Source organism: Acidovorax sp. A1169, assembly GCF_030704685.1.
GTDB lineage: Bacteria > Pseudomonadota > Gammaproteobacteria > Burkholderiales > Burkholderiaceae_C > Acidovorax.
Window position 1 is genome coordinate 1 of sequence record NZ_JAUZDX010000019.1, and the last position, 113,078, is coordinate 113,078.

At 65.1% G+C, this 113,078-nt stretch carries 101 protein-coding genes and 3 pseudogenes; 43 read left to right on the forward strand and 61 right to left on the reverse strand.

Features of this window, described 5'->3' with window-relative positions; translation table 11 throughout:
• From QYL93_RS24565 to QYL93_RS24585, 5 genes are all read left to right on the forward strand, one after another.
• A partial coding sequence (locus QYL93_RS24565; protein WP_305744066.1) for an electron transfer flavoprotein subunit alpha/FixB family protein occupies positions 1–616 on the forward strand: 616 nt, incomplete at its 5' end.
• A gap of 99 nt (positions 617–715) precedes the next feature.
• Positions 716–2,506 (forward strand): acyl-CoA dehydrogenase, encoded by a 1,791-nt coding sequence (locus QYL93_RS24570; RefSeq protein ID WP_305746120.1) that lies wholly within the window; start codon positions 716–718, stop codon positions 2,504–2,506.
• A gap of 104 nt (positions 2,507–2,610) precedes the next feature.
• Positions 2,611–3,564 (forward strand): nitronate monooxygenase family protein, encoded by a 954-nt coding sequence (locus QYL93_RS24575; RefSeq protein WP_305746121.1) that lies wholly within the window; start codon positions 2,611–2,613, stop codon positions 3,562–3,564.
• Between the two features lie 147 nt (positions 3,565–3,711).
• Positions 3,712–4,842, forward strand: coding sequence for an ABC transporter substrate-binding protein (locus QYL93_RS24580; protein WP_305746122.1), 1,131 nt, complete (start codon positions 3,712–3,714; stop codon positions 4,840–4,842).
• Between the two features lie 415 nt (positions 4,843–5,257).
• Complete coding sequence (locus tag QYL93_RS24585) at positions 5,258–6,376, forward strand: acyltransferase (RefSeq protein ID WP_305746123.1); 1,119 nt, start codon at positions 5,258–5,260, stop codon at positions 6,374–6,376.
• A gap of 58 nt (positions 6,377–6,434) precedes the next feature.
• Here QYL93_RS24585 and QYL93_RS24590 read toward each other — a convergent pair whose 3' ends face one another.
• From QYL93_RS24590 to mdlC, 4 genes are all read right to left on the reverse strand, one after another.
• Positions 6,435–6,839, reverse strand: coding sequence for a hypothetical protein (locus QYL93_RS24590; protein WP_305746124.1), 405 nt, complete (start codon positions 6,837–6,839; stop codon positions 6,435–6,437).
• Between the two features lie 84 nt (positions 6,840–6,923).
• The gene (gene rnk, locus QYL93_RS24595; RefSeq protein WP_305746125.1) at positions 6,924–7,337 is read right to left on the reverse strand and encodes a nucleoside diphosphate kinase regulator; all 414 of its coding nucleotides are present in this window, start codon (positions 7,335–7,337) and stop codon (positions 6,924–6,926) included.
• A gap of 131 nt (positions 7,338–7,468) precedes the next feature.
• A complete protein-coding gene (locus QYL93_RS24600; RefSeq protein WP_305746126.1) occupies positions 7,469–8,479 on the reverse strand; it encodes a tripartite tricarboxylate transporter substrate binding protein in 1,011 nt (336 codons plus the stop codon).
• 80 nt (positions 8,480–8,559) lie between these two features.
• Entirely contained in the window at positions 8,560–10,197 is a 1,638-nt protein-coding gene (mdlC, locus tag QYL93_RS24605) for a benzoylformate decarboxylase (protein ID WP_305746127.1), read from the reverse strand.
• An 89-nt stretch (positions 10,198–10,286) separates the two neighbouring features.
• Here mdlC and QYL93_RS24610 point away from each other — a divergent pair, with 89 nt between their 5' ends.
• The 3 genes from QYL93_RS24610 (at position 10,287) to QYL93_RS24620 (ending at position 13,408) form a co-directional block, all read left to right on the forward strand.
• On the forward strand, positions 10,287–11,186 hold the full coding sequence (locus QYL93_RS24610) for a LysR family transcriptional regulator (RefSeq protein ID WP_305746128.1): 900 nt from the start codon (positions 10,287–10,289) through the stop codon (positions 11,184–11,186).
• 44 nt (positions 11,187–11,230) lie between these two features.
• Positions 11,231–12,118 carry a methylglyoxal synthase gene (locus QYL93_RS24615; protein WP_305746129.1) on the forward strand — a complete coding sequence of 296 codons (888 nt, stop codon included), beginning with the start codon at positions 11,231–11,233 and terminating at the stop codon, positions 12,116–12,118.
• Positions 12,119–12,295: 177 nt separating this feature from the next.
• The gene (locus QYL93_RS24620; protein ID WP_305746226.1) at positions 12,296–13,408 is read left to right on the forward strand and encodes a PA0069 family radical SAM protein; all 1,113 of its coding nucleotides are present in this window, start codon (positions 12,296–12,298) and stop codon (positions 13,406–13,408) included.
• A gap of 145 nt (positions 13,409–13,553) precedes the next feature.
• Here the strand turns inward: QYL93_RS24620 and QYL93_RS24625 are convergent, their stop codons facing one another.
• Complete coding sequence (locus QYL93_RS24625) at positions 13,554–14,483, reverse strand: LysR family transcriptional regulator (protein WP_305746130.1); 930 nt, start codon at positions 14,481–14,483, stop codon at positions 13,554–13,556.
• Between the two features lie 97 nt (positions 14,484–14,580).
• Here QYL93_RS24625 and QYL93_RS24630 point away from each other — a divergent pair, with 97 nt between their 5' ends.
• On the forward strand, positions 14,581–15,567 hold the full coding sequence (locus QYL93_RS24630; protein WP_305746131.1) for a 2Fe-2S iron-sulfur cluster-binding protein: 987 nt from the start codon (positions 14,581–14,583) through the stop codon (positions 15,565–15,567).
• Positions 15,568–15,570: 3 nt separating this feature from the next.
• Here QYL93_RS24630 and maiA read toward each other — a convergent pair whose 3' ends face one another.
• The 11 genes from maiA to QYL93_RS24690 all read right to left on the reverse strand — a co-directional run bounded on the left by maiA (position 15,571) and on the right by QYL93_RS24690 (position 27,462).
• Positions 15,571–16,209, reverse strand: coding sequence for a maleylacetoacetate isomerase (gene maiA, locus QYL93_RS24635; RefSeq protein ID WP_305746132.1), 639 nt, complete (start codon positions 16,207–16,209; stop codon positions 15,571–15,573).
• A gap of 2 nt (positions 16,210–16,211) precedes the next feature.
• Positions 16,212–17,135: a tripartite tricarboxylate transporter substrate binding protein gene (locus QYL93_RS24640; protein WP_305746133.1), complete on the reverse strand. Its 924-nt coding sequence runs from the start codon at positions 17,133–17,135 to the stop codon at positions 16,212–16,214.
• Positions 17,136–17,314: 179 nt separating this feature from the next.
• Entirely contained in the window at positions 17,315–18,439 is a 1,125-nt protein-coding gene (locus QYL93_RS24645; protein WP_305746134.1) for a cupin domain-containing protein, read from the reverse strand.
• A 31-nt stretch (positions 18,440–18,470) separates the two neighbouring features.
• The gene (locus QYL93_RS24650; RefSeq protein WP_305746135.1) at positions 18,471–19,178 is read right to left on the reverse strand and encodes a fumarylacetoacetate hydrolase family protein; all 708 of its coding nucleotides are present in this window, start codon (positions 19,176–19,178) and stop codon (positions 18,471–18,473) included.
• A 98-nt stretch (positions 19,179–19,276) separates the two neighbouring features.
• Complete coding sequence (locus QYL93_RS24655) at positions 19,277–20,542, reverse strand: NAD(P)/FAD-dependent oxidoreductase (protein WP_305746136.1); 1,266 nt, start codon at positions 20,540–20,542, stop codon at positions 19,277–19,279.
• 29 nt (positions 20,543–20,571) lie between these two features.
• Complete coding sequence (locus QYL93_RS24660) at positions 20,572–20,886, reverse strand: non-heme iron oxygenase ferredoxin subunit (RefSeq protein WP_305746137.1); 315 nt, start codon at positions 20,884–20,886, stop codon at positions 20,572–20,574.
• 9 nt (positions 20,887–20,895) lie between these two features.
• Positions 20,896–21,369 (reverse strand): aromatic-ring-hydroxylating dioxygenase subunit beta, encoded by a 474-nt coding sequence (locus QYL93_RS24665; protein WP_305746138.1) that lies wholly within the window; start codon positions 21,367–21,369, stop codon positions 20,896–20,898.
• Positions 21,370–21,371: 2 nt separating this feature from the next.
• Entirely contained in the window at positions 21,372–22,634 is a 1,263-nt protein-coding gene (locus tag QYL93_RS24670; RefSeq protein ID WP_305746139.1) for an aromatic ring-hydroxylating dioxygenase subunit alpha, read from the reverse strand.
• Between the two features lie 961 nt (positions 22,635–23,595).
• The gene (locus tag QYL93_RS24680) at positions 23,596–25,401 is read right to left on the reverse strand and encodes a phosphoethanolamine transferase (RefSeq protein WP_305746140.1); all 1,806 of its coding nucleotides are present in this window, start codon (positions 25,399–25,401) and stop codon (positions 23,596–23,598) included.
• 74 nt (positions 25,402–25,475) lie between these two features.
• Positions 25,476–26,333, reverse strand: a complete 858-nt coding sequence (fghA, locus tag QYL93_RS24685) for an S-formylglutathione hydrolase (protein ID WP_305746141.1) — start codon at positions 26,331–26,333, stop codon at positions 25,476–25,478.
• Between the two features lie 13 nt (positions 26,334–26,346).
• Positions 26,347–27,462, reverse strand: a complete 1,116-nt coding sequence (locus tag QYL93_RS24690; protein WP_305746227.1) for an S-(hydroxymethyl)glutathione dehydrogenase/class III alcohol dehydrogenase — start codon at positions 27,460–27,462, stop codon at positions 26,347–26,349.
• 218 nt (positions 27,463–27,680) lie between these two features.
• Between QYL93_RS24690 and QYL93_RS24695 the strand changes: the two genes are divergently transcribed.
• From QYL93_RS24695 to QYL93_RS24720, 6 genes and pseudogenes are all read left to right on the forward strand, one after another.
• Positions 27,681–28,796 (forward strand): GlxA family transcriptional regulator, encoded by a 1,116-nt coding sequence (locus tag QYL93_RS24695; RefSeq protein ID WP_305746142.1) that lies wholly within the window; start codon positions 27,681–27,683, stop codon positions 28,794–28,796.
• Positions 28,797–28,985: 189 nt separating this feature from the next.
• A pseudogene (locus QYL93_RS24700) lies at positions 28,986–29,234 on the forward strand (IS3 family transposase); the annotation flags it as partial.
• A 22-nt stretch (positions 29,235–29,256) separates the two neighbouring features.
• Positions 29,257–30,777 carry a methyl-accepting chemotaxis protein gene (locus QYL93_RS24705; RefSeq protein ID WP_305746143.1) on the forward strand — a complete coding sequence of 507 codons (1,521 nt, stop codon included), beginning with the start codon at positions 29,257–29,259 and terminating at the stop codon, positions 30,775–30,777.
• Positions 30,778–30,801: 24 nt separating this feature from the next.
• A complete protein-coding gene (locus QYL93_RS24710; RefSeq protein WP_305746144.1) occupies positions 30,802–31,077 on the forward strand; it encodes a hypothetical protein in 276 nt (91 codons plus the stop codon).
• A gap of 12 nt (positions 31,078–31,089) precedes the next feature.
• On the forward strand, positions 31,090–31,293 hold the full coding sequence (locus QYL93_RS24715; RefSeq protein ID WP_305746145.1) for a hypothetical protein: 204 nt from the start codon (positions 31,090–31,092) through the stop codon (positions 31,291–31,293).
• Positions 31,266–31,424: pseudogene (locus QYL93_RS24720) on the forward strand (transposase domain-containing protein); the annotation flags it as partial. The gene QYL93_RS24715 and the pseudogene QYL93_RS24720, both read left to right, overlap by 28 nt.
• A gap of 665 nt (positions 31,425–32,089) precedes the next feature.
• Here the strand turns inward: QYL93_RS24720 and QYL93_RS24725 are convergent.
• The 7 genes from QYL93_RS24725 to QYL93_RS24755 form a co-directional block, all read right to left on the reverse strand.
• A complete protein-coding gene (locus QYL93_RS24725) occupies positions 32,090–33,400 on the reverse strand; it encodes a citrate synthase (protein WP_057199740.1) in 1,311 nt (436 codons plus the stop codon).
• 62 nt (positions 33,401–33,462) lie between these two features.
• Complete coding sequence (locus QYL93_RS24730; protein WP_305746146.1) at positions 33,463–33,786, reverse strand: succinate dehydrogenase assembly factor 2; 324 nt, start codon at positions 33,784–33,786, stop codon at positions 33,463–33,465.
• A gap of 25 nt (positions 33,787–33,811) precedes the next feature.
• The gene (locus QYL93_RS24735) at positions 33,812–34,513 is read right to left on the reverse strand and encodes a succinate dehydrogenase iron-sulfur subunit (protein ID WP_305746147.1); all 702 of its coding nucleotides are present in this window, start codon (positions 34,511–34,513) and stop codon (positions 33,812–33,814) included.
• 28 nt (positions 34,514–34,541) lie between these two features.
• Positions 34,542–36,347, reverse strand: coding sequence for a succinate dehydrogenase flavoprotein subunit (sdhA, locus tag QYL93_RS24740; RefSeq protein ID WP_305746148.1), 1,806 nt, complete (start codon positions 36,345–36,347; stop codon positions 34,542–34,544).
• A gap of 33 nt (positions 36,348–36,380) precedes the next feature.
• Entirely contained in the window at positions 36,381–36,746 is a 366-nt protein-coding gene (sdhD, locus tag QYL93_RS24745; RefSeq protein ID WP_305746149.1) for a succinate dehydrogenase, hydrophobic membrane anchor protein, read from the reverse strand.
• A gap of 81 nt (positions 36,747–36,827) precedes the next feature.
• Positions 36,828–37,262: a succinate dehydrogenase, cytochrome b556 subunit gene (gene sdhC, locus QYL93_RS24750; protein ID WP_305746150.1), complete on the reverse strand. Its 435-nt coding sequence runs from the start codon at positions 37,260–37,262 to the stop codon at positions 36,828–36,830.
• Positions 37,263–37,395: 133 nt separating this feature from the next.
• The gene (locus tag QYL93_RS24755; RefSeq protein WP_305746151.1) at positions 37,396–38,184 is read right to left on the reverse strand and encodes a GntR family transcriptional regulator; all 789 of its coding nucleotides are present in this window, start codon (positions 38,182–38,184) and stop codon (positions 37,396–37,398) included.
• 236 nt (positions 38,185–38,420) lie between these two features.
• On the opposite strand from QYL93_RS24755, the gene QYL93_RS24760 reads away from it, so the two are divergent.
• The 6 genes from QYL93_RS24760 to QYL93_RS24785 all read left to right on the forward strand — a co-directional run bounded on the left by QYL93_RS24760 (position 38,421) and on the right by QYL93_RS24785 (position 47,373).
• Entirely contained in the window at positions 38,421–39,407 is a 987-nt protein-coding gene (locus QYL93_RS24760) for a malate dehydrogenase (protein WP_007848463.1), read from the forward strand.
• A gap of 24 nt (positions 39,408–39,431) precedes the next feature.
• Positions 39,432–40,220 carry a trans-aconitate 2-methyltransferase gene (tam, locus tag QYL93_RS24765; RefSeq protein ID WP_305746152.1) on the forward strand — a complete coding sequence of 263 codons (789 nt, stop codon included), beginning with the start codon at positions 39,432–39,434 and terminating at the stop codon, positions 40,218–40,220.
• Complete coding sequence (locus QYL93_RS24770; protein ID WP_305746153.1) at positions 40,217–41,239, forward strand: CoA ester lyase; 1,023 nt, start codon at positions 40,217–40,219, stop codon at positions 41,237–41,239. The genes tam and QYL93_RS24770 overlap by 4 nt, the downstream gene beginning before the upstream one ends.
• Before the next feature lie 22 nt (positions 41,240–41,261).
• Positions 41,262–41,930, forward strand: a complete 669-nt coding sequence (locus QYL93_RS24775; RefSeq protein WP_305746154.1) for a hypothetical protein — start codon at positions 41,262–41,264, stop codon at positions 41,928–41,930.
• A 93-nt stretch (positions 41,931–42,023) separates the two neighbouring features.
• On the forward strand, positions 42,024–44,609 hold the full coding sequence (gene acnB, locus QYL93_RS24780) for a bifunctional aconitate hydratase 2/2-methylisocitrate dehydratase (RefSeq protein ID WP_305746155.1): 2,586 nt from the start codon (positions 42,024–42,026) through the stop codon (positions 44,607–44,609).
• Between the two features lie 202 nt (positions 44,610–44,811).
• Positions 44,812–47,373 (forward strand): ankyrin repeat domain-containing protein, encoded by a 2,562-nt coding sequence (locus tag QYL93_RS24785; RefSeq protein WP_305746156.1) that lies wholly within the window; start codon positions 44,812–44,814, stop codon positions 47,371–47,373.
• A 10-nt stretch (positions 47,374–47,383) separates the two neighbouring features.
• Here QYL93_RS24785 and QYL93_RS24790 read toward each other — a convergent pair whose 3' ends face one another.
• Together QYL93_RS24790 and QYL93_RS24795 are read right to left on the reverse strand one after the other, a co-directional pair.
• Positions 47,384–48,571 (reverse strand): hypothetical protein, encoded by a 1,188-nt coding sequence (locus tag QYL93_RS24790; protein ID WP_305746157.1) that lies wholly within the window; start codon positions 48,569–48,571, stop codon positions 47,384–47,386.
• A 69-nt stretch (positions 48,572–48,640) separates the two neighbouring features.
• Positions 48,641–49,534 (reverse strand): LysR substrate-binding domain-containing protein, encoded by an 894-nt coding sequence (locus QYL93_RS24795; RefSeq protein ID WP_305746158.1) that lies wholly within the window; start codon positions 49,532–49,534, stop codon positions 48,641–48,643.
• Positions 49,535–49,736: 202 nt separating this feature from the next.
• Here QYL93_RS24795 and QYL93_RS24800 point away from each other — a divergent pair, with 202 nt between their 5' ends.
• Positions 49,737–50,570, forward strand: coding sequence for a sulfite exporter TauE/SafE family protein (locus QYL93_RS24800; protein WP_370877033.1), 834 nt, complete (start codon positions 49,737–49,739; stop codon positions 50,568–50,570).
• On the opposite strand, the gene QYL93_RS24805 is transcribed toward QYL93_RS24800, so the two are convergent.
• Positions 50,567–52,666, reverse strand: coding sequence for a UvrD-helicase domain-containing protein (locus QYL93_RS24805; protein ID WP_305746159.1), 2,100 nt, complete (start codon positions 52,664–52,666; stop codon positions 50,567–50,569). The two genes, QYL93_RS24800 and QYL93_RS24805, sit on opposite strands and share 4 nt — an antisense overlap.
• Before the next feature lie 152 nt (positions 52,667–52,818).
• Between QYL93_RS24805 and QYL93_RS24810 the strand changes: the two genes are divergently transcribed.
• The 5 genes from QYL93_RS24810 (at position 52,819) to QYL93_RS24830 (ending at position 57,244) form a co-directional block, all read left to right on the forward strand.
• The gene (locus QYL93_RS24810; protein WP_305746160.1) at positions 52,819–53,682 is read left to right on the forward strand and encodes a MipA/OmpV family protein; all 864 of its coding nucleotides are present in this window, start codon (positions 52,819–52,821) and stop codon (positions 53,680–53,682) included.
• A 4-nt stretch (positions 53,683–53,686) separates the two neighbouring features.
• Positions 53,687–54,271 (forward strand): hypothetical protein, encoded by a 585-nt coding sequence (locus QYL93_RS24815; protein ID WP_305746161.1) that lies wholly within the window; start codon positions 53,687–53,689, stop codon positions 54,269–54,271.
• Positions 54,268–54,954 carry a response regulator transcription factor gene (locus QYL93_RS24820; RefSeq protein ID WP_305746162.1) on the forward strand — a complete coding sequence of 229 codons (687 nt, stop codon included), beginning with the start codon at positions 54,268–54,270 and terminating at the stop codon, positions 54,952–54,954. The genes QYL93_RS24815 and QYL93_RS24820 overlap by 4 nt, the downstream gene beginning before the upstream one ends.
• Positions 54,955–54,991: 37 nt before the next feature.
• On the forward strand, positions 54,992–56,329 hold the full coding sequence (locus QYL93_RS24825; RefSeq protein WP_305746163.1) for a HAMP domain-containing sensor histidine kinase: 1,338 nt from the start codon (positions 54,992–54,994) through the stop codon (positions 56,327–56,329).
• A 120-nt stretch (positions 56,330–56,449) separates the two neighbouring features.
• The gene (locus QYL93_RS24830; RefSeq protein ID WP_305746164.1) at positions 56,450–57,244 is read left to right on the forward strand and encodes a VacJ family lipoprotein; all 795 of its coding nucleotides are present in this window, start codon (positions 56,450–56,452) and stop codon (positions 57,242–57,244) included.
• Positions 57,245–57,346: 102 nt separating this feature from the next.
• On the opposite strand, the gene QYL93_RS24835 is transcribed toward QYL93_RS24830, so the two are convergent.
• The 3 genes from QYL93_RS24835 to QYL93_RS24845 all read right to left on the reverse strand — a co-directional run bounded on the left by QYL93_RS24835 (position 57,347) and on the right by QYL93_RS24845 (position 59,158).
• Positions 57,347–57,838 carry a nuclear transport factor 2 family protein gene (locus QYL93_RS24835; RefSeq protein WP_305746165.1) on the reverse strand — a complete coding sequence of 164 codons (492 nt, stop codon included), beginning with the start codon at positions 57,836–57,838 and terminating at the stop codon, positions 57,347–57,349.
• Between the two features lie 92 nt (positions 57,839–57,930).
• A complete protein-coding gene (locus tag QYL93_RS24840; protein ID WP_305746166.1) occupies positions 57,931–58,332 on the reverse strand; it encodes a nuclear transport factor 2 family protein in 402 nt (133 codons plus the stop codon).
• Between the two features lie 4 nt (positions 58,333–58,336).
• Positions 58,337–59,158, reverse strand: a complete 822-nt coding sequence (locus tag QYL93_RS24845) for an MBL fold metallo-hydrolase (protein WP_305746167.1) — start codon at positions 59,156–59,158, stop codon at positions 58,337–58,339.
• 177 nt (positions 59,159–59,335) lie between these two features.
• Here QYL93_RS24845 and QYL93_RS24850 point away from each other — a divergent pair, with 177 nt between their 5' ends.
• Positions 59,336–60,289 (forward strand): LysR family transcriptional regulator, encoded by a 954-nt coding sequence (locus QYL93_RS24850; protein WP_305746168.1) that lies wholly within the window; start codon positions 59,336–59,338, stop codon positions 60,287–60,289.
• A gap of 20 nt (positions 60,290–60,309) precedes the next feature.
• On the opposite strand, the gene QYL93_RS24855 is transcribed toward QYL93_RS24850, so the two are convergent.
• The 3 genes from QYL93_RS24855 to QYL93_RS24865 form a co-directional block, all read right to left on the reverse strand.
• Positions 60,310–61,731, reverse strand: a complete 1,422-nt coding sequence (locus QYL93_RS24855) for a S9 family peptidase (RefSeq protein WP_305746169.1) — start codon at positions 61,729–61,731, stop codon at positions 60,310–60,312.
• An 11-nt stretch (positions 61,732–61,742) separates the two neighbouring features.
• Positions 61,743–63,617 (reverse strand): hypothetical protein, encoded by a 1,875-nt coding sequence (locus tag QYL93_RS24860; protein ID WP_305746170.1) that lies wholly within the window; start codon positions 63,615–63,617, stop codon positions 61,743–61,745.
• A 154-nt stretch (positions 63,618–63,771) separates the two neighbouring features.
• Positions 63,772–64,455: a TetR/AcrR family transcriptional regulator gene (locus QYL93_RS24865; RefSeq protein ID WP_305746171.1), complete on the reverse strand. Its 684-nt coding sequence runs from the start codon at positions 64,453–64,455 to the stop codon at positions 63,772–63,774.
• Positions 64,456–64,630: 175 nt separating this feature from the next.
• Here QYL93_RS24865 and QYL93_RS24870 point away from each other — a divergent pair, with 175 nt between their 5' ends.
• The gene (locus QYL93_RS24870; RefSeq protein WP_305746172.1) at positions 64,631–65,677 is read left to right on the forward strand and encodes a purine nucleoside permease; all 1,047 of its coding nucleotides are present in this window, start codon (positions 64,631–64,633) and stop codon (positions 65,675–65,677) included.
• Positions 65,678–65,748: 71 nt separating this feature from the next.
• On the opposite strand, the gene QYL93_RS24875 is transcribed toward QYL93_RS24870, so the two are convergent.
• Positions 65,749–69,291 (reverse strand): PAS domain S-box protein, encoded by a 3,543-nt coding sequence (locus tag QYL93_RS24875; protein ID WP_305746173.1) that lies wholly within the window; start codon positions 69,289–69,291, stop codon positions 65,749–65,751.
• Complete coding sequence (locus QYL93_RS24880; RefSeq protein WP_305746174.1) at positions 69,288–70,493, reverse strand: EAL domain-containing protein; 1,206 nt, start codon at positions 70,491–70,493, stop codon at positions 69,288–69,290. Before QYL93_RS24880 ends, QYL93_RS24875 begins: the two co-directional genes overlap by 4 nt.
• A 452-nt stretch (positions 70,494–70,945) precedes the next feature.
• Between QYL93_RS24880 and QYL93_RS24885 the strand changes: the two genes are divergently transcribed.
• Complete coding sequence (locus tag QYL93_RS24885) at positions 70,946–71,773, forward strand: transporter (RefSeq protein ID WP_305746175.1); 828 nt, start codon at positions 70,946–70,948, stop codon at positions 71,771–71,773.
• 186 nt (positions 71,774–71,959) lie between these two features.
• Positions 71,960–73,540, forward strand: a complete 1,581-nt coding sequence (locus QYL93_RS24890; protein WP_305746176.1) for a methyl-accepting chemotaxis protein — start codon at positions 71,960–71,962, stop codon at positions 73,538–73,540.
• Positions 73,541–73,543: 3 nt separating this feature from the next.
• Here QYL93_RS24890 and QYL93_RS24895 read toward each other — a convergent pair.
• A pseudogene (locus QYL93_RS24895) lies at positions 73,544–73,670 on the reverse strand (IS5/IS1182 family transposase); the annotation flags it as partial.
• A 315-nt stretch (positions 73,671–73,985) separates the two neighbouring features.
• Here QYL93_RS24895 and QYL93_RS24900 point away from each other — a divergent pair.
• From QYL93_RS24900 to QYL93_RS24915, 4 genes are all read left to right on the forward strand, one after another.
• The gene (locus tag QYL93_RS24900) at positions 73,986–75,311 is read left to right on the forward strand and encodes a hypothetical protein (RefSeq protein WP_305746177.1); all 1,326 of its coding nucleotides are present in this window, start codon (positions 73,986–73,988) and stop codon (positions 75,309–75,311) included.
• 37 nt (positions 75,312–75,348) lie between these two features.
• Positions 75,349–77,094 carry a phospholipase D-like domain-containing protein gene (locus QYL93_RS24905; RefSeq protein WP_305746178.1) on the forward strand — a complete coding sequence of 582 codons (1,746 nt, stop codon included), beginning with the start codon at positions 75,349–75,351 and terminating at the stop codon, positions 77,092–77,094.
• Between the two features lie 32 nt (positions 77,095–77,126).
• Positions 77,127–78,128, forward strand: a complete 1,002-nt coding sequence (locus QYL93_RS24910; RefSeq protein WP_305746179.1) for a ribonuclease I — start codon at positions 77,127–77,129, stop codon at positions 78,126–78,128.
• Between the two features lie 784 nt (positions 78,129–78,912).
• Positions 78,913–79,677, forward strand: coding sequence for a toll/interleukin-1 receptor domain-containing protein (locus QYL93_RS24915; protein ID WP_305746180.1), 765 nt, complete (start codon positions 78,913–78,915; stop codon positions 79,675–79,677).
• Positions 79,678–80,100: 423 nt separating this feature from the next.
• Here QYL93_RS24915 and QYL93_RS24920 read toward each other — a convergent pair whose 3' ends face one another.
• Positions 80,101–80,856, reverse strand: coding sequence for an SDR family NAD(P)-dependent oxidoreductase (locus tag QYL93_RS24920; RefSeq protein WP_305746181.1), 756 nt, complete (start codon positions 80,854–80,856; stop codon positions 80,101–80,103).
• Between the two features lie 152 nt (positions 80,857–81,008).
• On the opposite strand from QYL93_RS24920, the gene QYL93_RS24925 reads away from it, so the two are divergent.
• On the forward strand, positions 81,009–81,596 hold the full coding sequence (locus tag QYL93_RS24925) for a TetR/AcrR family transcriptional regulator (RefSeq protein WP_305746182.1): 588 nt from the start codon (positions 81,009–81,011) through the stop codon (positions 81,594–81,596).
• Positions 81,597–81,614: 18 nt separating this feature from the next.
• Here the strand turns inward: QYL93_RS24925 and QYL93_RS24930 are convergent, their stop codons facing one another.
• From QYL93_RS24930 to cyoA, 7 genes are all read right to left on the reverse strand, one after another.
• Positions 81,615–82,226 carry a response regulator transcription factor gene (locus QYL93_RS24930; RefSeq protein WP_305746183.1) on the reverse strand — a complete coding sequence of 204 codons (612 nt, stop codon included), beginning with the start codon at positions 82,224–82,226 and terminating at the stop codon, positions 81,615–81,617.
• Positions 82,227–82,310: 84 nt separating this feature from the next.
• Positions 82,311–83,666 carry an ATP-binding protein gene (locus tag QYL93_RS24935; protein ID WP_305746184.1) on the reverse strand — a complete coding sequence of 452 codons (1,356 nt, stop codon included), beginning with the start codon at positions 83,664–83,666 and terminating at the stop codon, positions 82,311–82,313.
• Positions 83,667–83,711: 45 nt separating this feature from the next.
• Complete coding sequence (locus QYL93_RS24940; RefSeq protein ID WP_305746185.1) at positions 83,712–84,512, reverse strand: SURF1 family protein; 801 nt, start codon at positions 84,510–84,512, stop codon at positions 83,712–83,714.
• A gap of 127 nt (positions 84,513–84,639) precedes the next feature.
• Positions 84,640–85,083: a cytochrome o ubiquinol oxidase subunit IV gene (gene cyoD, locus QYL93_RS24945; protein WP_305746186.1), complete on the reverse strand. Its 444-nt coding sequence runs from the start codon at positions 85,081–85,083 to the stop codon at positions 84,640–84,642.
• A complete protein-coding gene (cyoC, locus tag QYL93_RS24950; protein WP_305746187.1) occupies positions 85,084–85,743 on the reverse strand; it encodes a cytochrome o ubiquinol oxidase subunit III in 660 nt (219 codons plus the stop codon). It abuts the gene before it with no gap.
• Positions 85,736–87,745 (reverse strand): cytochrome o ubiquinol oxidase subunit I, encoded by a 2,010-nt coding sequence (cyoB, locus tag QYL93_RS24955; protein WP_305746188.1) that lies wholly within the window; start codon positions 87,743–87,745, stop codon positions 85,736–85,738. The genes cyoC and cyoB overlap by 8 nt, the downstream gene beginning before the upstream one ends.
• A 24-nt stretch (positions 87,746–87,769) precedes the next feature.
• Positions 87,770–88,834 (reverse strand): ubiquinol oxidase subunit II, encoded by a 1,065-nt coding sequence (gene cyoA, locus QYL93_RS24960; protein WP_305746189.1) that lies wholly within the window; start codon positions 88,832–88,834, stop codon positions 87,770–87,772.
• 267 nt (positions 88,835–89,101) lie between these two features.
• Between cyoA and QYL93_RS24965 the strand changes: the two genes are divergently transcribed.
• A complete protein-coding gene (locus QYL93_RS24965; protein WP_305746190.1) occupies positions 89,102–90,442 on the forward strand; it encodes an MFS transporter in 1,341 nt (446 codons plus the stop codon).
• Positions 90,443–90,648: 206 nt separating this feature from the next.
• Here QYL93_RS24965 and QYL93_RS24970 read toward each other — a convergent pair whose 3' ends face one another.
• The 12 genes from QYL93_RS24970 to QYL93_RS25025 form a co-directional block, all read right to left on the reverse strand.
• Positions 90,649–91,035 carry an energy transducer TonB gene (locus QYL93_RS24970; protein WP_305746191.1) on the reverse strand — a complete coding sequence of 129 codons (387 nt, stop codon included), beginning with the start codon at positions 91,033–91,035 and terminating at the stop codon, positions 90,649–90,651.
• Between the two features lie 14 nt (positions 91,036–91,049).
• Positions 91,050–92,039 (reverse strand): cell envelope integrity protein TolA, encoded by a 990-nt coding sequence (tolA, locus tag QYL93_RS24975; protein ID WP_305746192.1) that lies wholly within the window; start codon positions 92,037–92,039, stop codon positions 91,050–91,052.
• Positions 92,040–92,104: 65 nt separating this feature from the next.
• A complete protein-coding gene (locus tag QYL93_RS24980) occupies positions 92,105–92,527 on the reverse strand; it encodes a biopolymer transporter ExbD (protein ID WP_057206631.1) in 423 nt (140 codons plus the stop codon).
• Positions 92,528–92,531: 4 nt separating this feature from the next.
• A complete protein-coding gene (tolQ, locus tag QYL93_RS24985) occupies positions 92,532–93,236 on the reverse strand; it encodes a protein TolQ (RefSeq protein WP_057206632.1) in 705 nt (234 codons plus the stop codon).
• A complete protein-coding gene (gene ybgC, locus QYL93_RS24990) occupies positions 93,233–93,661 on the reverse strand; it encodes a tol-pal system-associated acyl-CoA thioesterase (protein ID WP_305746193.1) in 429 nt (142 codons plus the stop codon). Before ybgC ends, tolQ begins: the two co-directional genes overlap by 4 nt.
• Before the next feature lie 816 nt (positions 93,662–94,477).
• Positions 94,478–95,662: a pyridoxal phosphate-dependent aminotransferase gene (locus tag QYL93_RS24995; protein WP_305746194.1), complete on the reverse strand. Its 1,185-nt coding sequence runs from the start codon at positions 95,660–95,662 to the stop codon at positions 94,478–94,480.
• A gap of 106 nt (positions 95,663–95,768) precedes the next feature.
• Positions 95,769–96,401: a transcription antitermination factor NusB gene (gene nusB, locus QYL93_RS25000; RefSeq protein WP_305746195.1), complete on the reverse strand. Its 633-nt coding sequence runs from the start codon at positions 96,399–96,401 to the stop codon at positions 95,769–95,771.
• The gene (gene ribH / locus QYL93_RS25005; protein WP_305746196.1) at positions 96,398–96,862 is read right to left on the reverse strand and encodes a 6,7-dimethyl-8-ribityllumazine synthase; all 465 of its coding nucleotides are present in this window, start codon (positions 96,860–96,862) and stop codon (positions 96,398–96,400) included. Before ribH ends, nusB begins: the two co-directional genes overlap by 4 nt.
• Before the next feature lie 18 nt (positions 96,863–96,880).
• Positions 96,881–98,002 carry a bifunctional 3,4-dihydroxy-2-butanone-4-phosphate synthase/GTP cyclohydrolase II gene (ribBA, locus tag QYL93_RS25010; RefSeq protein WP_305746197.1) on the reverse strand — a complete coding sequence of 374 codons (1,122 nt, stop codon included), beginning with the start codon at positions 98,000–98,002 and terminating at the stop codon, positions 96,881–96,883.
• Between the two features lie 221 nt (positions 98,003–98,223).
• Positions 98,224–98,517, reverse strand: a complete 294-nt coding sequence (locus tag QYL93_RS25015; protein ID WP_305746198.1) for a 2Fe-2S iron-sulfur cluster-binding protein — start codon at positions 98,515–98,517, stop codon at positions 98,224–98,226.
• 15 nt (positions 98,518–98,532) lie between these two features.
• Complete coding sequence (locus QYL93_RS25020) at positions 98,533–99,168, reverse strand: DUF938 domain-containing protein (RefSeq protein WP_305746199.1); 636 nt, start codon at positions 99,166–99,168, stop codon at positions 98,533–98,535.
• A 596-nt stretch (positions 99,169–99,764) separates the two neighbouring features.
• Positions 99,765–100,046, reverse strand: a complete 282-nt coding sequence (locus tag QYL93_RS25025) for a DUF427 domain-containing protein (protein ID WP_305746200.1) — start codon at positions 100,044–100,046, stop codon at positions 99,765–99,767.
• A gap of 204 nt (positions 100,047–100,250) precedes the next feature.
• On the opposite strand from QYL93_RS25025, the gene QYL93_RS25030 reads away from it, so the two are divergent.
• Positions 100,251–101,159, forward strand: coding sequence for an SDR family NAD(P)-dependent oxidoreductase (locus tag QYL93_RS25030; protein WP_305746201.1), 909 nt, complete (start codon positions 100,251–100,253; stop codon positions 101,157–101,159).
• A gap of 68 nt (positions 101,160–101,227) precedes the next feature.
• Complete coding sequence (gshA, locus tag QYL93_RS25035; RefSeq protein WP_305746202.1) at positions 101,228–102,757, forward strand: glutamate--cysteine ligase; 1,530 nt, start codon at positions 101,228–101,230, stop codon at positions 102,755–102,757.
• A gap of 66 nt (positions 102,758–102,823) precedes the next feature.
• Here gshA and QYL93_RS25040 read toward each other — a convergent pair whose 3' ends face one another.
• Together QYL93_RS25040 and QYL93_RS25045 are read right to left on the reverse strand one after the other, a co-directional pair.
• Positions 102,824–102,991, reverse strand: coding sequence for an oxidoreductase-like domain-containing protein (locus QYL93_RS25040; protein WP_057206723.1), 168 nt, complete (start codon positions 102,989–102,991; stop codon positions 102,824–102,826).
• Between the two features lie 62 nt (positions 102,992–103,053).
• Positions 103,054–103,293 (reverse strand): hypothetical protein, encoded by a 240-nt coding sequence (locus QYL93_RS25045; protein WP_305746203.1) that lies wholly within the window; start codon positions 103,291–103,293, stop codon positions 103,054–103,056.
• A 114-nt stretch (positions 103,294–103,407) separates the two neighbouring features.
• On the opposite strand from QYL93_RS25045, the gene ylqF reads away from it, so the two are divergent.
• Positions 103,408–104,409: a ribosome biogenesis GTPase YlqF gene (gene ylqF, locus QYL93_RS25050; protein WP_305746204.1), complete on the forward strand. Its 1,002-nt coding sequence runs from the start codon at positions 103,408–103,410 to the stop codon at positions 104,407–104,409.
• A 100-nt stretch (positions 104,410–104,509) separates the two neighbouring features.
• A complete protein-coding gene (locus QYL93_RS25055; RefSeq protein ID WP_305746205.1) occupies positions 104,510–106,801 on the forward strand; it encodes a bifunctional diguanylate cyclase/phosphodiesterase in 2,292 nt (763 codons plus the stop codon).
• A gap of 241 nt (positions 106,802–107,042) precedes the next feature.
• On the opposite strand, the gene QYL93_RS25060 is transcribed toward QYL93_RS25055, so the two are convergent.
• The gene (locus QYL93_RS25060; RefSeq protein WP_164470725.1) at positions 107,043–107,186 is read right to left on the reverse strand and encodes a hypothetical protein; all 144 of its coding nucleotides are present in this window, start codon (positions 107,184–107,186) and stop codon (positions 107,043–107,045) included.
• 118 nt (positions 107,187–107,304) lie between these two features.
• Positions 107,305–107,757 carry a RidA family protein gene (locus QYL93_RS25065; protein WP_305746206.1) on the reverse strand — a complete coding sequence of 151 codons (453 nt, stop codon included), beginning with the start codon at positions 107,755–107,757 and terminating at the stop codon, positions 107,305–107,307.
• A gap of 88 nt (positions 107,758–107,845) precedes the next feature.
• Between QYL93_RS25065 and soxR the strand changes: the two genes are divergently transcribed.
• Entirely contained in the window at positions 107,846–108,313 is a 468-nt protein-coding gene (gene soxR, locus QYL93_RS25070; RefSeq protein WP_305746207.1) for a redox-sensitive transcriptional activator SoxR, read from the forward strand.
• Between the two features lie 24 nt (positions 108,314–108,337).
• On the opposite strand, the gene QYL93_RS25075 is transcribed toward soxR, so the two are convergent.
• Entirely contained in the window at positions 108,338–111,442 is a 3,105-nt protein-coding gene (locus tag QYL93_RS25075) for a WD40 repeat domain-containing protein (protein ID WP_305746208.1), read from the reverse strand.
• 111 nt (positions 111,443–111,553) lie between these two features.
• On the opposite strand from QYL93_RS25075, the gene QYL93_RS25080 reads away from it, so the two are divergent.
• Positions 111,554–112,492 carry a succinylglutamate desuccinylase/aspartoacylase family protein gene (locus tag QYL93_RS25080; protein WP_305746209.1) on the forward strand — a complete coding sequence of 313 codons (939 nt, stop codon included), beginning with the start codon at positions 111,554–111,556 and terminating at the stop codon, positions 112,490–112,492.
• Positions 112,493–112,524: 32 nt separating this feature from the next.
• On the opposite strand, the gene QYL93_RS25085 is transcribed toward QYL93_RS25080, so the two are convergent.
• On the reverse strand, positions 112,525–112,866 hold the full coding sequence (locus QYL93_RS25085; RefSeq protein WP_305746210.1) for an HPF/RaiA family ribosome-associated protein: 342 nt from the start codon (positions 112,864–112,866) through the stop codon (positions 112,525–112,527).
• Positions 112,867–113,078 lie beyond the last annotated feature (212 nt).

The window sequence follows — 113,078 nt, forward strand, 5'->3', positions numbered from 1 at the left end:
GGATGTCGCGCAGATCAGCGACATCACCAAGGTGATCTCCCCGGACACCTTCGAGCGCCCCATCTACGCCGGCAACGCCATTGCCACCGTGCAGAGCAGCGACGCTACCAAGGTCATCACCGTGCGTACCACGGGGTTTGACCCGGCAGCGGCATCCGGTGGCAGCGCAGCGACGGAAACCGCAGCAGCGACCACCGACACCGGCAAGAGCGTGTTTGTGGGCAGCGAGATCGCCAAGAGCGACCGCCCCGAGCTGACCGCTGCCAAGATCATCGTCTCCGGTGGCCGGGCCCTCGGCAGCAAGGAAAAGTTCGACGAAGTGATGACCCCGCTGGCCGACAAGCTCGGTGCCGCCCTGGGCGCCAGCCGCGCGGCGGTGGATGCGGGTTATGCACCGAACGACTGGCAAGTGGGCCAGACGGGCAAGATCGTGGCGCCGCAGCTGTACATCGCGGCCGGGATCTCCGGGGCCATCCAGCATTTGGCGGGCATGAAGGACTCCAAGGTGATCGTGGCGATCAACAAGGATGCGGAGGCGCCGATCTTCAGTGTGGCGGACTATGGGCTGGAGGCGGATCTGTTTACCGCTGTGCCGGAGCTGGTCAAGGCCTTGTAAACATGTGTTCTGAGGCTGCGTTCCCTGCGGCCCAGGCACTGAAAGGCATCGCTCGCGGTGCCTTTTTTTTGAGAATTTTTCGCTATCTCGGAGACATCCATGAGTTACACCGCCCCCGTCAAGGACATGCTGTTCGACATCGAGCACCTGGCCAACATTGAACAGATCGCACAGATTCCCGGCTTCGAAGACGCGGGCCTCGATACGGCTCAGGCCGTGCTCGAAGAGTGCGCCAAGTTCAACGAGGGCGTGCTGGCTCCGCTGAACTTCGAGGGTGACAAGAACCCTTCGAGCTGGAAAGACGGCGTGGTCACCACCACCCCGGGCTTCAAGGACGCCTTTCGCCAGTACGGCGAAGGCGGCTGGCAGGGCCTGCAGCACCCGGCCGACTTCGGCGGCCAGGGACTGCCCAAGACCATCGGCGCCGCCTGCATCGAGATGTGCAACAGCGCCAACATGAGCTTTGCGCTGTGCCCGCTGCTGACCGATGGCGCCATCGAGGCGCTGCTCACGGCCGGCAGCGACGAGCTCAAGGCCACCTACCTCGAGAAGCTGGTGACCGGCGATTGGACCGGCACCATGAACCTCACCGAGCCCCAGGCCGGCTCCGACCTCGCCCTGGTGCGCACGCGCGCCGAGCCCCAGCCGGACGGCAGCTACAAGGTCTTCGGCACCAAGATCTACATCACCTATGGCGAGCACGACATGGCCGCCAACATCGTGCACCTGGTGCTGGCCCGCGTGCAGGGTGCGCCCGAGGGCGTCAAGGGCATCAGCCTGTTCGTCGTGCCCAAATTCATGGTCAATGCCGACGGCAGCCTAGGCGCGCGCAACGATGCGCATTGCGTGAGCATCGAGCACAAGTTGGGCATCAAGGCCAGCCCCACGGCCGTGCTGCAGTTCGGCGACCACGGCGGTGCCGTGGGCTACCTCGTGGGCCAGGAGAACCGTGGCCTCGAATACATGTTCATCATGATGAACGCAGCGCGCTATGCCGTGGGCGTGCAGGGCATCGCGATTGCCGAGCGCGCCTACCAAAAGGCCGTGGGGTATGCGAAGGACCGCGTGCAAAGCCGCCCCGTGGACGGCTCCATTGCCGCCAGCGCGCCCATCATCCACCACCCTGACGTGCGCCGCATGCTCATGACCATGCGCGCCTACACCGAGGGCTGCCGTGCCATGGCCACGGTGGCTGCTGCCGCCTACGACGCTGCGCACCACCACCCCGATGCCGATGCGCGCAAGCAGAATGCCGCGTTCTACGAATTCATGGTGCCGCTGGTCAAGGGCTACAGCACCGAGATGAGCCTGGAAGTCACCAGCCTGGGTGTGCAGGTGCACGGCGGCATGGGCTTCATCGAGGAAACCGGCGCCGCGCAGTACTACCGCGACGCCAAGATCCTCACCATCTACGAAGGTACCACGGCTATTCAGGCCAACGACCTCGTGGGCCGCAAGACCGCGCGCGATGGCGGCCAGACCGCCAAGGGCATCGCCGCGCAGATCGAGAAGACCGAGGCCGAGCTGCTGGCCAACGGCACCCCCGCCGCCAAGGCCGTGGCGCGCCGCCTGGCAGCCGCACGCCAGGCCTTCCTCGACGTGGTGGATTTCGTCGCCGGTGGCACCAAGACCTCGCCCAACGCCGTGTTCGCCGGCAGCGTGCCCTACCTCATGCTGGCGGGCAACCTGGTGGCCGGCTGGCAACTGGCGCGCAGCCTGCTGGCGGCCCACGACCTGTTGCACAAGGGACAGGATGCCGCCTTCATGCAGGCAAAAATCACCACGGCGCAGTTCTATGCCGAGCACATCCTGGTCAAGGCGCCGGGCCTGCGCGACAGCATCGTCGAAGGTGCCGGCAGCGTGACGGAGCTGGCGCTCGACTCCTTCTGAGCGCACGGGGGAGACAAGCCGGGCCGGCGCGCTGTGCGCGTGGGTCCTGCGCCCCGCAAGAATTTGATCCATTCATCCATCCTTCAACCCGGAACGAACCCGCCATGTCCAACTTGCCACCCGCATTGCAGAACCTCTCGCTGCCCGTCATCGGCTCGCCGCTGTTCATCATCAGCAACCCCAAGCTCGTGATCGAGCAGTGCAAGGCCGGCGTGGTGGGGTCCATGCCGTCGCTCAACGCGCGCCCCGCCGAGCTGCTTGATGAATGGCTGGCCGAGATCACCGAGACGCTGGCGGCCTACAACCAGGCCAACCCCGACAAGCCGGCCGCGCCCTTTGCCATCAACCAGATCGTGCACAAGAGCAATGACCGGCTGGAGCACGACATGCAGGTCTGCGCCAAGTACAAGGTGCCGATCATCATCACCAGCCTGGGCGCGCGCGAGGACGTGAACCAGGCCGTGCATGCCTGGGGCGGCATCGTGCTGCACGACATCATCAACAACAAGTTCGCGCACAAGGCCATCGAGAAGGGTGCCGACGGCCTGATCGCCGTGGCCGCCGGTGCCGGCGGCCATGCGGGCGTGAAGAGCCCGTTCGCCCTGATCCAGGAGATCCGCCAGTGGTTCGATGGCCCCATCGCGCTCAGCGGCGCCATTGCCAGCGGCGATGCGGTACTGGCCGCTCAGGCCATGGGCGCTGATTTTGGCTACATCGGCTCGGCCTTCATCGCCACGCACGAGGCGCGCGCCAGCGACGAGTACAAGCAGGCCATCGTGGCCGGCAGCTCCGACGACATCGTCTACAGCAACCTCTTCACCGGCGTGCATGGCAACTACCTGGCACCCTCGATCCGCGCCGCCGGCATGGACCCCGACAACCTGCCCGAGTCGGACCCGAGCAAGATGAACTTCGGCGGCGACGCCAAGAAGGCCTGGAAGGACATCTGGGGCTGTGGCCAGGGCATCGGCGCCATCGACGCCGTGACCAGCACCGCCGAACTCGTGGCGCGCCTGCGCAGCGAGTACCAGGCCGCCCGCGCTCGCCTGGCGCTCTGAACCGTGGCTGGCTTCCCCGCAGGCTGCGGTGGAAGGGCTAACCCCTAGAGCATGGCCCATGGGCCTGCAGATAATGATGATAAATAACCAAAATGGGCTGCGGTGCAGAGGGCCTGGTTGATCATCGTTGGCAAGCTGGGGGGTGACATGCTTCGGATACTTGTGTTGCTGGCTGCGCTGGGCGCGGCCAGTGCGGGCCATGCCCGCAATGAGGGCGTAACGCCGGACGAGATACGGCTGGGTGCCTCGGTCGTGCTCTCGGGCCCGCTGGGGCCCCAGACCGCGCAGTACGGCGAGGGGTCGCGGCTGCTGTTCGATGCCGTCAATGCCCAGGGCGGCGTGCATGGCCGCATGATCCGCTACACCACGCTTGACGATGCCTTCGACGCGCAAAAGGCGGTGGAGAACACGCGCAAGCTGCTCGAGACCGACAAGGTCTTCATGGTCTACAACAGCACCGGCACCGCGCAGACGGCCGCCATCCTGCCGCTGATCCAGGAGCACCGCACCCTGCTGTTCGGCCCCGTCACGGGCGCCTCGGTGTTCCGCGAGAACTTCAACCCCCATGTGTTCCACGTGCGCGCAGGCTATGCCAGCGAGGCGCAGAAGATCGTCTCGCAGCTGCGCCAGCAGGGCATGGACCGGGTGGCCGTGTTCTACCAGGACGACGGCCTGGGCAAGACGCTGCTGGCCGAACTCAAGAAGGCCTCTGCGCAGGAAAAGCTCCCCTTCGTGGCCGAGATCAAGGTCGACCCGAAGCAGCCCGATTTTGCCGCCGCCGGCCAGGCCACCGAAAAGGCCCAGCCGCAGGCCGTGATCGTGGCCACGGCGGGCACCACCTTCACCAACTACATCAAGGGCGTGCAGTCCACTGCGGCACGGCCGACGTACTACGGCTTTTCGGTGGCCAGCATGGACGTGATCCAGCGCGAGCTCAAGGAGAAGGCGCGCGGCATCATCCTCGCCCAGATCATGCCCTCGCTGCGCAGCACCACCGTGCCGGTGGTGGCCGAGTACCTGGCGTTGCTGCGTGCCAAATCCCCTGGCGCGCAGCCCTCGGCCTCGCAGTTCGAGGGCTTCGTGCATGCACGCCTGCTGGTCGAGGGCCTGCGCCGCGCCGGGCGCAACCTGAGCACCGAATCCTTCACCCGCGCCATGGAAGAGGCCGGCGAGATCTCGTTCGGTCGCTTCAACGTGAAGTACTCGCCCAAGAACCACAACGGCTCGACCTATGTGGAGCTGGCTATCGTGGATGCCGAGGGCAGCCTGAGGTACTGAAGTTAAACACCCCCTGAGTCGCTTCGCGCCTTCACCCCTCTCTCGACTCGTTGCGCGAGTCGGGAGGGGGACGCCCCCAGTGCGGCGGGGCGGCCCTTGCACGGGGGCACTTGCCTTGGCCGCGCCAGTTTCATGCGTCGTGGGTGGCGCACAGCGCAATGGATAACTGATACGGATTTGCCTGCAACCAGCTAGCGTCGTTGGGTCGCCTTGCCGTGCTACAGCACTGTCTGCGGCTCCCGCCTAGTTCTAGGATTGAATGCAAATCCGTAGGAAGCGAACGGCTTGAGGCTTCGGAATTCGCGGCAACGGACATGCCGCTGGAATGCGCGACAGCGCAACTTCTGTAACAAGCGACAATAGGCGGTTGCCCGCACTGGCGGGAGTGTCATTCAGCCGACCGTTCCATTCACCCATGTCTTCCGCCACTTCCCGCACCCCTCTGATCGACATGGTCAAGGGGCTGGCCTGCGCCGCCATCGTCTGCCACCACCTGGCCTTCTACGGTCCGATGTCCGACATCGCCGCGCCGCTGGCGCCTTGGCTGATAGCCTGGCTTTACGACTATGGGCGCATGGCGGTGCAGGTGTTCCTGGTGCTGGGTGGCTACCTGGCGGCCGCCAGCCTGGCGCCCCAGGGTGTGGCCCGCTTCGACAGCGCGCTCACGGCGGTCACCAAACGCTTCGTGCGCCTGATCGTGCCCTACGCCGTGGCCCTGCTCCTGGCGGTGCTTGTGGCCGCCCTGGTGCGCTCCTGGATGGACCACCACTCCGTGCCCGACGAGCCCACGCTGGCGCAACTGCTGGCCAACGCGCTGCTGTTGCAGGACATCGTGGGCGAAGACGCGCTCTCGGCCGGCGTCTGGTACGTGGCCATCGACTTCCAGTTGTTCGCTCTCAGCGTGCTGGTCTGGGCCGCCGTACGGGCGCTGCCTGGCGCATGGGCGCGCCGCCATGGGCCCGTGCTGGCCCAGGGCCTGCTGGTGGCGCTCACGGCGGCATCGCTGCTGGTGTTCAATCTCGACAGCGGCCAGGACATGTGGGCCTGGTACTTCTTTGGCGCCTATGGCCTGGGCATGATGGCCTACTGGGCCGCGAAGGCGCCGCGCGCCACCGATTGGCTTGCGCTGATCGTGCTGCTCGGCGGTGCCGCGCTGGCGCTGGAATACCGGGGGCGCATCGCCGTCGCGCTGGTGACCGCCGTGCTGCTGGTGGCTGCCCTGCGCTCGGTGCGCCTGCGCCAGTGGCAGGGCCTGGCGCTGCTGGTGCGGCTGGGCCAGATGTCGTACTCGGTGTTCCTCGTGCACTTTGCCGTGTGCCTGCTGGTGAACGCCGTGGTGGGGCACCTGTTCCCTGAATCTCCCGTGCTCAACGCCCTGGGCATGGCGCTGGCCTTTGCCCTGTCGCTGCTGGCAGGACGCGAACTCTACCAGCGGGTGGAGCGCCACGTGCCCACCTGGTCCGTGGCGCTGCGCTGGCAGGCCGGGTTGGTGGGGGCGGGCATGCTGGTGGCCCTCGGCAGCAACTGGGCGTGATTCGCCGTGGGGCGCCTGGGTACCACCCCGAAGCAGGCTTTGGGTTGCCTGCGGGCCGTCAGACAGGCGGCCGGTCCTCACGCCGCTTGCGCTGCTTGTCCAGGAACCAGGCCATGAAGGGCAGCAGCAGCATCGAGCCGGGAATCACCCAGATGAACAGGTAGGGGCTGACCGACGAGGCCGAGCGCATCACGTCGCGCAACTGCTCCCGCTCCTCGGCGGTCCAGTTGCCCTGGCGGCGCTGCTTCATCAGCCAGGCCACCGATCCCTTCATGGTGGCCATCTCGCGCTTCAAGCGGCTCTTCTCGCGGATGTTGCCGGCCAAAAAGGAGCAGAACCATTCGGGGGCCCGCTCCATGCGCTGCTGGAAGGCGGTGGTGGAGTCCGGGTCGAACTCAGGCGCAGCCGCCAGCGCCGTCGCCGGGGCGTTCGGTTCGTCGGGCGGGTGCGGGGGCGCGGTCATGGGCCCCGATTGTCGCAGCAGGGCATGACAACGCAACATCTGTTGCAATTTGCAGCGGATGAGCAACTGTGCCTGGCAGAGGCATCAGCGGTGCAGCTCGCCCGCAGCCTCGGGCTGGTGCAGGATCGCCTTCACCCGCACCGTCATCGGCTTGCCGCCCGGGCCCGGCCACACCAGCGCATCGCCCACCGCCAGGCCCAACAGCGCGCTGCCCACGGGCGCGAAAATCGACAGGCGGTCCGCGCTGCCGTCCATGTCGCGCGGGTAGACCAGCGTCAGGCAGAACTCCTTGCCCGTCTCCTCGATGGCGAATTGCACCGTGGAGTTCATCGTCACCACATGCGGCGGGATGTCCTCGGGCGCCACCACGTCGGCGCGGTCGATCTCGGCCTGCAGATCGGCCTTGCCGGGGAAGACGCTGGCCGGAATGGCGGCCAGCAGGGCTTCGATGCGGTCGACGTCCAGGGACGACAGGATGATCTGGGGCTTGCGCGCCATGGGGTACCTCGCAGGGTGTGGTTGCAAAGGGCGGGACTATAGGCCGGCAGGCCCGGTTTGCCGGCAATCTCGCACTGCGCCGTGCGGGCATTGGCGGGGGCGGTGCGTGGCCGCACCACCACCGCCGAAGATCAGTCGCCGGTGATATTGCGCGCCTTGATCAACGCACCGAAGCGCTTGCTGTCGCTCATGGCCCGGTCGTGGAACTCCTTGGGCGCCATGGGCGCGGGCTCGCCGCCCAGCGCGGCGATGCGCTCCTGAACGGGGGCCGTGGCCAGGATCTTGTTGATCTCGCGGTTGAGTTTCGTCACCACCTCGGCGGGCGTGCCCGCAGGCGCATAGAAGCCGAACAAGGTGTCGGCGTCAAAGCCCTTGAGCCCCACCTCGTCCAGCGTGGGCACATCGGGAAACAGCGGCGAGCGCTTGGCGCTGCCCACGGCCAACAGCCTGAGCTTGTTGGCCTTCACATGCTGCAGGCCGATGCCCGGGTCGAACATGAAATCCACCTGCCCGCCCAGCAGGTCCTGCATGGCAGGCGCCGCGCCGCGGTACGGCACATGCACGGCGAACACGTTGGCCTGGCTCTTGAGCATCTCGGCCGCCAGGTGGGGCGAGCTGCCATTGCCCGGCGTGCCGAAGCTCACCTTGCCAGGGTTGGCCTTGAGGTAGGCCAGGAACTCCTGCACGGTGTTCACCGGCAGCGTGGGCCGCACCTCCAGGAACACCAGCACGCGCGCCGCGGCGGCCACGGGCACCAGGTCCTTCACCGGGTCGAACGGCATCTTGGGGTAGATGTGCGGGTTCACCGAAACCATGCCGCCCGAGCTCATGAGCAGCGTGTAGCCGTCGGCCGGCGACTTGGCCACCGCTTCGCCGCCGATGTTGCCGCCCGCGCCGCCCCGGTTTTCCACCACCACCGGCTGGCCCAGCGCCGCCTGCAGCGGCACCGTCACGGCGCGCGCGATCTGGTCGGCCGCGCCGCCCGCCGGGAAGTTCACCACCACCTTGATGGGCTTGGCGGGATAGGCCTGGGCCCGTGCGCCCGCGGGCAGCAGGGCGGCGCCTGCAAGCGCCGCCAGGGCGAGGGCGCCAGCCAGGCGGCGGCGAAGGAAGGGATGCTGGGATGCGTTCTGGTGCGTCATGGTCATGTCTCCTTAAACGGGGGTGCCCGGTCATCCGGGTCTGTTGGGTTGGCTTGCTGCGATAACGAGAGGGGGCTTGCTCAGGCCACATCCACCTCCACCAGCATGGCCCGGGGATGCGCCAGCGTTTCGCGCAGCACCTGGTGCAGTTGCGCCGGGTCACTCACCTGCACCGCATCGCAGCCCTGGCCGCGCGCCAGCGCCAGGAAGTCGAGGTCCGGCAGGTCCGTGCCTTCGAGCTTGTCCTCGGGCCCGAAGCCGAAGGTCGGCGCAAACTCCTGCAGCGCCGCATAGCGCCGGTTCTTCAGGATGATGAAGGTGATGGGCAGGCGCAGTTGCGCCGCGCTCCACAGCGCCTGGATGGAGTACATCGCCGAGCCATCGCCCAGCAGGCCGATGACCTTGCTGCCCGGCTTTGCCAGGGCCACGCCCACGGCGGCCGGCATGGCATAGCCCAGCCCACCGCTGCACATGGTGTAGAAGGTTTCGCTGTGCAGGATGGGCAGGTAGGCATGCATGGCGGCGCGCGAGCTGGGCGCCTCTTCCACCACGATGGAATGTGCGTCGCGCACCTCGGCCAGGGTCTGCATCACGTACTGCACGCTCATCAGCGCCGAGGGTTCGGCACGCGGGCGCGCTGCACGCAGCGGTGGTGCGGTGCGCGAGGACAGTGTGGGCGGAGCAGGGCGTGCCAGCAGGTCTTGCACGCCCAGGCGCACCCCGCCCACGGCCGAGGTGCCCTCGGGCGTCCAGGCCGCCGTGCCGGGGTCCTCGATCAGCTGCACCAGTTGCGCACCGGGCGGCACATGCGGGCCGTGGCCCTCCACGTGGTAGGTGAAGGCGGCTGCGCCCAGCGCAAACACCAGGTCGTGCCCGCCCAGCAGCGCCACGATCTTCTCGCGCATGGCCGGCAGCACGCCCATGAACAGTCGATGGTCCTGCGGAAAGCCGCAGCGCCCCGACATGGGGGCGATCCACACCGCAGCGTTGTGCCGCTCGGCCAGCGCCAGCACATCGTCCCAGGCGCCATCGCGGTCCACTGCCGCACCGACCACGAACACCGGGCGCTGCGCCGCATCGAGCGCGTCGCCGATGGCGCCCAGCACGCGCGGCTCGGGCCGGGTCTCGGTGCTCACGGTGCGCGCCGCCAGCGGCTCGCAGGGCTTGTCCCAATCGTCCGCAGGGATGGACACCAGCACCGGCCCGCGCGGCTGCTGCATGGCGATGTAGTAGGCGCGGGCAATGGCCAGCGGCACGTCTTCGGCGCGCGCAGGCTCGATGCTCCACTTCACGTAGGGCTTGGGCAGCTCCGTGGCCTGGCCCGAGAACAGGAAGGGGTCGAACGGCAGTATGGAGCGCGCCTGCTGCCCGGCCGTGATCACCATCGGCGTGCGGTTCTTGTGCGCCGTGAAGATATTGCCCATGGCATGGCCCACGCCGGCCGCCGAGTGCAAGTTCACGAAGGCCGCGTTGTGCGTGGCCTGGGCATAGCCGTCGGCCATGCCCACCACCACCGCCTCCTGCAGGCCCAGGATGTAGCGGAAGTCCTTGGGGAAGTCGAGGAACAGCGGCAGCTCGGTCGAGCCCGGGTTGCCGAAGATGGTGTTGATCTGAAAGCCGCGCAGCAGGTCGAGCACCACCTCGCGCACGGTAGGGCGCAGGTCGGTGGTGGTGGCAGCGGCGGTGCCGACAGGGCGGGAGTCAAGGGCCTGGAGCATGGGCGGGGCAATGCGGGTGGAAAGGTCTGATCTTCGGCCTCCGCCGCACATCCATCAATACAATGAAGTGACTAAGCAGTATTAGCCCAATGCATATCAAAGACATTGACCTCAACCTGCTGCGCCTGTTCGACGCGGTCTACCGCACACGCAGCGTCAGCCGCGCCGCCGAGCTCATGGACCTGACGCAGCCCGCAGCCAGCCAGGCGCTCACGCGGCTGCGCCTGCTGATCAAGGACCCGCTCTTCGTGCGCGCCGGCGGTGGCGTGCAGCCCACAGCCAAGGCCGACCGCCTGGCCGACGCCGTGCGCAGCGCCCTGGGCACGCTCGAAGAAGCGCTCAACGAATCCGCGCTGTTCGACCCCCTGCAGTCGCGCAAGGTGTTCCGCATCCACATGAGCGACATCGGCGAGGGCCGTTTTTTGCCCGACCTCATGCTCGCGCTGCGCCAGCAGGCGCCCGGCGTGCGGCTCGAAACCCTGCCTGTGCCGGGCGAGCAGATCGCCCCCCTGCTCGACAGCGGCCGCATCGACTTCGCCTTCGGCTTTTTGCCCGCGGTGAAGGACACGCAGCGCGTGCAGTTGCTCAATGACCGCTACATCGTGCTGCTGCGCGAGGGCCACCCCTTCGCCAAACGCCGGCGCAACGCCACGGCATTGCTCGACGACCTGCGCCAGCTCGAATTCGTCGCCGTGCGCTCGCACTCGGACACGCTGCGCATCCTGGCCCTGCTGCAGCTCGAAGACCGTCTTCGCCTGACCACCGAGCACTTCATGGTGCTGCCCTCCATCGTGCGTGGTACGGATCTCGCCGTGGTCATGCCGCGCAACATCGCACGCGGCTTTGCCGCAGCCGGCGGCTACACCGTCATCGAGCCCGCGCTGCCGCTGCGCGACTTCACCGTGTCGCTGCACTGGAGCAAGCGCTTCGAGGCCGACCCGGGCAACCAGTGGCTGCGCGGGGTGATCGAGGGGCTGTTCAAGGAGTAGCCCCGCCAAGGCGGGCGTTAGACTGGCATGCGAATTCGGAGTACATGGTGACGACAACCCTTCCCCCACGAACCTTCGGCCTGGCCGCCCACCGCCTGCACCGCTCCACGGCAGACGGCGGCTTGGCCCAATGGGCCGCCGCGTCGCACACAGCCCTGCAGGAGCTGCAACTGGGCATCGCCGCCGTCGGCGGCTGCGCCGACGCCATCGAGCAACACGCCCTGGCCAACCACTTTCCCCACCTCATGCGCCTGCCCTATGGGCGCGAGGGCGGGGTGATGCGCGTGGTATCGCGCATTGCGGGGGGCGTGCACCCCGAGCAGGAACTGGCCGGCGCCATCTACCTGCTGGACCCGCTCGATCCCTCGTCCCTGTACCCCGAAGCGCAGGCCCTCAAGCGCCAGTGCATCTCGCACGGCAAGCCGCTGCTGCTCACGGTGGCCGCTGCCATCGAATGGGTGGCGGTGGAGGCCGCGCTGCAGGCCGGGGTCTCGCTGCGCGAGCGCCCGCCGGCCATGGTGCCTTCCATCGACAAGCAATCCGTCGCACTGATCGCCCACGATGCCTTGAAGTCGGCGATGGTGGACTTTGCCTTTCGCCACTTCGACCTGCTCTCGCAGACGCAGGAGCGCTTTGCCACCGGCACCACCGGCGGCCGACTCAACGAGATGGCCTGGTCCCGCGGCTGGCCGCGCGATCTGCCGTGGGTGCAGCCCCTGCGCAGCGGCCCGCTGGGCGGCGATGCGCAGATCGCCGAGCTGGTGCTGGACCAGCGCTGCGACAAGGTGCTGTTCTTCGAGGATGTGCATGTGGCGCGCCAGCACGAGGCGGACATCCAGTTGCTGGAGCGTGCCGTCTGCACCAAGAGCTTCGAGGCCGCCTGCTACCACACGCCCGCCATGGCCGATGCCTGGGCAAGGGCCTGGGCATAGAACGAGAGGGCTCTGCGCCAGCGGCGCGGGATGTGTAAGCGGCAAGACACGCCATCGGCAATCGGGTACGATGACTGTGTAAAAACACAGTATTCAACGACGCTTCCTTGAAGCCCACCCGGTTCCCCCTCCATGCCCACCCCGCCCCGACCACCCGACGACAACGCCCCCCAGGTGATGCAGGAGGTGCGCATCCCCCTGCAGGCGGTGCGCGGCCGGGGCGCCGGCACGGCCCTGGCCCACCGCTTCGTGCGCGACACGCGCGAGGTGGTGGACGACGGTTGGGAGGCCTATGTGGAAGAGGGCGATGAACAACCCGCCCCGCTCGCCACCCGCGTGCACCTCGAGACGGCCAAGAGCGCCATCTGCGCCAACGACTCGCCGGACATCTTCTTCGAGCTCTCGGTCAACCCCTACCGGGGCTGCGAGCATGGCTGTGTGTACTGCTACGCCCGCCCCACGCACAGCTACCTCAATATGTCGCCGGGGCTTGATTTCGAAACCCAGATCATCGCCAAGCACAACATCGCCGCACTGCTGCGCGATGAGCTGGGCCGGGCCAGCCACGTGCCGCGCCTCATCAACATCGGCTCGGCCACCGACTGCTACCAGCCGGTGGAGCGCGAGCTCAAGCTCACGCGCAGCCTGATCGAGGTGCTGCGCGACATGCGCCACCCGTTCTCGCTGATCACCAAGTCCGCCGGGGTGGAGCGCGACCTCGACCTGCTCGCCCCGCTGGCCGCGCAGCGCCTGACCGCCGTGTACGTCACCATCACCACGCTCGACGCCGCCCTGGCGCGCCGCATGGAGCCGCGCGCCGCAGCACCCCACCGGCGCCTGCGCACCATCCGCACGCTAGCCGAGGCAGGCATCCCCGTGGGCGTGAGCGTGGCCCCGCAGATCCCCTTCATCACCGAAGACATGGAGCAGGTGCTGCAGGCCGCGCGCGAGGCCGGTGCAAGGAGCGCCTTCTACACCGTGCTGCGCCTGCCGTGGGAGCTGGACCCGCTGTTTCGCCAGTGGCTGGAGCTGCACTACCCCCAGCGCGCGGCGCGCGTCATGGCCCGCGTGCAGGACCTGCACCACCTCGACCCCGCGCAGCGCGCCGCGGGCAAGGCCTACAACAGCGACTTCGCCACACGCATGAAGGGCTCGGGCCTCTGGGCCGACCTGCTGCGCCAGCGCTTTGCCGCCACCTGCCGCAAGCTGGGGCTCAACCGCGAGCGCATCGAACTCGACCTCACGCAGTACCGCCCGGCGTTCGCGCGCAACCAGGGCTGCCTGTTCTGATACCGATTTGCCTTCAAACGTATGACGTCGTTGGGTCACCCTGCCGCGCCGGGTGCATGGCGAGCATTTGTAACGACGCATGGCAGGGATTGTCGGTACATTTATTCAACGAATTTCCCACTCAGGACACTAGCAGCCCGCTCAATCACTCTATGGTCAAGGCTCGGCCAGCTTCTGCACCGAACAACTCAAACACCATGCCGCGTAGCCATTGATTCACCGGCTCGCGGTGCACCTTGGCATGCCAGAACACACTGATCGGAGCATCGGGCAACTTGACCGGGTGCGTGCGCAATGTCAGCCCGAAGGGCTCGATCAGCCTGAGCGCCAGGAGCTCAGGCACCGTCGCCACCAGCGCCGTGCTCTGCAGGATGTGGCCCACACTCACAAAGTGCGGCACGCTCAGCCGCACGAGGCGGTCGATACCTGCCTTTTGGATCAACTCGTCGACTTTTCCGTGCCCCGTGCCCGCTGACACGATCACCAGGTGCTCCGCCGCCTTGTAGTCGGCGAGCAGCAGCTTTGGCCGGTCCAGCTTGTGCCCCTTGCGAAACAGGCATACATATCGCTGACTGAACAGCCGCCTCTGGAAAAACCCGGCCTTCAGATGCGGCAGCAGGCCGATAGCCAGGTCCACTTTGCCGGACTCCATGTCATCGCGCAAATTGATCGCGCTGTTGCGCACGGTGTTGAGCGTCACCCCGGGCGCCTCCCGGCCCAAGCGCTCCAGCAGCGCTGGCAGGAAGACGATTTCTCCGATATCCGTCATACCGATGGTGATGGTGCGCTTCAACGTGGCTGGCGTGAACTGTGTGCGCTGGTTCAGTCCACTGTGGATCATGCCAAGCGCGTACCCGACCGGCTCGCTGAGTTGCTCTGCAAAGGGCGTGGGCACCATGCCACCTGACGTGCGCAGGAACAACTCGTCGTCGAAGATTCGTCGCAACTTGGCCAACGCATTGCTGACTGCAGGCTGCGTAAGCCCCATGTTGTCGGCCACCTTGGACACGCGCCGCTCGACCATGATTTGCTGAAACAAGACCAGCAGGTTCAGATCGATGTCAGATAGCTCCATCGCCACTCCATCAGTGCAGGTGATATGAATCAGCAATGGTATTGCAGCCGCTGATTCTTGGGCACAATTGCCTGAATGATCTCGAAGCCAGCCCGCCATGGACATCCTTGTTCAGCCGCTTAACCGCGTGATCCGGGCCGTACCGGGCGTGAATCTGCTTGATGCTCTGCGCGCCGCGCAGGTTCCCATGTCCTACTCCTGCCTCTCGGGCCGCTGCGGCATCTGCCGCTGCCGGGTACTCGATGGTGAGGTGCTCGATGGCGGGCGCGAGCACCAGCGCCCGCTGGACGGGATGGACGGCTCCGTACTGGCCTGCCAGACCTATGTGACTGAAGCCTGCACCATCGAGGTACCAGCGCCTGACGAGGCCGTGGTGCACCGGGCGCGCGTGGCCAAGGGCTCAGTCGTGGCAATCGAGCCGTTGGCTGTGGACATCCGGCGCCTGCTGGTTAAGGTCGCAAAGCCTATCGCGTTTTCACCGGGCCAGTACGCGCAGATCGCTTTCACGCCGGCACATGTGCGGCCGTACTCCATGGCCAGCGTGCCGGGTGACGAACTGCTGGAGTTCCACGTACAGCTGATGCCAAAGGGCCGGGTCAGTGGCTACATCGCTGGTCAACTCAAGGTAGGGGATGCGGTCAAGGTCAGCGGTCCGCTGGGCGCGGCCTATCTGCGCCAGCAACACACGGGGCCCATGCTGTGCGTGGCGGGGGGCACGGGGTTGGCGCCGGTGCTTTCGGTCGTGCGCGGTGCCGTGGCCGCAGGCATGCGCAACCCCATCCACCTGTACTTCGGGCTGCGCTCGCCGCGCGAGCTGTATGGCCTGGCATGGCTGGACCAGCTTCGCAGCGTGCACCCAGCGTTGCAGGTGCATGTGGTGGTGGCCTCGGGGGCAGACCCCGCGACCCAGCGGCGCGGACTGGTGACCCAGGCCATCGAACAGGACCACCCCGGCCTGCGTGGCTGGAATGCCTATCTGTGCGGCTCACCGCCGATGGTGGAGACCACCACGTTGGTGGCGCTGGGCAAGGGCATGGAGGTGGCCCAGATCCACGCCGATGCCTTTTACATGCAGGGCGACTGAAGCTCAGCTGGCGTCCGGCTGCACGCCAGGTGCAGCCTTGCGGAACGCCTCAAGCTGACCGCAAGCGGCGTCCACTGCCTGGACCAGAGGCCAACGCGCCATGTCAACCTTGAAGCGGCGGGCACTCTCCACCTGCGCAACCAAATAGACATCGGCCAGTGTCGGGCTGCTGCCAAAGCAGAAGTCACTACGCCGCCGATCGCTTGCAAGGAGTGCCTCGATGGCGTCGAATCCCGCGCCGATCCAGGTGCCGCACCAGTCGTTGATTGCAGCCTCGTCCGCGCCGAAACGGTGGCGCAATGCTTCCAGGATGCGCCGATTGTTGACCGGGTGGATGTCGCAGCCCACGATGGCAGCGAGTGCGCGCACCTGTGCTCGCTCGCCGACATCGCCCGGCAGCAGCGGCGGATTCGGATGGCGCTCTTCGAGCCATTCGATGATCGCCGGCGACTGGGTCATCAAGCGGTCGTCCGTATCAAGCACTGGAACTAGCTGCTGTGGGTTGATCGCCTTGAAGGCTTGGGCGAGATGCTCCTCGCGCCGCAGGTCGACCGCGACCTGCTCGTACGCAAGGCCCTTCAGGTTCAGCGCGATGCGCAGGCGGTGCGAGGTTCCACTGCGGAAGAATGAATAGAGCTTCATGGTCAGTCCAGAGCAATTTTTGCGCGCTTCACGACATCACCGAACGTGCGCGAATCGCGTTCGATGGCCTTGGTGAGCTCGCTTGGCGGGCCAACGTAGGGCTCGAAGCCGAATGTCGCCAGACGTTCCTTGACCTCGGTTGTCGCGAGCACCTTGCCCACATCGGCATTGATCTTCTCGATGGCCGCCTTCGGCGTACCTGCGGGTGCGAACAAGCCAACCCAGGTCTTCACTTCGAACCCAGCCGGTCCGCCCGCTTCGCCGACGGTCGGGATATCGGTGAAGCCCGCGAGACGCTTGGGGGCAGCAAGTGCCAGGAACTTCACCTTCTTGGCCTGGTACATCGGCCCTGCGGTCGCTGCCGTGCCAAACGCCCACTTGATGTCACCGGTAGCCACGGAGGTATATACATTCCCCATGTCCTTGTAGGGAACGTGCATCATCTTCGTATCGGTCGCAGCTTCGAGCATCGCCGCGCCGACATGGGCCACGCTGCCGATGCCCCATGATCCGTAGGTGATGTCACCGGGCGCCGCTTTGGCCGCCTTGATCAGGTCGCCCACATCCTTCCAGGGCGAATTGGCAGCCACGACAACGAAGAAGTTGGTGAAGTACACCGGCGCGACAGGCTCGAAGTCTTTCGCCGGGTCATAAGGCAGTTGCTTGAACACATGCGGCTGCAAGGCCATGTGCGTGTTGTCCACCTGCAGCAAGGTGTAGCCGTCAGGCGCCGCACGCTTGGCGTCGCTGATGGCGATGAAGCCGTTGGCGCCCGGCTTGTTGTCGATGACGAGTTGTTGGCCCCAATTGCGCGAAAGCCTTTCGCTGAGGATGCGCATCACCGCATCGGGACCGCTGCCTGGCGAATACGGTGCCACTGACCGAACCGGCTTTGCGGGGAATGTCTGCGCCACTGCGCTGGGCATGCTCGCAGCGCCTAGGAGGGCCAGGGCGCAAAGTGCAACGGCAGGACGGGAAATCAGTGTACGGACTACTGTGAACATGGTTATGTCTCTATTGAATTGGGGCAGGACGCGGCCTGTTCAGCGGTGGCTGAATGGGTGTGGTTGGGCATGAATACGCATGGGCGCTGCGGGCCACCGGTTCAGCCGGTGACTTCAGCACGGTGGGCGTGCAGCGCCTCGAAGATCGGCGCGTCGCAGAAACGGAAAAGGTCCAGCGCGCCAGAGGCAGAGGCCTGGGCCGAGAACGGCTGCCACGACGGCACAACGAACAAATCGCCGCGCGCCACTTGCCAGGTGCGCTCCCCCACGGTCACAGTGCCACTGCCGTCGAACACCTGGAACACGGACGAGCCAACTTCGCGATGCACCAGCGTCGAACCGCCCGCGCGCACGCGGTGCATCTCGGTGCGCATGGTCGGCAGCACGTCGCCGCCGGTTGACGGGTTCGTAAAGCGCACAGCGGCATGCCCCGGGCTCAGCGTGCCGGCTTGGCCTTCAGCCTCCAGCGCCAGCTGATCGGCCAGCGCGCGGTCGGTGTCCACCCAGCGGTAGGCCAGGAGCGGTGTGACGGGCTGTGCTCCCATCTTTGAGACCGGACGCAGACCTGGGTGGCCCCACAGCCTTTCGGAGTACGAGCGCTCAGCCGTGGTGCGCTCGGCGGGGGAGATCCGCTCGCGCCCAACTTCGAAGAACTGGCTCTCGGTGTAGTACGAAAACGGAATGTCGAGGCCGTCGATCCAGGCCATGGGCTCGGTAGCAGCATTGTGGTGGGCGTGCCAGTTCCACCCGGCCTGCGGCAGGAAGTCGCCACGCGACATGCGCACAGCATCGCCATTGACCACCGTCCAGACACCCTCGCCTTCCACCACGAAGCGAAAGGCGTGCTGCGTATGCCGATGCTCGGGTGCGTCTTCGCCCGGCATCAGGTACTGAATGGCCGCCCAAAGCGTCGGCGTGGCAAACGGACGACCGCCCAGCGCCGGGTTGGCCAGCGCAATGGCACGGCGTTCGCCGCCGCGGCCCACGGGCACAATCTCGCCGGCCTGTGCGGCCAATGCTTTCAACCGGTCCCAGCGCCACAAGTGCGGCACAGCCTTGGACTGGGGTTGCCGCGGCATCAGGTCTCCGATCTCGGTCCACAGCGGCACCAGCAGTTCCTGCTCGAAGCCTCGGTAGAGTTCCTCCAGCGCAGGCGTTGGGTCGGGTTGTCCGCGTCCTGCGACGGCATGCAGCCGTACCGGGGAAGGCGTCAGGTCGGTGGTCATGGTGGGTTTGTCTCCTTTATTCAGTGTTGTTTCACTCGGCCGGGCCGATGTTGAGCACGATGCCGCCCACGCCTTCGATCTGGCCTTCGATGTGGTCACCAGCCTGCACGGGGCCCACGCCTTCGGGAGTGCCTGTGAAGATCAGGTCGCCGGGCAGCAGGTGGTAGAACTTGGACAAGTCGGCGATCAGCTCGGGGATGTTCCAGATCAGTTTGGACAGATCGGACTTCTGGCGCACCTTGCCGTTGACCGACATCGACAAGTCGCCCTGGCTCAGGACGACCTGCTGCATCGGCACGATCTCCGAGACGACGGAGGAATGCTCCACGTCCTTGCCCAGGTCCCACGGCCTGCCTTTCTCGCGCGCCACGAGCTGCAGGTCGCGGCGCGTCATGTCCAGGCCGCAGGCATAGCCGTAGATGAGGCGGGGTGCATCGGCTTCGCTCATGCGGAAGCCGGGTGCACCTATGGCGAGTACCAGTTCCATTTCGTGGTGGTAGTCCTTGGTGCCAGGTGGGTAGGCCACGGTAGCGCCGGACTCGACCAAGGTGGACGGTGCCTTGGTGAAGTAGAACGGCACTTCGACCGACTTGTCGACGGGGCGCCCCATCTCCACTGCATGCGCGTGGTAGTTGCGGCCGACGAAAAACAAACGCTGGATGGGCAGGCGCTCGCTTCGACCACGCACAGGGAGCGAATAGACAGGCGGCGGGGTCCAGAGGTAGGTGGTGGCGGTCATCGGGTTTCCTTTTTTCAAATGGTGGGGTTGTCGGGGTTAAGCGTTGGCGGTACGCGCAGATGTCGCAGAAGGGCCAACCGTGCGCCGGCAGCGCTGGGTCACAGTTTGGACATCGGTGTGCCCAAGTCAGCCAGGCGCTCTGCATCGACCGGCTTGCGCTGTTCGATCAGCCGACGCGCGAACCGCAGATCGCGCGCCGCGTTGGGGCCGATGGCGGCCTGCACCACGTCGCCGGCCAGGTAGAACAACACGAAGCTGCCACTGGCCTTGTCACCGCGTTGCACCACGCGGTGCGCAGGCGTCGGTACGCCGTAGATCTGCAGGTTCATGCCGTACTGGTCGGACCAGAACCATGGAAGCGGCTGATAGTCCACGGCGTGGCCCAGGGCTGAACGCGCGGCGGCGATGCCCTGTTCCTGCGCGTTCTGCCACGACTCGAGCCGCAGCCGACGACCCGCCCAGGGATTGGGTGTCACTGCCACGTCGCCAGCGGCAAGGATGTCGGGGTCGGACGTGCGGCACTGGGCATCGACCAGCACGCCGCCCTCGCAGGCCAGGCCGGCCTCGCGCGCCAGTTCATCATTGGGTACCAAGCCGATACCCAAAACGATGGTGTCGCATGAGAGAGCGCTCCCGTCAGCGAGCAACACCTCGGAGCGGCCGTCAGCGGCTCTGGAGAAGCCCTGGACACCAGCGCCTAGCATCACGCGGGTTCCTTGCGCACGATGCAGCTCCAGCAAGTATTCAGAAATCTCGGCCGGTACAGTGCGTTCGCACAAGCGGCTCTGAGTCTCCACAACGACCACATCCGCACCCTGCTGGCGTGCGGTAGCGGCAACCTCCAGGCCGATCCAGCCGCCGCCTACAACCACGACGCTGCGACCAGAGGTGAGCGCCGGCGCCAGTGCCTGCGCATCCTCGATGGTGCGCAGCGTGTTCAGCTGAACTTGATCGGATCCCGGCAAAGCCAGCCGCCGGGCTCGGCCTCCGGTGCAGAGGATGAGCTTGTCATAGGGCAACGCCTCGCCATTGAACAGCATCACCAGCTTGGCTGCGCGGTCAATGCGGAGCACCTGCACGTTGGGCCGCCATTGCGCGCCCAGGGCGTCGAAGGCTTCGGGCTTCATGAGCCGGGTCGTCTCGGGCAGTGCCGCGCCCGACAGCACGGCCTTGGACAGCGGTGGCCTTTCGTGCGGAGGATGCGCCTCTTCACCCACCAGCACCAGCCGGCCTGTGAAGCCTTCGCTGCGCAGGGTCTGCGCGGCCCAGCCGCCAGCCTGGCCTGTGCCGATGACTACGATGGTTTGGCTCGGGCGGTCGTCCGCGCATGCAGCGGCCTCGACCTCTGGTCGCTCAGCAATCATGGAAGTCTCCTTGAGAGGGGTAGCGACGCTCAGTCGAAGGCGAGCCAGACGCGGCCGCCCTCGATCTTCACGGGGTAGCTGCGCAGTGCCTGAGTCACCGGTGCGCAGGTGGGCTGGCCGGAGCGCACATCGAACTTGCCCTGGTGCAGGGGGCACTCGATCTCGTGCCCTTCCAGAAAGCCGTCGCACAACCGAGCATGGCCGTGGGTGCAGATGTTGTCTGTGGCGAAGACCTCTCCGCTCACGCCATACAGCGCGATGTCGCGTCCCGCGACGGCCAGGCCGATCACGTCATCCTGCGGCACGTCGTCCTCTGCTGCCGCATCGATCCAGTTGGTGGTCATGGCAGCTCCTCAGATGGGATAGATCAGCGAGTTGGGGATCATCTCGCTGTCGTAGATGACAAGGCGCGAAGCGAACTTCAGGCCCTCGGGCGTGCGCACTACCTCATCGAGCGTGCGGCCCACGTTGAACACGGTCGACTCCTTCGACAGGCGTGTGCGCAGCACCGCATAGTTCGCCTCGCTATGGATGCGGCCATCGGCATCGACCTTGTGGACGAGCGGCGCAGCCACCACATGGCGCTGGTAGTAGGGGTCGTGGAACAAGGTCTCGCGAATGCCGTAGACGCGGTCCTTCAACATGCCCTTGCTGTCGAAAGCCAACGTGGCCAACGGAAACCCGCGCTCGTGGTTCTCGCGTGGCTGTAATTTGTAGGTGCAGTCTTCAATGAAGAACTCGGGCCAGGCTTCCCAGTCCGCTGCGTCGAGTGCACTGGCGTAACGCGCGTAGAGCTGCGTCAAATCGAAGTAGTTCTGGAATTCCACGATCAAGCCTCCATCACCTTCCGCCAGTATTCGTACATGCCACGGATCAGCGTCTCCGTGACCATGTGGTCCGTGTCGCCGACTTCGCGGCCACCGAGTTCGGCAAGCGTGCGGTGCGCCGGCTTGGTCTCGAAGCCTTCCTGCGACCACTCGATGACTTCCCCATCATCGGCGGATACGAACCCCGCCGGGCCGAACAGGTTGGCCTGGCGCAGGCGGCGCTGCGTCATCTCTTCGCTGTCGTCCTCGAAGCCGAAGTGCGTCCAGACGAAGTCGAACGCGCCCTTGCCATCCGGCTGGATGTGGCGCGTGGACACGCTGTTGACCTGCTGCTGGAAGATGACGCTGGGGAACACGGTCATCATCACTGCCGTCGGTGCTCCCCACCAGTCCTCGTGCACGATGTCGAGGAAGCGCGGGTCGTTCAATTCCATGCTCGCTTTGAAGCTGGAAACCTGGGTCACGTCGGCCGCCTTGCCAGACGCGCCGCGCGTTGAGACCATGGCTGCATGACGGTGCTGCGCATCCATCAGAAGCTGAGACTTGTTGTCAGCGCGCCAAAGCCCGAAGGTGACAAACCACGTGTGCAGCAGGCCCGGGTGGTAGGGGTCTTTGATGTTCTCCTGCATCAGCTTCCAGTTGCCCGGAATGCGCTGGCGGTTGTAGCCCAGGATCTTGAGTTTGCGGCCGTCGAACAGCCGGTCAAAATAGCCCAGGATCTCCGGACCAAGGAAGTCCTCCAGCGGCTCTACACCATGGTCGAACGATGCAAACACGACGCCGCCGCGTGTAGCGACCTTGAGCTTGGTCAGCCCATGATCTGCAGGATTGAAGTCCGCCGGCATTCCGCCGTTGACCTTGCCATCCTGTTTGACCCCGCGCCGAAACGGTACGCCCTGCAAGTCACCCGAGAGCGTGTAGTTCCATTGGTGGTAAGGACAGGTCAGGCTTTCTCGATTGCCGTGACGTTCGCGGCAGAAAGCCATGCCACGGTGCGCACACACGTTTTCAACGACGTGGATCGAAGCATCCTTGTCCCGCACCAGCAACACCGAGCGTTCGCCGATGACAGTGCGTTTGAAATCACCCGTGTTGGGGATCTCGGCTTCCAGGCCGACGTAACACCAGTGGCTGTTGTAGAACAGCCGGTCCAGTTCCTTGCGGTACAGATCTTCGTCAGTGTAGGCCTGGAAAGGGATGCGGCTGGTGCCGTCCGTCTCCCAGCGAATCTGCTTTGGAAAGACGGTGACGGGGCATTCATGCATGGGCGTCTCCTTTATTGTGAAAGTCGGTTGGCGCCGATGCGGATGCATTCAGCGCTTGAGGACCGATCATTCGCCTTAAGGCAATATCAGTCAATGGAACGCTAGTGATGTTTCACATCACTCACATGAATATGACTTCATGGCGTTGAAGCGTGCTGCGCCAGATCGCGATCTGAGGTGGACGAGGCCGCGCAGCAGGGTTGGTGTGTGGGCCACGATCGAGTAAGACCTGGGGTGGTAACAGCAACGCCATCGGCGAGCTACACAGCGGGGGGCCTGGCTCCGTCGATCCAGATCATGGGAAGGCCCTTTCCCAAGCGAATTGGAGCCGCCGGGCTCTACATAAATCACGACAAACCTGGCACACCAACCATCAGTCAACTGGGCTGCACAACCAGGAATGCCTTGAAAGGCTGGTATCGGGAACATGAGCAGCAGCTCCCAAGGCCTTCTGGGGACTTTTGCCCGCGATTTCGTGCATCAACGCCTGGGTTTTCGCCCGCGCATCGACGATGGTTTTCTAGGCCAGGCCGTATCGGCGGCAGCGCTGCATCGACGTCAAGGGATTGGACGACCTGGCCATTGACCACGAGGCCATGGGCCTGGTGAACGATGGCGAAGCGGTCTCCAAGGCGCTGTGGGTAGAAGCCCTGCACAGCGGGGGGCTCCCTGGTGCCTACTGGGCCGTGCTCACCCACCGTCATGCCACGCAGGGGCTGCGCCAGAAGGCCTCTGGTGACGTGCACATGCTCTCGCACCTGGTGGGCGCAGCCCACAGGGCCGACATCCGCCGGCTGGTGGCGCTGGAGTGCGAGAACCAGGAACTGTGCGCCCGGAAGGCCGCCAACGAGCACGCACAGGAACTGGCCGAGATGCAGAGTCGACCTCACGCCGTACCGCCCGGCGTTCGCGCGCAACCAGGGCTGTGTTTTGAGTCCTGGGGCGCTGCGCCGGGGCGTGCTCAGGACTTGCGCGTGGGCATGGCCGCAGCGGGCAGCGGCACGGTGGCCGCACCGGGCCCGTCGGCCCGCGCCTGCGCGGCGCCCGCGTCGCGGCAGGGCGTGAACATGTCCTGCTCGGGCTGGTAGGCGCCGGTCTGCACGTCCATCAGGCCCAGCACCGAGTGGAAGTAGTGGTCGTGCGTGACGCGCCGATCGCGCAGGTCGCGCTGCAGGCAACCCGTGCTGGCGCCGATGCGCGCCTGCATGGCGGGCGACAGCCAGGTGATCCAGGGCACGTGCTTTTGCACATCGGGCGCAATCGAATAGGGCAGGCCATGCAGGTAAATGTTGTTCTCGCCCAGCGACTCACCATGGTCGGCCACGTACACCATGGCCGTCTGGGCCGTGGCGTCCTGCCTGCCCAGCCACTGCAGCACGCCATCGAGAAAGCGGTCCGTCTCCACCACGCTGTTATCATAGGCGTTCACCACCTGCTGGCGGTCGCACTCCTGCAGCGCGGTGGATGCGCATTCGGGCAGAAACTTCTTGGCATCGGGCGCCGAGCGCTTGAAGTACGCCGGCCCATGGCTGCCCAGCTGGTGCATCACCACCACCGTGCCGCGCTGGCGCTGCTCGGCCGGCAGGGCGGCGAGGCGCGCGTCCAGGTCCTTCAGCATGATGCGGTCCAGGCACTCGCCCTTGTGGGCGCACAGCTCGGGGTCTTTCAGGTTGGCGGTCTTGGTGTCGCCCAGGCGGTCGCACACGCCCTTGCAGCCCGACTGGTTGTCGAGCCACAGCACGGCCAGGCCGGCATGGTGCAGCACGTCGATTAGGCTCTCGAAGTTGGCGGATCGCCCCTCGTACCCGCTCTTGCCCAGGTGCGAGAACATGCACGGCACCGATGCCGCCGTGCTGGTGCCGCACGACCACGCATTGCCTGCACTCACCAGCTCCTTGCTGCGCGCCGACAGCAGCGGCGTGGTGTCGCGTGCATAGCCGTTGATGCCGAAGTTGCCGCTGCGCCCGGTCTCGCCCAGCACCAGCACCAGCAGCGGCGGCTTGGCCTGGCCCGCATAGCTGGCGCCCAGGTGGGCATCGCGGCCCACGGGCACCAGCGTGTGGTTGTCCATGCGCAGCGGTTTTGTTGCCACGTTGCCCAGCGCGTACACGCTGTTGAGCGGGTTGATCAGATAGCGCAGCTTGGTGTGGTTGCGCATGGTGGACGAAAAGTCCTGAAACACCATCAGCAGGCTGCCCACGATGACCACGATGGAGCCCGCCAGCAGCAAGCCGTTGTGCGCCACCTGCTTGATCGGCGACAGCCGCCGCACCGGCGTGCGCACCAGCCACAGCAGCGGCGGTGCAGCCAGCGCAGCCACGGTGAGCAGCATGCGCAGGCCCAGCAGGTCGCCGGCCTCGTGCACATCGGTCTGCAGCACGTTGGTGAGCATGCTCGCGTCGATGGCAATGCCAAAGGCCAGCATGAAATAGGCGCCAAAGGCCGCCATCACCAGCAGCAGGGCGGCGGCGGGTTTGAGCGTCCAGCGCCAGGCCAGCAGGGCCAGCAGCCCGGCATTGCCCGCCGTGACGATGGCCCCAAAGGCCAGCGCAAAGCCCCAGCTGCGCAGGCTGCCGTGGCCCGGCAGCGTGGCCACCTCGCGCCACAGCGGCACGTTGCACACAGTGGCCAGCCACAGGCTGATCAGCAGCACCACCCAGGCCGGGTGCAGTTCCTTCCGCGGCGGGGCCGTGGGATGGGGGCTGGTGGCATGCGGGGTGGAAGAAGAGGGCGGAAGGGGCCGCAGCAGCGGCAGGGTCTGGTGCATGGCGGGAGTCTCCCGCCCCAGCCTTAAGTGGCCATTAATGCCAACTTAGCGTTTGCTTAGCGCCGGCCTGGCTTCTAGATACCCAGCTTCCCCGCATGGTGCGCCAGGTGGTCCGCCATGAAGCTCTGGATGAAGTAGTACCCGTGGTCATACCCCTCGTGCCGGCGCAGCGTCAGCGGCTGGCCTAAGGCCTGGCACGCCGCTTCGAACAGGTGCGGGTGCAACTGCGTGGGCAAGAACTTGTCGGCCAACCCCTGGTCGATCAAGATGCCGCCGGGGTAGGGCGCCACCGGCTGGTTCTGCATCAGCACTGTGGCATCGTGCTCGCCCCAGGCCGAGCGGTCCGCACCCAGGTAGCCGGTGAAGGCCTTCTCGCCCCAGGGGCACTGCGTGGGCGCGCAGATCGGCGCAAAGGCCGACACGCTCTTGAACCGCCCTGGGTGGCGCAGCGCCAGCGTCAGCGCGCCATGCCCGCCCATCGAGTGGCCAAAGATGCCCAGGCGCTCACCATCCACAGGCAACTGCGCCAGCACCTGCGGCAGCAGCTCCTTCACCAGATAGCTTTCCATGCGCCAGTGCCGCGCCCAGGGCTCGGCCGTGGCGTCCAGGTAAAAGCCCGCACCCACGCCAAAGTCCCAGCTGTCCGCCTCGCCCGGCGCATTGGCGCCGCGCGGGCTGGTGTCGGGCGCAATCAGCGCCAGCCCCAGCTCGGCCGCCAGGCGCTGGGCCCCGGCCTTGACCATGAAAGTCTCTTCGGTGCAGGTCAGCCCTGCCATGTACAGCAGGGCCGGCACGGGCCCCTGCTGCGCCTGCGGCGGCAGAAAGACCGAGAACTTCATTGGCAGCCCGATCTCGGTGGAGGCGTGCTGGTAGAAGCGCTGCACGCCGCCAAAGCAGGCGTGCTCGCTGAGCAGTTCGAAGGGTGTGGACATATTCAGCAACGCCTTATGCGGCGTACTTCACGACCGAGCGGATCGACTTGCCTTCGTGCATCAGGTCAAACGCTTCGTTGATGTCCTTCAGCCCCATGGTGTGCGTCACAAATGGCTCCAGCTGGATCTTGCCGGCCATGGCGTCTTCCACCATGCCGGGCAGCTCGCTGCGGCCCTTCACGCCGCCAAAGGCCGTGCCCATCCACTTGCGGCCCGTGACCAGCTGGAAGGGGCGGGTCGAAATCTCCTGCCCCGCTCCGGCCACGCCGATGATGACCGACTGGCCCCAGCCGCGGTGCGCGCATTCCAGCGCGGCACGCATCACGTTCACATTGCCGATGCACTCGAAGCTGTGGTCCACGCCCCAGGTCGTCATCTCCACGATCACCTGCTGGATCGGCTTGTCATGGTCCTTGGGGTTCACGCAGTCGGTGGCGCCAAAGGTGCGGGCCAGGTCGAACTTGCTGGGGTTGGTGTCCACGGCGATGATGCGCCCTGCCTTAGCCAGCTTGGCACCCTGGATCACCGCCAGGCCAATGCCGCCCAGGCCGAACACGGCCACCGTATCACCCTCCTGCACCTTGGCCGTGTTCTTCACCGCGCCCAGGCCGGTGGTCACGCCGCAGCCCAGCAGGCACACCTGCTCGGGGTTGGCCTTGGGGTTGATCTTGGCCAGCGACACCTCGGCCACCACCGTGTACTCGCTGAAGGTCGAGCAGCCCATGTAGTGGTAAATCGGCTGGCCGTTGTAGCTGAAGCGCGTCGTACCATCGGGCATCACGCCCTTGCCCTGCGTGGCGCGCACCGCCACGCACAGGTTGGTCTTGCCGCTCTTGCAGAACAGGCACTCGCCGCACTCTGCGGTGTACAGCGGAATCACATGGTCGCCCGGCTTCACGCTGGTCACGCCTTCGCCCACCTCCACCACAATGCCCGCGCCCTCATGGCCCAGCACCACGGGAAACAGGCCCTCGGGGTCTTCACCGCTCAGAGTGAACGCATCCGTGTGGCACACGCCCGTGTCGGTGATGCGGATCAGCACCTCGCCTTTTTTCGGCGGCGCCACGTCGATCTCGACGATCTGCAGGGGTTCTCCGGCCTTGAAGGCCACGGCGGCTTTGGATTTGATGGTCATGGTGTGGGGGTGATGGGTTGGTAAAAGGGAGGCGAGCGGGGCTCTGTGGCCCGCATCGCGTGCGTTGACTTCATGACTGTAGGCCATGTGCAGGGCTTCCCCAAACGCATGGCCGCAGACCTTGGGGGTATGGCCGAATTCAACGGTACACAGCTTTGGCGGACATCGACCCCCGTATAGTCCATCGCTCTTTCCCTGCATTTGCGCGCCCCATGGACCACCCACAACACCACCACCCCGCCGGCCAGCCCCACCGCGTCGACCTCGTCGTCTACCCCGGCTTCAAGGCGCTGGAGGCCGTGGGCCCCATGTCCGTGTTCGACTACGCCAACGTGCACCTGCGCCAGCACGGCCGGCCCGACGGCTACGCCGTGCGCGTGGTCGCAGCCCAGGCGGGGGCCGTGCAGTCCGACACCCTGATGGCCCTAACCGCCACCCACACCCTGGCCGAGCTGGAGCAGCAGCAGGGGCATGGTGGCGGCACAGGCTGCACCGTGGTGCTGGTCGGCTCGCGCAACATCGAGCAGGTGCTGGCCGCCTCGCCCGACCTGGTCGCCTGGGCCGCCCGCGTGGCCCCGCGCGTGGACCGCATGATCGCTCTGTGCTCCGGCAGCTTTTTCCTGGCCGCCGCCGGCCTGCTCGACGGCCGCCGCGCCGCCACCCACTGGAGCGTGGCCGCCCTGCTGCGCCAGCGCTACCCCGCCATCGACGTGGACCCCGATGCCATCTACGTGCGCGATGGCCCGCTGTGGACATCGGCCGGCGTCACCGCCGGCATCGACCTCGCCCTGGCCCTGGTGGAAGAAGATTTTGGCCACGCCCTGGCGCTGGAAGTGGCGCGCGACCTGGTCATGTACCTCAAGCGCCCCGGCGGCCAATCCCAGTTCAGCGTGCAACTGGCCAGCCAGGGCACCGCCCACCGCGACATCCAAGCCGTGCAGACCTGGGTGCTGGAGAACTTGGCCGAACCCATGCCCCTGGCTGCACTGGCCGCCCGCGCAGCCATGAGTGAGCGGCACTTTCGCCGGGTGTTCGTGCAGGAGACGGGGCAGACGCCTTCGGCGTTTGTCGATGCGGCACGGCTGGAAGGGGCGCGGCGGTTGCTGGAGTCATCGCAGCAGGCTGCAGCGCTGCCGCTCAAGACCGTCGCCGCGCGCGTGGGCATGGGGTCGGAGCAGGCACTGCGGCAGCTGTTTGTGCGGTACCTGGGGATTACGCCGCAGGCTTATCGGGAGAGGTTTGGGGGCCGGGGAGGCGGTAAACCCTCGAGGACGAGTCAGCAAGCAACAGTCTGTATCGCCAGTACTTCAACAGACGGGCAGCTTTAGGTCATTGGTCACGATGCGTACCGTTGCACCAATCGGAGCATCCTTCATACCGAGGGTAGTTGGTTCTGACTGGCACGCGCCGCCCATGTGTTGATTTCCATGCAAACCTAACCCGCCGGGGATGCGGACGAAAACTTGGATTACCAGAAGGTGTTCATGTATTCCTACAAAGGCAGTATCCGAGCCGTTGACAACGCGGCCTGCGAAGGTTTCTTCCGTCGGCTGAAAACAGAACTGTTCTATCCTCGCGACTGGAAGAGCACTACCGTTGAGTAAATTATTGAGGTGGTTGATTCCTACATCCGCTGGTGCAATGCGAAGCGGATCAAGCACTCTCTCGGCTCAGTCAGCCCCATCGAGTACCGGCGAGCCTTGGACTTGCGACATAAAACCAGTCAAATTTCTATGCGTATCCACGTCTTGGATATCGTGACATGATTGTTTGCTTTGGAGCTCCCGAATGAACAACCACCGATCTGGTGATCTTGCCCCGCCATTGGCGATTTTGGGCGACAGGGTGCTTTTGGTCGCGATTGGAATCAGCGCGGTTGCCGCCCTCGCGCTGGGTATGCAATTTGTTGACTCGAGATTGGCGCTGTCCGCCAGCCTGGTTTTGCTGATCGTTGCGGGTGTGGTGTACATGGCTGCGCGCGGAACATCCGTCAGCCGCTATGTGTTGACGTTCGTGCTGGTGTCCTTTGTGGCGCTGCATATCCAGTTAGCCCGCGGGATGATCGAGCTGCACTTCGGCGTCTTCGTCGTATTGGCTTTTCTGATGGTGTACCTTGACTGGAAGGTCATTGTGTTTGGCGCAGGACTGTTTGCCGCGCACCACCTGGGTTTCGACCGCTTGCAAGCAGCGGGGTTTGGCTTGTACTGCACCACGGAGCCCGATTTCATGCGCACCATGCTTCACGCGGTGTATGTGGTGGTTCAGTCTGCAGTTGAAATCGTTTTGGCTGTGCAGATGGGCCGATCTGCCAAAGAGGGCGAGGAGCTTGCTTTGCTAGTCTCCAGTGTGAATCGAAGTGATGGAATAGCTCTGGACGTTTCGGCCGTTACGGCGGTGAGTTCCGGCGGCAGCGCGCTTAAAGTTACTTTGGGTCGCATGGAGGTCGCAGTTGGATCGGTAAGGTCCGGTGCGTCTGAAATCGAAATTGCGTCGGCAGAAATAGCCAGTGGCAATCAGGATTTGAGCAATCGCACCGAGCAGACAGCGAGCAATCTGCAGCGGACTGCCAGCAGCATGGCGGCCCTTACGGGTGCCGTGCAACAGTCCGCTGAAAGTGCCCGGCAGGCCAGCAAGCTCGCGCAGAGCGCGAGTTCCGTGGCGGTGCGGGGTGGTGAGGTGGTCGGTCGCGTGGTGGACACCATGAAGGAGATCAACAACTCGTCGCGAAAGATTTCCGACATCATCAGTGTCATTGACGGTATCGCGTTCCAGACCAATATCCTCGCTTTGAATGCTGCCGTGGAAGCGGCCCGGGCCGGTGAACAGGGCAGAGGCTTTGCCGTGGTGGCGAGCGAAGTGCGGTCCCTTGCCGGGCGCAGTGCCTTGGCAGCCAAAGAAATCAAGAGCCTGATAAACGCCAGCGTCGAACGTGTGGAGCAGGGTACTGTGCTGGTGGACGAAGCCGGAACGACCATGGCCGAAGTAGTGGGCTCGATTCACAAGGTCAGCGACCTGGTGGCCGAGATCAGTGAAGCGAGCAACGAGCAAGCTGCAGGCGTTGCGCAGGTGAGTGAAGCAGTCACACAGATGGATCAGGCAACCCAGCAAAATGCTGCGTTGGTGGAAGAAATGGCGGCAGCTGCTTCCAGCTTGAAGAGCCAGGCGGAGGAACTTGTTCAAACCGTAGCAGTGTTCACACTCGTTGAGACGCACCAGCTCAATCGCGTGGCCCCGCGTTCGCATGTGCCACAGGCCAAATTGACTGGCGCAATCGCGCTCCCACCGGGGAAACAGGGGACAGCGCGTTAGTGCCTATTAAAAGCCGTGCTCACCATGTCGACTACGACCGCCTGGCGGCGCATCTGCGATGCTCGGGAAGAGTCTGGGGGTGCAGCAAGGCACTACCGCTATCTCCTTGAGAAGACAGTTAGCTCGGCAAGTGAAGGCAAAGCGAGGGTCGATGACGGATCGTTGCGCGAACTCATTGGCCGGATTGACTGTTACATGGTGCTGGCAGACGCGAGCGATGTGTTCCACAACGAAGTTGATGTCGGTGGCGTCGAAATCGATGACTCTGTCATCCCGGACGTGTTCTATTCCGCCACATGACAAGAGCGGGAGGTGGAGTACGCGCAGGAGCTGGCAAAAATCATGCTGGGAGAAGGCATCAACGACCACGATGCTGTTGAGGGGGCAGCGGTTGAGTTGTTGGACGATGAAAAGCTTCAGCAAGTTTTCAAGCAAGACCTAGGCTTCGAATTGAGAACGCTTCTGCAGGCTCTATCTGTCTTGTCTCAGCCGGTGCGTTATGGCCTGGAAGACTAGGCCAGCGTGCAGCCGCGATCACGAGCTTGATCCAATCGGCGAAGCTCAACTGCCACGATCCCTGCGCCTGTCTTAAGGACGTGCTCACGCGACTGCTTACTCACAAGGCGTGCAATATCTACCAACTGCTGCGCTATCTGGCGGCCGCCCGCCACCACTGCACAACCGTCGCACGATCTGCTGCGCGCGCAATGTGTGTTCGCTGTTCCCTTGCGTCTTTTCGCCACCTGGGGATTCCGTCGCAGGCGGACCGGGAGAGGTTTGGGGGCAGTTAGCTGCTTTGGGCAACGTCGCGGCACTTGCGCATCTGGCATTGCTCCCACAAAGCGCTGGAGCCAATCCGCGAAATGGTGGATCTGGATTCTCTGACCGTGGCCACCTATCCCGATGTTACGCTGCATCTTGTTGGAGGTCTGTCTCAGCTGTGCTGCTTGCGAATAACGCATATGCCTTCGGTTGAGGATCTGGCCCCTCTCTCTGACTTGGCGCAACTGCGCACTCTGCTGCATCACACCTCACCCTAGTGGGACGCCGCGGGCAAGAGAACTGTATGTTCATTTCTACGCAAACCTAGTCCGCCAGTGGGTCACTTCTGCGTGGAAATCAGCAGCAGTTGGTATAGCCGTAGTTAGGGCATCGTATAAATTGCGCAGCCGGCTTCGTATCTGCCACTGCTGAATGGCCTAGGCTGCTGTCGGTGAGAAGCGGCGCAACTCGCCACAAAAAAGCCCGCCGAAGCGGGCTTTCCTATCTGCGCCAAGAAGGCCGAAGCCTTCCAGGCGCAAGCGCCAAACGCTCAGCGCTTGTCCAGCGCCGGCACATCACGGCGCACAGAGCCCGTGAACAGCTGGCGTGGGCGGCCGATCTTGTACTCGGGGTCGCCGATCATTTCGTTCAACTGGGCGATCCAGCCGACGGTGCGGGCCAGGCTGAAGATGCCGGTGAACAGGTTCACCGGGATGCCGATGGCGCGCTGCACGATGCCGGAGTAGAAGTCCACGTTCGGGTAGAGCTTGCGCTGCACGAAGTAGTCGTCTTCCAGGGCGATCTTTTCCAGTTCCTTGGCCAGCTTGAACAGCGGGTCGTTTTCCAGGCCCAGTTCGGCCAGCACTTCGTTGCAGGTTTCCTGCATGAGCTTGGCGCGGGGGTCGTAGTTCTTGTACACGCGGTGGCCAAAGCCCATGAGCTTGACGCCGGAGTTCTTGTCCTTGACCTGCTTGATGAACTCGCCGATCTTTTCCACGCCGCCCTGGGCCTGGATGTCGTACAGCATGTTCAGGGCTGCTTCGTTGGCGCCGCCGTGGGCAGGGCCCCAGAGGCACGCCACGCCGGCGGCGATGGCTGCAAACGGGTTGGTGCCCGACGAGCCGCACAGGCGCACGGTGGAGGTCGATGCGTTCTGCTCGTGGTCTGCGTGCAGGATGAAGATGCGGTCCAGCGCGCGTTCCAGCACGGGGTTGACCTTGTACTCTTCGCAGGGCGTGCCGAACATCATGCGCAGGAAGTTGCCTGCGTAGCTCAGGTTGTTCTGCGGGTACATGTAGGGTTGGCCCACACCGTACTTGTACGCCATGGCCACCAGGGTGGGCATCTTGGCGATCAGGCGGATGGCAGCGATCTCGCGGTGCTGCGGGTTGTTGATGTCCGTGCTGTCATGGTAGAAGGCCGACAGGGCGCCCACCAGGCCGGTCAGCACCGCCATCGGGTGCGCGTCACGGCGGAAGCCACGCAGGAAGAACTGCATCTGCTCGTTGACCATGGTGTGGTTGGTCACGCGGCTGGTGAAGTCGGTCTTCTGCGCTTCGTTGGGCAGGTCACCATACAGCAGCAGGTGGCAGGTTTCCAGGAAGTCGCAGTTCTGGGCCAACTGCTCAATGGGGTAGCCGCGGTACAGCAGTTCGCCCTTGTCGCCATCGATGTACGTGATGGCCGACTGGGTTGCTGCCGTCGACAGGAAGCCCGGGTCATAGGTGAACATGCCCGTTTGCGCGTACAGCTTGCGGATGTCGATGACATCCGGGCCAATGCTGCCCTGGTAGACCGGCAGGTCCACGCTGGGGCTGCCGTTACTGAACGACAGGGTGGCTTTGTTGTCAGCTAGCTTCATTGTTACTTTCCTTGGGTAGGTGGTTTGCCGGAATTCCGGTGGTAGGGGGCCCTGTCTCCAGGTCAGGCCCGGGGCCGCGCTGCGCCACCACTGAGCCGCAGCATGCCGAGTACTTCACGCACTTCTTCTGTATCGAGGGGACCTTCTAGCTCGCGGCGGGCGAGCACCAGGTCCAAAAGGTCGTTGTCCGCCAGGTCCATCAGCGTGGTCATGCCCTGGGCCTGGCGCCAGTTGATGCTCGCCCCGTACAGCGCAAAGAAGTTCTCTATGTAGAGATCGTTCTCCAGCAGACCGCGGCGCGAGCGCCAGTGCAGCTTGGCGCGCTCGCGTTCGTCCAGCAGGTCAGTGGGCTCCGGCAGGACGGGGGTCGAGGTGTCTTCGGACATGGTGTCGAGGGTGCTCTGTGCAGGGTCAGACAGTGCGGCGCACCATCAGTTCCTTGATCTTGCCGATGGCCATCGTGGGGTTCAGGCCCTTGGGGCACACGTCCACGCAGTTCATGATGGTGTGGCAGCGGAACAGGCGGTACGGGTCTTCCAGGTTATCGAGGCGCGCACCCGTGGCTTCGTCGCGGCTGTCAGCGATGAAGCGGTAGGCCTGCAGCAGGCCGGCGGGGCCCACGAACTTGTCGGGGTTCCACCAGAAGCTGGGGCAGCTCGTGGAACAGCTCGCGCACAGAATGCACTCGTACAGGCCATTGAGCTCTTCGCGCTCTTCAGGGCTCTGCAGGCGTTCCTTCTCGGGGGCCAGGTCTTCCGTGATCAGGTAGGGCTTGATCGAGTTGTACTGCTTGAAGAACTGAGTCATGTCCACGATCAGGTCGCGGATGACCGGCAGGCCAGGCAGGGGCTTCAGAACGATGGCGCCCTTGAGGGTGTTCATGTTCGTCAGGCAGGCCAGGCCGTTCTTGCCGTTGATGTTCATCGCGTCCGAGCCGCACACGCCTTCGCGGCACGAACGGCGGAACGACAGCGAGGGGTCCTGCTCCTTGAGCTTGACCAAGGCGTCCAGCAGCATGCGTTCGTGGCCGTCGAGTTCGATCTCGATGGACTGCATGTAGGGCTTGGCGTCCTTGTCCGGGTCGTAGCGGTAGATTTGAAAGGTGCGCTTCATGTTGTTCTTTCGTGAGGCTGCTGGATCTTCAGAACGTACGGACCTTGGGAGGCACGCTGTCCACCGTCAGGGGCTTGAGGTTCACAGGCTTGTAGGTCAGGCTGTTGTTCGCGCTGTGCCACAGGGTGTGCTTCATCCACTCCTTGTCGTTGCGGCCCAGCGGGAACTCGGCGTGGTCGGCAGGGTGCTCGTAGTCGTACACCGTGTGCGCGCCACGGCATTCGTGGCGGGCCGCGGCCGAGGTCATCGTGGCCTGGGCCACTTCGATCAGGTTGTCGACTTCCAGCGCTTCCATGCGGGCCGTGTTCCAGACCTTGGACTTGTCCTTCAGGGTCACGCCGCTCACGCGTTCGCGGATGGCGTTGATCTTGACCGTGCCTTCGTCCATGCTGGCCTGCGTGCGGAACACGCCGGCGTGCTGCTGCATGCTGGCGCGGATGTCGTTGGCCACGTCCTGCGCGTAGATGCCTTCGGTGGAGTCCTGCAGCTGGTTCAGGCGCGCCAGGGTGCGCTCTGCGCCGTCAGCGGGAACGGCCAGGTTGTCGCCAAAGCCCTTCACGTAGCCGACGAGGTGCTTGCCGGCCGACTTGCCGAAGACCAAGAGGTCGAGCAGCGAGTTGGTGCCCAGGCGGTTGGCACCGTGCACCGAGACGCACGAGCATTCGCCCACGGCGTAGAGGCCGTTGACCACGTGATTCTGCTGGCCGTCGTGTACGACCACCTGGCCGTTGATGTTGGTGGGGATGCCACCCATCTGGTAGTGGATGGTGGGCACCACAGGGATCGGTTCCTTGGTGATGTCCACGTTGGCGAAGTTGTGGCCGATCTCTTCCACCGATGGCAGGCGCTTGCGGATGGTGTCCGCGCCCAGGTGGTCGAGCTTCATCAGGATGTAGTCCTTGTTCGGACCACAGCCACGGCCTTCCTTGATTTCCTGGTCCATCGAGCGCGACACGAAGTCACGCGGTGCCAGGTCTTTCAGGGTGGGCGCATAGCGCTCCATGAAGCGTTCGCCATTGCTGTTGAGCAGAATAGCGCCTTCGCCGCGGCAGCCCTCGGTCAGCAGCACGCCCGCGCCGGCCACGCCGGTGGGGTGGAACTGCCAGAACTCCATGTCCTGCAGCGGGATGCCGGCACGTGCCGCCATGCCCATGCCGTCGCCGGTGTTGATGAAGGCGTTGGTCGATGCCGCGAAGATGCGGCCCGCGCCGCCAGTGGCCAGCAGCACGGCCTTGGCGTGCAGCTCGTACAGGTCGCCGGTTTCCAGCTCGAGCGCAGTCACGCCGACCACGTCGCCCTGGGTGTTGCGGATCAGGTCCAGCGCCATCCACTCCACGAAGAAGTTGGTCTTGGACTTCACGTTCTGCTGGTACAGCGTGTGCAGCATGGCGTGGCCAGTGCGGTCGGCTGCGGCGCAGGCGCGCTGCACGGGCTTTTCGCCGTAGTTGGCGGTGTGGCCGCCGAAGGGGCGCTGGTAGATCGTGCCGTCGGGGTTGCGGTCGAACGGCATGCCGAAGTGTTCGAGCTCGATCACCACGTTGGGTGCTTCGCGGCACATGAACTCGATGGCGTCCTGGTCGCCCAGCCAGTCAGAGCCCTTGATGGTGTCGTAGAAGTGGTAGTGCCAGTTGTCTTCGCTCATGTTGCCCAGCGAGGCGGACACGCCGCCCTGCGCTGCAACCGTGTGCGAGCGGGTGGGGAACACCTTGGACAGGCAGGCCACGTTCAGGCCGGCGCGGGACAGTTCCAGCGAGGCGCGCATGCCGGAGCCGCCGGCACCGACGATGACGACGTCGAACTTGCGCTTGGTGATGTTAGCTTTGGAGTAGCTCATTTGTTGTTTGCCTTCAGTCGCGGGGGATCGGTATCAGAGACGCCACAGAACCTGGATGCCCCAGCCGGCGCAGCCGACGAGCCAGACGATGGTGAAAACCTGCAGTGCCAGGCGCAGAACCACGGGCTTGACGTAGTCCATCAGGACTTCGCGCACCCCGACCCAGACGTGCCAGGCCAACGCAATGATCACGGTGAAGGTGAGCACCTTCATCCACTGGGCCGAGAAGATGCCCGCCCACTTGTCGTAGCCCATGGGGCCCTTGTTGAAGATCACCTGGGCCAGCAGGGCCACGGTGAACAGCGCCATCAGGATGGCGGTGACGCGCTGGCTCAGCCAGTCGCGCAGGCCGTAATGGGCGCCGACGACGACGCGCTTGGAACCGTAATTGACGGACATGGGTACTTTCCTCTTGTGCGGCGGTGTTTGCTGCGGAATGGCAGCGGTCACCGCTTTTTTTATGATTTGGTTATCGATCGATCAGTACAGGCCGAACAGCTTGGCGCCCAGCACCACGGCCAGCGTGATGCTGACCACGAAGACCACGATGGACGAGGTCTTGCCGAACTGCTTGTTCACGGCGCTGTGGCTCACGTCCATCCACAGGTGGCGCAGGCCGGCGGTGAAGTGGTGCAGGTACGACCAGATCAGCGCCAGGGCCACCAGCTTGATGAACCAGCCAGGCACGAAGCCGATGCCGATGTTGAATGCCGCGGTGAACTTGGCGAACGAGATTTCGGACGACACCGAGGTGTCGAACATCCAGATGATGAAAGGCAGCAAGAGGAACATGATCAGCCCGCTGCCGCGGTGCAGGATCGAAACCCACGCTGCAGGGGTCATGCGGTAGGTGGTGAGGTCCTTGAAGGCATTGATGTTGCGGAATTCAGGCCGTTTTTTGGCGAGTTCAGTCATGTTTTGTGCTTTCGTGGATGTAACTGCTTTGTAATTTGAAGATGCAAAGAACGCAAAATTCTATTGCAACGCAACAAGGTGCGTTTGCTTCGTGCCTAATGATCGACGGATCCGCTCAGTTGCCAGGGTGGTGTCAGCTCAATTCATTACGGTAATGGTGGGTATCCGTGAGATAGAGGCCGCGCCGTAACTCCATGGGAACGTCGTTGTACGTGTACGCAATGCGCTCCACGCTGAGCAACGGCGTGCCCGGTGCCACCATCAGCACCGCAGCCTGTTCGGCATCAGGCAGCACAGCGCGTATTTTCTCCTCGGCGCGCACCATGCGTACGCCGAAGTCGATTTCGAACATGGCGTAAGTAGGGCCTTCGTAGCTGGCCAGTTGTTCGGCCGTCAGCCCTTTGAAAGCCTGGCCCGGCAGCCAGATGTCTTCAAGGATGGTGGGCACGCCCGCAAACGACAGCACGCGCCGCGCCTGGATCACCGGGTCGGCGCTGCGCAGCGCCAGCGCGCGTGCCACGTCGGCACTGGCGCGCACGCGCTTGCAGTCGATCACCTGGCGCTGGGCGCGGCCCTCCACCCGGGCGTCGCCGGTGTCGGGCATGAGCTTCAAAAAGCGGTACTGCACATGCTGCTCGGCATGCGTGGCCACGAAGGTGCCCTTGCCCTGGCGGCGCATCACCAGGTTTTCGGCGGCCAGCTCGTCGATGGCCTTGCGCACCGTGCCCTGGCTCACGCGAAAGCGCGCGGCCAGGTCCATTTCGCTGGGGATGGCTTCGCCGGGCTTCCACTCGCCCTGCTGCAGACTCTGCAGGATGAGCCCCTTGATCTGCTGGTACAGCGGGCTGAACGCCGGCGTGGCAGCGCCCGCGCCAGTCGTTGGCTGCGCAGGGGTGTCGGCATTGAGCGGTAGCGAGGACATGGCAGTCGAAGAATGGGGCCGTGCGTGGAGCTTTGGCCGGGCGGGCACGTACCTCACCCAGCCTGGCGTTTCAGGGCTCCGATCATATCTTATATAAGACATAAGACAAATTGACCGGGGTATTGAATCGGCAGTACACTCCAAGGCTGTTTTGCGGGGCACGGGCTGCTGGTAACAGGCGCTGGTGCTTGCGTTGCACACACCCCTGTTTTCCTCACTTCCCTGGAGTTTTCACCATGAGCAAGAAGCCCGTTCGCGTAGCCGTCACCGGTGCCGCTGGTCAAATCGGTTACGCACTGCTGTTCCGTATCGCCTCCGGCGAAATGCTGGGCAAGGACCAGCCGGTCATTCTGCAACTGCTCGAAGTCCCTGTCGAAGGCCCCCAGAAGGCGCTCAAGGGCGTGATGATGGAGCTGGACGATTGCGCATTCCCCCTGCTGGTCGGCATGGAAGCCCACAGCGACCCGATGACCGCCTTCAAGGACGCCGACTACGCGCTGCTGGTCGGTTCGCGCCCACGTGGCCCGGGCATGGAACGCGCCGAGCTGCTGGCCGTCAACGGCGCCATCTTCACGGCACAGGGCAAGGCCCTGAACGCTGTGGCCTCGCGCAACGTGAAGGTGCTGGTCGTCGGCAACCCTGCCAACACCAACGCCTACATCGCCATGAAGTCGGCACCTGACCTGCCACGCAAGAACTTCACCGCCATGCTGCGCCTGGACCACAACCGCGCTGCCAGCCAGATCGCTGCCAAGACCGGCAAGGCCGTGGCCGACATCGAAAAGCTGACCGTCTGGGGCAACCACTCGCCCACGATGTACGCCGACTACCGTTTCGCCACCATCAACGGCGAAAGCGTCGCCAAGATGATCAACGACCAGGAATGGAACGCCAACACCTTCCTGCCCACCGTGGGCAAGCGCGGTGCGGCCATCATCGAAGCCCGTGGCCTGTCGTCGGCCGCCTCGGCTGCCAACGCCGCCATCGACCACATGCGCGACTGGGCCCTGGGCACCAACGGCAAGTGGGTCACCATGGGCATCCCATCGGACGGCCAGTACGGCATCCCCAAGGACACCATGTTCGGCTTCCCCGTCACCTGCGAAAACGGCGAGTACAAGCTGGTTGAAGGCCTGGAGATCGACGCCTTCTCGCAAGAGCGCATCGACAAGACCCTGGCCGAGCTGCAAGGCGAGCAAGACGGCGTCAAGCACCTGCTGTAAGCACCCATAGGCAGGCTGTCGTACATGCTCGACTGGAACCCCGCGCTCTACCGCCGCTTCGAGGACGAGCGCACGCGCCCGGCCCAGGAGCTGCTTGCGCGGGTGCCCCTGGCCGACCTCTCCAGTGCCGCCCATGTGGTGGACCTGGGCTGCGGGCCAGGCAACTCCACCGAGCTGCTGGTGCAGCGCTTTCCAAAGGCGCAGGTCACCGGCATCGACACCTCCCAGGCCATGCTGGCCAGTGCGCGCGAGCGCCTGCCCGGCACGGCCTTTGAACAAGGCGACATCGCCACCTGGGTGCCCGCCGTGGCACCCGACCTGATTTACGCCAACGCTGCCCTGCAATGGGTGGCGGGGCACGAAACCCTGGTTCCCCGGTTGTTCAGCCTGCTCGCCCCTGGCGGCGTGCTGGCCATCCAGATGCCCGACAACCGGCAGGAGCCGTCGCACCGGCTGATGCGTGACATCGCCGGGCAATCGCCCTGGCGCGAGCCCATCGGCGACGCCGATGCCGTGCGCACCGAGCTGGCCACCATCGGCGGCTACTACGACATGCTGGCCAAAGAGGCTGCCCTGGTGGACGTGTGGCACACCGTCTACCAGCACGTCATGCCCACGGCCGGCGCCATCGTCGACTGGCTGCGCAGCACCGGGCTGCGCCCCTTCCTCGATCCTTTGAGCGACGACCTGCGCGCCAGCTTTCTGGCCGAGTACGAGCGCCGCATCAGCGACGCCTACCCCCTGCGCAGCGATGGCAACCGCCTGCTGGCCTTTCCGCGCATGTTCATCGTTGCGCAGCGCCCCGCACCATGAGCACTGTTGCTTCTCCCGCCCACCCCGCCAGCGTGCTGCTGGGCGCCCAGGCCGGCGCCAGCCGCCTGCCCGTGTGCGACCACTACAGCGGTGTGGAGGCGCGTATGCGCAAAAGCCTGCAGCTGCAGGCCGAGATGAGCACCGAGTTTGGCCACTGCGTGTTCGACGTCACGCTCGACTGTGAAGACGGCGCCCCCGTGGGCCAGGAGCGTGAGCACGCCGCCCTGGTCGCATCGCTGGCGCTTAACGCCGCCGACGGCGCGCGCGTGGCCGCCCGCGTGCACACCGTGGACCACGCCGCCTTTGCCAACGACATCGCCACCATCGCCGGTGAGGCCGGCCACCGCCTGTCGCACATCATGGTGCCCAAGGTCGAGTCGGTGGACGACGTGCTGCACGCCGAAAAGGCGCTGCTCGCCGCATCGGCCGGCCACCTGCCGCTGCACGTGCTGATCGAATCGCCCGCCGCTGTGCACCGCGTCTTCGAGATCGCTGCGCACCCGCGCGTGCAGAGCATCAGCTTCGGGCTCATGGACTTTGTCTCCGCGCATGGCGGGGCCATCCCTTCGTCGGCCATGGGCTCGCGCGGCCAGTTCGAACACCCGCTGGTGGTGCGCGCCAAGCTCGAGATCGCCGCCGCCTGCCATGCCCACGGCAAGGTGCCTTCGCACTGCGTGGTCACGGAATTCAATGACACCGCTGCCATGCAGGCCGCCGCTACCCGCGCTTCGCAGGAGCTGGGCTATACCCGCATGTGGAGCATCCACCCCGGCCAGATCCGCCCCATCCTGCAGGCGTTTGCGCCCCGGCAGGACGAGATCGACTTGTCCGCCCGCATCATTGCCGCTGCCGCGCAGGCCGACTGGGCGCCCATCAGCCACGATGGCACCCTGCACGACCGCGCCAGCTACCGCTACTACTGGCAGGTGCTTGAACGCGCCCACCAGACCGGGCGCGCACTGCCGCCCGGAGTGGCCCACTGGTTTGCTGCTTCCCCCGCTCCCCACCACGACGCCTGAACCTTTTTTCCAGGACTTCCCCATGAAATCACTGATCCTCACCTCCGCCCTGATGCTGGTGGCCCCTGGCCTTGCCCTGGCGCAGGCCGCAGCCGAGCCCGCCAAGAAGAGCGCGCCCGCCGCCAAGAAGGAAGCCACACCCAAGAAAGAGGCCGCGGCCAAGCCGGCCGCAAAGCCCGCAGCCAAGTCGGCCGAAGCCAAGGACAAAGCCCCCGCCAAGAAGACCGCCAAGGCCGAGCCCACCAGCAGCCGCCAGCAGCTGAACACTGCGGCCAACCAGGTCGCCTCCGGCCTCATCGCCGCCGATGCCGCGCTGAGCCCTGAGGAGCAGGCCATTGCCCAGAAGGTGCACACCGGCCGCATCGCCTGCGAGCTGGGCGCTTTCGTCAACGTGACGGCCGACGCCGCCACGCCCGGCCGCTTCACCATCGAGGGCAAGGGCTTCAAGTACCACATGACCCCCGTGGTCACCAGCACCGGCGCCGTGCGCCTGGAAGACGCCAAGGGCGGCGCCGTGTGGCTGCAGATCGCCAACAAGTCCATGCTGATGAACCAGAAGCTCGGCCAGCGCCTGGCCGACGAGTGCATGAGCGCCGAGCAGACCCTGGTGGCCGAGGCCGCCAAGAAGGCCCCGCCCCAGAGCGTGTTCGACCCTGCGCCTGCTGCAACTGCCACTGCCACCACCAAATAACCAGAACCCGACGAGACACGGCACCACCGCGCCGCATGGCCCTTGCAGCCCCGGCGCCACCACCCCACTTTAGAACGCAACCGGAGAAAAATGATGTTGAAAGCCTACCGTGACCATGTGGCCGAGCGCGCCGCGCTGGGCATCCCACCGCTGCCCCTGACGGCCAAGCAGACCGGCGAGCTGATCGAACTGCTCAAGAACCCACCCCAAGGCGAAGAAGCCATGCTGGTGGACCTGATCACGCACCGCGTGCCTGCCGGTGTGGACGACGCCGCCAAGGTCAAGGCCAGCTACCTGGCCGCCGTGGCCCACGGTACCGAGGTGTGCACGCTGATCGGCCGCGAGCGCGCCACGCAGCTCTTGGGCACCATGCTGGGCGGCTACAACCTCACTCCCCTGATCGACCTGCTGGACGACGCGGCCGTGGCCTCTGTCGCCGCTGAAGCGTTGAAGAAGACGCTGTTGATGTTCGACCAGTTCCATGACGTCAAGGAAAAGGCCGACAAGGGCAACACCTTCGCCAAGTCCGTGCTGCAAAGCTGGGCCGACGCCGAGTGGTTCACCAGCCGCCCTGAAGTGCCGCAGAGCATCAAGCTCACCGTGCTCAAGGTCACCGGCGAAACCAACACCGACGACCTGTCGCCCGCGCCCGACGCCTGGAGCCGCCCCGACATCCCGCTGCATGCCCTGGCCATGCTCAAGAACAAGCGCGACGGCATCACGCCCGAAGAAGACGGCAAGCGCGGCCCCATCAAGTTCCTGGAAGACCTGCGCGCCAAGGGCAACCTGGTGGCCTACGTGGGCGACGTGGTCGGCACGGGTTCGAGCCGCAAGTCGGCCACCAACAGCGTGCTGTGGTTCACGGGTGAAGACATCCCGTTCGTGCCCAACAAGCGCTTCGGCGGCGTGTGCCTGGGCAGCAAGATCGCTCCCATCTTCTACAACACCATGGAAGACGCGGGCGCACTGCCCATCGAGCTCGATGTGAGCCAGATGAACATGGGCGACGAGATCGAGCTGCTGCCCTACGCCGGCAAGGCGCTCAAGGACGGCCAGGTCGTCGCCGAGTTCACCGTCAAGAGCGACGTGCTGTTCGACGAAGTGCGCGCCGGTGGCCGCATTCCGCTGATCATCGGCCGCGGCCTCACCGCCAAGGCCCGCGAGGCCCTGGGCCTGGCGCCTTCCACCCTGTTCCGCCTGCCGCAAGTGCCTGCCGCTACCGGCAAGGGCTTCACGCTGGCGCAAAAGATGGTCGGCCGCGCCTGCGGCCTGCCCGAAGGCCTGGGCGTGGTGCCCGGCACGTACTGCGAACCGCGCATGACCTCGGTCGGCTCGCAGGACACCACCGGCCCCATGACCCGCGACGAATTGAAAGACCTGGCCTGCCTGGGCTTCAGCTCCGACCTGGTGATGCAGTCCTTCTGCCACACGGCTGCCTACCCCAAGCCCGTGGATGTGAAGATGCACCACGAGCTGCCCGACTTCATCAGCACGCGCGGCGGCATCTCGCTCAAGCCCGGCGACGGCATCATCCACAGCTGGCTCAACCGCATGCTGCTGCCCGACACCGTGGGCACCGGCGGCGACTCGCACACGCGCTTCCCCATCGGCATCAGCTTCCCTGCCGGCTCCGGCCTGGTGGCGTTCGCTGCCGCCACGGGCGTGATGCCCCTGGACATGCCTGAATCGGTGCTGGTGCGCTTCAAGGGCAAGATGCAGCCCGGCGTCACGCTGCGCGACCTGGTGCACGCGATTCCGCTGTACGCCATCAAGGAAGGCCACCTCACCGTGGCCAAGCAGGGCAAGAAGAACATCTTCTCGGGCCGCATCCTGGAAATCGAAGGCCTGCCGGACATGAAGGTCGAGCAGGCGTTCGAGCTGTCCGACGCATCAGCCGAGCGCTCTGCCGCCGGCTGCACCGTGCGCCTGAACAAGGAGCCCGTGATCGAGTACATCAACTCGAACATCGTGCTGCTCAAGAACATGATCGCCCAGGGCTACGCCGACGCACGCACCATCGGCCGCCGCATCAAGGCCATGGAAGCCTGGCTGGCCAACCCCCAGCTGCTGGCCCCCGATGAGAACGCCGACTACGCCGCCATCATCGAGATCGACCTGGCCGAGATCACCGAACCCATCGTCTGCTGCCCCAACGACCCCGATGACGCCAAGACGCTGTCGGACGTGGCTGGCGCCGCGATCGACGAAGTGTTCATCGGTTCGTGCATGACCAACATCGGCCACTTCCGCGCAGCCTCCAAGCTGCTCGAAGGCAAGCGCGACATCCCCGTCAAGCTGTGGATGGCACCGCCCACCAAGATGGACGCGCACCAGCTCACCGAAGAAGGCCACTACGGCGTGTTCGGCGCGGCAGGCGCGCGCATGGAAATGCCCGGCTGCTCGCTGTGCATGGGCAATCAGGCCCAGGTGAAGGAGGGCGCTACCGTGATGTCCACCAGCACCCGCAACTTCCCCAACCGCCTGGGCAAGAACACCAACGTCTACCTGGGCTCGGCCGAACTCTCGGCCATCTGCTCCAAGCTGGGCCGCATTCCTTCCAAGGAAGAGTACCTGGCCGACATGGGTGTGCTCAACCAGAACGGCGACAAGATCTACAAGTACCTGAACTTCGACCAGATCGCCGAGTTCAAGGACGTGGCAGACGGCGTTACGGCTTGATAGGCCCCCCGGGGATCGTTGACCGATCCCCTCACGAAAAAGCGGCTCCCCGGAGCCGCTTTTTTCATGGCTGTGCGTGTTGTGAGCGTGTTGTGTGTGTCACGCATTCGCAACGGTGGAGCCATGTGTTTGTCATGCAAATGTCATGATGAGCTTGCATGCTTCGCCCATAACAACAACAAAAAGAAATGGAGGGACATCCATGGCAAGAGAGAACAACCCCGAAAAGATAGACACCCTGGGCAAGCGCCTGGGGATGCTGCTGTTCAGCGGGCTCTTCGCAGCGGCCTTTGGCCTGGGCGGCTACTTCGCGGGGCTACAGCCCCTGGCGCAGACGCTCCAGGCGGCGCTGCAGGTGCGCAGCTGGCAGCCGGTGGCGGCCCAGGTGCTGGGCACCGAGCTCAAGCGCCACACGTCCAGCGACGGCACCACCTACCGGGTGCATGCCCGCTACCGCTACGAATTCGCGGGCCGGCAGTACGAGGGCACCCGCGTGGGGCTCGACCCCGAGGCCGGTGCCGACAACATCGGCGACTGGCACCAGCACTGGCACGGGCTGCTGCAAAGCGCCCAGTCCCGTGGCCAGCCCATCACCATCATGGTCAACCCGCAGGCGCCCGCGCAGGCCCTCATCGACCCTTCCATCCGCTGGGCGCTGCAGATGTTCCGCGTGCCTTTTGCCCTGGTTTTCACCGGCGTGGGGTTGGTGGCAGCCTGGTTCTTCGTGCACATCCTGCTGGGCGGGGGCGGCATGAAGGAGGAGGCAGAACTGGGCGCTGCGCCCGAGCCCCTGAAAAAGGGTGCGGCCAGCAAGTCGGCGGGTGCCACCTGGTTCTTCACCGTCTTCTGGTGCGGCATCGCCTTCCCCATGGCCGCCATGCTGTGGACCAACAACGGCGCGCCCTGGTTCGCCAAGGCCTTCATCTCGATCTTCGTCATGGTGGGGGTGGGGCTGATCGGCCTGGCACTGCACCAGACGCGCCAGGCCTGGCGCTATGCGGGCGCGGCGCTCACGGCGCTGCCGGCCCGGCCGCGCGCCGGCCACCCGGTGGAGCTGACGCTGCTGCTGCCCGAGCGCGCCGCTGCCCACCAGCAAGAGAGCCGTCCACAACTGCGCCTGGCCCAGTACCGCGTGGACGAGTCAAGCTCGGGCTCGCCCGAGCGCTGCGTGGAGTCATTCACCGAAGCGGCGCGCATGCAGCGCACGGCCGATGGCGGGCTGCGGCTGGTCGCGCGCTTCGATCTGCCGGCCGACGCGCCACCGCACGGCAGCCAACGCTCCGGCGAGCGCGTGGACTGGCGGCTGGAGTTGCTGCACGGGCCGGACGGCTCGGTGGAGCTGACTTACGACCTGCCCGTGCAGGCCGCGCCGCGCAGCTTCGGCGGTGGTGGCGGCGACGAAATGCCCGACCGCTTTGACCGGCGCGTCGCCTGGAAGCAGGTGGTACCCATCGCGCCGCTGAGCGAGGCCGAGGACGCGGATGAAGGCCCCTCGCCTTTGCCCCCTGCGGTCACGCTGCAGGAAACCCCAGAGGCATGGAACTACGAATTCAGCCAGAGCGGCTGGCGCTGGGCCGCCGCCCTGGTGCTGGCCGGCCTGGCGCTGGAGGCAGTCATCAACGGCCGCCTGGGCCCGCAGGGGCTGGCGCTGCCCCGCGGATTCTTCCCGGCCGCCGCCTGGATCGGCCTGGCCGCTTTTGCCCTGCATGCCGCCACCCGCCGCTGGACGCTGACCGTGCAGGACGGGGGCATCACCGCGCGCCGCCACTCCTGGCTCTGGTCGCGCGCCGACACCGTGCCCGGCGATTCCAGCCGCAACCTGGCGCACAAGCTGCTCTACACCACGGGCAGCGGTGCCAGCGAACACCGCTACCACGCCGTCTACGCGCGCGGGGCAGGCGATACGCTGGTGCGGCTGACCCCCGGCCTGGGTGGCGAGGCGGCGGCCACGGCCCTGGGCCATTCGCTGGCGCAAGCCTGGGCGCACCGGCGCGGCCGCTTTGCCGCCGGCATGCAGCGGCCCGCGCGGGCCCAGCACTCCCGCCCGGCCTGGGGCGCGCTGCTGGTGCTGGCCCTGGTGGTCTGGTGGGTCGTGGGGCCCAAGGTGGCTGGCACTGCGCGCCGCGCGCCAGCGGCAGAGGCACCAGCGCCCGCCGTGTCGTACTCTGCGGTGGACGGCCGCCTGCTCGACGCCCAGAATGCAGGCGATGCCCCAGCCCTGCGCGCCGCGCTGGCCGCCGGCGCCAACCCCAACCTGCTGGCGCCCAATGGTTCCAGCGTGCTCATGTTGGCCGCGCACCGGGGGCAGATGGAGCACATCGAGGCGCTGCTGGGCGCCGGTGCCAAGCCCGACCTGCGCCAGACGCAAAAGGACAGCGAGCTGGGCGACACCGCGCTGCTGCGCGCCTTCTACGGCGGTAACCTGGCGGCGGCCCAGCGCCTGGTGCAGGCCGGGGCCAGCCTGTCAGCGCGCAACCGCTGGGACTGGGGCCCCGTGCACATGGCCGCGCAAAGCGGCTGCATCGCCTGCCTGCAATGGCTGGCCGCGCAAGGCCAGCCGCTGGATGAACCCGCAATGGCCAGCCGGGGCGAAACCCCCACCATGCTGGCTGCCGGCCGGGGCCGGGTGGAGGCGCTGCAGTGGTTCGAGGCCCGGGGCATCGACCTGGCGCGCAAGGACCCCCATGGCAAGACCGCGCTGGACTGGGCGCGCTTCAAGAAACAGGCTGAAGCGGAGCAGTGGCTTTTGGAGCGGGCGCGCTGAGCGTGGCAGCCTATGCTTTTCGCTTCACCTGCGCACGCAGGTAGGCCACCAGCCGGTCCACCCGCTGCACCATTTCCTTCTTCATGGCGGAAGGCGCCGTGCGCTGTTCATGCGCGCGTTTTTGCTGCGCCATCTCCTGGAACTGCTCGCCGCCATACAGCCAGGCACTGACCAGCGCGGCGTAGCCGAAATTCTTCTGCGCGTGTTCTGCCAGCGTCTTGTGGCCTTGGGGGTTGCCCGCCAGCGGGAACACGGTGGTGCCTGACATGATGGCGTGCATGCCCAGCGGCGTGCGGGTCATCTCCAGAATGGGGCCCACCGGGTCTTGCACCTCCTTCACCATGCGCTGCAGGTCTGCCGAACCCTTGATGGGGAAATAGGCATAGGTGTCCTGAAAAATCCCGACATAAAAATTCAGCTGGCGCCGGAAATACATCTCGTCATGCTCGGGAAAGACGGCCCTCAGGATGTTGGCGATTTCTTCGCTGAACACGTTCACGTCGATGGTCAGGCACGGCAGGTGGTTGGTGTTCGAAGTCAGCAGCGTCACGCCCTGCCCACCCGCCGGAGTGGGCCGAAAATACGTCGCCTCCGCCTGGGCGTGGTAGTACGGCACCTCGATCGCCTGCCGGGGTGATATGAAACCGTGCTGTGGCAGCATCGACGAGAGCACCGAGCGCATCTCGTCGCGCGCCGACGCAAGCGCCATGGACAGGGGCGCACGCGCGGGCGCTGCGGCGGGCGTGGGTGCCGGTGCCGCTGTGGGTGCGGGTGTGGCCGAGTCCAGGGGCGCTTCTTCCAGCACCTGCATCGCCTGTTTCCAGAAGTCGGTGCGCTCCGGCGGCAGCACGCGGTGGGGCGCCACCAGCGCCAGGCCCACCTGGTCGTCCAATACCGTCAGGCCCAGCGCATTGGCGCGCTTGACCACGGCGCCCAGCAGCTTCATGCGGTTCTCGGCGGGCAGTGAAAACGTCCACACGGCCTTGCGGCAGTTTTTCGCATCTATGACCGGATCGCCGTCCCAGGGCGCCTCGCCGCAGTCCTTGTAGGCCACCATCTGCGCAGCCAAGGCCGCGAACTTGGGGTTGGGCCCGGGCTCCAGAAGCTCCAGCTCGAACCAGTTGCGAAGGGCTTCCTCGAACGACGTCGGAATGGCCTGGCCGGCCGGGGGTTCCCAAACACGAAGGTCGTAGCTCATGGTGCGGGTGTGAAATAGGGTGGGGCGGTCTCAAGACGGAGGCTTTGCAGCAGCATGGCATCCATCTTCTCAGAGTTGGGCAAGGAGCAGCAAATGCTGCACCAACTGCTGCGCATGCTGTGGCAAATCTTCCAGCCTGCGCAGGCACAGCACCAGTTGCCGATCGGCCCAGGCATCGGTCAGTCGCACGGCCTTCACGCGCTGCGCGCGGGCGTGGCGCATGGCCGCCGCGCGCGGCAGTATGCCCACGCCCACCCCCAGGCCCACCAGCTGGCACACGGCCTCGAACTGGCGCAGCCGCACCCGGTAGCGCAGCCGCTGGCCCTGGCGCTGGGCGTGGCGCACCACCAGGGCCTGCAGCGCGCTGCCTTCGGCCAGGCCGATGAAGTCCAGGTGTGCCACCTCGGCCAGCGCTACGCTGCGGCGCGCGGCCAGTTCATGCCCCTGCGGCACCACCAGCACCAGCGGGTCAGGGCGCAGCACCTGTGTGGCCAGGCCTTCCAGGTCCACGGCGTCGGATACCAGGCCCATGTCGCACAGGCCGGCGCGCACCGCGTCGGCCACCTCCTGGCTGGGGCGCTCGTCCACATCCACCGAGATGCGCGGGTGCTGCGCCAGAAAACCCGCAATCGCCTGCGGCAGGTACTCGCTCAGCGCCGAGCTGTTGCACAGCACGCGCACATGGCCCGCCAGGCCCGCGCCGTACTCGCCCAGGTCGCCGCGCAGTTGCTCCATCTGCTGCAGCACCAGCCGCGCGTGGTGCAGCAGAGTGTGGCCGGCCGGCGTAGGCTGCACGCCGCGCTGCGCGCGCAGCAGCAGGGGCACGCCCAGCGCATCCTCCATGCCGCGGATGCGCTCGCTGGCCGATGCCAGCGCCATGTGGCTGCGCTCGGCACCGCCGGTGATGGTGCCGGCCTCGTGTACGTTCAAAAACAGCCGCAGGTCGGTCAGGTCAAAGCGCATGGGTCACAACCTACCACAAGCGCCTTCGGCCCAGCCTGAGGCTGGGTGCGCCGCATTCCGCATTTTCAGCAGCGCCCGCCTTGCCAAGAATGGCGGCCATGGCCTGCTGCACCGTGCGGGCCACCGAGGGAATGTCTGCGATGAATTCAGCACAATTTCAAAATTGTCCTACATGCCAGGCCCGAATGCTGGAGCAGCAGCCATGATGGCCGGCCTGTTCGGCGTGAGCTCCTGGGCCTGGCTGTTGGGTGCCGTCACCGTCTTTCTGGTGGCCGGCGGCGTCAAGGGCATCGTCGGCCTGGGGCTGCCCACCGTGTCGATGGCCCTGCTGGCGATGCTGATGGCACCGGCCGAGGCAGCGGCCCTGCTGGTCATGCCCTCGCTCATCACCAACCTGTGGCAACTGCGCCCCTGGGCCACGCTGGGGCCGCTGCTGCGGCGCCTGGGCGGCATGCAGGTGGGCATCTGCGCGGGCACCTGGCTCGGGGCCTGGGTGCTGGGGGCGCCGGCAGGTGCGTGGTCGCGTGCATTGCTGGGCGTGGCGCTCATCGCCTATGGCTGCTGGGGCCTGGTGGGCGCGCGCCTGGCGGTGCCGCCCCGGGCCGAGCGCTGGCTGTCGCCCCTGGTGGGCTTTGCCACCGGCTGGGTCACTGCCGCCACCGGGGTCTTCGTGGTGCCGGCCGTGCCTTACCTCCAGGCGCTCGGCCTTCAAAGGGACGCGCTGGTGCAGGCCATGGGCATCTGCTTCACCGTCTCCACCATCGCGCTGGCGGGCGGCCTGGCGCTCAACGCCAGCTACACCGCGTCCGCCCTCGTGCTCTCGGCCTGGATGCTGCTGCCCGCGCTGCTGGGCATGGCCCTGGGCACGCGCATCCGCCAGCGCCTGTCGGCCGTGTGGTTTAGGCGCTGCCTGATGGTGGGGCTGCTGGCGCTTGGCACTTACATGGTGGTGGATGCGCTGGCATGGCACGGCTTCTCGTCGCACGGCGGCGAGAGCGAAGGGGCGATGCGCACGGCGCGTGAGGGTTCTGGTTAAACCGGCCCTGGCAAGACTGGCTTGGCCGCACTCTCCAGCACCCACAGCGCCGCCCGCGCGCGCGTGGTGGCCACATAGAGCATGTTGCGCTCGCGGTAAGCCTCCTGGTGCGATGCGGGGCCGGGAAAGCGCCCGCGCTCCACGAAGGGAACGGCCACAAAGGTGAACTCGCGGCCCTTGCAGGCGTCCACGCTCAAGAGGCGCAGGCTGATGGGCTCCTGGCTTTGGTGCATGCCGATGCTCGTCGTCACCAGCAGCGTGAGCCGGCCCAGCAGCTCTGCCACGGGCAGGCCGTGCGCCAGGCGGGCCAGGCTTTGCAGGCTGGCCAGGCAGGCGCTGCGCTCCGTGCCGTTGATGGGGGCGTCGGCAAAGATGCGCCGCACTAGCGGGTGCTGGCAGAACGCACCGGCATCGGCCAGCACGGCGGCCCGCGCCGCAGCGGGCAGGGCCATGATCTCGGCGCAGGCATCCTTGAGCTCGGGCGCATTCGGGTTCAGCGTGCCGTGCGCGATGTAGCGGCGCATGCGCGCGGCGCCGCTGTGCAGCGTGGCGGCGAGCTTGCTGCCCTCGTCGGCGCCGGGCAGGTCGGTCCAGCCCGCGTTGTCGAACTGGCCCTGGGCCAGCAGGTCCACGTCCGCCGCGCCGCTGCGCGCCGTGCGCCGGCCATAGTGCAGCAGGCCCTCCACGGCGGCGCCCACGATGCCCGGGGTCAGGTAGCGCTCGTGGCCGTCATCGCCCTGCAGCGCCCACATCAGCGCCAGCGCCAGCGCCACCTCGCGGCGCAGGTAGAAGGGGCTCATGCCCTGGCAGCCATAGTGCACGCCCTCGTGGCCAAACACCCATTCGAGCAGGATGCTGTCCTGCGGGTTGCGCAGCACCACGTTCAGCGAACTGTTGTGCTGTGCGCCCTTGTCGCCCTTGCTCTCCTGCAGCGCGCCCCAGCCGTTCACGATCTGCCCATGCAGCTCCACCAGTTGCGCGGCGCAGTGCGCATCGCTGTCGTAGGTCTGGTGCGCAAACGCATCCGAGCTGCCCGCCACCGGCGCAAACTCCACGCCGAACAGCGGGTTCAGCGCTGCGCAGATATCGGCGCCAAAGCGGCGCGTGGTGTTGATGGTGAGCACCTGCGTGTCGGCCGGCAGGCATTCGCGCACGCGCTCCATGCCGCCGCCGAACACCGAGAACGAGCCCTCGTGGATGTGCTGGTTGAAATCCCCCGCGCCCACGAACAAGCCATTGCCGCCCTGCACCAGCTTGCGCAGCACCATCAGCGCGCCCTCGTCCAGGTCGTGCAGCTCGTCGAACAGCACGGCGCTGTAGCGCTCTTGCAGCCATTCAAACGGCTGGTCCCAGTCCAGCGCGCCCAGCTGGCGGCACAGCTCGAAGGTGCAATCGCCCTCGGCATAAAAGCGCGGCTCGTGGTTCATGCCCACGCGCATGCGCTCGTACTGCCCGTACAGGCGGCACAGGCCATAGTCCAGGTCGCGGTCTTCGCAAAAAGAGCGCAGGTCCAGGCCAGAGTCTTCTACCTCGCGCTCCAGCAGCCGCTTCTTGGCCAGCGCCTCGAAGGCCAGAAAGGCGTCGATGTCCACGTTCTGGCCCAGCAGGGCATCGTCGATGCCATCGCTGCCGCCACCACTGTCACTGTTGCGCTCCAGCTCCAGCCGCAGGGCCTGCTGCGCCTGCAGGATCAGGAAGCGCCTGCGCACCGCGTCGTCGAGCCGCTCCACCGGGTCGCCCTGTTCCTTGAGCACCTGCTCGCACAGCTGCTCCATGGTCAGCACTTCCATGCTGCGCGGCACCGCGCCGTGCAGCTGCAGCATGCGGTCGCGTATCGCCGTGACCCCGGCGCGCGAATACGCCAGCACCAAAATGCGTGGCGGCGCCGCCTCGCGCTGGCCCTGCAGGCTGGCCAGCAGGTTGCAGGCCTTCATGCACAGCGTGGTCGTCTTGCCCGTGCCCGCCAACGCGCTGATGATGATGGCCGACGCCGTAGAGTCCAGCACGCGCCGCTGCTCGGCAGTGGCCGTGATGCGGGCGTGGGCCCAGCTGCGCGCAGGCGGCTTTGGCGGGGTGGGCGAATTGTGCACAGGCATGTCCGGGAGAAAGGGGTGCCATTGTCCTTGAGAACGTGAAGACGTTCTCAAGCGCTGGTGCACGGGATATTCACCATGCCATTGCTGGTAAGTCTCCAGTAAGACGATTGGTTGGAACATCCGCCTGTCTTCAACCCCAATTCCCAAGCCTTATGGTCCAACTCCCAAAGTCCCCCGTATGCCTGTGCTCCCCGGCCTTGCGCACCGCAGCCCTGCTGGTCGCTACCACCGCATGCCTTCACGCCACTGCCCAGACCGTGTCGGGCCCGGGCAATGCGCAAGCCGCCGGTGCCGCAGCGGCCACGTCGTCCTCCCCATCTTCCTCATCTTCTTCCCAATGGGGGCTTGGCATTGGCGCGGGAATGTCGCAGTTGCCTTATGCGGGTGCGGACAACAAGAACAGCGCCCTGCCTTTGCTGTACTACGAGAACGCCTGGGTGCGGGTGCTCGGCGGCACGGCGGACTTCAAGGTGGGCAACTGGCCTCTGGGCGCGGCAAGCTCCGTGGCGCTCGATGCCCGCCTGAAGTACGACGACGCGGGCTACAAGCCCGATGACTCGCCCGCCCTGACCGGCATGGACGAGCGCAAGGGCGGCCTCTGGGGCGGTGGCGCGCTCACCTGGAACAACCCCGCGGTGCGTGCTTCTGCCGCGTGGACGGCCGACCTCTCGGGCAACAGCAAGGGCCAGAAGCTCGACCTGCAGCTGGACCGGCGCTTCGGCTTCGGCAACTTTGCGCTGACGCCGCGCGTGCAGGCGCAGTGGTCCGACAAGAAGTACGTTGACTATTACTTCGGTGTGCAGGCCCATGAAGCGCTGCCCCAGCGTGCGCAGTACACCGGCAAGGCCGCGACCACGCTGGAGGTGGGCGTACGGCTGGACTACCTGATCCAGCCTAAACAGACCGTCTTTCTGGACATGAGCGCCAGGAGCCTGCCCGACGAGATCAAGCGCAGCCCCATCGTCGGCCGCTCCAGCGCGTCGCGCGTGGCCGTCGGCTACCTCTACCGGTTCTGAGCCCGTGAAAGCCCGGTACACAGCCGATCCTTGCGAGACACCCCGCGCGCACAGGGTGGCATCGGGGGCGGCATCGGGGGTGGCATCGGCGCGGCCTGCATCAGCGGGTGCAGCGGACCTGCGCTGCGCGTCCTGCGCCGCACTGCGGCAGCGCGCGGCGCTGGACGCGGTGTTCGAGCACCTGCTGGCCGGCTTTCGAGAGGGCCTGCTGCTGGTTCTGCAGAGCGAGCCCGATGGCCCCGCCCGCCATCTGCGCGCCTATGTCCGCAGCATCCAGGGGCATGCCCTGCACCCCGTGGCGCGGCCAGGACGCTGGGCCCTGGTGTTCTGCAGGCCGCGGTACCGGGCGATCTGGTCGGAGTTTGCGCAGGAGCTGTGCGCTGGCGATGCGTTCGACCCCGCGCAGTCGGCCGCCGTGCGGCATGCTGCCGAAGCGCTCTGGTACAACCATGCGCTGGCATCCCCCTCCACCACGCTATTGACCGCCTCGTGCACACCCGCCCCCGCCGAGTCCGTGGGGGCATTGCTGCGCACCCTTCCCGGCGCAGCGCCCGCGACCCCGGACGACCGAGACCCCACGCCACCATGAACCGCATTGCGCTGCTTGAAGACCATGCCAGGCTGGCAGACCTGATCTGCCAGGCCTTGGCCAACGCGGGCATCGCCGCCGACGTGTTCCACGGGATCGACGCCGCCTGGCATGCCTTGCAGCACATCGAGTACGAAGTGGTCGTTGTGGACCGGGGGCTGCCCGATGGCGACGGGCTCACGCTGGTCAAGCGCCTGCGCGCCGCAGGGCGGGCCACCCCGTGCCTGATGCTCACGGCCCGCGATGCGCTGCACGACCGGATCGACGGGCTCGACTCCGGCGCCGACGATTATTTGACCAAGCCGTTTCCCATGGAGGAACTCATCGCCCGGGTGCGCGCGCTCCTGCGGCGCCCCGCGCAGCTGCGTGCGTTGACGCCTTCGCACGCAGACATCCAGCTGGACCCGGAGAGCGGGGAGCTGCGCTGCTCCACCAGCGTGTTGACCCTGCCCCCGGCCGAGATGCAGATCATGCTGTGCCTGGTGCGCAAGGGCGGCGCGGTCGTGCGGCGCTCTGCGCTGGAGGCTGCGGCCTGGGGCATGCTGGAGGCCGTGACCCCCAATGCGCTGGACGTTGCCATCCACCGCCTGCGCCGCAAGCTCGATGTGCTGGGGTCCAGCCTGCAGATCATCAACGTGCGAGGCCAAGGCTATGCCCTCAGTGAAGCTCCGTTGGCCGCGTAGCCTGCGCTGGCGGCTGCTGGCGGTGTACGGTTTTGGAATGGCGCTCAGCGCCCTCCTTGCCGCCTCTGTGGTAATGCTTTTGGGGGAGCCGTTCAACCGGTACATGCTTAAGTCCGGGGCCATTGGCTACGCGGAGGCGATCTCTCGCCGCGTGGAGTTCGGCGCCGACGGAATTCCCACCGGGCTGGACGAGACCAGGATCGAGCGCTGGGCATTCACCAGCCTGAGCGAAGAGGTCAAGATTCTCGTGACCGACCCCAGCGGCAAAGTGCATTTTTCCTCGGCTGGCAGTACCGCAGCCCTGGCGCCGGACGGTTCTGTATTCGCCCCCCAGCCCCAAGGCTTTGCGCTTGTCCTGGATGGCGTGCCCATGCACGCTGCAACGGTTCCCCTGACCCATCAGGGGACCCTGTGGTACGTGCAGTTCGCAGCCAGCGATCGGCTGGTTCTGCAGATGCGCCAGTCCTTTGGCATGCCTGCCCTGGTTCAGGGAATGATCGCGATCTGCCTGACGTTCCTGGTCGTTTTCCTCGTCACCACCCACCTGACGCTGATGCGCATGCTCAAACCGCTGCGAATGGTGTCCCAGGCGGCTCAGTGCATCACGCCGCAAACGCTGGACGCGCGCCTGGACACGCAGGGCCTGCCCGACGAGATAACGCCTCTGGTGGACGCATTCAACCGCGCGCTGGAACGGCTGCATGCCGGGTTCCAGACGCAGCAGGATTTTTTGGCGAATGCCGCGCACGAGCTCAAGACCCCCCTGGCGCTGATCCGCGCGCAGATCGAGCTGGAGCCATCGGGCAGGCGCAACCCCCACCTTATCCAGGACGTGGACCGCATGGCCCGGCAGGTGCAGCAGCTCCTGCACCTGGCCGAAGCCAGCGAGCCGCGCAACTACAAGATTGAGCCCATCGACCCCCGCTCGGCCGTGGTCGAGGCATGCAGCTACATGGACCGCGTGGCCGAGCGCAGCGGCGTTCAGATCTGTGTCAGCTGCGATGGCACCGCCCTGGGGTGGCGGGCAGACCGGGGGGGCCTGTTCACCCTGTTCAAGAACCTGCTGGAGAACGCCATCCAGCACAGCCCCGCTGGCGGCGTCGTCACATTGAAAGCCACCTCGTCCGGCTTCGTGGTCGCGGATCAGGGCCCCGGCGTGACGCCGCAAGACCAAGCCAGGCTGTTTCAGCGCTTCTGGAGAAGCCCGGAACGGCGCGACATTGGCGCCGGTCTGGGCCTTTCCATCTGCGAAGAGATCGCCCGCGCTCACCACTGGCGCATCGAGGCCCGGCCCGGAGTGCAGGGGCTGGAAGTCCATGTGCTGATGTCCACCCAGTTCTGGGATCCCATGCAAAGGCAGCCTGGGCGCTTGTGAGCCGCAGCAGTCGGTGGGAGTTTTTTGGGGGCTGGTAAGTGTGCAGAAAGGCGGTGCGCGCGACGATGGCCAACACCAAGGATGTCCTTGGCAACGGGCCATCTCCTCCGAAAGTACCCCATGAACCCCAGGAACTCAAACCTACCCATCCAAGCCACTGCTTCCGTCAACCATCGCATGCATCGTGGTTCTTGCTTCTCTGAGCGGCTCGGTTCACTTCCCACGGTTGCATGTCTGCTCGCTGTGGCTGCAGTATCCGCAGGGTGCTCCACCGCCCCTGGTCCAGATCCGCTGGAGGCCGCCAACCGAAAGGTGTTTGCATTCAATGAGGGTGTCGACAAGGTGGTCTTGAAACCGGCCGCAAAGGCCTACCAGGCGGTGGTGCCCACGGTGGCTCAAACCGGCATCACCAACTTCTTCTCGAACCTCCAGCAGCCCTGGACCTCCGTCAACTTGCTGGTGCAAGGCGAGCCCAAAGCCAGCCTTGGCGCGCTGGCACGTTTTGGAACGAACACGACCGTTGGAGTCCTGGGCCTGATGGACCCCGCCTCGGGTTGGGGCATGCGCGGCCGCAGTGAAGATTTCGGGCTGACGCTGGACACCTGGGGTGTGGGCTCCGGTAGCTACCTGGTGCTCCCCCTGTTCGGAGCATCGAACCTGCGTGATGCTCTGGCATCGCCGGTGGACAGCCTGGGCAGCGCCAGCTCCCACATCGCCAGTGCATCTGCGCGCAACACCCTGACCGTCACCCACCTGCTGAGCAAACGCTCGCAGCACCTGGGCGCGGGAGAACTCGTGGACCAGATGGCGCTGGACAAGTACGCGATGGTGAGGGACATGCACCTGAAGCGAAGGAACCGAGGCCGTGGTGCCGAGGAACTGCGCCCACAGCAGCCTTTGCAAGACCAGCCGTAAGCACACGCGGCGGGGCGACCCCACAGGGTTCGGCTACCGCATGGTCCTTTGCAGCACTCCCCCCTAGGCTTAGAGACGTTGCATTCGGCGCTGCCGTGGTGCTCATTGCCGCAGGGCCGAATCCCAGTGCTCCACGATCTTCCCGTTCTCGATGCGGAACATGTCGAACCAGGTAGTGGTGTACTTCTTCGATGCGTCCTTCGGATCGGGGTACTCGCGCACGAAGCTGAGCGTCACCAGGTCACGCTCGGCCGTGATCGAAACCAGGGGTGCCTTGATCCGGTCTTCCACCGGCTTGGGCGTGGCGTGCCGGCTTGAAATGAAGCCAACCAGCGCGGCCCGGCCGTTGGGCACATTGGGGTTGTGCTGAATGTAGCCCTCGGCCACGTATTTCTCTACCGAACTCACCTGGCCCGACTCAAAGACCTCACGCCAGAAGTCGTACACCAGGCGCTTGTTGGCAGCGATCTTGGGGTCGCTGCTGACGAGCTGCGCCGCCTGGTCAGTGGTCGGGGTGACAGGCGTCTGGGCGAATGCGGGCACCCCGAGGGTGATGGCCAGCGCGGCGATGGCGAGCAGTTTTGAATAGTGCATGGTGATGTGAATGGTTGCGATGGTGATATCTGCATGCACCTGCCGTGGCCGGCGCATGCAGGTGGTGGACTTGGCCAGCCCGGCAAAGTTTCTTACGGCGGGTTGCCCATTGCCTGGCGCACCAGCAGCGTGTCGGTGAATTGCTCGAAGGCCACGATCTGGCCGTCCTGCACCTTCCACACATGGGCCACCCGGGCCTGCATTGCCTTGCCGGTGGCGCGAAAGGTGCCGTGGTAGGTGCCCACCCCTATGACCTGGTCGCCCGCATCGATCAGGGTTTGCAGCTCGAACCGGTAGCCGATCCAGTCACGACCCAGCACGGCAAACACGTTTTCGGCCACCGCCTGCGGCCCCACCCAGGTGCCCGCGCACGGAAACCCGGCCATCTCGGTCCAGCGCACCTGCGGCGACACGTTGGCCATCATCTCCTGCACATTGCCCTGGGCCGACGCGGCGTAGTGCGCGCGCACGATATCGATAGGTTGGGTCGTCATGGCTTCAGCCCCACGTCATTTCGCCGGTGGCCACCTTGGCACCGATCTGCAGCGCCACGCCCATGCCGGCGTCGGGGTACCGCTGCGTCATGGCGGCGAACAGGGCGGCACTGTCGGCCGCCTTGGCCAGCTCCTGCTCAAAGGCCAGCAGGTAGTCGCGGGTGTAGGCAAGCGCCGATGCATCGGCAGCGGCAGTGATCGCCATGTGCCCTGGCACCACCACCGCAGGCTGGCGCGCGGCCATGGCATCAAGGTTGCTGATCCACGCGGCGCGCGCATCGGCGCCCTGCGTGTCTGCCGTCCACACGTGCACGCCAGAGAACACGAGCACCCCGCCGAAGACGGCGTTGAGCGACGGCACCCAGATATAGCGGCGATTGGCCAGGCCTTCGGCATTGGCTATGTCGATGGTGTGGCTTTCCAGCGAAAGGCTTGGGCCGTCAAAGGCTTCAGGCATCACGATGTCTGCCAGCGCCTGCGGGCCGTTGTCCTTGAGCTGTGGGCCCCAGGTGGCCAGCTTCTTTTCCACATTGGCTTGAATGGCTGCAATGGTGGCCGACGCAGCGATCACCCTGGCATCAGGGAAGGCCGCCTTGATGGGCCCCAGGCTGAAGTAATAGTCCGGGTCGCTCTGGCTGATGTAGATGGTCGTGAGCTTCTTGCCGCTGGCCTTGATGGCCTCGGCCAGCGCCTTGCCATCGGGCAGCGTGAAGCCGCCGTCGATCAGCACGGCATCGCTCGCGCCAGAGATGAGCACCGGCGCGCGGAAGAATCCGTGCTCGCCAGCGGGGAAATGTTTCCACGTCAATCGGGTCGTATCAGCCATGGCGTTTCACTCCTGAAAATCAACCATCGCGACGCCTGCGGCGGTTGCATTGTGGATCACTGATTGCAGCTTGGCGCGGCTCCATTTCCGGGCAGTTGCCGGCCCGGTGGAGAAGCGCTGGGCCCATGGTAGGCACTAACGATTGACTCTGAAATACATACATGCTAAACACAATGTATGCTAAAAACATACAATCAGGCCGACAACAGCCTGGGCGGGCTGGGCAACCTCAGGCGCCTGGCCTACTTCGTGGCGGTGGTGGAGACGGGCTCTTTCACCGCGGCAGCCGAGCGGCTGGGCATCACCAAGGCCGTGGTCAGCCAGCAGGTGGCCCGGCTGGAGAGCGAATTTCGCACCTCGCTGCTGGTGCGCACCACGCGCAAGGTGCAGCCCACCGAGGCCGGGCAGGCCTTCTACCTGCGCTGCGCATCCATCCTGCACGAGGCCGAAGACGCCTTCGACGAACTGGCCGAATCATCGGCAGAGCCATCTGGCACGCTGCGGCTCACGGCCCCCTTCGACTATGGCGTGGGCGTCGTCGTGCCGGCCATCGTCGCCTTCATGCAGCGCTATCCTGCCTGCAAGGTCGACGCCATCATGAGCGACCAGACGCTGAACCTCATGACCGGCAACATCGAGCTGGCGATCCGCGTCGGCTGGCTCGCCGAGACGGGCCTGCAGGCCCGCAAGATCGGTGCGTTCAGGCAACTGCTGGTGGCGCCGCCTGCCATGGCGCGGCAGGTGGCAACGCTCACGCACCCGGGCGAGCTGGCGGGGCTGCCCTTCGTCGCCAACACGGCGTTGCGCGACAACCTGCGGTGGGATTTCGCACGCGACGGGGCCGAACACCAGGCGGTGACCATGCAGGCATCCATCTTTCTCGATGCCACCCTGGCCGTGCGCGAAGCCGTGTGCCAGGGCGCCGGGCTCTCCGTACTGCCTGACTATGCGATTGCAGACCACCTTGCCACCGGCCGCCTCATCCAGGTGCTGCCGCAGTGGGAGCTGCCCTCGGGCGGCATCCACGCGGTTTTCCCCGCAGCGCGGTTTCGCCCAGCCAAGGTGCGCGCGTTTGTGGACCTGCTGGCGGGCAGGGAGGCGGTGCGGCAAGGCGCCAGCTCAGGCCAATAGCAGCGGTGCACGTTCGATGCCTACCGGCAGCCGGCTGACCGTATGTCCTCCGATTCCACCCGCAGCGTGCTGCCCGGCGGCGTGATGGCGCAGCGCGATTTGAAGTAGAACGACAGGCGGTCGCGCGTGGGTGTGCCCTTCACCAGGTAGGGCAGGTTGCCCTTGTAGACCGAGCCTGCTGCGGTGGCGGCGGCCGGGTCGTACAGCCCCTGGCTTATGTTGTGCCGGTCGGCAGAGTCGTCGAACGCCTGCGCCGTCAGCCGGCGAAACGCGTCTGCTGCCACGGCGGGGTCGCGCGCGCCCTTCAGGTACCGGTCAAACCAGGCCAGCGTGTAGTAGTTGATGGCGCTTTCGCCATACCGGCTGGCCGGCCCGCCAAACAGCGAAAAGTCCAGGTGCGTGGCCGCGCGCAGCACCAGCAGCATGCTGTCCACCCCAGCTGTGCGCACCTCCTGGTAGCCCAGGTCCTTGGGGTGCGGTTCGGCACCGCGCCCGCGGCCGGCCTGGGTGTTGACCTTGGCGGGCTCGGGTGGCTCGGTGTACGGCGCAATGGTGAAGTTGTAGTCTGCCCCAAAGCCCAGCGCCGGCGTGCGTATCGCCACGCCCGCTGGCGGGTCGATGCCGATCTTGTCCACCCAACCGCTACGGATCGTGGTCAGGTTGTCCCAGGCCACGATGGCGGAAAGGCGCTTGTCCGTCTGCCCGATCAGGCTGGCCGTGCTGGCGCCCTGCGAATGCCCGGCAATGCCCACCGTGCGGGGGTCCAGCTGGTTCCAGTAGGGGAAGTAGCTGCCGTCCGCCAGCGGCGCGCTGGGGGTGGAGAACAGCCAGTCCACCACGTCCTGCGTGTCGATGCCGTGGGTGCCGATGGCGGCCGTCGTATCCAGCGCGATGGTCATGTACCCCGCCTCGGCCAGCGACTGGCTGGCCGAGCGGTGCAGCCGCTTGCTGCTGCCGCCGCCGTGCACGATCACCACGGCAGGGTAGGGCCCCTCAAAGGACCTGAGCGTGGCCGGCATGCCGCTGCAGGTGCCCGCTGCGCAGGGCCGGTACACCTCGGTGGCAACGGCCTTGCCCAGCCGGCCGGGCGCACTGGTCTCTGCAAACCGAAAGCGTGTGTTGGCATGCAGGGCCGGTGTGCGGTAGGCGTCCAGCGCGGGCAGCTTGCCTGCGGTGAACAGGGCGGCGGGTTGCTGCGCAAAGTCGTCGGTGCGCTCGCGGGCACAGGCCATGTTGTCCGCGTCGCGCTGCTTCCATGCGTCCGAGCCGGGCGCGGGCGATTCGTGCCGCACAGCGCCCTTGCAGTCGTAGACCAGCGCAGCGGCAGGGCCGTCGTCCGACCCGCCGCAGGCCGACACGGCCACGGCCATCAGCGTGCCCAGGGCCATCGCGCCCCACAGTCCGCGCCAGCGGGTAGTGTGTTGGTGGAGGTGCTGTTGCATGTTGCTGCGCATCACTTGGCACCCCCGGCGCTCGCGTTGCGCTTCATGAACGCCGCCAGCGGCCGGATCACGTTGTTCGTCGCATCGTCATCGGCCGTCACGATGCCCACGTGCGAGTAGCCCTCGCTCATGTGCACCTCAAAGCCACCGTCCACCCCGCCGTACTGGCGGTTGACCACCAGCGTGGGTTGGCCGGTGGGCGTGCGCGCAATGCCGGCCTTGCAGCTGGCTGCGGCGCAGGGCGCTATCGCCTCGGCAAAGCCGCGCCAGATGCCGGCCACGGGTGTGAGGCCATTGGTGCCGCCAAACGCTATGACGGGGATGTTGATCTTGCGCGCCTGCGTCTGGTTCACGATGTCGGCCCGGCCGCGCCCGCCCTGGCTGGCGGGCAGCGACAGGGCGCTGGTGTCCAGCCCCAGATTGGCGCCGCCGCTGCCTTCGGCGTTGCCCAGCAGCAGGCCCGAGCTGGGGTAGTACCAGTCGCTGTAGGTGGTGTTGCCCACAAACAGCGCGCGCGACATGCGCTTGAGGTTGGTGGGCTCCACCTCCTTGCCCCAGGCCGGCGGGTTGGCCACCAGCGTGGCCGGCTGCGGGCCAAAGTCGCGATAGGCCGCTGCGGGCAGCGGGTCGGTGTTGTCCAGCCAGGTGCGCAGGCCATCCGCACGCGCCGGGCCCAGGGCGCCCATGGATACGGAATAGAACACCGTGCGCTGCAGGTTGTCATCGTCCATGAAGGTGCCGATGGCCGCGCCCGCCGTCACGGCAAAGTCGCGCTTGGTGAAGTCTGCCACGCGGTTGTAGACGTTGTTGCCCGCCACGCCCCCCTGGTCTGCCTGCAGCAGCGCCTGCGTGCCGTTGACCGTGCCCTCAAAGGCCATCTGCATGCCTGCGATCTCGGTCGATGCGCTCACGCGCGGCGTGAGGCCCGGGCGCGACACAAACCCCGGCTCCGCCCCCGAGGCCACTGCCGCATACAGCCCGCCATCGGCCGCGCGCACCACCGCATCGAGCTGCGCCGCCGTGGGCGCGCTCGTTGCCAGGGCACCGCCGGGGCCCTCGAACAGCACCAGCCCCTTGAGCTTGGTGTAGCCCGGCTGCGCCGGCCCCGTGCCCGTGAGGTTGAAGTCCGTGGCTGCATAGCGCGCCACAAAGCCCGTGCCCGCCGAATGCCCGCCCAGAAACACATTGCCATCGCGCGCCACCGTGTGCGCTGCGGTCACCACCGCGTCCAGGTCCAGCGAATGCACCTGCGGCGTCCAGTCCGCCAAAAACGGGATCTCGCGGCTGTCATGGAACACCGCGCGCCGCGCCAGCTTGGCCGGCAGTGGCAGCCCCAGTTCGCCACCGTACAAGAAGTTCAGGCCCAGCGCCGCATCGCGCTCGCGCTCGGCGATCTGCAGGCCCTCCATGTCCTGCAGCGCCACGGACCGGCGGTCTACCCCCCACACCTCCACCACCGCCTGGTGGTCGGCCCACATGCGGCGCACCAGGTTCTCGGCCAGGATGAGGTAGCTGTGCGAGGCTGCCAGGGTGCCCGGCATCGCCACCAGCACCGCATCCACCGGCTTGCCTGTATTGGCCGCCAGCCCGTAGCGCGTGTAGCGCACCCGGTTCAAATCCGGCCCCGCCGCGCCAAACTGCGTGGCCAGCTTGCTGCCCGCTGCCACGGTGACGCCTGTCGTGCCCGGCGTGCGCGCCGCCTTGGCGCGGCTGGCCAGCTCGTGCGTGCTGATGGTGAACTCGCCGGAGGTGGTGCCACCATCCACCAGCGCCTGCCCACCACCGCCGCAGGCCGTGAGTGCAGCGGCCAGGGTCAGGCTCAGCAGCGTGCGGCGCAGGGGCACGCCGGTGTGGTGGTTGCCGGTATCTCTTCTGTTCTTTTGCATGCTTGTCTCCTTGATGGTGTGGGAAGTGGTGGGTAAAAAATGGGCGCAAGCTGGCGCTGCAGGTGCATCGACGGGGCAGCACACACGCGGGTTTGATCCGTTGCGGCGCAGTGCGCCGTGGGTGGGGGGGGGCTCGCTCAGGCCGGGTAAGTGGTCACTTCAGTAGCCCGGCCTCCAGGTAGTCGAGGAATTCTTCTTGCTCTCGCGCTTCGTTGCCGGGCATCGAAAGTTCCATGGCGCCAAAGGGCGAGCGCCGCATATAGCTGCGGTACGAGATGCCGTAGTACACGGCGTTCATGGTCAGCAGCAGCCGAAACTGGATCGTCTCGCGCCCCACGGCGGGCATCAGCGCCTGCAGCCGCGCCAGGGTCAGCTCCAGCGTGCGGCGGTGTAGGGCGGCCGATATCTCCTGCCCCTTCTCGCCATAGTCCCACCCCAGCCGCCCGATGAAGTTGACCGCATCGCGCCCCAGCGCGGGCTCGCTCAGCATCGCGATGACGGGGCCGAAGGCCGCCTCCACCACATCGCGCACGGTGTAGCCCGGCTGGTGGGCCAGCGCCTCAAGCCTTGCGCAGGCCCGCGGCTCCAGCCATTGCTGCAGGAAGTTGGTGATCGCTTCGATCAACTCATCGCGCCCGCCAAAGTGGTAGTGCAGGGCCGAAGGGTTCTGCGCCCCCGCCGCGATCACGATGCGCCGCAGCGACACGGCATTCATCCCCTCGCGCGCCATGAGATGCATGGCCTCTTCGATCAGGCGGGTGCGGGTGGCTTGCGGGTCGATGGGGGAGAGGGCTGGCGGCGAAGGATCATCGGCAGGCGAGGCAAGGGCAGGCGTCATGGGTTGAATAATGCACTTGAATTAATTCATGTGCATTAGGGTTGGCCCTCAATGCATTGCATTTGTGTAGCGATCCCTCCACCAAGCGCAAAATGGCGTGCATCTTGCGTTGCTGTTGGCCTGTGCCAGGCAATGCATGGCCGTGTTCGTACTCTTCCTAGCCAAGGTGCCTTCGATGTTCTCTATCCTCCACTCCTTCCAACCCGCGCGCAGGCTGCTGCTGGCCCTGGCCGCAGCCGTGTCCATTGCCGGCTGCGCCACGGCACCCTCTGCGAACACCACCACCAGCACCGCGCCCGTCCGCGTCAAGGTCTTCGTCGCCGCCATGTTCGAGATCGGCAAGAACACCGGCGACCGCGCGGGCGAGTTCCAGCACTGGTACGAGCGCTACTGGAAAGACGCCACCCCCATCACCGTACCCGGCGCCCTGGGCCCCGTGTACTGCAACGCCGACGGCGTGTGCGGTGCTGTGCTGGGCATGGGCAAGGTCAATTCGTCGTCGTCCATGCAGGCCATTCTGCTCAACCCCCAATTCGACTTTGCGCAGGCGTACTACGTGATCTCCGGCGTGGCCGGCACACCGCCGCAGCGGGGCACCATTGGCGACGTGAGCTGGGGCACCTGGCTGGTGGACTACGACCTGGGCCACCGCTGGGCGCCTGAGGAAAACAAGGCCGGCGAGCCCACCTTCATGCCGCGCAAGGGCTATGAGGAATACCGCCGCTTTCAGCTGAACCCCCTGCTGGTCGACTGGGCCATGAACCTCAGTGTCGACGTGCCGCTCAAGGATTCAGAAGGCGCCCGCGTGTACCGCCAGCGCTACCCCGACGAGGCCGCCCGCCGCGGCCCCAGCGTCATCACCGGCACCCACATGACCGGCGACACGTTCTTCCACGGCCCCGGCATGTCCAAGCAGGCCCAGTACATCGCCAAGCTCTACGGCGCCGACGACTACGTGATCACCGAGATGGAGGCCGCGGCCATTGCCCTGGTGGTCAAGCGCACCCACGGCACCGACCGCCTGATGAGCCTGCGCGGGGCGGTCAATTTTGACCAGGGCAACCCCAAGGAAACCACGCTGCAGCACTTGGACCCGGCGCCGGGCGAAACGGCCGGGGGCTTTGCGGAAACCGTGGAGAACGTGGCGCTGGTGGGCACGCGGGTGGTGGACCACATCGTGCGGAACTGGGGGCCGTGGCAGGGTGGGGTGCCGGCGCGGTAGGGGTGGGCGCAAGCGCAAGATCGGCGAAGAGAGCGAACCGCTGCAGGTCATCGCCCAGGCTCACCGCAGCACTAGCTCTTTTTGTCCAGCACCAGCCGCACCTTGGATGCCAGCTCCAGGCGGCTGTAGGGTTTGCTCAAAAGATCGACGCCTGGGTCCAGGCGCCCGTGGTGAACAATGGCATTCTCTGAGTAACCCGAGGTAAACAGCACTTTCAATGCCGGGTAGGTGGCCCGCGCCCGATCCGCCAGTTGGCGTCCATTCATGCCACCAGGCATGATGATGTCTGTGAGCAGCAGGTCGATATCGCTGCGCTCTTGCAACACCAGTAGTGCCTCGGGTCCAGACCGGGTTGATGTGACGCGGTACCCCAGCGCACGCAACTGAGCGTCCAGATGTTTGAGCACCAGGTCGTCATCCTCCGCGATAAGGATGTGCTCATCGCCACCCTGAAGCCCCTGCTTCACGGTCGCGATGCTGCTTGGCTGCTTCGCGTCCAAAATCCTCGGAAAGTACAGCTTGACCGATGTGCCTTCACCCGGCTCCGAGTAGATTTTGATGTGGCCGCCCGACTGCTTGGCAAAGCCGAAAACCATGCTCAGGCCCAGGCCGCTGCCCTTGCCGGCATCCTTCGTCGTAAAGAACGGCTCAAAGGCCCGGCTCACTGTTTCCGGGCCCATGCCCACCCCAGTATCCGAAACGCAGACCATCACGTAGTCGCCAGGCGCCACCTCCAGGTGCTGCTCGGCGTAGTCGCTGTCGAGCACCGCATTGGTGGTCTCAACGGTCAGCTTCCCGCCGTCTTGCATCGCATCGCGCGCATTGACTACCAGATTCAGCAACGCGGAATCCAGTTCACTGGGGTCGATTTCAGCAATGCCCAGATCAGGCGCCAGCACAAACTCCAAACCAATGTGCTCCGGCAAGGTGCGGCGTATCAGCGGGCGCATTGTCTCCACCTGCTGGTTGATGTCAGTCAGTCGCGGCGCAAGTGGCTGGCGGCGCGCAAAGGCCAGCAACCGGCTGGTCAGCTCAGCGCCCCGCTTAGCGGCGAAATGCGCCATCTCTGCCATGGGCCGCAACTTCGGGTCGGCCACCATTTCGGCCAGCATCTCGGCATTGCCCAAAATCACCGTCAGCAGATTGTTGAAATCGTGGGCCACACCGCCCGTCAGGTGCCCAATCGTTTCCATTTTCTGCGATTCTCGCAGCCGCCGTTCCATGTCCGTGCGCTCGGTGATGTCCACCATGCTGCCCAGCATGCGGATGGCCTTGCCCGCATCGTCCCGAATCACGAAACCCCGATCTATCACTTGCGCACTCTCGCCATCGGCCTTGATGAACCGGTATTCGTCGCGCCACCGGTCCTCACTTCCGTCAATCACCGCATGGATGCCCAACAGCACGCGGTCCAGATCATCAGGGTGTATGCGTTGGGTCCAGGATTCAGGGCCTGGCTCCAACTGGCCGCGCTCATACCCGAACACCTCTGAAATGGAGTCGTTCCACCACACCTTGTTGGCGACAAAATCCCAATCCCAGATCACATCATTGGTCGCACGGGATATGAGTTCAAAACGCTCCTTGGCGTAGCGAATTTCATTCTCTTGTACTTTGCGCTCTGAAACATCCCGGTGGACGGCCACAAAATGGGTGCATACCCCCGCGTCGTCAAACAACGGCGTGATATTGATTTCCAACCAGTACGGTGCTCCCTCCTTGGTGTAGTTCACCACCTCGGCGCGCACCGCCTCTTGGTTCACCAGTGCGTTGCGTATGCGGTCCAGTTCTGATCGGTCAGTCTGCAGGCCCTGCAACAGCCGCGGTGTGCGGCCGATGGCTTCGTCTTTGGTAAACCCAGTGACTTGCTCGAAGGCGTCGTTCACGTACACGATGCGAGGGCCATCGGGCGCATCCAGAGAATGTGCCTCGGTAATCATCACGATGTCGCGCTGGCGTGACAGGGCGGCATCCACCAAGCGCAATTCCTCCTGGCGCAGGCGCTCAGATGTCACATCGCGAAAATACACCGCTAAACCGTCAGTCATCGGATAAGCACTGACGTCAAACCATTTCTCCAAAGGGGGATAGAACTCCTGGAATTGGCTGGTTCGCCGGGTCTGAACCGCGTTTTGGTACTGGCGCTGAAACTCGCTACCCACCGCCTGCGGGAATTCCTCCCACATGTTCTTGCCCAACAACTCCTGTTGCGATCTCTCCAGCAGCACACAGGCCTGCTGGTTCAAATAGGTCACGTTCCAATCGCCATCCACCGCAAAAAACGCGTCGCTGATGCTCTCCAGCACATGCAGGCGCTGACGGTCGGCATGGTCGGCGCGCGCCTGCGCTTCGTGCAAGATGGAGATGTCCTGAAAGGCGCCTTGCACTGCAGTGATGCTGCCCGCCGCATCCCGGTCCGGTATGCCAATCACTCGGACCCAGGGACGCTTGCCCAGCGGCGTGAGCAGCTGACAGACCACGTCATACTCAATGCCATCCCGCGCGCACCTTTCAAATGCGCCCAGTATCAGCTCGCGATGCACGGGATCGTAGTACCCGATCGCATCGGCGACACTCGGCGGCGAATACCCTGCGGGCTGATCGTGGATGAACGCAGTCTCCGGGGTCCAAATCACCGTTTCATTGGCCAGCTCGACACGCCAGCCTCCCAGCCGCGCTTTTTCGCCTGCAATCTGCACGATGCGCTCGGCTTGCGAAAGCTTGCGCTGGGCTTTGATTTGCGCAGTGATGTCCTGCACATAGCCCACCAGAACGTCGCCAAGGTCGGATTTGTGGCGCTCTCCAACCCCTTTGACGTACCGCACGTCTCCATTGGCATCCAACACGCGGTGTTCGAATTCGATCGAAGGCAAATGGTTGTCGGCAAATGCTGCGTATGTCGCGAGCAAATTTGCCCGGTCGTCCGGGTGTGCTCTATCAAAGTACCCATCGAAACTTGGGGTTCCATCGGCTGCTGGGATACCGTAAATTTCAAAGACCTGCGGCGACCAGTTCAGCACACGGGTATCGATCTGCATTTCCCAGGTGCCAAGATGCAGCATGCGCTCCGCCGTCCGCGTACGGGCTTCGTATTCCTGCAATTTGGTCAGCGCGTGGCGAAGCTCTTGTACGCGAAGAATGATGCCTTGCAGGTGAAGCGCGTCACCCGCTTGAGCGGCTCCCTCTGGCGCCACGTTCTTGCTGTCGCGAACGATGGTAGTGACATCTTCCACCCTGTGCATGATGAATTCCACGCTCCCCGCCGCGTTCAGCACCGGACTGTTCACCGGGCTCCACAAACGCTCCTCAAAACTGCCATCAGGCAAGGCAATCGGGTAGCGCTGCACCCCCATCACGTCGGGCACCTTCAGCGCTTTGACCCGTTGCAGGGACGCCGACAGGGTTTTCACGCCATCGGCATGCGGGTCTGCGGGATTGTCCGGAATCATTTCCAGAAGTCGCTTTCCCAGAATGTCGCTCTCTCGTGTCTGCGTAACGCGCAGATACTCGTCGGTCACCGCCACGATCTCGAACTGATCAGGCGTCAGTACCAGTATTTTTCCTGGAAATTCCTTGAAAAGCTGCTTGTACTGTGGGTCGCTCAGGCTGGTCATGATCCCGCCCTCCGAACGCTTGGTTTCCACGCCGAGGAGGCCAGCGCGTCCATCGGCCGCGCAATGTAATACCCCTGGGCTTCGTCGCACCCGACGTCACGCAAAAAGTCCAGCGCCCATGCGTCTTCGACCCCTTCCGCCACCACTTTGAGGCCCAGGGAGCGCCCCAAGCCAACCACTGCCGTCACTATCTTTTGAGACTCGGCTGAGACCGCGAGCGTTTTGACAAACATCTGGTCGATTTTGAGTTCTGAAAAAGGCAAACGTGCCAACTGAACCAGCGAGGAATAGCCCACACCAAAATCGTCAATCGACAAATGAAAGCCCCGAATGCGGAACTGGGTCAGGTGCTCCAGCAATGCCAGCGGGTTGTTCATGCTCGCGGTTTCCGTCATCTCCAGGATGACCTGCGACGGCGCCACGCCGTGTTCGCGGCAGATATCCAGCAGCCAACGGGGGAAGCTCTCATCGGTCAGGTTGAGCTGCGAGAGGTTCAACGCAAATTTCAACCCATGCTCTCGCACCCCATTGGGCAGGTGGGCAAAGGCGTATTGGTAGATTTGCCGGGTCAGCGCGTGAATCACATCGGTCGCTTCTGCCAACTGTATGAAGATATCGGGCCCCACCATGCCGCCGCCCGGTTGCGGCCAGCGCGCCAGGCACTCAAACCCCACCAGATCGCCACTCGCGCACGAAACCTTGGGCTGGAAATGGGCGATGAATTCCTGGGCGCGCAGTGCCTCCCTGAGCCGCTGCTCAGAAGGTATGCCGGCGGAGCCCGCAGACGAAGGCGCCAGGGCAGACACTTCACCCGGTGTGCCGGTAGCCAACAACGCCAAAAGATCTGCACGGGGAAAGGGCTTGGCCAGCGTACCGATGAGTCGCAGGCCGTTCTCGGTGGCAACGCGCCCTGCCGATTCCAGGATGCGTCCGCCCAGCCCAGACATGACAATCACCGAGGCGGTGCAGCCGATCTTGGCAAGCCTGTGGATGACTTCAATTCCGTCGCGGTCTGCCAGTTGCAGATCCACCATCACATGCGTCGGCCCCGAAATCGCCACCCGGGCCAGAAAGAGATCAGCATCGCCCACGTGTTCGGCGCGGTAGCCACCGGTGGCTGCCATCATGCAGATGGTGGCAGCCACATCGTTTTCATCGTCCAGTACCAACAGGCGCGTGGTGTCAGGTTCAGTAACGATCATGTTCTCTCCCTGTCGGGATGGGTTGTTGTCGAATCCGGTGGCCAGTCGTCTCCATCCAGCCCAGCACTTTTTCCCCGCTTTGACAGCTAACTCAGCACAGACCTTCATCTCGGGGTTTCAACGAAGAGGCTGTGGATCAACGGGCTCTTGACACACTGCGCGACCTAGATGGCACTGCGCTATGCATGTTTTAACACGCGGTGCAGCCACAACCAAGCAGGCCATTTCACATGCCAGTTCGATAGCCATCGTCCCATTCGCAACACCACATTCAAAGCCTCGAGTCTGGCGCAACCCAGCGCTGACCATCGCCATCCAATGGGTGGCCCGGCTACACATCACAGCCACCAGGCTTGCACCGCCCTCGCCATACGGGGCGGCACGGGGTTCCCCATTTCCTCGAAAACGCGGACACTCATGCTGTGCCCGAGGCCACAGACAGAGGAGTCCCCATGCAGCATGGTTCTGTTTCTGCTTTTCCCCAACAGTGGGTCGCCCATTTGGGTGCAGGCATCTTCTGCCTGTGCATGCCGTTGGCCGCCCACGCGGCCGATCCGATCAGCACGGACCGGCCGGATTTCGTCGAATCGAGCGACGTGGTCGGCGCGGGCCGTGTCCAGATCGAAACCGGCTTCTCCAGCGAGCGCAACAACGCCGATGGCACCAAGTCGCGCACGCGCAGCACGCCAACGCTGGTGCGCCTGGGGGTCAGCGAGAACCTGGAACTCCGGGTGGAAACCGATGGCTATATCCGCAGCGCGGCGCGCGACCAGACCAGCGGATGGACGCAACGCGAGCGTGGCTTTGCAGACGCATCCCTGGGCCTGAAGTGGCACATGCGCGATGGTGACGAAGCCCGTGGCACGCCTGGCATTGCCTTGCTGGCGCATCTGGACGTGGATTCGGGTTCGCGCGCGTTTCGTGGCCAGGGCGTGCGCCCTTCGTTGCGCGCGGTGGCCGAATGGGATCTGCCCAACGACTTCTCTGTCGGCGTCATGCCGGGTGCCATCGTCGACCGCAGGGCCGATGGCAAACGCTACACCGCAGGCATTCTGGCGGTCACGCTCGGCAAGGCGTGGACGCCTTCGTGGCGCACGTTTGTGGAACTCGCAGGCCAGCAGCTGACGTCGCGCAAAAACGGCGGCTCCATCGTGACCTTCGATACAGGGGTCACCTATCTGGTCAACGATGCGGTGCAGCTGGATTTCGCCGTCTCTCGCGGTCTCAATTCCACGTCGCCCGATTGGCAGTGGGGTGCAGGCGTTTCCTTTCGGTTCTAGTGTTCTGTCCCGCAAATACATGCCAAAAATAAAACCGATGGTTTTCGCGCCAGGGCGAGGCGCAAACCGCAGCGATAGCTGTGGCTATCGCGAGGATTTGCAACGCGGCCCTGGCGTGAAAGACGCGGTTTTATTGGCGTTTATTTGCGGGACAGGACACTATTTGGTAGCGAAAGGGCCTTACCCATGAAACTGCAAAGCCAAATCATCGCTTTCGGCCTCGCAGGCGCTGTGCTGACCGCGCTGGCGGGTGGTATTGGCCTGATGGCATCCGGAACGCTCGGCGATTCCATCAATGAGGCCATTGGCGCCGGCGACGCCCTGCAGACCAGCCAGCAGGCAGACATGATGCACGACGCGATCCGCGGAGACGCACAGTTGGCATTGCTCGGGGCCTACGAGAAAAATCCGGAGCGCATCGACCAGGGCGCGGCCGGCCTGGTGCGCCACGCGCAAACCTTCAACCAGGCCATTGCCGATCTGGCAGGTATGCCGCTCCCCGCAGAGAGTTTGGCGAAGTTGGCAGCAGTGAAGCCCTTGATCCAGAAGTACATTGACACGGCCGACGCCGTGATAAAAACGTCCAGATCCGACGCAGATACAGCGCAAAAGCAGATGCCTGCCTTGCAGGCGGCATTCACCGAACTCGAAGGCCGTATGTCCGAGCTGTCCGAGTCGATCGAGGATCATGGCAAGGCGGTCAACAGCCACGCCAAGGCCAGCGTTGGCCAGACCCGGATCGCCATCGGTGCGGTGCTGTTGTTCGCGGTTCTGGCCACGTTGGCCGCTGCGCTGTGGCTGGCACGCCGCATGGCGCGGCCCATGGCCCATGCCGTTGGCGTGGCAGACCAACTGGCCCGGGGCGACCTCACCTCCCACATTCGTCCGGCGGGCAATGACGAGACGGTACAACTGTTGACGGCCATGGGGCATATGCAAGCCAGCTTCACAGGCATCGTGCGCGAAGTGAAGGCCAACGCCGATGAAGTGTCCAGCGCCAGCGGGCAGATTGCCCAGGGCAACCAGGATTTGTCCAACCGTACTGAACAGCAGGCCGCAGCGCTGCAGCAGACGGCTGCCTCCATGGAACAACTCAATTCCACGGTCCGCCAGAACGCCGACAACGCCCGGCATGCCAACCAGCTCGCACAGAACGCTTCTGCCGTGGCGGTGCAGGGCGGAGAGGTCGTGGGCCAGTTCGTGGGCACCATGAAAGCCATCAATGAGAGCAGCAGGCAAATTGCCGACATCATCGGAGTGATCGATGCCATCGCCTTTCAAACCAACATCCTGGCGCTAAATGCCGCCGTCGAGGCCGCGCGCGCCGGCGAACAGGGCCGTGGCTTTGCGGTGGTGGCCGCAGAGGTGCGCAACCTGGCGCAACGCAGTGCCGAGGCAGCCAAGCAGATCAAAGAATTGATCAGCACCAGCGTGAGCCGGGTTGACCAAGGCACCGCGCTGGTCGACAAAGCCGGCGGCAAGATGGCAGAAGTCGTCACCGCCATCCAGCGGGTGACCGAGATCGTTGCCGAGATCAGTGCTGCCAGCTCAGAGCAAAGCACGGGCGTGGCACAGGTAGGCGAGGCGGTAACGCAGATGGACCAGGCAACCCAGCAGAATGCCGCCCTGGTGGAAGAGGGCGCCGCCGCTGCGCAAAGCCTGAAGCTGCAGGCCGAACAACTGGTTCAGGCCGTAGCCGCCTTTCAGCTACCAGGTGGTGATGGCACTCATCGCCGACTGGGGATGGCTCAGCACTCCAATCTGTAGCGGTCTGGCTGCGTTGGCCATGGCCATGGCCGCTTCGCGCTCTGCGTAGATGTCGGCCTGCGTGACCACGGCATTGGCCACCAGGCCATGGTGGTTTTCGCTCAAGGGGGCCCATGTAGCGCAGCTCGCCAGGAGCGTGCGCGGCAGAAGGCATCGAAGCGAAACGCTCGAAAACCGAGGATCGCTGGGTAGTACCGACAACCCCAGGGTGGGCACTGGGCGCTGGAGGTAATGCCCGGCGAGACGGTTTTATCGGGCGTTGCAGTCGACGCTCCTTCTGCCGCGCACGTTCCTAGCAGTTTTGCCTTTGCGGTACAGCCGTGCATCGCTGTCCGTTGAGTATTCATGGGTGTCGTTGTTGGGCCGCTGGCTTTTGGCAGATATGTTGCATGCATCTGCAATACCCCATTTGCACTATGGAACTCGGCAAACCTGCGTGCTACAAATGGAAACAATCCATGAGATGGGTACAAAGATCATGCAAGCAGTTCGTGCCGCTCCGGTGAAATGGGTAATAGCGAAATGGTGTGCCGTGTTTTTTGCGCTGCTCGCGACGGGCTGTGCGACAAAGACGGAAATTGCCGATCAGGCGGTCAAGGGCAGCTTGGCCACTGAGGACGTGAACAACCGTCTGCTGTTGTTAAACATCGTCCGCGCTTACCACCGTTACCCGATGCACTTCGTCAGATTCAACGGATTGCGTGGCCCCATCGGCATTGGTGCCCCTACGGTGACCATCCCTACGCCGGTTGGGCCAGATTTCACAAATCAGATTTACCAGCTTTCGACGACCATTAAGTTCGACCAACCCTCCTTCGACCTCCAACTACAGGACACCCAGGAGTTCTATCGGGGATTAACAACTCCCCTCAGGCCTGAGGTCATGCAGTACTTTCTTGAACAGGGTTGGCCACAGCAGATGATTCTTTGGCTCTTTGTACGTGAGATCGAAATAACGGAAGACGGAAAAACCAAGAAGCGCTACCTGAACTACCCACAGGGAGATTACTCCTTCGAGAAATTTCGCAATGAGCTCGAACGGCTCCAAAGCTGTGACATCGAGATGCACGAGGACAAGCCAGTCTTGATATACGGGCCACCACTGGACATTTCGACTTCTACTTCTCCTGAAAAGCTCGCGGCCCTGAAGACAGCCGGCGTTGAATTGGTGCAAGTGAACGACGCCAATGGCGTGCGGTACCAGGTACAGCAAACCCGAAAAGTTGTTCAGCTCAAGCTCGTGGCGCACCGGGACAGCACGAGCTGTGATCTACCCGGAGATTCTGCAGCATTCAAGGGCGAGCAAGGCGTCGCTTCGACCGGTGGTGTCAAGACGGTCTTTACGCTTCGCTCCGTGGAGGCCATGATTTACTTTCTGGGTGAGCTTTCTCGCAGGCAGTTGGACGGCACACTAGATGGTTCGATGCCTGGGATCTATTGCATCCGGTACGAGGCTAGGCGTGATGAGGCTAGACAGAAGACAGCGGCGGCTAAGGCGCGCGACGATGAGTCCTCCCACGATTGTGAGAAGTCATTCCCCGTTAGCGATAAAAATCCCCCGCGTCTGGATCCTCTTTTCGTGATGGAAAAAAATGTGCCGGGCGAAGCTACGGTCCGGGTGGACTACGACGGCACGTCCTACTCCATCCCGCGAGGCCTGCGAAGCGGTCGCTCAATGCATGTGATGAGCCTCTTGACTCAGCTTATTTCTCTGCAGAACAAAAGCGCCGACCTGCCCACCACGCAGAACGTGCGCGTGGTCAATCCTTAATCCCGAACGTACCACCAACTGTCAGTGGAGATGCTATATGAGTCAAGCCTTTCAGGTCGAAGGCGCCAATCAGCAGGCGCTGTTTAAGTTGCGCATTCATCGCGGGGACGGTATGGCACTGGTCGCCATGAACTGGAAAAACGGCAAGCCGCCACCCGACTTCGTTGGATTCGCAATCGAGTACAAGGAGCCGGGTGGTGACCGTTTCTTTTCGTTGAACAACCGTATCGCTTTCCCGAAAGCTGATGGATCGGTAGACAAGGGAAAGCGGCCCACCCGGCTCGCGCCAATCCAAAAGTTTCGCTGGGTTCATTTCCCAAGGAATGCCGAGATGGATGGCCAGTTCATCTATCGCGTTACACCCGTTTTCATGAATGAACTCCGGGAACTGAGCTATGGAGATTTCCAGGAAGCCTCGCTCGAATTGCGGCGCGAGACCTATCCCGACCAGTTGAACGTCGCGTATACGCACGGCTTTGTCGCTTCGCAGGCATTTGTTGATAAGTATTCATCGCATTCGATCACCACCTTGTTGCCGGCAAAGGCGGATGATGGCTTGAACTTTACACCTAGTCACCCGAAGGCACAGACGGCTTTGGCCTGGATGGGCTTTGAGGCTCGCAGTGCGATTTTGGAGGTGCTTGATCAAGCTATAGCGGACGGCCAGGCGGAAGTCCGAGCGGTGCTTTACGACCTCAACGAGCCTGGTGTCGTTACGAGGCTAGAGAAATTGGGCTCTCGGTTGAAGATAATCATTGATGATTCAGACTCTCATGGCGCTGCGCATTCTGCCGAAACCCAGGCGGCGGAGCGTCTGGTGCAGTCTGCTGGCCCCGACCATGTCAAGCGCCAGCACATGGGCAAGCTGCAGCACAACAAGACGGTGGTGGTAGATGGCCCATTGAACCAGGCGGTGGTGTGTGGCTCCACCAATCAGTCTTGGCGAGGCTTCTTTGTGCAGAACAATAACGCCATCGTGCTGCGCGGGACTAAACCGGTGAAGATTTTTAGACAGGCCTTCCGGCACTATTGGGAGAACGATAGCGCTGCGGGGTTCGGTGCCACGACGTCAGCCGCTTGGCAGGACCTTGGTCTTGGAGGAGTCGACGCCAAGGTGTGCTTCAACCCGCTTTCAACATCGAATGGCGTGCTCGATAGCATCGCGGGCGATGTCAAGGGTGCGGAGTCGAGTCTGTTCTTCTCTCTCGCCTTCCTATATCAGACGCCAGGGGCGATACAGAAAGCAATACGCGCTATTAAGGATGACGAAAAGGTCTTTTCTTACGGCATCTCTGATAGGGCCATCAATCTGCTTGTAGAAGACGCGACCGATGATTCAGAAATTGTTGTCGACGTTCAAAAACCGGATGGGACTGTGACAACCGTTAGTCCATCGGCCTTGCAGGAGAACGTGCCTGAGCCGTTCCGATCAGAGTCCTCCGGTGGTAGCGGAAATCGAATGCACCATAAGTTCATCGTTATCGATTTCGACAAACCGACGGCCCGCGTTTATATGGGTTCGTACAATTTTTCTAAGGCCGCTGACACCTCCAATGGTGAGAATTTGCTGCTGATAAAGGACCGTCGCATCGCTGTGTCGTACATGATTGAGGCGCTACGGATTTTTGATCACTACCACTTTCGCATTTCTCAATCTCGTGCAAATGAGGCCGGCCAAAACCTCCTGCTCAAATTGCCACCGGGTGTCTGTGGGGGCGAACCCTGGTGGTCGGAGTACTACACCGACGCGCGAAAAATCGTTGACCGCGAAATTTTCGCCTGAATCGCTAACGTAGATCCTCTTTGTTTCAAGCCATGTCCAACTTATCAATCAAGGTCTTTATGATGGCGTCCATAACGACGCTGGCCCCCTGGACCGCAAGCGCCAGTGAGCATGTGCAAGGCGCGTTCGTGGCCAGCCGGGATTGCGATGCCTATCTGTCATTCCGTCGAGGTACAAACCCCGGGGCAATCAAGGTTTCACCAGGTAAAAAGTACGAAATCCGGGAGGTCAACGATAAGGATCGCACATGGCTGCGGATCGAAGTCCCTGGCGTTAGCGACCCGCTACGGTGGGTGGCTAGTGAATGCGGGATTGCCAGAGATGTCATTCCCATGGGAGACAACTCTGCCGCAGGGGCTGATCTGCCTCAAGAATGCAGTATCGCCGGCAAGCATGACAGCTATGTTCTGGCAGTCACTTGGCAACCGGGCTTCTGTGAGCACGTGAAGTATGACGGAACCAAACCTGAGTGTGAGAACATGGCCAGCGGCCGGCTCGTCGTCTCCAATCTGACCTTGCATGGCTTGTGGCCGAACCGGCAGCAATGCGGCACACGATACGGCGCCTGTGGGAACTCTACGCCGGACCTTTCCGAAGAAACGGTTTCCTACATAAGTCCTTGGATGCCCAACTTCTTTTATGAGCGCGTGTTCGGAACTTACGAATGGAAGAAGCATGGTACATGCTCGGGTATGACAAGTGATACCTACTTTCGTAGGGCAGTAGATTCGGTGAAGGTCGTGAACGAGTCGGCAGCCGGACGCTACATCACAAGCAACGTCGGTGGAAAGATATCCAAGCAGGAGTTTGAAGCTCGGCTTCGCTCTGAAACCGGGAGAGCTTTGGCACCCAACGCGTTCACCTTGCGGTGTACTAACAAGCAACTGTTTGAAATTCATGTACGGCTTCCACTCGAGTTTAAGGAAGGTGCGTCACTTAATGATTTGTTGGGGCCCAACCTTCAGTCTTCCGCCGCTTCCGATCCCCGGGCGTGCATGGGCGACGAAATACTAATCGAAGCGAGTGGAAAATAGTGAAGCGCATAGCGATCACAGGCACTCGTTGTAATCCCGCGGACTTTCGAAAACGGAAGTTGTCTAGTCCTCGCTCCTTGCTGGACGATTTGAGGATGAGTCTCTCAGTCAAGGCACCTCTCAAGCACTCAGAAGGTCTACCGCCAGCGCTATCCCGACGCAGCTACGCGCCATCGACCCCTTTGTCACCCCACCGGCATCCACATGACCGGCGACACATTTTCACACTGCCCCGGCATGTCCAAACAGGACCAGTACATCGTCAATCTCTACGGCGCCGATGCCCACGTGATCACCGAGATGTGAGCCGCTGCCATTGCGTTGTCGGTCACGCGCCCCCAAGGCACCGCCCCCCTGATGAGCCTGCGCAGGGAGGCGATTTTGAACAGGGCAACACCAAGGAAACCATGCAGCACCACTTGGACCCGGCGCCGGGCGAACTGGTTGGGGGCTTTGCGGATACGGTGGAGAACGTGGCGCTGGTGGGCACGCGGGTCGTGGACCATATCGTGCGGAACTGGGGCGGTGGCGGGGTGGGGTGCTGGCGAGGTAAGAGGCGTCTGGCCGGCACTGAATAATGCGAGCCCTCCTGGTAATGCAAGACTTTGACAGCAGCTGATGAATTGAGAGCTGCTGCGCATAGTAGAAGGTTGGATTCCGCCTTAAGGCCCTTTGAATCGTTTTTGGATTGATTTTAATTTTCGGAGTTGCTGAGATTAAATTTGCAAAAGGGTTGTTGGGGGTGAATGCTCATTGATTATTAATTTTAAAAATTGGAGTGTGTATGAAGGTATTTTTGAGTTGGTCGGGGGCTCGGAGCAAGGATGTTGCAGGTCTCCTAAGTGATTGGTTGTGTTGTGTAATCCAAGCATCTCGCCCATGGATTTCTACTAGGGATTTGGATCGAGGGTCGTTGTGGTTTGGTGAGATAAATGATCAATTGAAGGACACCACTGTTGGAATAATATGTTTGACACAGGAAAATAAAAATCGCCCCTGGATTCTTTTTGAAGCAGGAGCGCTTGCAAAAGGCCTGTCTACATCGCGTGTTTGTACGCTATTGGTAGATCTTGAGCCTAAAGATATTGAGGATCCATTGGCTCAGTTTAATCATACATTTCCAAATAGAGAGAGTGTGCTTGGGCTGGTGAAGACGCTGAATGGTTCTCTTGGAAATAATGGATTGGACAATAGAATTCTCGAGCAGGTATTTTCCACTTATTGGCCGCAGTTTGAGAGTCGATTTGCTGAAATCCTTGCGACAACTGAGTCACAGCCTCCATCGAAACCACGTCCTAAAGAGGATGTGCTGAGTGAGATTTTGGAAACGACGAGAATGATGAATTCTAGAATTCGTCGAATCGAACGCGAGGTTGATCGGTCCCGGGTGGAGGACAAGGAGCCTCTGAGTATGTTGTATAAACAGGCGCTTGATATGGTTGGGAGTGGGGCGCCGTTTGAGCTGGTCGTAGATCGCTTTGGTAGTAGATTGCCAACTCATATATTAAAAGAGTTGGCTATATTGAGTGAACAAGGAAAACCAAATTAAATATATTCTCAAGTGACTTGAGATAATATGTATTTTTTAAGACAGCTCGCCTTATGCTGCTGGGAGCCTCTAAAAACCCCTGATTTTTCAAAAACAGCGCACGTAAGTTATTGATTCATATGGGCGCAAATCTGGAGAGTTGAGGTTTTTTGGAGGCCCTGCTGTTTGCGTGGGGCAGTCTGTGGATGGCCGAAAGGCGGAGCGTCAAGGCGGCAGCCCAAGACGGGCCTGCAAACCGCGCGAGCGAGTGCAAGCAGGGTGGTTGCTCAGGCACCAGGCGCATCCGCGCGCATTACCGGCTGTTCTTCCGGGGCTTTGCAAACCTTCACTAGTAGCTTGTAATTGAGGCACGCGCAATGTGGCTGCCCACTTCGCCGGCGCCGATGATGCCGATGACGGTAGCCATGCGTGCGTGCCCCTGCGTCAGATCTGGAAGCCGCCGCTCACGTCCAGCACGCCGCCCGTGACGTAGCCAGCCTCGGGCCCGGCCAGAAAGCACACGGCCGCGGCCACTTCTTCCACGGTGGCGATGCGGCGTATGGCGTGCAGGTCCATGATGCTGTCGGGCAGGTTGCCGGCTGCGCCAGCGGCCATGTCGGTGGGCATGATGCCGGGCTGCACCACGTTCACGGTGATATTGCGCGGGCCCAGGTCGCGGCCCACGCCCTTGGCGTACCCGACGATGGCCGCCTTGGTGCCGGCATAGTCGGCCACTCCCGCAAAGGCCACGCGGCTGCCCAGGCCCGAGCCAATGAAGACGATGCGCCCGCCGTCTGCCAGCCGGGGCGCTGCGGCGCGCGTGGTGGCCACGGCGCCAAGCACGTTGATGCGCCACTGCAGGTCCAGGCCTTCGGTATCGAGGCCAGGTTCGCCCACGGCCTTGCCTTGCACGGCAATGGCAGCGTTGTTGACCAAGATGTCGAGCTGCCCGAAGTGGGCCAGCACGGCATCGAGCAGCGGCTTGGCGGCAGCTGTGTCGGCCTGGTCGCTCTGCACGGCCAGGGCGCGCACGCCCTTGGCCTTGAGCTGCTCGACGATGGCCTGCGCCTTGTCGGCAGACGCCACATAGCTGATGGCCACGTCGGCCCCCTTGTCGGCCAGCGCCAGCGCCGTGGCTGCACCCAGCCCGCGCGAGCCGCCCGTGACCAGTGCCACCTTGCCTGCCAATGATTTCTGCATGAAAAACTCCTGTGGGTACGTTGATCGCCCTTGCCGAGATGGCTCGGGTCAAAACATAACAATCGTTATGATAACGAATGTTATGAAATTCGACAGGAGGGGTCAAGCGGTTTAATATCGACCGTTATGAAAAAAGCCGAGGCAGTGGTCTGATGGGGCGCCAGCGAGAGTTCGACGTGAACGTGGCGCTGGATGCTGCGCTGTGCGTGTTCTGGCGCAAGGGGTACGAGGGCGCCTCCTACACCGATCTGGTGCAGGCCACCGGCGTGGAGCGGCCCGCGCTGTACTCGGCGTTCGGCAACAAGGAAGCGTTGTTCCTGCGGGCGCTGGAGCGGTACTACGAGCACTACATGGATTTCATCCCCGTGGGGCTCACGCAGCCGACCTCGCACGAGGTGGCGGAGTACATCCTGCGCAATGCCGTGGAGCTCAACACCCGTTACCCGGACCACACGGGTTGCCTGGGCATCAACGGCGTGCTGGCAGGGTCGGACGATGCCGAGCCCGTGCGGCGCGCGCTGATCGATGCGCGGGCCAATGGCGAGGCATTGCTGCGCGAGCGCTTCGAGCGCGCCCAGCAGGAGGGGGACCTGCCGCCCACGGCCAACTGCGCAGCGCTGGCCACCTACCTGTGCGCGGTGCTGCACGGCATGGGAGTGCAGGCCAAGGCGGGGTTCAGCCGTGAGGTGCTGAATGGGGTGGTGGATCAGGCCTTGTCGACTTGGCCAACAGCGGCCTGATCAAGGCAGCAAACGCCCTTAGCTAACCTGCTGCTTCTCCAGCTTGCGCGCCAGGGTGCGGCGGTGCATCCCCAAGCGCCGCGCCGTCTCCGAGATATTGAACCCCGTCTCCGCCAGCACCTCGTGAATCCGCTCCCACTCCAGCGTCTTGAGCGAGCTGGAGCGATTCGTCACATCCACCTCGGTGTCCCCAGCCTTGAGTCCAAACGCGGCCTCGATGTCGTCGGTGTTCGACGGCTTGGCCAGGTAGTGGCAGGCGCCCAGCTTCACGGCCTCCACCGCGGTGGCGATGCTGGCAAAGCCGGTGAGCACGACGATCAGCATGGCTTCGCTGGCGGCGTGCAGCTTTTGCACGCACGCCAGGCCGGATGCATCGCCCTTGAGCTTCAAGTCCACCACGGCGTAGCCGGGGGTGTGCTGGGTGAGCAAGGCTTCCACCTCGGGCAGGCTGGCGGCCTGCAGCACGCGGTAGCCGCGGCGCTCGAACGAGCGGGCCAGGGTGCGGGCAAAGGCCTCGTCGTCTTCGACGATGAGCAACTGGGGCTTGTTGCTGGCTGCCGCCGCCGCTTCGTCCTTGGGCGCTGCTGCGGCTGCGGGTGCTGCCGGGCTGGTGGTGCTGTCGTCCGTCATGGCGGTGGGGTCCAGGTGTGCTTGCTTACTTGCTTGCTGCTACTGCGGTGTGTTGTTCGTCGTCATCGGTCACTCACCAGGCCATCACGCCAGCCGGTGGCCGCGCGGCATGGCCACGGCGGCCAGGGGCAGGCGGATGCTGACCTGCGCGCCGCTGCCTTCGCCGTCGCCAGTGCGGTTGCGGGCCGTGACGCTGCCGCCCAGGGTGCGCGCCACGTTCACCACCAGGTACAGGCCCAGGCCGCTGCCGGGGCGCTGCTTGGTGGACTGGTAGGGCTCGCCCAGGTGGTCCAGCATGCCGGGCGCAAAGCCGGGGCCTGCGTCGTTGACGGTGATGCACAGTGCGGGCACCTCGGCCTTGTCGTCGCGGGTGATCAGCAGTTCCACCCACTGGGGCGAGGCGTCCCGTGCATTGTCCAGCACATTGAAAGCCATCTGCTTCAACGTGGTGTCCGACACCATGGGCGTGTCGTCGCCAAAGTCGTTGCGGTACGAAAACGCGGGTATCGAGCGCGTGGTGCGCCACTCCTCGGCCAGGGCGTCGACGAAGGTACGCACGGTGGTCTGGGCCGACTCTTCGCCGCGCGCCTCGCCGGCCGACAGCAAGATGCCGCTGACGATGCTCTTGCAGCGCTGCACCTGGGTGCGCATTTCTTCGATGTCTTCGCGCAGCAGCTCGTCGCCCATCAGCTCCTGGTCGTGCTGCCAGTCGCCCAGAATAACGGCCAGGGTCGAAAGGGGCGTGCCCAGTTCGTGCGCGGCGCCCGATGCGAGCAGGCCCATGCGCACGATGTGCTCTTCTTCCACCCGGCGGCGGCGCGCGGCGGCCAGGCGGGCGTCGCGCTCGCGCAGGTTCAGGTTGATGCGGGTGATGAACACCACCACCAAAATCGCGTTGAGCACGAAGCACACCAGCAGGCCAATGACGTACAGGCTCGACAGGCCCTGGTGCAGGTCTTGCGGCAGGGCCAAAGGCAGGTGGTAGTTGGCCAGCAGGGCAAAGCACGCGGTGTTGATGCCCACCATGCTCCAGATATAAGCCCCGCGCAGCAAGATGGCGCCCAGCGCAATCTGCAGCAGGTACAAAAAGACAAACGGGTTGCTGGTGCCGCCGCTCAGGTACAGCTGCGTGGTGAGCACGGCCACGTCCACCAGCAGGGCCAAAAACAGCTCCACATTGCGCACCTGCACGCCCGTGCGCAGGCGCAGCAGACTGATCACGTTGAACACGGCCAGGCAGCCCACCACCATCAGCATCTGGTGCAGGGGTATGGTCAGGCGCAGGCTGTGGTGCGCCAGCTCGATGGTGAAGACCTGGCCGATGACGGCCATCCAGCGCAGCTGAATGAGCTGCTGCAGGTTCTTGATGCCGGCGGCGGCATCGGCAGCGCGCGGGCTGCGCAAGAACTCGGCGCGCTTGGCGAGGCGTTGCAGGGGCATGGCTTGAGTTTAGTTCGCTTAGTTTGACGTGCTGAGTTGGCGGGCTTAGCGCGTCTGCCGCCGCTCGTAGCGCACCACGAACCAGCCTGCGCCCAGCACCATCAGCGCCAGGCCGTACCAGGTGAGGGCATACACCGCGTGGCTGTTGGCAAAGCGGATGGTGGTGAGCCCCGCACGCGGCCAGGTGGTGCCCGCCGTGGTGGCGGCGGTGCCGGCCACTTCCACCGCCTCGGCCGTGGGGTTGGCCACGCCGCGCGTGGGCAGGCCGGCGTCGATGAAGAAGGGGGCTGCGCGGGGCAGCTGCAGTGCCTGGGCAATGGCCGCCACGTCGCGCGAGAACCAGCGTTGCTCTGCAGGGTCGTTGCTGCGCAGGAAGCCGCCCTTGGGCTCGGTCATGCGCACCAGGCCCTGCACAGTGGCGGGGGCTGTATCGACTTTGCCTGCCCATTCGGCGCGCTGGTCTTGCGGGATGAAGCCTCGGTTCACCAGCACCTGGGTGCCGTCGGCCTGCTGCAGTGCGCTGATGACCCAGAAGCCCGAGCCCAGGGCCGTGACGGCCTGGGTGAGCACGGTCTTGCCGGGCAGCCAGTGGCCGGTGAGGGTGACGGGCAGGTATTCATGCCCTGCGGCGTTGATGCCGGGCCAGTCGCTGACCGGGGGCAAGGCCACCGGGGCGGCGTGTACGCGCTGGTCCACGCGCTCGATGAGGTCGAGCTTCCACACCCGCCGCTGCACCTGCCAGGTGCCCAGGGCCACAAAGCCCAGGAAGAGGGAGATGCCCAGCACCAGCAGCACGGCGCGGCGCCAGCGTCGCGATGCTGCAGGGGCTGCTTGGGTTGCGGTCATCGGAAGGTCCTTGGTTCGGTCATTGCACTGGCCCCAAAACAGCTGCGGCCGCTGTGGGCGGCCGCTTCGCAAGGGTTGGTGTACGCCCCGCCCCGCATCGTCGTGGGGCGTCGGGGCGCTGCACCCATCAAGGGGTGTGGTGGCCCGCTGCCGCGCCGCTCTCCGTCTGGGTGGGCGGGGTGGGCGTGGGGTGGCCGGGCATCATGTTGGCGTTCATGTGGAACATGACCCAGAGCGTGCCGCTGATGGCAATGGCCACGAAGACCACGGTGAAGATGGTGGACAGCAGCGTCCAGCCGCCCTCGACCTTGCCGTTCATGTGCAGGAAGCAGACCATGTGCACCAGGATCTGCAGCACCGCGAAGCCGCCGAGCACGAGGATGGCGGTGTTGCGGTCGGCAATGACCTTGGACATGACCAGCCAGAACGGGATGGCGGTGAGGATGATGGACAGCACGAAGCCGACCATGTAGCCCGAGAACGTGCTGTGCGGGCCTACGTCGCCATGGTGGTCATCGTGGTGATCGTCATGGCTGTGGCCAGCGTTGGCGGTGTGTTGTGCGGCGCTCATTTACAGCACTCCCATCAGGTACACGAAGGTGAAGACGCCGATCCAGACGACGTCCAGGAAGTGCCAGAACATCGACAGGCACATCAGCCGGCGCTTGTTCTCGTGGATCAGGCCGTGCTTCTTGATCTGCAGCATCAGCACCACCAGCCAGATCAGGCCGAAGGTGACGTGCAGGCCGTGGGTGCCGACCAGCGTGAAGAACGCCGACAGGAAGGCGCTGCGCTGCGGGCCCGCGCCCTGGTGGATCAGGTGGTAGAACTCATACAGCTCCAGCGCCAGAAAGCACAGGCCGAACACGCCGGTGATGGCCAGCCACAGCAGCGTGCCATTCACGTTGTTCTGCTGCTTCTTGATCATGGCGAAGCCGAAGGTGATCGACGATGCCAGCAGGAAGGCGGTGTTGATGGCCACCAGCGTCAGGTCGAACAGCTGCGCGCCGGTGGGGCCGGCGGCGTAGCTGCGGCCCAGCACGCCGTAGGTGGCGAACAGCGCGGCGAAGATGAGGCAGTCGCTCATCAGGTAGAGCCAGAAACCGAGGGCGGTGCCGTTTTCGGGGTGCGGCTCGTGCGCCAGGTGGTACTCACGGCGCGCCAGCGTGGCGCCCGTGGGGCCGCCTTGCGTGATGGCGGCGGCGGCTTGGTTGTAGGTGATATCAGACATGGCTGGCACGCAGTTGTTGGGTACGCAGGTTCTCGGTCTCCGTCACTTGCGCGGCGGGGATGTAGAAGTCACGCTTGTAGTTGAACGTGTGGACGATGGCGACCAGCACCACACCCGCAAACGACAGGCCGGCCAGCAGCCACATGTGCCAGATGAGGGCGAAGCCCAGCACCAGCGACAGGCCCGAGATGATCACGCCCGAGCCGGTGTTGGAAGGCATGTGGATGGGCGCATAGCCGGTGAGGGGGCGCGCGTAGGCGTGCTTCTTCATGTCCCACCAGGCGTCGATCTCGTACACCTTGGGGGTGAAGGCGAAGTTGTAGTCCGGTGGGGGCGACGAAGTGGCCCACTCCAGCGTGCGGGCGTCCCATGGGTCGCCGGTGTGGTCGCGCAGCTGTTCGCGCTTCAAGTAGCTCACCACGATCTGGATCAGCAGGCAGGCGATGCCCAGGGCGATCAGGCCGGCGCCGATGGCGGCGATGACGAACCAGATCTGCAGCGACTGGTCTTCGAAGTGGTTGGCACGGCGGGTGACGCCCATCAGGCCCAGGATGTACAGCGGCATGAAGGCGACATAGAAGCCCACCACCCACAGCCAGAAGGAGCACAGGCCCCAGAAGCGGTCAAGCTTGTAGCCGAAGGCCTTGGGGTACCAGTAGTTGATGCCGGCGAACAGGCCGAAAAGCACGCCGCCGATGATCACGTTGTGGAAGTGGGCGATCAGGAACAGGCTGTTGTGCAGCACGAAGTCGGCCGGGGGCACGGCCAGCAGCACGCCGGTCATGCCGCCGATGGCGAAGGTGACCATGAAGGCCAGGGTCCACATCATGGGCAGCTCGAAGCGGATGCGGCCCTTGTACATGGTGAACAGCCAGTTGAAGATCTTCGCGCCCGTGGGGATCGAGATGATCATCGTGGTGATGCCGAAGAAGGTGTTCACGCTGGCGCCGGAGCCCATGGTGAAGAAGTGGTGCAGCCACACGAGGTACGACAGGATGGTGATCACCACCGTGGCGTACACCATGGAGGTGTAGCCGAACAGGCGCTTCTTGCAGAACGTGGCCACCACTTCAGAGAAGATGCCGAAGCACGGCAGGATCAGGATGTAGACCTCGGGGTGGCCCCAGATCCAGATCAGGTTCACGTACAGCATGGCGTTGCCGCCCAGGTCGTTGGTAAAGAAGTTGGTGCCGATATAGCGGTCCAGCGACATCAGCACCAGCGCTGCGGTGAGCACGGGGAACGAGGCGACGATGAGTGCGTTGGTGCACAGGGCCGTCCACGTGAAGATGGGCATGCGCATGAGGTTCATGCCGGGTGCGCGCATCTTGATGATGGTGACGATCAGGTTGATGCCCGAGAGCGTGGTGCCCACCCCGGCGATCTGCAGTGCCCATATGTAGTAGTCCAGCCCCACCCCCGGGTTCTGCGCCCCCAGGTTCGACAATGCCAGCCAGCCTGCAGTGGAGAACTCGCCCAGGAACAGCGACACCATCACCAGGATGGCACCGGCGGTGGTCATCCAGAAGCTGAAGTTGTTGAGGAACGGGAAGGACACGTCGCGCGCGCCGATCTGCAGCGGCACGAGGTAGTTCATGAGGCCGGTGACCAGCGGCATGGCCACGAAGAAGATCATGATCACGCCGTGGGCGGTGAAGATCTGGTCGTAGTGGTGCGGCGGCAGGTAGCCCATGTTGTCGCCAAAGGCCATGGCCTGCTGCAGGCGCATCATCAGTGCGTCGGCAAAGCCGCGCAGCAGCATGACCACGCCCAGGATCATGTACATGATGCCGATCTTCTTGTGGTCGATGCTGCAGATCCAGTCGCGCCACAGGGTGCCCCACAGGCGGAACTTGGTGATGCCGGCCAGAACGACCAGGCCGCCGAGCACGACGCCGATGAAGGTGATGAGCACGATGGGCTCGTGCGCCATGGGAATGGAGTCCCAGGTGATTCGGCCCAAGGCCCAATGCGGTGATGCGGTAACGGGTGAGGTGGACATGGTAGTCAGTCTCTTAGGCGCGGATCATTGGCGGGAAAGGGTGCGGTCGTGGACCGTGGCGTGGCGCGCTTCGAGGGCCGCCACGATCTGGGCGGCGTTGTCGGTGGTGCATACGTCCTGGGGCAGGTTGATGCCCATGGCCTTCATGTAGGCCTCGCCGCCGCGCTCGTCGATGCTCATCATGTGGTGCATGCACATCTTGCCTTCCTCGACGCAGCGGTTGAGCACCTTGTCGTACAGGCCGTCTTCCACGCTGGCAAAGCGCTGCACGGGGTCGCGCTCGCTGGGCTTGACGAGGTTCAGGTAAGTGGTTTTGTCCAGCGCCTTGCCTTCGGTCTTGGCCTTGGCCACCCACTGCTCGAAGTCGCCCTGGCTCAGGCCGTGGAACTTGAAGGTCATGCCCGAGAAGCCAGCGCCGCTGTAGTGCGATGCGATGCCGGGGTACACGCCGGGCTTGTTGATCACCGCGTTGAGCTCGGTCTGCATGCCGGGCATGGCGTAGATCATGCCTGCCAGGTTGGACACGTAGAACGAGTTCATCGTGGAGGTGGCGGTGAGCTTGAACAGGATGGGGCGGTCTACCGGGGCGGCCAGCTCATTGACCGTGGCGATGCCCTGCTCGGGGTAGAAGAACAGCCATTTCCAGTCCATTGCGACGACCTGCACCACCAGGGGGGTGGCCTGGGCTTCGAGCGGCTTGGTGGCCGAGATGCGGTCGAGCGGGCGGTAGGGGTCGAGCTTGTGGGTGCCGATCCAGGTCAGCGCGCCCAGGGCGATGATGATCAACAGGGGCACGGTCCAGATCACCAGCTCCAGCGTGGTGGAGTGGTGCCAGTCGGGGTCGTAGTCCGCTTCGGTGTTGGCGGTGTTCGACTGGCGGTACTTCCAGGCGAACCACAGCGTGAGGGCGATCACCGGGACGATGATGATCAGCATCAGCAAGGTGGCCTGCACGACCATGTGGCCCTGCTGCGAGGCGACGTCGCCTGCGGGGTTGAGGACGACAGCCTTGCTGCAGCCGGCGAGGCTGGTGGCTGTGGCCGCCAACGCAAGCCATGCCGGCCTGCGAAGTTGGGGAAGTTTGAACATGTGATGGGCCCAACAAAAGCGTTTAGGGGTAAACGCGAATGACAATTTGCCACTCAATGTAATAGGGCCACCAAATTTGTCCATTGGACATTTTGTCCAAGGTCAAGCTTTTGCCCCATTCCGGTGCCATTGGCTCCAGGCCTTGACCCCGTCGTGAGCACACTATGGCATTTGTCCTGCAAGAACTTCAGGGAAAGCGCACTTGCCCTCAATAGGGCCAGGGTGTAAAACGTAGGTGTATCTGTTACACAACGAGGAATCCCTTCCATGAGCAGTCCCGCCTCTGCTATCTACCCAGCGAATGGCTTTGAAGAAGGCCATGACTCCCTTTCCCGCGCGGACACCCATGAAGAGGTAACCCCCAGCGAAATCGCGGTGGGCGTGATCATCGGGCGCTCGTCCGAATATTTCGACTTCTTCGTCTTCGGAATCGCCTGCGTGCTGGTGTTCCCGTCGTTCCTGTTCCCCTTCATGTCGCGCCTGGACGGCACGCTGGCCTCGTTTGCGCTGTTGGCCGTGGCCTTCGTGGTGCGGCCCATCGGTACCGCCATCTCCATGGCCATCCAGCGGCGTTGGGGCCGGGGCACCAAGCTGACCATTGCGCTCTTCTTGCTGGGCGTGTGCACGGTGGGCATGGCCTTTTTGCCGGGCTACAAGGACCTGGGCACCTCGGCCATCGTGGCGCTGCTGATTTTGCGCATCGGCCAGGGGCTGGCGCTGGGGGGGTCTTGGGACGGCCTGCCGTCGCTGCTGGCGATGTCGGTGCCCAAGCACCGCCGCGGCTGGTACGCCATGATCGGCCAGCTGGGCGCGCCCGTGGGCTTTGTGCTCGCGGCCGGCCTGTTCGCGTATCTGTACGCCAACCTCACGGTACAGGAGTTTCTGGCCTGGGGCTGGCGCTACCCGTTCTTCGTGGCCTTTGCCGTGAACGTGGTGGCCCTGTTCGCCCGCCTGCGCCTGGTGGTGGGGCAGTCGTACACCGAGCTGCTGCAGGACCGTGAGCTGCAGCCCGTGCCCGTGCACGAGGTGATGCGCGACGAGGGCGGCAACGTGCTGCTGGGCGCCTTCGCGGCGCTGGCCAGCTTTGCGCTGTTCCACCTGGTCACTGTGTTCCCGCTGTCGTGGATCACGCTGTACACCGACCAGCCCGTCACCCAGATCCTGGGCGTGCAGATCGTCGGCGCTTTCCTGGCGGCCGGGGCCATCATGGTCTCGGGCTGGCTGTCGGACCACCTGGGCCGGCGCAAGCTGCTGGGTGGCATGGCGGTGCTGATCGGCGTGTTCAGCTTCATGGCGCCGGTGCTGCTCAACAGCGGCGAAGTGGGCAGCACCATGTTCCTGCTGCTGGGCTTTGTGCTGCTGGGCCTGTCGTACGGCCAGGCATCGGGCACGGTGACGGCCAATTTCTCGCCCAAGTACCGCTACACGGGCGCCGCCCTGTCGGCAGACCTGGCCTGGATCATCGGCGCCGCCTTTGCCCCGCTGGTGGCCCTGGGCCTGTCGGCCCAGTTCGGCCTGCTGGCCGTGACGGTGTACCTGCTGTCTGGCGTGGCCTGCACGCTGGGCGCCCTGAACCTGAACCGCCGCATGGAGCGCCGCGACCGCTAGGCGAGCTTTACAAGAGAGAGCGAGGGGCGGGCCTGTTGACAACAAGGCACGGCCCCATAGAGAAGCGATGCAAGAACCCGGTGGCTGCCTTGGCGGCCACCGGGTTTTTTGTCGATTGGCTGCCGCCTGGTGCCTGCCGGCGTCTGCATCAACCAGGGCACACCAGCCGGCAGCTCAGCGGCATGGGGGCCAGTGCGCTGGGTGCATCACTTGGAAGGTACTGGGCTCGGGCCTTCAAGCACGAAGTTGATGGGAACGACCATCCAGGTCGGTTCCGGCCCTGTACCTGCGGTGCCGGGCTGGTAGCGCCAGCGCATGGTCGCCTGGCGTGCGGAAGTGTCCAGCCGGGGAAAACCGCTGGAGCGCTTTACTTCGGCCTTCAGGGGCAAACCCTGGTTGTCAACCAGTACCCTGACTTCGACCAGTCCCTCCTCGCCGTTGCGCAGTGAGATGGGCGGGTAGTCCGGGGGTTCATTGCGAGCAGGGCCGGCTGCGATGGATGGGGTGGCGGCAGGGTTGGCAATGCCCTGGGCCGCCGAGAGCCCGGTGGCCAGGACCAGGGTGCACAAAAGGAGATAGCGGTGCAATTGCATGAAGCGACTGCCTGTCAGTCCTGCGGCCTGAACCCGATGGTCAGCGAGGGGGGCACGCGCCCGTCCACGTCGCGCGGCAGGGTTTCGGTCTTGTCCAGGGCGCGCAGCACGGCGTCGTCCCAGGCCTTGTTGCCGCTGGACTGCACCAGGCGCTTGCCGACGATGGTGCCGTCGGGCGCCAGGCGCACCTCGACCTCGGCGCGCGGGTTGCCCGAGATCGCGTCGGGGTAGACGATGTTGGGCTTGACCTTGGCGGCCACGCGGCCGCCGTAGCCGCCCGAGGGGCCAGCGTCGCGCTGCGCGGTGCCGGTCGATTTTTCGTTGCCCTCGGAGCCCGCCAGCCCTTGCATGCGGCGCAGGTTGGCCTCGCGCTGGGCGGCGAGCTGCTTGGCCTCAGCCTCGGCGCGCTGTTGTTTCTTGGCAGCGGCGTCCTTGGCTTCCTTCGCGTCCTTGGCGTCTTCGGCCTTGCGCTTTTCATCGGCGAGCAGCTTCTTTTGCCGTTCCTGTTCGGCCTTTTTCTGCTCGGCGAGCTTCTCCTTCTTTTCCTTTTCGAGGCGCTCTTCGCGCTCGTCTTCCTTGCGCTCACGCTCGCGCTTTTCGCGTTCGAGCTTCTCGGCGCGGGCCTTTTTCTCCTGCTCCAGGCGCTTTTTCTCGCGCTCGATGGCGATGTCGGCCTCGCGCGTATCCGGCTCCACGGCACGTGGCGGCGGTGGGGGGGGAGGCGGGGGCACCGGCGCGGGCCGGGGCTCGGGCGGCGGTGGCACGGGAGGGGTGGGCGGGGTCGGAGGTGTCGGCGGCGTCACTTCGGGCGGCGCGGCCTGTTGGGGCACGGCGGCCCACAGTTCGGCCTGCACGGCGGGCTGGTCGGAGCTGGCCTTCCAGTTCACGCCCCAGGTGAGTGCGCCGATCAGCGCCAGGTGCACCAGCACCGCCAGCGAGATGGCTCGCAGGCGGGCAGGGGGTGCGGGGGGCGCAAACTGGTCGCGGTCGTCTTGGGCGTGCATGGAGGGAGTAGAGCGTGTACGTCGTCTTCGGTTCAGTCAATCAGGGAAGGCGGGGCACTTCGGCTTCAGCCGCCCTGTTTGACGGAGAGACCTACGCGCTGCACACCGGCTTTCTGCAGTTCGGACATGGCCTTGACCACGTTGTCGTATACAACGCCCTTGTCGGCCGTAATGATGACAGCCGTCTCTTTTGTCTGGTCCTTTTGCCAGCGCAACGCGGCTTCGCCGATCTCGCGCTGGCTCATGCTGCGGGTGGCCTCGGGGGTTTTGAGCTGCAGCGAGCCGTCCTTGTTGACGATGACCTGCGCCACCACCTTGGGCAGGTTCTTGCCCTTGCCAACGCTAGGCACGTCGACCATGCCGGGGGTGAGCATGGGGGCCGTCACCATGAAGATGATGAGCAGCACCAGCATCACGTCGATGAACGGGACCATGTTGATCTCGTTGATGGTGCGGCGGCCTCGGCCGCGGGATGCCATGGCGGGCATGGTGTCAGTGCCCCGATGCCGAGACGGGTTGCTGCGCGCCCAGGTTGCGCTGCAGGATGTTGGAGAACTCTTCGATGAAGGTCTCCTGGTGCGTGGCCACGCGGTCGATGTCGCGCGCGAAGCGGTTGTAGGCGATGACGGCCGGGATGGCGGCGAACAGGCCGATGGCGGTGGCCACCAGCGCCTCGGCGATGCCGGGGGCCACGGTGGCCAGGGTCACCTGCTCCATGCCGGCAAAGCCGGTGAAGGCGTGCATGATGCCCCACACCGTGCCAAACAGGCCCACGTAGGGCGAGACGGAACCCACGGTGGCCAGGAACGACAGGCTTGATTCGACCACGTCCATCTCGCGCTGGAAGCTGGCGCGCATGGCGCGGCGTGCGCCGTCCATCAGGGTGCCGGCATCGGTGATGCGGCGCTCGCGCAGTTTCTGGTATTCGCGCATGCCGCTGGCGAAGATGCGTTCCATGGGTCCGGCGTTCTTGGCGTTCTGGGCGGCGCTGGCGAACAGGTCGTTCAGGCTGGTGCCGGACCAGAAGTCGCGCTCGAAATCGTCGTTGAGCGACTTGATGCGCTTGAGTGCGAACAGCTTGCGGAAGATGGCGGCCCAGCTGGCGACGGAGACGACCAGCAGCAGCAGCATGACGAGTTGCACCACCCAGCTGGCCTGCAGCACCAGGCTGAGGATGGACATGTTTTGGGAATTCATGGTGTTGTTGAGAGTTGTTCCAGAAGGGTGCTCGGTATTCTCGCGGGCCGCAGGGTGGCGGCGTCCACCCAGCCGATGCGGATGGTGCCTTCGCTGAGCAGTGCGGGCGGATTTTCGGTCATGTCGTGCTCTGGTTTCAGGAGCGCTTGCTGCAGTATTGTCAACGATGCGCGGCCGGCCTCTTGCAGCTGGGCGGTAACAATGAGTTCATCGTCGAGCCTGGCGGGGCGCAAGTAACGTACCTGGCTGTGGGTTACGACAAACATGCCGCCGGTTTGTTCCCTCAGGCGTTGTTGGCCTATGCCCAGGGAGCGCAGCCATTCGGTGCGGGCGCGTTCGAAGAACTTGAGGTAGTTGGCGTAGAAGACTATTCCGCCCGCGTCGGTGTCCTCCCAATAAATTCGGATGGGGAATTCAAAGGGCATGTGCTTGCCTCTTGGTTTGTGGTTGCTGCGTGCTTGTGTTGAGGGCGGAGGCCGGGGTGTGCGCCCGGCGGCGCAGTAACTTTCTCTTGCGTCGCCAAGAGAAAGTCACCAAAGAGAAGGCGTCCCCCAGTCTGCGTCCCCCGTACGCCCTGTCGGGCGAACGGGGGCAACCTGCGATGCTCGGGCCTGGGGTGGTGCCGCAGAACTCACTGCGTTTGGCCTGTGGCCAAACTCCGTTCAAACAGCTGCGGCAAGCCAGATCACGAAGTGCGTGTGTCCTGCGGCACACGCACCCACCCCAGCCCCTGCGCTTCTCGGCGCAGCCAGCAGGGGTGGGGAGCGGGGTCAAAGACGGCTGCTGCTGCGCAGCTGCGCCTGGGGTCGGGGACGCGCGCGGTGCGCGCTGCCGACGGCTTGGGCGCGATAGCTCTGCCCAGGCCGAGCGCAGCGACGGCACACCGGGCCGAGCGAAGCAATGGCCCGTATGGAGCCCGTTCCCACCCCCTTCTGACCGTGCCGAGAAGCGCAGGGCCTGGGGTGAGCGCGTGCCGAAGGACACGCGCCTCGTGAACTGACTCACCGCGGTTGTTCGAGCGGAGTTCGCCCGCAGGGGGAACGCAGCGAGTTCCGCGGTGCACCCCAGGCCCGAGCATCGCTGGCTGCCCCCTCGCCCCTCGGGCGAGGGGGACACGGGCAGCGGGGTCGCCTTTCTTTTGGGTACTTTTCTTTGGCGAAGCAAAGAACAAGTACCTCGGCCGCCGGGCCGAGACCCGGCCTCCGCCTTCAACAAAAGAACAGAAGCAACCACTAAGCAGATCACCCCAGCAGACGACGCAACCGAGCAACAGACTCCTCCAACTGCGCCATCGAATTCGCAGTAGAGAACCGCACAAACCGCTCCGTCTCCGCAGTCCCGAAGTCACGCCCAGGCGTCACCGCCACATGCGCCCGCTTCATCACCTCAAACGCAAAATCCCAGCTACCGCTGACCCCAAGACGAGAAGCAGCCTCGGAGCAATCCGCCCACGCATAAAAAGCACCATCCGGCATCACAGGCACCGACAGTCCCATCGATTGCAGAGCGGGAATGAAGAAATCGCGCCGCGCCTTGAACTCCGCCCGCCGCCGCTCGTATTCGGCAATGCTCTCGGCCTCGAAGCAGGCCAGCGCCGCATGCTGCGAGACCGTGCTCGCGCAGATGAACAAATTCTGCGCCAGGCGCTCGACCACGGGCACCATGGCCTCGGGCACCACCATCCAGCCCAGGCGCCAGCCGGTCATGTTGAAGTACTTGCTGAAGCTGTTGATGCTGACGATGTTCTCGTCGATGGCCAGCGCCGTGTGGCTGAACTCTTCTTCGTACGACAGGCCCAGGTAGATCTCGTCGATCAGCGTGATGCCGTCGTGCGCGCGCACGACCTCGTGGATGCGGCGCAGCTCATCGGGCGCGATCGAGGTGCCCGTGGGGTTGGACGGCGACGCCAGCAGCACGCCGCGGGTCTTGTCGGTCCAGGCGGCGCGCACCTTCTCGGCGCTGAGCTGGTAGCGCTCGGCCGCGGTGGTGGGCACGAGCACGGCCTTGCCGTCTGCCGCGCTCACGAAGTGGCGGTTGCAGGGGTAGCTCGGGTCGGGCATGAGGATCTCGTCGCCCGACTCGATGAGCGCCAGGCACGCCAGCTGCAGCGCGGCCGATGCGCCGGCCGTGACCACGATGCGGCGGGCCGGCACGTTGACGCCAAAGCGCTGCTGGTACCAGGCGCTGATGCGCTCGCGCAGGGGCTCCAGGCCCAGGGCGTTGGTGTACTGGGTGGCGCCGTCGCGCACGGCGCGGGCGGCGGCCTCCTGCACCAGGGGCGGGGCGGTGAAGTCGGGCTCGCCGATGTTCAGAAAGATCATCGGCTCGCGGGTGCCGGCCACTTCGCGTGCCATGGCCTGCGCAGCCTTGGCCACTTCCATCACGTAAAACGGTTCAATGCGCTCGGCGCGGGAGGAGAACTTCATGGGCATGGGTCCTGGTCCTGCCGGCGGGGCAGGGGGTGGCTGGCGCGGGGGAGAAGGGTGGGGGCCGCGGGCTGCGCACCATGGCGGCGGCCCGGGGCAGGGGCTGTCAGCCCTCTTCGCTGTCGTCGGCTGCAGCGGCGGCTTCTTCAGGTTCCGATGCTGCGGCAGGCGCCGTGGTGGCGCCCGAGGCCTTGTCGGCCGCGACTTCTGCCGCGCGCAGTTGCGGGGCCAGGCCATTGAGCACGGCGTTCACGTACTTGTGGCCGTCGGTGCCGCCGAACTCCTTGGCCAGCTCGATGCACTCGTTGAGCACCACGCGCCACGGCACATCCAGGCAGTGCTGGAACTCGTACACGCCGATCCACATCACGGCGTGCTCGATGGGCGAGATCTCGGCCATCTTGCGGTCCAGCAGCGGGGTGATCAGCGCGTCCATCTCGGCTGCCAGCTTGATGCTGCCGTGCAGCAGCGCGTCGTAGTGCACCGAGTCGGCCTTGTGAAAGCCGGCCAGGTCGCGCGTGAAGGCGTCGATGGCCTCTGGCGCATTGCCGCCCACCAGGTGCTGGTACAGCGCCTGCAGCGCGAACTCGCGTGCGCGGCTGCGGTTGGACTTGGAGGCCGCCTTGCGCACGCCGGTGCTCTTGAGGCCGGTGCGTGCCTGCTTGGGCGGGCGCGTCGAGGGATGGCTGTTGCCGACGGTAGTGGCGTCGTCGCTGTTGTGGTTGTTGTTATCGCTCATGACAGGTCTTCCAGCAGGTTGGCCATCTCCACGGCGACGCGGGCGGCGTCCGTGCCTTTCTCGGTCTGGCGCGCAATGGCCTGCTCGAGGTTTTCGGTGGTGATGATGGCGTTGGCAATCGGGATCTGGTAGTCGAGCGACAGGCGCGTGACGCCCGCGCCCGATTCGTTGGCCACCAGTTCGAAGTGGTAGGTTTCGCCGCGGATGATGCACCCGAGGGCGATCAGCGCATCGTACTCGTCGGCCTCGCACAGGGCCTGCAGGGCCACGGGCACTTCGAGTGCGCCGGGCACCAGCACGTGCGTGATGTGCTTTTCCTGCACGCCCAGGGCCAGCAGTTCGGCACGGCATGCCGCTGCCAGGGCGTTGGTGATGCCCTCGTTGAAACGGGCCTGCACGATGCCGATGTGCAGCTTCTTGCCGTCCAGCTTGTCCGCTGTTCCTTTTTCTGCGCCAAACATAGTGGTGATCCTGTTCTTTTACTCTTTGGGGATGAAGCCGGTGATTTCGAGGCCGTAGCCGGCCATGCTGGGCATGCGGCGGGGCTGGCCCATGAGTTGCATCTTGTGCACGCCGCACTCGCGCAGGATCTGCGCGCCCACACCGTAGGTGCGCAGGTCCATGCGACCGCGCTCGGGGGCCTGGGCGGCGCGCGCCGTGCCTTCGAACTGTTCGAGCAGTTGCTCGGCTGTCTCGCCGCAATTGAGCAGCACGGCCACGCCCTTGCCCTGGGCTGCCAGGTACTGCAGGCTCGAATCGAGCCCCCAGGAGTGCATGGAGCGGTTGATTTCGAGCGCATCGAACACCGACAGGGGCTCGTGCACGCGCACGGGCACGACATCGTCGGCACCCCACTGCCCTTTGACCAGTGCCAGGTGTACGGACTGGCTTGGCTTGTCGCGAAAGGCGTGCACGGTGAACTCGCCAGCGGCGGTCTGCAGCTGGCGCGTGCCGACCTTTTCTACCAGCGATTCGTTGCGGCTGCGGTACTCGATGAGGTCGGCGATGGTGCCAATCTTCAGGCCGTGTTCGGCCGCGAAGAGCTGCAGGTCGGGCAGGCGGGCCATGGTGCCGTCGTCCTTCATGATCTCGCAGATCACCGAGGCGGGGCTGCAGCCGGCCATCACGGCCAGGTCGCAGCCGGCTTCGGTATGGCCAGCGCGCATCAGCACGCCGCCGTCCACCGCCTGCAGCGGGAAGATGTGGCCGGGTTGCACCAGGTCTTCGGCGCGAGCATTGGGTGCCACGGCGGCCTGCACGGTGCGCGAGCGGTCGGCGGCGGAGATGCCAGTGGTCACGCCCTCGGCGGCTTCGATGGAAACGGTGAACGCCGTGGCGTGCTTGGTGCCGTTGCGCGTGACCATGGGCGGCAGGCGCAGGCGCTCGCAGCGCTCGCGGCTCAGCGTCAGGCAGATCAGGCCGCGGCCGAAGCGGGCCATGAAGTTGATGGCCTCGGGCGTCACGTGGTCGGCGGCCAGCACCAGGTCGCCTTCGTTTTCACGGTCTTCTTCATCCACCAGGATGACGATGCGGCCGGCGCGCATCTCGGCCACGATGTCCTCGACGGGCGAGATCGGCACGGGGGTGAGGGGAGAGTTCATGGAAGGTGTGGACTTTCTGTGGGGACCGCTGGCAGGAGGGCTGCAGCGCAGGTTCCCGTGGCCGGAGGCGGCAACGACGATAACGCTGCATCTGCCCCCAAGAAACCGCCCAAAGAACATGCGATGCGGCGCTGCCGCACGTCAAAGGGGCATATTGCCCCAGAAGGCCATGATTTTAGTGCACCCGGGCGCTTGGTGCCTGCAGTTGCGCTTGCGCTCTGTCAGATCATGCTGCCCTGGATCACCACGTCTGACTCAGGGTAGGCCACACAGGGCAGTACGCAGCCCTCGGCCTTTTCCTCGGGCGACAGTCCGGGCCACTCGATGTCGTAGCGCACACGTCCCTCGACCAGCTGCCCGATGCACGTGCGGCAGGTGCCATTGCGGCAGGAGCTGGGCCAGTCGATGCCGCCCTGCTCGATGGAGACGAGCAGGGGCTGCTCGGGCCAGGCATCGCACTGGCTGCCGTCGGGCTCGATGCGGGCGGTGAAGAAGGGGATGGCGGGGTTCGTCATTGCGTTGCGTGCAGGTCAGGCGCTGGCGGGCGTGCGTTGCCACACCAGCAAGAGGTTGTTGGCGGGCAGGGCGTGGCGCTCGGTCAGGTGCAGGCCGGCAGCCGCGGCCTCGCGCTCCACATCGGCGCGGTTGCGGATGCCCCAGTCTGGATCCTGCGCGCGCAGGGTGGCGTCGAAGCCCTGGTTGCCGGGCGAGGTGGGCACGCCGTCTTCGATGTACGGCCCGTAGGTGACCAGCCGGCCGCCCGGCGCCAGGTGGCGCGCGGCACCCTGCATCAATCCGGCGCAGCAGGCCCAGGGGGCGATGTGCAGCATGTTGGCGCAATAAATCAGGTCGAAGGGCTGGGCAAACGGGGCCGCGCCATCGGGCCAGGTGGCAGAGCGCACGTCCAGGCGCACAGCGGGCCGCACGTTGGTGGCGCCGGCCTGCAGGGCCCAGCCGGCGATGGCGAAGAACAGCTCGTCGTTCAGGTCCGTGGGCTGCCAGGTCCAGCCGGGCAGGGCGGCGCCGAAGAAGGCCAGATGCTGGCCCGTGCCGCTGGCGATCTCCAGTGCCGTACCGGTGTCGGGAACCAGGCCGCGCAGCAAGGCCAGGATGGGCGCCTGGTTGCGTTCGGAAGCGGGGCTGCAGGGGAGGGCGGGAGAGGTCATGGGTGTGGACAAAGTACGGGGCGCGATGCTATCAAATTGAAAGCAAAGGGCATTTGGCAGGGTCTTTGCCAAGGTGCCTTAATTTTCATCAGTGCAGTGATATCCCTTGCAAATCAAGCACTTGGCGCGGCCATACAGGGCTTGTGCAAAGTTATCCCCATGATTGTCCAGTGCCGGCAGGGATAACCGGACACCTTGTGCTTAAAAAACGGGCGGCGCATGCATTTCCCTTGTGAATCAATGGCTTGGATCGCCCATACAGGGCTTGCCCAAACTTATCCACATGATTGTCCAGCGCAGGCAGGGATAACCGCGGGTTTTGGCCTGCCGGTCGCTGCCCAAAAAATGGGCGGCGGGTGGGTTTTCCTTGCGAATCAAGCACTTGCATCGGCCATACAGGGCTTGTCCTGGGTTATCCACACGATTGTCCAGTGCCACCAGGGATAACCCTGCGATAGCCACCAGGCAGGGCTGCCCAAAAAATGAGCGGCGCAGCAGTTTTCTTTATGAATCAAGGACTTGGCCGCCCCATACAGGGCTTGCCAAAACTTATCCACATGATTGTCCAGTGCGGGCAGGGATAACTGCCGCCTGCGTCAGGCCTCGATCTTCACGCCCTTCCAGAAGGCGACACGGCCGCGGATCTCGTCGGCCTGGGGCTTGGGATCGGCGTAGAACCAGGCGGCGTCGGTGTTCATTTCGCCGTTGACCAGCAGCGAGAGGTAGCTCGCCTGGCCCTTCCAAGCGCAGGTGGTCTTGTGGTTGCTGAAGGTGACGTACTCGCGCTTGAGCGATGCGTCGGGGAAGTAGTGGTTGCCTTCGACCACCACGGTGTCGTTGCTTTCGGCAATGACCACGCCGTTCCAGATTGCTTTCATGGGGAAATCCTTCGATAGGGGAAAGAGGGGGGCGCAAGTGCCCGGCGTCCGTGCGGGTTGCGGGGGGCGCCAGCCGCGATTTTGCCTGCACCGGGAGTGCCGTGCACTGCCAGTCGCGCGCGGTACCGCGTGGGTTCGCGATGTGGCTTAAAGTCGCTGCGGTTCCAACCGCCTTTTCAAAACCACCACAGGAGAACATTGACCATGGGTATCGATTTCAAGGGCCGTGTGGCCATCGTCACGGGCGCCGGTGGCGGCCTGGGCCGCCAGCATGCACTGGCACTGGCGGCGCGCGGCGCCAAGGTGCTGGTCAATGACCTGGGCGGGGCGCTGGATGGCAAGGGCGGCTCGGTCGGCGCGGCGCAGGCCGTGGTCGACGAGATCATTGCCGCTGGCGGCGAGGCGATTGCCAATGGCGGCTCGGTCACCGACTACGTTGCCGTGCAGGCCATGGTGCAGCAGGCCATCGATGCCTGGGGCCGGGTGGACATTCTGGTGAACAACGCCGGCATCCTGCGCGACAAGTCGTTTTCCAAGATGGAGATGGACGACTTTCGCCTGGTGGTGGACGTGCATCTCATGGGCGCGGCGCATTGCTGCAAGGCGGTGTGGCCGCACATGGTGGCCCAGCAGTACGGGCGCATCGTGATGACGACCTCCTCCACCGGCCTGTACGGCAACTTTGGCCAGTCCAACTACGGCGCCGCCAAGCTTGCGCAGGTCGGGCTGATGCAGACCCTGGCCATCGAGGGCGCCAAGTACCACATTCACGTCAACGCCCTGGCGCCCACGGCCGCCACGCGCATGACCGAGGGCCTGATGCCGCAGGAGGTGCTCGACGCGCTCAAGCCCGAGGCCGTGGTGCCCGCCATGCTGGTGCTGGCCCATGAAAGCGCACCCACGCGCACCATCCTGTGCGCGGGCGCCGGCACCTTCGAGGCGGCGCACATCACGCTGACTCAGGGTATTCACCTGGGCATTGGTGCCGACACCCCAGAGCAACTGGCTGCACGCCTGTCGGAAGTGACCGAGCGCGCTGGCGAGCAAGTACCACAAAGCGGCGCAGCGCAGGGAACCAATGAGGTGAGCAAGGCCTTGGCGGCCAGGGTTTAAGCCAAGTCCACACGCACAACCGTGCGCCGTGCTAAGTTCCGGGCCGACACGAGATCGGTAATAAAGATATGAGAACTTTGCAGGAACGACTGACCGCCTACCCCGCCGACGCCCTGGCGGGGATACGCCGCGGCATCGAAAAAGAGGGATTGCGCGTGCTGCCTACCGGGGGGCTGGCGCTCACGCCGCACCCGGCGGCGCTGGGTTCGGCACTCACGCACCCGCTGATCACCACCGACTACAGCGAATCGCAGCTGGAGCTGATCACCGGTGCGCGCAAGGGTGTGGACGAGTGCCTGACCGAGCTGGCCGAGGTGCACCAGTTCGTGCACCGCGCGCTGCAGGCGCAGGGCGGCGAGCTGCTGTGGGCGTCGAGCATGCCCTGCGGCCTGCCCACGGACGAGACGATTCCCATCGGCCGCTACGGCAGCTCCAACGTGGGCCGGGCCAAGAGCGTCTACCGCATGGGCCTGGGCCACCGCTATGGCAGGCGCATGCAGACCATCTCGGGTATCCACTACAACTGGTCGCTGCCCGGCGTGGGCAGCGATGACTACTTCGCGCTGATCCGCAATTTCCGCCGCCATGCCTTTGTGCTGCTGTACCTGTTCGGCGCATCGCCCGCGCTGTGCCCGTGCTTCGTGCAGGGGCGCGACCACCGGCTGCTGCCGCTGGGCGACAAGGCGCAGGCCATGTACCTGCCGCATGCCACCTCGCTGCGCATGGGGCGCCTGGGCTACCAGAGCGATGCCCAGGCCACGCTGGCCGTGAGCTACAACGGCCTTGCGGGTTACGCCAATTCGCTGCACGAGGCGCTGACCAAGCCCTACCCCGCCTACGAGACGGTGGGCGTGCGCAACCCCGGCGGCGACTACAACCAGCTCGGTACCAGCCTGCTGCAGATCGAGAACGAGTTCTACGGCACCATCCGACCCAAGCGCACCGTGCGCACGGGTGAGCGCCCGCTGCATGCCCTGCGCGAGCGCGGGGTGGAATACGTCGAAGTTCGTCTGATGGACCTGGACCCCTTCGTTTCCGTGGGCATCACGGCATCGACCATGCGCCTGCTGGACGTGTTTTTGCTGCACTGCCTGCTGTCCGACAGCCCGCCCGATACGCCAGAGGAGATCGCCGAGCTCCAGCAGAACCAGCACCTCACGGCCGAGCGCGGCCGCGAGCCGGGCCTGCTGCTGCACCGCGCCGGCCAGGCCGTGCCGCTGACCACCTGGGGCGCCGAGGTGCTGGCCGAGTGCGAGCCCCTGGCCGCCGCGCTCGATGCTACGCACGGCACCACGGACTACAGCGATGCCCTGCGCGACGCCCGCGCGCTGATGGAGGCGCCGGACCGCACCCCCTCGGCCCGCGTGTTGGCCAGCATCGTGCAGGACCACGAGAGCAATTTCGAGCGCTTCGCCTTCCAGCAATCTGCCAAGGCGCAGAACACGCTGATGGCCCTGCCCTGGAGCGATGCGCAGCAGGCGCGCTACCTGGCGTTGGCCGACGAGTCCATCGCCGCGCAAAAGGCCATTGAAGCCGCCGATACGCTACCGTTCGAGCCATGGCTGGAGCAATATATGGCGGTGGAGGGGTTGGGCTGAGCGGCTTGGTCTCCGTGGTAGCGGCATGCTTTGAATTTCAGGGCGGGAGCCGGTAGCAGCGCTGCGTCAACCCAACTGCAGCAGCGCCTCCTCGCGCCAGTAATCGGCCGCATCCAGAAACCCCTCCCACACACAGCCATTGCACCCTCGCCCACAGCAGCTCGTAGGCTCGGGCGGTGGCGCGCGCAAGGTGATGCCCGCCGCCCCAGCCTGCTGCTGCAACTGTGCGAACATCGCCTGGGCTGACGCAGCGTCGGTCGCTCGGGCGGATGCGCTGCTAGTGGCGGTGGTGCCGCTCACGGCTTGCGCTTGGCCCTGCGCAGCAGGTAGTTCACGATGAAGCCGCCGCCCAGCACCAGCGCGAACCAGCCCACCAGCGTGGCCTGGGCCATCAGGTCGCGCACGCTGCCCGAGCGCGCCACGTAGGGCGCCAGCAGGATCACCAGGCCGATGAGGGCGCAGGTTACGCCCTTGAACAGCATCTCCTTGTCGGTTTTGGCCTGGGTGGAGGTGCGTGGGTTGTTGTTGGTTGGCATGGAAATGAGGGCAAATGCGGACCCCGAAAAACCGCGCGGAAAGCGTTGGGGCCAACCGCGATTATCCTTGCCACCCTGATTCCCGCTCCGCACGCTCAAGAAAGTACCCCCCGCATGGCCATTCAGTGGTTCCCCGGTCACATGCACCTGACCAAGAAAGCCATCACCGAACGCGTCAAGGACATCGACGTGGTGATCGAGGTGCTGGACGCGCGCCTGCCCGGCTCCAGCGCCAATCCGCTGCTGGTCGAGCTCACGGGGCACAAGCCCACGCTCAAGGTGCTCAACAAGCAGGACGTGGCCGACCCCGCGCGCACGGCGCTTTGGCTCGACTGGTACAACGCCCAGCTCAGCACGGGTGCCGTGGCGCTCGATGCCTCGGAGGCGGCGCCCGCGCGCAAGCTCATCGACGGCTGCCACCGCCTGGCGCCCAACCGGGGAGGCATGGCCAAGCCCATGCGGGTGCTGATCTGCGGGGTGCCCAACGTGGGCAAGTCCACGCTGATCAACACCCTGACCAACAAGCGCCAGGCCAAGACCGGCGACGAGGCCGGTATCACCAAGATCGAGCAGCGCATCACGCTGGCCGACGACTTCTACCTGTGGGACACGCCCGGCATGCTGTGGCCGCGCATCATCGTGCCCGAAAGCGGCTACAACCTGGCCGCCAGCGGCGCCGTGGGCCGCAATGCCTACGACGAGGAACTGGTGGCGCTGGAGCTGCTGCGCCGCCTGCAACAGCACTACGCGCCGCTGCTGGAGGCGCGCTACAAGCTGGGCCTGCCCGCGGGCGCCATGGCCACCATGCACGACGAGGAACTGCTCGAAGCCATTGGTCGCAAGCGCGGCGCCATGCTGGGCGGTGGCCGTGTGAACCTGCAAAAGACGGCCGAGATCGTGATGACCGACTTTCGCACGGCCATTTTGGGCCGCATCACGCTGGAGACTCCTGACGAGTTCGAGGCCTGGCGCGCCGTGGGCCTGGCCGAGGACGCCAAGCGCCAGGCCAAGAAGGACGCGCGCGCCAAGTCCAAGGGCAAAGGCTCGGGCGTGCGCGAGCCGGCACCTGGCGACAGCGGCGACGACGACGCCGGACCGTCAACGCCCGCCGATTGACGAGCGGCTGAACTGGCTGCCCGGCCGGTGGCAATTGAGGGCTCGATAGGCGCGGTGTATCGCGTTACCATGGTTACCACCGGTTGCCACCGCTTACACCATGCGCGCTGTTGCCCACCTGCTGCCCTCTGAGCGAGACGACGCCACCACGCAGCAGTTGGTGCGGGCGGGCTCGTGGGTGGTCGCGGTCACCGGTAGCCTGATCGCTGCGCTGCTGCTGCTGGACAGCCCGCTGTCCTGGACGCATGTGCTGCTCAACCTGGGTGCGGGCGGCATGGGCGCCCTGGCAGTGGTGCTGGGCCGCATGGGGCGCTGGCACCAGGCGGCACTGGTGCTGGTCTGGGGGGTGTGGGGCGTGGTGGCGCTGGTGGCGGCCACCAATGGCGGCCTGCGCGGGCCCAACCTGCTCAATTTCCCGGTGCTGATCGTGTTTGCGGGCTGGATCCTGGGCGCACGGGCCACGCTGTGGCTCACCGGCTGCACGGGCGTGCTGCTGCTGTTCTTCCTCTGGGCCGACCTGCGCGGCTGGCTGCCGGACGCACGCTATGGCAACCGCCTGGCCTACCTGGCCTACCTCACCGGCGTGCTGGCCGTGACGGCCGCCGCCACGCTGCTGTCGCGGCGCAGCTACCTGCGCCGTGTGCAGGAGGCGCAGCACACTGCATCGAGCCTGGCCGCCAGCGAGGCCGAGCTGCGCAAGTTGCTGCGCGCCGTGGAGCAAAGCCCCGAGAGCATTGCCATCACCGACCTGACCGGGCGCATCGAGTACGTCAACGCCGCCTTCCTGGCCCGCACGGGCTATGCGCGCGATGAGGTGCTGGGCCAGCCCTCGGCCCTGGTGTCGAGCAACGGCATGGCCGCGGCCCAGCGCCTGGGCCTGCGCGATACGCTGGCGCGCGGCGAGAACTGGGCGGGCGAGCAGGTCAACCGGCGCAAGGACGGCGCGGAGATCATCGAGGCCGTGGTGGTGGCCCCCATCCGCCAGACCGACGGGCACATCAGCCACTATGTGGAGCTCAAGCAGGACATCACCGAGCGCAAGCGCGCGGCCGAGGAGATCCACCGCCTGGCGCACTTCGACGCGCTGACCAGCCTGCCCAACCGCCGGATGCTGGTGGACCGGCTGGCCACGCTGCAATGGCGCACGGGGCGTGCCCCCGGCGCACCGGGGGCCCTGCACGCGCTGGTGCTGCTGGACCTGGACCGCTTCACCACCTTCAATGACGCGCGCGGCAGCGAGATGGGCGACCGCCTGCTGTGCGCCGTGGCGCTGCGCCTGTCGGAGCTGCTGCCCGAGCAGGGCCTGCTGGTGCGCGTGGCCGGCGATGAGTTCGCCATCGTGCTGCACGACCTGGCGACCCAGGGGCCGCAGGCCAGCCGCCGCGCGCTGGCCTTTGCCGAGCAGGTGCAGGGGCAACTGCTGCTGCCGATGCGCCTGGAGGGCTATGCCGACGAGGCGCAGCTCGGCGCCAGCATCGGCATCACGCTGTACCCTCAGAGCCCGGGCGACTCGCCGCAGGAGGCGCTGCGCCGCGCGGGCACCGCGCTGCACCGGGCCAAGCAGGCGGGGGGCGGGCGCTCGGCCTTCTTCGAGGAGGGCATGGGCGAGGCGGCGGAGCAGCGCTTTCTGGTGGAGCGCACGCTGCGCCAGGCGATTGCGGGCGACGAGCTACGGCTGTTTTTGCAGTCGCAGGTGGACGCGCAGGGCCAGCTCACGGGGGCTGAGGTGCTGGTGCGCTGGCAGCACCCGCGCGATGGGCTGCTGGCGCCCGGCGCCTTCATCCCCATCGCCGAAGAGTCCGACCTGATCGTGAGCCTGGGCACCTGGGTGCTCGCGCATTCGCTGGCGCTGCTGGCCTTGCCCGCCATGCGCCAGCGGCGCCTGCGCCTGTCGGTCAACCTCAGCGCGCGCCAGTTCCGCCAGGCCGGCTTCATCGCGCAGCTGCGCGCGCTGCTGGCCGCCTCGGGGGCCGACCCGTCCCTGCTCACGCTGGAGGTCACCGAGGGCCTGGTGATCGACGATTTCGACGATGCCGTGGCCAAGATCCGCGAGCTGGGCGCGCTGGGGGTGGAGTTTTCGCTGGACGACTTCGGCACGGGTTATTCGTCGCTGGCCTACCTCAAGCGCCTGCCGATCCGCGAGATCAAGATCGACCGCAGCTTCGTGCACGAGGCTCCCACCAATGCCGACGACGGGGTGCTGGTCGAGGGCATTCTGTCGGTGGCCAGCCACTTCGGGCTGCGCGTGGTGGCCGAGGGGGTGGAGACGCGTGCCCAGGCCGACTTTTTGCGCCAGCGTGCGCCCGGCATTTTCTACCAGGGCTACTTGTTCGGCCGGCCCGAGCCGCAGGAGGATTGGCTGGCGCGGCTCTCACCAGGCCCTATCGTCTGAGAGGCTGAGAATCTTTCGTCCATGCCCGCCTTGCACGCTAAAACACCCCGGCTCGTCGTTGCAAATGCTCGCCATAGCCCGAGCTATGGCTGTGCTTTGCGCCTAGATCCGAGGCGTTTTGGCGCGCCTCTCGGGCACGGCCAAAAAATTCCCAGCCTCTGAACCAGAAAAACAGCCCCCGCTGCATGCCGCAGCGGGGGCTGTTTTTCGATCCGGCCCTGGGAGGCCGGGTACCGGCTTCTTACTTGTTCTTTTCCTTGCCGCGTGGCACGACGGCCGTCACGGGCGGCATGGGGCGGTCGGAGCCGTGGGATTCCTTGGGAATCGACGTGTCCTTCTTGGGCTTTTTCGCCATCTTGTTGCTGCGCTGTTCACCTTTGGCCATGGGTCCTCCTGTGTGGGTCTCCGGATGGGACCGCTGCGCAGCATGGTACGCCACAACCGGGGTGGTCGGGATGACGAGGTGGGGCTCTTTTTTCAGGGCGCCGGGCAGCGTGGTGGTGTCATGCCTGCGCGGCTGCAACCACGGCGGTGGCCTCCACCTCGACCAACATGCCGTCGAGCGCCAGGCGCGGCACGGGGATCAGTGTGCAGCCGGGCGTGGGTGCATCGCCCCACACGCGGCGCGCGGCCTCGGTCCACAGGGCCAGGCGGGCCTCGGTGTGGTCCACCACCAGCAGCGTGAGCCGCACCACGTCATGCACGCTGGCGCCCGCCGCCTCCAGCACCGTGCGCATGTTGGCCAGCGCCTGCGCAAGCTGCTCGGCAAAGTCGGGCGACAGCTCGCCCGCCAGGTTCTCGCCCCCCTGGCCCGAGGCATAGACGGTGCGGCCCGCCAGGGGCGCGACCACCACATGCGTATAGCCGTTGGGGGCCGGGTCGTACACGCCTTCGGGGTTGATGTGGGCGAGCGTGGCGGCGTGGGCCGGGGTCAGGCGCGAAGCGATTTGCAACATGGGTGTGGTCCTGAAAATCGTGGAAGAGGCTGTTAGTATTCAACCTCAAGTTAAATTGAGGTCAACGGGCACTTTTGGGAGCCGGGTCATGAAGCAGCACGACGACGCCCACGGCGATTCCATGGCGGAGCTGGCGGCCGATCTTTCGGTGGGCGAGGTGGCGCGCCGCAGCGGGCTGGCGGTGTCGGCCCTGCATTTCTACGAAACACGCGGCCTGATCGCCAGCGTGCGCAGCGCGGGCAACCAGCGGCGCTACCCGCGCTCGGTGCTGCGCCGGGTGGCGGTGATCAAGGTGGCCCAGCGCATGGGTGTGCCGCTGGCGGCCATTGCAGAGGCGCTGCAGGCCCTGCCCGCTGGCCGCACGCCCACGGTGGCCGACTGGCGCCGGCTGTCGGAGCGCTGGCGCGAGGACCTCGACGAGCGCATCCGCACGCTCACGTCGCTGCGCGACCAACTCGACGGCTGCATCGGCTGCGGCTGCCTGTCGCTCAAGGTCTGCCCGCTGCGCAATGCGCAGGATGCGCTGGCCCAGGAAGGGCCCGGTCCGCATTTCTGATCGGTGCGTGCGCAGCCTCGCCGCTTACCAGCGCAGCGGTGAGGCCTCGTTGTTCCAGAAAATCCAGCGGCTCACCTCCGCATAGGGCGAGGTGCCGATGGAGTAGGGGTCCAGTCCCGTCTCGGTGCGCTGCAGCACGGCCAGGTAGCCGCCGTAGCTGCCCACCAGCAGCGTGCTGCCGTCCCCCGAAGCCTCGATGGCGCTGATGCTGCTGCCCACGTGGTGGCGCCACAGCGTGCGGCCCTCATCGTCCATGGCATGCACGTAGCCGCTGGCGTCGCCCATGACCACCATGCCGGGCAGGGTGGCCGAGGCGTACACGCGCCATTGGGCGTCGACCACCGTGCCCTCGGTGTCGTCCGCCGCCTCCACGGGCGTGGCGATGGTGATGCCGTTGTACAGGTGGCAGGAGTTGAACCACAGCCGCGTGCCGTCGTGCGAGAAGCGGGCGTGGTGCGGGTACGAGGACTGGGTGTCGAGCGTGCGCAGCGGCCGGCCGTCCTGCGCGCCGAGCAGGATGTGGGCGCTGTCCTGGTCGCCCAGGGCGATGAAGCGCTCGTCGGGCGACAGGGCCATGTGCAGCATGTCCATGGCCAGCAGGCTGCCCGGGGGCTCGCCGTCGGCCGCGTCCTCGTGGTTCTTGGGCCAGGTGTACGGGCCACCATCGTCCTCCCCTTCCTCTCCCTCGTCGAACTCCTGCGGGTGCAGGCGCTGCACGCCTTGGGCCGCGCTGATCAGGTACACCCCGGTGGGGTTGCGCAGCAGCACGCGCTGGCCGTCGTTGAAAGGAATGATCTCGTCGCAGCGCTGGCCCAGCGAGCCTGCCACCAGGCCCATGGACTCGGGAATGCCCTCGTTGCCGCGTGGTAGCGGCAACTGCGCGATCTGTGGGCCGCCAAAGCCCCGGTGCGTGGTGATGTGCGTGCCGTCGCTCTGCGCAAAGCAGTTGCCATCGCCCGAGCGCCCCAGGCCCTTGAGCGCTGGCAGCGAGGTGGGCACTGCACCATCGATCTGCACCCAGTGCGCCGATTCACTGTAGCTGGGCCCGATGCGCGCGAGGATGAGGCCATCGGCCAGCAGAAAGACCGGGCCGATGAACTGCCCCGCCTTGGCCGCCGTGCGCACATAGGCATCGGGGGCAAAGGCAAAGCGCTGGCGAAAGCGCTCGGCCAGCGCCTCGTCGGCATGCCGATTCACCAGGCGGGCGAGTTGCAGCACCGTGGGGGCGCTGGCCTTGCGCGGGTCGCCCGGCAGGTCGGCTTCTGGCTCGTCTTCGTCCTCTTCTTGCGCACTGTCGCCACCCTCCAGGTCGCGGGCGGTCATCGCGAACTGGTGCGCGCGGATCGCGGCCACATAGGTCTCGCCGCCGCTCTGCCATTGCTCGGACAACAGCATCAGCTCGGCCGGGAACACGGCTGCGTCCGGCAGGTCTTCGGCCAGGGGCGGCGTGGCCAGCAGGTGCACGGCCGCTTCGATACGGCGCTGTTCTGCCAGGTGCGCCTGCTGCTGGTCGTGCGCGCCCTGGATCTGGGCCTCCACCTGGGTGTAGATGCGCAGCAGCCGGGCAATGTGGTCCACCGCACCGCGCGGCAGCGTGGTCCGGGCTTCGCTTTGCCGCTGGGTGTACCTGAACTCCACCACCGGCGGGCCCGCGCGGGCCTCGTCGATGTCGAGCTGGTAGGCGCCGTAGGCATCGTCCGAATCGTCGCCAGGCCGGGGCTCGCCGTTCTCCCAGCTGAGCTTGAGCGCGCGGCCATAGGGCTCGCCCTCGTGCAGGCAGGGCTGGCGCGCACCCACCCACACGTCGCCATGCCACTCGCCGTTCTTGTCGCTGTTCCACCAGTCGTTGTACTCCTCGGTAAAGTACGGCAGGCTGGTGAACTGCTCGATGCGCCGGGGCGAGAGTTCGGCCTGCAGCCGGTGGTAGAGCGGGTAGCCGGCACGCGACTGGCCCACGGCACGGCGCACATAGTCGAGCACGCCACGCCACGCCTTGGTAGCGGCTTCGCGCGCTTCGGCCGGTGCCTCATCGTCCAGCACCTTCCAGCCGTCGGGCGTGCCCTCGGTGTAGCCGCGGTAGATCAGCGTGGCCACCTCGGTGAAGGCAATGGGCCGGCGCAGCACGGCAGCCGCCAGGCGTGCCAGCAGGCCGGTGCGCTGGGGCTCGCGCTCCACCGAGAGGTAGAAGTCCCAGGTCTTCCAGACGGTGATGAACACGTTGTCGTCGCGCTGGTCGCCATCGGCATCCACATGCCGGCGGCATAGCGAGAAATCGGTCTGGGCAAACCAGCCGGGCGCCTTCTTCTCCTTGTGCGTGACGATGGGCGAATTCACCGCCGCCAGGATGTTGGCCACGCTGATGGCTTCGTCGGCGAAAAGGTCGCTGGCCAGCGGCATGTCGGCGGTGATCTCGGCGCTGGCACGCAGGGGGCTCTCGCCGGCGCGCACGGCCTCCACCACGCGGTCACGGTCGAGCAGGGCGCCGATGCCGTCCGCACCGTCGTCGATGCCATCGAAGAACTCGGGCGCGAACACCAGGCCTGCCACCTCGGCGGAAAACTCCGCCAGGCTGGGCACGCCGCGCGCTTCGTCGAGCAGAAATTCCACCTGCTCGCCGCCGGCCACCTGCACGTGGTATTCGTCGGTGAACAGCGCCACGCGCGCGACGAGGCCACCGTTCACGCGCAGGTCGCCATGGTTGTAGTGGCCCCAGAGCAGTTCGTCCACCGTGAGCGCGCCCTGCACGTACACCAGTTGCCCGCCGATCACCGCGTGCTGCACGTGCAGGCCGCCCAGCACCACCAGGTTCGTCGTGCCATCGGTGTCGCTGGCGGTCAGCGCGCCGTCGATGCGCAGGTTGCCTTCGACGAGGACCAGGTAAGGCGCGCGGCGGGGCAGGGGGGCGGCGTCAGGCTGGGCCTGTGCCAGCCGGTGCAGGCCGCCATCGGCCACGAGCGGCGTGTCCAGGTGCAGCTCGGGCCACTGCACGTCGCCCGCGATCCAGGCGGCGGTTTCACCGGCCAGTTCTTCGGGATCGTCGCGCAGGCGCTTGGTGATCCAGGCATCGGCCGGGAGCAGATGGGCCACATCGGCCAGGGGGACAAAACGCAGGCTGGGCAGGCTGGGCATGGTGCTTTCAGGGCAACGAACAGTCGGCGGGCATCGTACACCGCGTGCAAGCGCGGCACTTTGGGTCGACAATGATGTGTTGTCTTATTAATTAAACGCTCCATTACAGCCATGAGTCAGAACCCGCCCTTGTTTGAAGTGCTGCCCCGAGACCTGTCCGCCTACCGCCAGGGCAATGTCGGCATCGGCTATGTGCACCGCTTCGAATCGGGCAAGCCCGGCCCCCATGTGCTGGTCAACGCGCTCACCCACGGCAACGAAATCTGCGGCATGGTCGCGGCCACGCACCTGCTTGACAGCGGCGTGCGCCCCCTCATCGGCACGCTGACCATCAGCTTCGCCAACGTGGCGGCGTATGAGTCGTTCGACGAGTCGCGCCCGTTCGAGAGCCGCCAGCTGGTGCACAACCTCAACCGCGTCTGGTCTGCCGCTGAGCTCGACGGCAGCGGCGACAGCCCCGAGCTGCGCCGCGCGCGCGAGCTGCGCCCCGTGGTGGCCGCAGCCGACCACATCCTCGACATTCACTCCACCAGCCAGGACGTGCAGCCCTTCTGGGTCTACCCGGCCTACGAGCGCAACGCCGCTGCCGCCCTGGCCATCGGCCTGCCCCCCGTGCACATGGTCATGCCCAACGGCCTGGGCTCCGGTACGCCACTCATCCAGCACGGCCGCCACGGCCAGGCCCTGGGCGATGCCGGCGTGGCCATGGTGGTCGAATGCGGCCAGCACTTTCTGAAATCGGCGGCCGACCTGGCCACTTTGGTGGCGCAGGATTTCATCGCCCACTTCGGCCTGACCGCACCGCGTGCCGACCGCGCCGCCCCTGGCGCGCAGCGCCGCTTCGAGCTGCTGGAGACCTGCATGGTGCTCACACCCGACTTTGCGTTCACCCGGCCACTGGAAGGCTTCGAGACCTTCGCCAAGGACGAGCTCATCGCCACCGACGGCACCGTGGAGATCCGCGCGCTGTGCGACGACTGCACGGTGATGATGCCCACGCGCGAACCCATCGTGGGGCGTGAGGCGGTGTACCTGACGCGACCTATCTGAGGGCCTGACGCCGCGCAGGCGTGGCCTACCCCCTACGCCTCAAGCGCAGGCAGGTTCCTGCGGGGTCTGCGCGCTGGTGTGGCGCGGCGCACGGTGCGCAGCACGTGCCGGGCCGCGCGCGCCAGTGCTTCGTCCAGGGCAGTGCGCCAGTCCTTGGCTACCGAGGACACCACCACCGACCCCGCGCCATCCGTGCGCAGCTCGATCTGGCAGCGCTTGTCCACCCCTCCCCGGGGGCCGTTCACGTCGGCCAGTTGAACATCGGCACGCGGCACCAGTGCTTTCAGGCGCCGAAGCGCAAAGCGCACCCGGCGCTCGACGGCCTCGCCCATCAGCGCAGCATCGGGATGGCGGGACTTGAAAAGTATCTGCATCAGCGTTCTCCTTGGGTTGGAGTACGCACCTTAGCCCGCGCAGTGTGGCGGGAAAAGCAGCTTTTTCCTGCAGGGGGTATCTGTAAAGCCTGCTGGTTGGCGTAAGCATGCTTCTGATTCATGTTCGGTAAAACCGATCCAGGCATCATGAAAAACCTGCTTCTTGAAGCACCCTGGTGGCCGCACATTCAAGCTTGTTCCAACCACTGCAA

Coding starts and splice junctions, on each gene's coding strand:
- QYL93_RS24570 (WP_305746120.1), top strand. CDS start 716: ATGAGTTACACCGCCCCCGTCAAGGACATGCTGTTCGACATCGAGCAC.
- QYL93_RS24575 (WP_305746121.1), top strand. CDS start 2,611: ATGTCCAACTTGCCACCCGCATTGCAGAACCTCTCGCTGCCCGTCATC.
- QYL93_RS24580 (WP_305746122.1), top strand. CDS start 3,712: ATGCTTCGGATACTTGTGTTGCTGGCTGCGCTGGGCGCGGCCAGTGCG.
- QYL93_RS24585 (WP_305746123.1), top strand. CDS start 5,258: ATGTCTTCCGCCACTTCCCGCACCCCTCTGATCGACATGGTCAAGGGG.
- QYL93_RS24590 (WP_305746124.1), bottom strand. CDS start 6,839: ATGACCGCGCCCCCGCACCCGCCCGACGAACCGAACGCCCCGGCGACG.
- rnk (WP_305746125.1), bottom strand. CDS start 7,337: ATGGCGCGCAAGCCCCAGATCATCCTGTCGTCCCTGGACGTCGACCGC.
- QYL93_RS24600 (WP_305746126.1), bottom strand. CDS start 8,479: ATGACGCACCAGAACGCATCCCAGCATCCCTTCCTTCGCCGCCGCCTG.
- mdlC (WP_305746127.1), bottom strand. CDS start 10,197: ATGCTCCAGGCCCTTGACTCCCGCCCTGTCGGCACCGCCGCTGCCACC.
- QYL93_RS24610 (WP_305746128.1), top strand. CDS start 10,287: ATGCATATCAAAGACATTGACCTCAACCTGCTGCGCCTGTTCGACGCG.
- QYL93_RS24615 (WP_305746129.1), top strand. CDS start 11,231: ATGGTGACGACAACCCTTCCCCCACGAACCTTCGGCCTGGCCGCCCAC.
- QYL93_RS24620 (WP_305746226.1), top strand. CDS start 12,296: ATGCAGGAGGTGCGCATCCCCCTGCAGGCGGTGCGCGGCCGGGGCGCC.
- QYL93_RS24625 (WP_305746130.1), bottom strand. CDS start 14,483: ATGGAGCTATCTGACATCGATCTGAACCTGCTGGTCTTGTTTCAGCAA.
- QYL93_RS24630 (WP_305746131.1), top strand. CDS start 14,581: ATGGACATCCTTGTTCAGCCGCTTAACCGCGTGATCCGGGCCGTACCG.
- maiA (WP_305746132.1), bottom strand. CDS start 16,209: ATGAAGCTCTATTCATTCTTCCGCAGTGGAACCTCGCACCGCCTGCGC.
- QYL93_RS24640 (WP_305746133.1), bottom strand. CDS start 17,135: ATGCCCAGCGCAGTGGCGCAGACATTCCCCGCAAAGCCGGTTCGGTCA.
- QYL93_RS24645 (WP_305746134.1), bottom strand. CDS start 18,439: ATGACCACCGACCTGACGCCTTCCCCGGTACGGCTGCATGCCGTCGCA.
- QYL93_RS24650 (WP_305746135.1), bottom strand. CDS start 19,178: ATGACCGCCACCACCTACCTCTGGACCCCGCCGCCTGTCTATTCGCTC.
- QYL93_RS24655 (WP_305746136.1), bottom strand. CDS start 20,542: ATGATTGCTGAGCGACCAGAGGTCGAGGCCGCTGCATGCGCGGACGAC.
- QYL93_RS24660 (WP_305746137.1), bottom strand. CDS start 20,886: ATGACCACCAACTGGATCGATGCGGCAGCAGAGGACGACGTGCCGCAG.
- QYL93_RS24670 (WP_305746139.1), bottom strand. CDS start 22,634: ATGCATGAATGCCCCGTCACCGTCTTTCCAAAGCAGATTCGCTGGGAG.
- QYL93_RS24680 (WP_305746140.1), bottom strand. CDS start 25,401: ATGCACCAGACCCTGCCGCTGCTGCGGCCCCTTCCGCCCTCTTCTTCC.
- fghA (WP_305746141.1), bottom strand. CDS start 26,333: ATGTCCACACCCTTCGAACTGCTCAGCGAGCACGCCTGCTTTGGCGGC.
- QYL93_RS24695 (WP_305746142.1), top strand. CDS start 27,681: ATGGACCACCCACAACACCACCACCCCGCCGGCCAGCCCCACCGCGTC.
- QYL93_RS24705 (WP_305746143.1), top strand. CDS start 29,257: ATGAACAACCACCGATCTGGTGATCTTGCCCCGCCATTGGCGATTTTG.
- QYL93_RS24710 (WP_305746144.1), top strand. CDS start 30,802: ATGTCGACTACGACCGCCTGGCGGCGCATCTGCGATGCTCGGGAAGAG.
- QYL93_RS24725 (WP_057199740.1), bottom strand. CDS start 33,400: ATGAAGCTAGCTGACAACAAAGCCACCCTGTCGTTCAGTAACGGCAGC.
- QYL93_RS24730 (WP_305746146.1), bottom strand. CDS start 33,786: ATGTCCGAAGACACCTCGACCCCCGTCCTGCCGGAGCCCACTGACCTG.
- QYL93_RS24735 (WP_305746147.1), bottom strand. CDS start 34,513: ATGAAGCGCACCTTTCAAATCTACCGCTACGACCCGGACAAGGACGCC.
- sdhA (WP_305746148.1), bottom strand. CDS start 36,347: ATGAGCTACTCCAAAGCTAACATCACCAAGCGCAAGTTCGACGTCGTC.
- sdhD (WP_305746149.1), bottom strand. CDS start 36,746: ATGTCCGTCAATTACGGTTCCAAGCGCGTCGTCGTCGGCGCCCATTAC.
- sdhC (WP_305746150.1), bottom strand. CDS start 37,262: ATGACTGAACTCGCCAAAAAACGGCCTGAATTCCGCAACATCAATGCC.
- QYL93_RS24755 (WP_305746151.1), bottom strand. CDS start 38,184: ATGTCCTCGCTACCGCTCAATGCCGACACCCCTGCGCAGCCAACGACT.
- QYL93_RS24760 (WP_007848463.1), top strand. CDS start 38,421: ATGAGCAAGAAGCCCGTTCGCGTAGCCGTCACCGGTGCCGCTGGTCAA.
- tam (WP_305746152.1), top strand. CDS start 39,432: ATGCTCGACTGGAACCCCGCGCTCTACCGCCGCTTCGAGGACGAGCGC.
- QYL93_RS24770 (WP_305746153.1), top strand. CDS start 40,217: ATGAGCACTGTTGCTTCTCCCGCCCACCCCGCCAGCGTGCTGCTGGGC.
- QYL93_RS24775 (WP_305746154.1), top strand. CDS start 41,262: ATGAAATCACTGATCCTCACCTCCGCCCTGATGCTGGTGGCCCCTGGC.
- acnB (WP_305746155.1), top strand. CDS start 42,024: ATGTTGAAAGCCTACCGTGACCATGTGGCCGAGCGCGCCGCGCTGGGC.
- QYL93_RS24785 (WP_305746156.1), top strand. CDS start 44,812: ATGGCAAGAGAGAACAACCCCGAAAAGATAGACACCCTGGGCAAGCGC.
- QYL93_RS24790 (WP_305746157.1), bottom strand. CDS start 48,571: ATGAGCTACGACCTTCGTGTTTGGGAACCCCCGGCCGGCCAGGCCATT.
- QYL93_RS24795 (WP_305746158.1), bottom strand. CDS start 49,534: ATGCGCTTTGACCTGACCGACCTGCGGCTGTTTTTGAACGTACACGAG.
- QYL93_RS24800 (WP_370877033.1), top strand. CDS start 49,737: ATGATGGCCGGCCTGTTCGGCGTGAGCTCCTGGGCCTGGCTGTTGGGT.
- QYL93_RS24805 (WP_305746159.1), bottom strand. CDS start 52,666: ATGCCTGTGCACAATTCGCCCACCCCGCCAAAGCCGCCTGCGCGCAGC.
- QYL93_RS24810 (WP_305746160.1), top strand. CDS start 52,819: ATGGTCCAACTCCCAAAGTCCCCCGTATGCCTGTGCTCCCCGGCCTTG.
- QYL93_RS24820 (WP_305746162.1), top strand. CDS start 54,268: ATGAACCGCATTGCGCTGCTTGAAGACCATGCCAGGCTGGCAGACCTG.
- QYL93_RS24825 (WP_305746163.1), top strand. CDS start 54,992: ATGGCGCTCAGCGCCCTCCTTGCCGCCTCTGTGGTAATGCTTTTGGGG.
- QYL93_RS24830 (WP_305746164.1), top strand. CDS start 56,450: ATGAACCCCAGGAACTCAAACCTACCCATCCAAGCCACTGCTTCCGTC.
- QYL93_RS24835 (WP_305746165.1), bottom strand. CDS start 57,838: ATGCACTATTCAAAACTGCTCGCCATCGCCGCGCTGGCCATCACCCTC.
- QYL93_RS24840 (WP_305746166.1), bottom strand. CDS start 58,332: ATGACGACCCAACCTATCGATATCGTGCGCGCGCACTACGCCGCGTCG.
- QYL93_RS24845 (WP_305746167.1), bottom strand. CDS start 59,158: ATGGCTGATACGACCCGATTGACGTGGAAACATTTCCCCGCTGGCGAG.
- QYL93_RS24850 (WP_305746168.1), top strand. CDS start 59,336: ATGCTAAAAACATACAATCAGGCCGACAACAGCCTGGGCGGGCTGGGC.
- QYL93_RS24855 (WP_305746169.1), bottom strand. CDS start 61,731: ATGCAACAGCACCTCCACCAACACACTACCCGCTGGCGCGGACTGTGG.
- QYL93_RS24860 (WP_305746170.1), bottom strand. CDS start 63,617: ATGCAAAAGAACAGAAGAGATACCGGCAACCACCACACCGGCGTGCCC.
- QYL93_RS24865 (WP_305746171.1), bottom strand. CDS start 64,455: ATGACGCCTGCCCTTGCCTCGCCTGCCGATGATCCTTCGCCGCCAGCC.
- QYL93_RS24870 (WP_305746172.1), top strand. CDS start 64,631: ATGTTCTCTATCCTCCACTCCTTCCAACCCGCGCGCAGGCTGCTGCTG.
- QYL93_RS24875 (WP_305746173.1), bottom strand. CDS start 69,291: ATGACCAGCCTGAGCGACCCACAGTACAAGCAGCTTTTCAAGGAATTT.
- QYL93_RS24880 (WP_305746174.1), bottom strand. CDS start 70,493: ATGATCGTTACTGAACCTGACACCACGCGCCTGTTGGTACTGGACGAT.
- QYL93_RS24885 (WP_305746175.1), top strand. CDS start 70,946: ATGCAGCATGGTTCTGTTTCTGCTTTTCCCCAACAGTGGGTCGCCCAT.
- QYL93_RS24890 (WP_305746176.1), top strand. CDS start 71,960: ATGAAACTGCAAAGCCAAATCATCGCTTTCGGCCTCGCAGGCGCTGTG.
- QYL93_RS24900 (WP_305746177.1), top strand. CDS start 73,986: ATGGAAACAATCCATGAGATGGGTACAAAGATCATGCAAGCAGTTCGT.
- QYL93_RS24905 (WP_305746178.1), top strand. CDS start 75,349: ATGAGTCAAGCCTTTCAGGTCGAAGGCGCCAATCAGCAGGCGCTGTTT.
- QYL93_RS24910 (WP_305746179.1), top strand. CDS start 77,127: ATGTCCAACTTATCAATCAAGGTCTTTATGATGGCGTCCATAACGACG.
- QYL93_RS24915 (WP_305746180.1), top strand. CDS start 78,913: ATGAAGGTATTTTTGAGTTGGTCGGGGGCTCGGAGCAAGGATGTTGCA.
- QYL93_RS24920 (WP_305746181.1), bottom strand. CDS start 80,856: ATGCAGAAATCATTGGCAGGCAAGGTGGCACTGGTCACGGGCGGCTCG.
- QYL93_RS24925 (WP_305746182.1), top strand. CDS start 81,009: ATGGGGCGCCAGCGAGAGTTCGACGTGAACGTGGCGCTGGATGCTGCG.
- QYL93_RS24930 (WP_305746183.1), bottom strand. CDS start 82,226: ATGACGGACGACAGCACCACCAGCCCGGCAGCACCCGCAGCCGCAGCA.
- QYL93_RS24935 (WP_305746184.1), bottom strand. CDS start 83,666: ATGCCCCTGCAACGCCTCGCCAAGCGCGCCGAGTTCTTGCGCAGCCCG.
- QYL93_RS24940 (WP_305746185.1), bottom strand. CDS start 84,512: ATGACCGCAACCCAAGCAGCCCCTGCAGCATCGCGACGCTGGCGCCGC.
- cyoD (WP_305746186.1), bottom strand. CDS start 85,083: ATGAGCGCCGCACAACACACCGCCAACGCTGGCCACAGCCATGACGAT.
- cyoC (WP_305746187.1), bottom strand. CDS start 85,743: ATGTCTGATATCACCTACAACCAAGCCGCCGCCGCCATCACGCAAGGC.
- cyoB (WP_305746188.1), bottom strand. CDS start 87,745: ATGTCCACCTCACCCGTTACCGCATCACCGCATTGGGCCTTGGGCCGA.
- cyoA (WP_305746189.1), bottom strand. CDS start 88,834: ATGTTCAAACTTCCCCAACTTCGCAGGCCGGCATGGCTTGCGTTGGCG.
- QYL93_RS24965 (WP_305746190.1), top strand. CDS start 89,102: ATGAGCAGTCCCGCCTCTGCTATCTACCCAGCGAATGGCTTTGAAGAA.
- QYL93_RS24970 (WP_305746191.1), bottom strand. CDS start 91,035: ATGCAATTGCACCGCTATCTCCTTTTGTGCACCCTGGTCCTGGCCACC.
- tolA (WP_305746192.1), bottom strand. CDS start 92,039: ATGCACGCCCAAGACGACCGCGACCAGTTTGCGCCCCCCGCACCCCCT.
- QYL93_RS24980 (WP_057206631.1), bottom strand. CDS start 92,527: ATGCCCGCCATGGCATCCCGCGGCCGAGGCCGCCGCACCATCAACGAG.
- tolQ (WP_057206632.1), bottom strand. CDS start 93,236: ATGAATTCCCAAAACATGTCCATCCTCAGCCTGGTGCTGCAGGCCAGC.
- ybgC (WP_305746193.1), bottom strand. CDS start 93,661: ATGCCCTTTGAATTCCCCATCCGAATTTATTGGGAGGACACCGACGCG.
- QYL93_RS24995 (WP_305746194.1), bottom strand. CDS start 95,662: ATGAAGTTCTCCTCCCGCGCCGAGCGCATTGAACCGTTTTACGTGATG.
- nusB (WP_305746195.1), bottom strand. CDS start 96,401: ATGAGCGATAACAACAACCACAACAGCGACGACGCCACTACCGTCGGC.
- ribH (WP_305746196.1), bottom strand. CDS start 96,862: ATGTTTGGCGCAGAAAAAGGAACAGCGGACAAGCTGGACGGCAAGAAG.
- ribBA (WP_305746197.1), bottom strand. CDS start 98,002: ATGAACTCTCCCCTCACCCCCGTGCCGATCTCGCCCGTCGAGGACATC.
- QYL93_RS25015 (WP_305746198.1), bottom strand. CDS start 98,517: ATGACGAACCCCGCCATCCCCTTCTTCACCGCCCGCATCGAGCCCGAC.
- QYL93_RS25020 (WP_305746199.1), bottom strand. CDS start 99,168: ATGACCTCTCCCGCCCTCCCCTGCAGCCCCGCTTCCGAACGCAACCAG.
- QYL93_RS25025 (WP_305746200.1), bottom strand. CDS start 100,046: ATGAAAGCAATCTGGAACGGCGTGGTCATTGCCGAAAGCAACGACACC.
- QYL93_RS25030 (WP_305746201.1), top strand. CDS start 100,251: ATGGGTATCGATTTCAAGGGCCGTGTGGCCATCGTCACGGGCGCCGGT.
- gshA (WP_305746202.1), top strand. CDS start 101,228: ATGAGAACTTTGCAGGAACGACTGACCGCCTACCCCGCCGACGCCCTG.
- QYL93_RS25040 (WP_057206723.1), bottom strand. CDS start 102,991: ATGTTCGCACAGTTGCAGCAGCAGGCTGGGGCGGCGGGCATCACCTTG.
- QYL93_RS25045 (WP_305746203.1), bottom strand. CDS start 103,293: ATGCCAACCAACAACAACCCACGCACCTCCACCCAGGCCAAAACCGAC.
- ylqF (WP_305746204.1), top strand. CDS start 103,408: ATGGCCATTCAGTGGTTCCCCGGTCACATGCACCTGACCAAGAAAGCC.
- QYL93_RS25055 (WP_305746205.1), top strand. CDS start 104,510: ATGCGCGCTGTTGCCCACCTGCTGCCCTCTGAGCGAGACGACGCCACC.
- QYL93_RS25060 (WP_164470725.1), bottom strand. CDS start 107,186: ATGGCCAAAGGTGAACAGCGCAGCAACAAGATGGCGAAAAAGCCCAAG.
- QYL93_RS25065 (WP_305746206.1), bottom strand. CDS start 107,757: ATGTTGCAAATCGCTTCGCGCCTGACCCCGGCCCACGCCGCCACGCTC.
- soxR (WP_305746207.1), top strand. CDS start 107,846: ATGAAGCAGCACGACGACGCCCACGGCGATTCCATGGCGGAGCTGGCG.
- QYL93_RS25075 (WP_305746208.1), bottom strand. CDS start 111,442: ATGCCCAGCCTGCCCAGCCTGCGTTTTGTCCCCCTGGCCGATGTGGCC.
- QYL93_RS25080 (WP_305746209.1), top strand. CDS start 111,554: ATGAGTCAGAACCCGCCCTTGTTTGAAGTGCTGCCCCGAGACCTGTCC.
- QYL93_RS25085 (WP_305746210.1), bottom strand. CDS start 112,866: ATGCAGATACTTTTCAAGTCCCGCCATCCCGATGCTGCGCTGATGGGC.